This is a genomic window from Acinetobacter towneri, from assembly GCF_017498585.1.
In the GTDB taxonomy this organism is placed as follows: domain Bacteria; phylum Pseudomonadota; class Gammaproteobacteria; order Pseudomonadales; family Moraxellaceae; genus Acinetobacter; species Acinetobacter towneri.
The window spans coordinates 575,648-690,990 of sequence record NZ_CP071766.1 but is presented as its reverse complement, the minus strand read 5'-3'; the positions used below and the strand labels follow the sequence as shown (position 1 = coordinate 690,990).

Below are 115,343 nucleotides of genomic sequence, written 5' to 3'. Positions count from 1 at the left end.
ATTAGCTATGCCTATGTTTTAGACAGTGAATTACCAATTAAAGTCGGTGCGAGCTTACAAGCACCACGAATGGACGACTAAAACGGTTTAAGATGGTGATGTTGAATTCATTCAGCCCACAGCAAATCAACTACATTTTGTTGTGGTATTTGGTTCAACATTCACTGTCTAGTTTTTCCAAACTCGTACAACATTATGGTTCCGTGGCTGCCGCAGTGCAGCCCGAACACCTCCTCACATGGTCAGATGTGCGCATTCATGCCAACCATCTACAACGCGCCAAAGAATATCTCAGCCCAACAGGGCAACTCGCCTTTGAACAATGTCTGAATCAACTGCAACAGCAGTGCGATTTTATTCTAACTTTGGACGATGCGGACTATCCCAATCAGTTACGACCCTATTCCAACAAGCCACCCATTTTATTTGGGCAAGGCAATGCACAGGCTTTGTTGCAAGCGCAAATTGCGATTGTCGGCAGTCGCAAAGCCAGCCCGCATGGTCGGCAAGTGGCTTATGATTTTGCTTATTATTTAAGTGAACAAGGGTTCTTTATCAATAGTGGTTTGGCACAAGGTATTGATGAAGCCGCACATCAAGGTGCTTTGCAACATCAACGTACCATTGCAGTCATGGGCACAGGTTTGGACAGCACTTATCCAAGTGCACATCACAGCCTGCGCCAAAAAATTGTAGAATCTGGTGGTGCCGTGATTACGGAGTTTTTACCACAGACTAAGCCCTTACAGCAACATTTTCCACGACGTAACCGTATTGTCAGTGGACTAAGTTTAGGCGTGATTGTTGCTGAAGCCAGTTTAAATAGTGGCTCGCTGATTACCGCGAAACTGGCAGCAGAGCAAGGCAAATTAATTTTTGCCATTCCAGGACATATTTACAGTGAATTTCATCAAGGTTGCCACCAATTGATTCGTGAAGGTGCAATTTTAGTGGATCATCCTGAACAAGTGATTGAAGATTTAGCCCTACCCACCCAATGGCAATATCAACAAAACCAAATAGCATCAAGCCAAAATCAGACTACAGCAGCTTCAACAAAAGCAAAATTATCTACACCACCGACTGAAGCAATACTTCAAACCACCACAACAAAAACAGCAGATACAAGTACACCGCATATTCCCGAGCATTTATTGGCACTGTATCAACAACTGGATTGGGTCGGACAAAGCATCGATCACTTGGCACAGCAACTGAATTTAGATATTGCCACACTCACCAGCGCATTAATGGAACTGGAACTCATGGGCTTCTGTTTACAACAATCAGGTTTATATCTGCGTTGTCGTCCACTCAAATAAGGTTCACAATAAGCGCCTATTTCACGTTTCTGTTTAGGTAAAACTCCCATGATTACAACTTCTGTCACCGAAGCCGCTGCATGTCTACAACAAGGACAGGTACTGGCCTATCCTACAGAGGCGGTTTGGGGATTGGGATGTGATCCATATAATCAACAGGCATTTTTGGAAATTTTGCGTCTGAAACAGCGTCCGATTGAAAAAGGTGTGATTTTACTGGCAGGACATCTGTCACAAGTAGAGCATTTGCTGCAGGATTTAAACCCCGAAATGCGAGATCGCGTAATTGCGTCATGGACGAATACTTATCCCACAGATCGAGCAACCACCTGGCTATTACCCAGCACAGCCGCAATTCCAGAGTGGATTACAGGTCAACACCACAAAGTAGCGGTGCGCGTAACCAATCATCCTTTATGTATGGCGTTATGCCATGCCTTTGATGGCTTTATTGTATCGACCAGTGCCAATCCTGCGGGACTTGCCCCTGCACGCTCTTTGCAAGAGACAACGCAATATTTCCATCAACAATTGCACTACTTAAATGGTGATTTGGGTTTAAGCCAGCAACCTAGCCGTATTTTAGATGCAGAGAGTGGGGCAGTGATTCGCGCCTAGCTTTAGACAAATTTTAGTTGACATCCTCCCCGACCTAAAGGACGGAGATTCCTACTGCTAGACGCTCATGTCCGAGCGCAAGAATATTCAGTGCGGAATTTACATCCCGATCATGGAGCGTACCGCACTCCACACACTGCCACTCTCTTATTCCAAGTCCTGCTCTACCTTTCGGACTACTATAGCGTGAGCCACAGCACGAACAAATTTGGGTGGTATAGGCTTCATTGACTTCTTCATAACATACCCCTGCGTTCTCGCATTTATACTTGAGCATGGTTCTTAGTGTTGTCCAACTGGCATCTAGCACTGATTTAGCCAATCTGGTTTGTGTTAATGCTTTGGCATTCACATTGCCAACGAAGATGGCTGCATGTTCATTCACCAATTTTCGGCTGAATTGATGCAGCATGTTTTGTCTTACATTTTTAATCTTGGCATGGATGGCTTTGACACGTTTCTTATTTTTTGCACGTTGAGCAATACCAAGTTTTTGTTCATATTGCCGATAGATTTGAGGTGCTTTAAGTTTTACGCCATCTGAACAAGTCGCTAAATCTTTTAAACCTAAATCTATGCCAATTGAGGTTTTAGCGTTGTTTTTTTCTATTTTGACTGCATCAACTACAAGACAAACATACCAGCGTCCACGACTATCTTCTACGAATGTGCCTGTTTTGATATTGTATTGACTTAATCCGTAACTATCCCATAGTTTAAATTGATGCTTGCCATATTGAACATAGCCATCAGCATATTTGATTGCAACCTTTTTAAACGGTATCCAACCCAGTGAACGTCTAGCTGATTTTTTATTACTGACACGCCATTTTAGTTTTGCTTTTTTGAACTGCTTGCGTCTTGTGACCAATTCTTCTGTCACTGCTTGAATAGTTTGACTGTGCAAGTTGCATTCTTTCGATGTGCCTTTCGTGTATTTTGCAAGGTCGTATGCTGAAAAGAATTGTTGTTTACGTTGTAGATGCTTAAAACACAAATCATTGACATAATTCCAGACAAAATTTACTTCGGATGCTAACTGATTTAGCACCTTGCAATGTTTGTCTTTTATGCTTAATTTGAGTGTCTTCATCCAATTATTTTAACAGTATTTTTCTTAATAGTGACTATAGTACAGTACAAGTATTTAAAACGACATTTCGTGTCGTTCATATGGTTTACTCCAGTCGCTTATATCCTCGTGCTGAACCACGAGGTTTTACGCTCCAGTGGATAAAAAAAAGCTCAACCATATAGGGATGGTTGAGCATAAAAAGGATGTGTATAAAAGCACATCCAGAGGGTTTGAAAATCTTGCTGCAAATGATATTTCACTGATTATTGAATACAGTGGATCATTTTCAGTACGTGAATTATGGAGTAATTTAGTCGACTATACAAATAGATTTTTCCTATTAATCCAAGACAAATATTCAATGAAAGATTCATCTTTTTTTCTTAACAATTTAAATTATCTTACTATTTTTACAATTATTTTAGAAAAATTAAAAAAACTGTCATAATTCATAACACTCAATACTGTATAAATTTTGAATAAAAGGCATTTTAAATACACCTTTATGTGATCAAAAAAACACCAATTAAACTCAACTTTTTGCTTGAATGTGTACGCGTGCTTTCATTTGTGCCAACACAATACCCGTTAAAATAATCAATCCACCGATACTGTGATAACTCCCCCACACTTCTGCCAACCAAAAATATGCAATGATAGCCGTGAAAACAGGCATCAAATTCATAAAAATACTGGTGCGATTTGGCCCTAAATATTGAACGGCCAACATCCATACCAAAGGTGCAATAATTGAAGGAAATATACCTGCATACAGCACACTTAAACCATTTTGGCTATTTAAATGATCCAAGCCGAACCACAAAATAAATGGCAGATGGTAAAGTAAGGCGAATATAATTTGCACATAAAGACTCAGCATGAGCGGCAATTTTAAATTCCATTTCTTTAAAAACACCCCATAAAAGGCGTAAAAAAATACCGCCAAAACCATGAGCATATCGCCCGCATGTCCTGTCAGCTGACTGAGTTGACGCAAATCTCCTTGTGCAATCACATACAACAAACCCGAAAATGAAATAATGCAGCCCAAAACCGCAAATCGTGTCGGAATGTCTTTTAAGATCAGCAATGAAACCAAAACCGTAAACATGGGAATAAACGCATTAATAATGCCCATATTGGTTGCAGTGGTGTAATTGGCTGCGGTATAGCTTAGACCTTGATACAGCACCAAACCAAAAGCACTAAGCACTGCCAACTGTTTCAAATGTGGACGAATCAACTCACGCTGCTGCCAAACTTTGGGCAATATCCACGGGGTTAAAATCAGAAAAGCAATCAACCAGCGATAAAAACTGATACTGACGGGTGAAATATACTCCGCCACATACCTCGTTACTGCAATATTTAAAGACCAAATCAATACCGCAATCAATGGCAATAAAATTGCCCAAAATACGCCTTTATCTGACCGTATCATGTATTCATCATCCTTGTTGTACCAAACAGCATACCTGCTGTGAAACCCTTTTCTATAACTGACTTGTGATGCAAAGTGCTAAAAACCCAGTGTCTATTTATGGCACTTTTCGCTCGATTTATCCATCAATAAAATAAAATGCAGATACGAATTACATTTTTCTGCGCAATATCACGGCTATGCGGGATTCCATCAGTGTCGTAAATTTCTTTGCTATAAAACTTGCTGTACCCAAAAATTACAGTTACAACAGTAGCGGTAAAATACAGATTCTAGGAAGCAACTATGCGCACTTCAGTTTATGACATTGCAGTAAAAACCAATCAGGGTACGGAAACCACATTAAATCAATATGCAGGAAAAGTGTTGTTGATCGTGAACGTGGCATCAAAATGTGGCTTAACCCCGCAATACGAAGGCTTACAGCAACTCTACGCAGCAAAACAGGCACAAGGCTTAGAAATTTTAGCCTTTCCATCGAATGATTTCTTGGCACAAGAACCGGGCAGCGATACAGAAATTCAGGAATTTTGCTCACTGAATTATCAGGTGAGTTTTCCATTGTTTGCTAAAATTCCAGTCGTGGGTGCAGAAAAACATCCTCTCTACACGGCTTTAACGCAAGCAATTCCTGAACGTATTGGTGAAGGCCCATGGTGGAAAGATTTGGTTGATTACGGCTTAACCCCAAATGAACCACCTGAAGTATTGTGGAACTTTGAAAAGTTTTTGGTGAATAAACAAGGTGAAGTGGTGGCGCGTTTTGCCCCAGATTTAACCGCAGATGACCCGCGCATTGTAGAAGCGATTGAGGCTGAATTGGCTAAATAATTTTTTATTCAGCAAGTTAAAGAGTTCTTTCATAAATTCTCTTTAAATCAATAATTCAGCTCCCTCATCCTCTTGCGAAATATATTCCTCATCCTGAGCCATATATGGCGCAAGAGAAGGGACTATCAATATCAATTCGACTCAATTACTTATGATCATTTTTCTTTTATGAAAGAAGTGTAATTCATAGGAGTTTCTTTAAAACTCCTATTTTTTTTGATTTAGACAAAAAAATTAAGATTTGTTATTGCTTTGCAACAATCTGTTTTTTATTCATATTTTCGTTTTATATTCATTCTCAATGAGTACCAAAAATCACATGAATATGAAAAATGTATCTTCGAAGACACTACTTCCGTTTGCACTATTGAGTTCTGCCTTGCTACTCAGCGCCTGTGATCAAATGAACACGCCGCAAACGCAAACAACTAATCAAGATGATTCCAGCGCATCATCCAACAGCAATACAAACCCAACCAACGCTCCATTAAGCAGTGGCAATATGTTCTATATTGTGCGCGATGTGGCTGATCTACAGCTCAAAGCAGGTCAATATGTCGAACAACTGAATCAAACCAAGTCTGAATTGCAAACCGCTGTAGATGCGCAAGATCCACAACAATTACAAATTGCAGCGACTCAATTACAACAGCAGTTACAAGGCTTCAATCAAACACTAAGCAGCCTAGACTTAAAAACACAGGAAATTGATACCATCCGTCAAAACTTATTGGCTGCCAATCAGCAAGTTTTGGCTTCACCATTTTTAAATGGACAAGTCGATTTAAGCAAAGTGGACTTTAAGAAACTGGAACAGCAAATGGGGAGTATTCAAGCTGAAATGCTAAAACTGGCGGGGATGATTTTACAAGGTGAGTCAAATCAGCCTACTGAAACTACCAATACAGCATCTTAAGCAAAGATAAGGCTTCAATTCCAAACAGCATAAAAAAAGCCACTCTTTCGAGTGGCTTTTTTCAATCTTAAACCGACAATTAAAGTGCGCGGTTTTTGATTTTGCGGATGGTTTCCAACTGTGCAGCAGTTTCTGCCAAAGCAGCCAAAGCAGCAGCAGAGTCCAAATCGCTCTTTTGATTTGCCAACAATTGTTCAGCGTGTTTACGCGCTTCAATAATTGCCGCTTCATCTAAGTTTTCTGCACGAACTGCAGTATCTGCAAGAATCGTAACAACATGCGGTTGAACTTCTAGAACGCCACCAGATACATAGATTAATTCTTCTGTACCATTTTCCAGCAGAACGCGGATTGCACCCGGCTGAAGCAAAGTTACCAGTGGTGCGTGACCCGGCATAATACCGAGTTCACCGCCAGCACCTTTTGCAATTAGCATAGTCACAGTGCCCGAGTACAAAGACTCTTTTACACTTACAACATCACATTGCATAGTCGCCATGAGAATCTCCTAAATTAGAGCTGCTAATTAAAGTTTCTCGGCTTTAGCAATCACTTCGTCAATACCACCAACCATATAGAACGCTTGTTCTGGGATATGATCGTATTCACCAGCTAGAAGACCTTTAAAGCCACGAATTGTATCTTTAAGCGGTACAAGTTTACCAGGCGCGCCAGTAAATACTTCAGCTACGTGGAACGGTTGAGAGAAGAAACGTTGGATCTTACGTGCACGGTATACAGTAAGTTTGTCTTCTTCTGACAATTCGTCCATACCAAGAATTGCGATAATGTCTTTCAATTCTTTATAACGTTGAAGAACGTTTTGAACTGAACGAGCAATTTCGTAATGCTCAGTACCAACAACTAATGGATCTAACTGACGTGAAGTTGAGTCTAGTGGATCGATCGCAGGGTAAATACCTTGAGATGCAATATCACGGCTCAATACTACAGTTGCGTCTAAGTGCGCGAACGTTGTAGCAGGTGATGGGTCAGTCAAGTCATCGGCAGGTACGTATACAGCTTGAATAGATGTAATCGAACCAGACTTAGTTGAAGTAATACGTTCTTGAAGAACACCCATCTCTTCTGCAAGTGTAGGCTGATAACCTACTGCAGATGGCATACGACCTAGAAGTGCTGATACTTCAGTACCTGCTAGTGTATAACGGTAGATGTTGTCTACAAACAATAATACGTCACGACCTTTACCGTTCTCATCTTTTTGATCACGGAAGTACTCAGCCATAGTCAAACCAGTTAACGCTACGCGTAAACGGTTACCAGGCGGCTCGTTCATCTGACCGTAGACCATTGCTACTTTGTCAAGAACGTTAGAGTCTTTCATTTCGTGATAGAAGTCGTTACCTTCACGAGTACGCTCACCAACACCAGCGAATACAGATAAACCTGAGTGCGCTTTAGCGATGTTGTTGATCAACTCCATCATATTTACGGTTTTACCAACACCCGCACCACCGAACAGACCAACTTTACCACCTTTCGCGAACGGGCAAAGTAAGTCAATGACTTTAATACCAGTTTCTAAAAGGTCAGTAGAAGCCGCTTGTTCTGCATAAGAAGGCGCTTGACGGTGAATTGGTAAACGCTCTTCAGTTGCAACTGGACCAGCTTCGTCGATAGGGCGACCAAGAACGTCCATGATACGACCAAGTGTCGCTGTACCTACTGGTACAGAGATTGGCGCGTTAGTGTTAGTTACGTTCAAACCACGCTTAAGGCCTTCAGTAGAACCCATTGCAATAGTACGAACTACGCCATCACCAAGTTGTTGCTGAACTTCTAATGTAGTTTCAGTACCGTCAACTTGGAGAGCGTCATAGATCTTAGGAACGCTGTTGCGTTCAAACTCGACGTCGATAACCGCGCCGATGATCTGAATGATACGACCGCCACTCATTGCTGTCTCCTCAATTCAAACTAATAATGTTAAACGGCAGCGGCACCACCAACGATTTCAGAAATTTCCTGAGTAATCGCGGCTTGACGCAGCTTGTTATAAATAAGTTGTAGGCTCTTGATCAGTTCACCTGCGTTATCTGTTGCAGCTTTCATTGCAACCATACGCGCAGACTGTTCACATGCGATGTTTTCAATCACACCTTGATAAACCATAGACTCGATGTAACGAACCAATAAACCATTTAACAGCTCTTCAGCTTCTGGTTCATAGATATAATCCCAACCGTATTGACGGTTAAGAGTCTTGTTTTCTTCAGCAGATGCTAAAGGAACAAGTTGTTCGATTTTCTGATCTTGAGTCATGGCATTGACAAAGCCGTTTGACACGAGGTAAATGCGATCTAACTCGCCTTTATCGTACGCATCTAACATCACTTGCACAGAGCCAGATAACTGTTCAAGACTTGGCGCGTCACCTACGTTTGTAGTTGCACCAAGCACTTTACCGCCGTAGTTTTTAAAAAACGAAACCGCTTTTTGACCAATTAAAGCAAACTGAACTTCAATTGACTGCTCTTGTTGTTGCTGTACATGCTTTACAACTTTCTTGAACAAGTTAATGTTCAAGCCACCTGCCAAACCACGATCTGAAGACACGATGATATAACCAACGCGTTTTACAGGGCGTTCAATCATATAACGGTGTTTGTATTCAGGGTTCGCCTGTACCAAATGAGCAATTACACGGTGCATATTTTCGGCATACGGACGGCCTTGAGCCATGCGCTCTTGCGCACGACGCATCTTAGAAGCAGCAACCATTTGCATCGCGCGAGTAATCTTTTGCGTGCTCTTGATACTAGCAACTTTGGCGCGAATTTCTTTTAAATTTGCCATACGCTTAACCTAGTATTCGAAAGCCCTTTCAGGCTTCCGAAGGTTGATTCCGTGAACCAAACCCCTAACTAGCCAATGCTAAATTAGTAAGTTTGAGTCGCTTTAAAGCTTTCAATACCTGCTTTGATTGCAGCTTCGATGTCTTTGTTGAAATCACCAGTTTCATCGATTTGTTGCATTAACGCAGCATGTTCTGAACGGAAGTAAGAAATTAACGCAGCATCAAAGTCTACGATTTTCTTCACTTCTACGTCAGCCATGTAGCCTTCGTTAGATGCATAAACTGAAACAGCTTGGTCAGCAATTGAGTATGGCGCATATTGTTTCTGCTTCATTAACTCAGTTACACGTTGACCATGTTCAAGTTGCTTACGAGTTGCTTCGTCAAGGTCAGAAGCGAACTGAGCAAACGCTGCCAATTCACGGTATTGCGCCAAAGCGGTACGGATACCACCAGACAATTTTTTGATGATCTTAGTTTGAGCAGAACCACCAACACGCGATACAGAAATACCCGCGTTCACAGCAGGACGGATACCCGCGTTGAATAATGATGTTTCTAAGAAGATCTGACCATCTGTAATCGAAATTACGTTGGTTGGTACGAATGCAGATACGTCACCTGCTTGAGTTTCAATAATCGGCAATGCAGTTAAAGAACCAGTTTGACCTTTAACTTCACCGTTAGTGAATTTCTCAACGTAGTCAGCAGATACACGAGAAGCACGCTCAAGTAGACGCGAGTGTAGATAGAACACGTCACCTGGATACGCTTCACGACCTGGTGGACGACGTAAAAGCAATGAAATTTGACGATACGCAACAGCTTGCTTAGACAAGTCATCATAAATGATTAACGCGTCTTCACCACGGTCACGGTAGTATTCACCCATTGTACAACCAGAGTACGGAGCTAAATACAGCATTGCTGCTGGATCAGATGCACCTGCTGCGACAACAGTGGTATACGCCATAGCGCCAGTTTCTTCTAGCTTACGTACTACGTTTGCGATAGTCGATTGTTTTTGACCAATTGCTACGTATACACACTTAATGCCAGAGTTTTTCTGAGCGATGATCGCATCGATCGCCATTGCTGTTTTACCAGTTTGACGGTCACCAATGATCAACTCACGTTGACCACGGCCTACAGGGATCATGGTATCAACTGATTTATAACCAGTTTGAACAGGTTGATCCACTGATTGACGCCAAATTACGCCTGGTGCTACTTTTTCTACAGCATCAGTTAATTTTGCATCAATAGGGCCTTTACCATCAATTGGGTTACCCAAAGCATCTACCACACGGCCTAAAAGTTCTGGACCAACCGGAACTTCTAATACACGACCTGTGCAACGTGCTTTTTGACCTTCTTGAAGGCTTAAGTAGTTACCTAAAACAACGACGCCCACTGAATCCTGTTCTAGGTTCAGTGCCATACCAAATAAGCCGCCGTCGAATTCGATCATTTCACCGTACATTGCATCAGCAAGGCCGTGAATGCGCACAATACCGTCGGATACCATAACAATGGTACCTTCGTTTTTAGCGGTCGCGCTGGTGTCCAGATCGCCGATACGCTGTTTAATGAGCGCACTGATCTCGGATGGATTCAGTTGTTGCATTGCGCTATACCTCAATCTTTTATTAGTTCAGTCTTCGCAATTAAGCTAAAAGACGTGTCCGCATTTTTTCAAGCTTGTTAAGCGCAGAATCATCTATCACTTGGTCGCCTGCACGAATAACCACACCCGCAATTAACGCTGGGTTCACTTCTACAGAAACATTTACTGCCGCAGCGAAACGTTTTTCTAACGCTTGAGCAAGAATTTGTTCTTGTACAGAAGTCAATGGGAATGCTGATTCAATCACAACATCCACAGTATTGTTATTCTGTGATTTGAGCTGTTCGTATTCTGCTTGAATTTCAGGAAGCAAAGCCAAACGGTTGTTTTCAGCAAGCAATGTCAAAAAGTTTGACACTGCTGCAGTTTGGTCTTCACCTAAAACTTTGGCAAAAATACTCACCTGCTCAGCAGGCGTAAGCTCAGGGCGATTTAAGTAAGCTGAAAATGCTTCGTCTTGCACCGCAGCACTGAGCAAGTTAAGTGCTGTTGACCAATTGTCAGTTGCACCTTGCTCAGAAGCGTAAGCAAATGCTGCTTTAGCGTATGGGCGTGCCAACGTCAAGAGTTCAGCCATAATCTGCCTCTCTCTTAAAGTTTAGCAGCCAGCTGAGTCAGCATGGCATTGTGAGCTTCTGCGTCAACTTGCTGGCTAAGAATTTTCTCTGCACCAGTTACTGCAAGCGCAGCTACTTGTTGACGTAATTCTTCGCGAGCAGAATTGATTTCTGTATCAACAGCTTCTTTCGCTTGTTGACGAATACGCTCACCTTCAGCAGATGCTTGGGTACGCGCTTCTTCTACCAATTGTGCTGCACGACGATTCGCTTGTTCGATCAATTGAGCCGCTTGTGCTTTAGCTGCATCTAATTCAGCTTTCACTTGAGCTTGCGCATCGGCAAGATCAGCTTTGGCTTTCTCAGCTGCATTTAAGCCGTCAGCAATACGACGCTGACGCTCACTAATCGCATTGATTAGTGGTGGCCATACAAACTTCATGCAGAATGCGACGAAAATCGCAAATGCAATCGCTTGGCCAAACAATGTGAGGTTGATATTCATTGCAAATTCCTCAAATAGTGAATTTCGGAATTAAGCTGATTAACCTACAAATGGATTAGCGAAGATGAAGAACAAGCCAATACCAACACCGATCATAGGCACAGCATCAAGAAGACCTGCGATTAAGAACATACGAGTTTGAAGTTGTGGAGCCAATTCTGGTTGACGAGCAACAGCTTCAAGGAAGCGACCGCCTAAAAGACCAAAACCAATCGCAGTACCTAAAGCACCGAAAGCGATCAAGATAGCAGATGCAATTGCAACTAGACCTAAAGTGAGTTCCATGATAATTCCTCAGAGGTTAGGTTTTATACCAAATTAAGTTAAAAAATTGTGTGCCCAACCGCCCGATGACAGTTAGGCCATACCATTAATGCTTTTCGCTTGCCATGCTCATGTACACGATAGTCAACATCATGAAAATGAATGCTTGTAGCGTAATAATCAAAATGTGGAAAATCGCCCAAGGCACAGACAATGCCCACTGGATCCAGAACGGTAATAACGCGATAAGAATGAAGATTAACTCTCCCGCATACATGTTACCGAACAGTCGTAGAGCCAATGAAACTGGTCGCGCCAAGAAAGTAGTCAATTCCAACAATAAGTTGAATGGAATTAAAAGCACTTTAGCAACTGGATTACTTGGGTTGAATGGGTTAAGTGCCAACTCACCAACGAAGCCGCCAACACCTTTCTCACGAATACTATAGAAAATAATTAAGAAGAATACAGAAATAGACATACCTAAGGTAATGTTTGGATCTGTAGTCGGAACAATTTTAAAGTAAACCTGATGAGGGTCCACACCCAGCATAGATGCAATCGCCTGTTGAGCTACATAAGGAATAAAGTCAACAGGGATCAAATCCATCAAGTTCATGAGGAAAATCCACACGAAAATGGTTAATGCTAAGGGTGCAATTAATCGAGACTTCCCATGGAAGGTATCACGTACACTTGAATCCACAAACTCGATAATCACTTCAATTACTGACTGGAATTTACCAGGCACGCCTGAATTTGCAGCTTTCGCAACAATCCAGAACAATAAACAGAAGATCAGACCAAGTCCGATAGACCAACCCATTGAATCCAAGTGAATAGCAGTGAACCCCATCTGTTGAGCTTCTTCAGCAGACTCAGCCAACTTCCATGAACCGTCTGGCATTTTGCCATAGGTCATATTGGTCAAGTGATGCTTGATATACTCGGTCGAAGTAAGGGCATGTTCTTCAGCAGCCATAAATCACACCTGGTCAATGTAAAAAAACTAATAGAACAAACGAACATCGCGTGCTGCTTGATATCTCGCCTATTCCTGAAAAACTTTTCAATTTTTGCTGCGTTTAGACTCGTTTTTGTAATCGTGACACCCAAAATGGCGCAACCCACGACATGCTTTGAACGAGCATAAAACCACAAAACAATGCCACCGGGGATAACGGCTGTACATTGCTTAAAATTAAAATGAATCCTACGATCACGATTGCAAACTTACCGAGCATTCCTCTATACATGTTCGAAAGAACCTGTCTGGACGCTCGTGCACCTGCTGCTCGAAACGACTGCCATGAAAAATAACAACTTGCCAACCAACAAACACTAGCACCAAGTGCAGCGCTTAAGGCAGCCGTTGAGTCTTTCAAGACCCACGCTATCAGGGCTGAAACTGGAATCATGAATGCTTGTAAGAAGACCAAAGCTTTAGCTAATCGTCGGTCAATCAAGCGACTAGTTCGGCTCATTTTTTTATCCACTCACAGCATTAATGCTTGACAAGTTCAACTGATGATCGTTTTTTATCGCAGGCATTATAGAGTTAGCCCCCTGAACATGCAATCGTTTCCCGACCTTAGTCGTGTTTTTTTGCATGTTTGTCTCGGAATTGTCATATTTCAATTTTGCTTAAAAAACGCATCATTTTCGTGCATTTAATACACAAGCCTTGGTTTGCTTGGCTAATTGCTGCCACGCTTGCACAAAATCATCTGCACCGCGCATGCTTTCATCGACCTTTTGAAACACAATTGGATTCAATTTCATATACTGATTTTTACTGGCATGTCCTTCTGCAAGTAGGCACATTTTTGGATTTGGTCGGTGATCGTTCAAATATTTAATTTGTGCGACTGTTGGCGCAATATGCGGATCATTGGTCATCGACCCAGAAAATTCTAAATTTAAGGCACGTTCTAAATATTGATAGGCATCGTGATAAGCCCAATATGGCTGTACTGCAGTTTGAGTCTGAAACTGACTTGCACTTTTGAATAAACTCTGTGCGAAGGCACGTGCGTTATTCCAATAAGCATCGCGATGTTCAGGCATTTGCTGAGAACGTAACGCGGCAATAAAGAAGCCGATACGCACCGCATTGTTTGGGTCTAGCCAGACATGGCTGTCTACTGTATTTTTTAATGCTGCACCACGTTCTGAACGCTGCGGCAAAGTTTTCATAATGCCCGTATCTAATAAAGCAATCGCTTTAGGATTTTGATGTAATACACGTTCTAGCGGTGCTTCATGCGCCTTACCTAGCCAAATAATTAAATCCGCATCTTGGATGATTTTTCGATGTGCAGGCGTGAGCGATACATCATGCCCTGTTTGATCTGCCAGTAATAACGTGGGTGTTTCGATATTTTGCGTGACTTTTTGGGCAATCAAATAGATAGGATGGGTAGACACCACCAAAGCCTGCGCCATGCTGACAGTACTGCATAACGCTAAAAGACAGAAACTAAATAAACGAAACATTGCGGCATATCACGAAAAATCGACAAATGTTATAATATAACAAATTTATAAAAATACCTACGTATAATCGAAACTAATAACGCTTCATGCTAAGATTTACTGTCGTTTTTCTTTTAAAGTTCAACTGGGGTGGCTATGAGCTTATGTTCGCACGAGCATCACAATGCATTACATGGCGTTCACGACCATCACAATGTCGATCAACGTCTTGCCGAAGCTGAAAGTTTATGTGCGGCAACAGGTGCTCGTTTAACACCGCTACGTAAAGAAGTGTTGGAACTCATTCTCAAGGCATCTGCACCAATGGGTGCTTATGATTTATTGGCGAAAATTAAAAGTGAGTCTGATCGTCCTGCAGCACCGCCAACGGTGTACCGTACTTTAGATTTTTTACTGGAAAAAGGACTAATTCACCGTTTGACTTCAATCAATGCCTATATTCCTTGCTGTCATCCACGTGAAGGACACCAAGCGGCTTTTTTAATCTGTACTGAATGTAAAGTCGTTAAAGAAGCTTCAGCGCAAGGTTTATTAGAGCAATTAGATCAGTTGGCAGCCTCTGACCGCTTTAGCCCGCATCACAGCATTATTGAGATTTCTGGAAAATGTCAGCAGTGCAACAGCAAATAACCACTGCACCGCTCATCGCCTTGCACAATATTCAGGTGCGAATAGATGAGCGCGATATTTTAAAAAATGTCGATTTTGAATTACATGCACGTGAAATTGTCACGCTAATTGGCCCCAATGGCGCAGGAAAATCGACTCTAATTAAAGTCTTGCTTGGCATTGTCAAACCAAATGCAGGCAAGCTCGTAAATGCTCGCAAATTGACCTTTTCTTATGTGCCGCAAAAGTTTAATCCTTCACACAGCTTGCCTTTAAGAGTGAAAGATTTACTGGCTTTAGAAAAATGCCCAGACGCAATTAAAGCAGAAATTATCCGCGATACTGGCATTGCCAAACTGCAAGATTCAAAAGTACAACAACTGTCTGGTGGTGAGCGGCAACGGGTGCTATTGGCACGCGCCTTATTACGTCAACCTGATGTTTTGGTACTGGATGAGCCGATGCAAGGACTAGATATTCAGTCCGAAGCTGAACTGTATGACTATGTGCGCAACTTACCGAGCAAATATGGCTGTGCGGTGTTGATGGTGTCGCATGATTTGCAATGGGTCATGCAAGGTACGCATCGTGTGGTATGTTTAAATAAACACATTTGCTGTAGCGGTTTGCCCGAAAATGTACAGCAACATCCTGAATACCAAGCTATTTTTGGAACCAATCGGGTGTTTTATCAACATCACCATGAACACTGCGCCCATGGCGATCATGCCGAGCCTTGTCAGCATGATTCACGTCCTCATATTCACCCTGAACCGGAAGCTTAACCCATGATGGATTGGCTACAATTGCTGTTACCTGCATGGATCATGGGCAGTTTATTGGTATTTTTGACCGCCCCACTTGGCTGTTTAATGCTGTGGCGACGTATGTCCTTTTTTGCCGATACGATGGCGCATGGCACCTTATTGGGTGTGGCGATTGCAGGCGCGTTGAGTTTACCTCTGTGGATGGGTGTGACCTTCTTGGCATTATTATTGGTGGGTGTTTTGTGGATTTTACATGATCCACGGTTGCCGAATGATGCATTATTGGCGCTCTGCTCTGCGACCTTGCTCTGTTCAGGGTTGCTCTTTATTCAACATATTCCAAGTTTGCGTCCTGAGTTGCTGAGCTATTTATTTGGTGATTTACTCACCATTTCATGGGCAGATTTACCTGTATTTGCCCTAGTGATTATTGTTGCTTTAGCGGTGCTGTATAAATTTTGGCAGGCACAAATTCAAATTGCAATTGACCCTGATATTGCGGTCAGTGAAGGCGTGAATGCCCAATGGCAACGCCTGATTTTTATGTTGTTGTTGGCATTATTTACCGTATTGGCTTTACGTGCAGTCGGTTCTTTATTGATGGGCGCATTGTTGGTGATTCCCGCTTTAACCGCACGTTTATTGGCTCACTCGCCTAAACAAATGGTGATTTGGGCATTTATTGTGGCGCAAATTGCAGTCAGCGTAGGTTTATGGTCAAGTGCGGGCTTAAATATTTCGACAGGTTTAAGTATTGTGATGACTATGGCGATCATTTTTGCGGTGATTTTTAGCGTTCAAAAAGTCAGAAAGATAGCTTAGTTTTTCGTTAATGAATATCTATATTTTTGTATTGCAGCAATGAGCATTACGACCAAAAATGGCAGTATATACGCTATCCACAGTGCTATATCACTATGAATCACTTGCTGTAAAAGACTCAATTGCTGCTGACTTTCTGAAACAGCATTCCAATCTATCTTTTGTAGATAAAACATTGCATGAATGGCAATCAACAACACAGCCGTAATATTAATCAACACCACACTTTGCCACACCGTATGTTTAAAATAAGTTTGCAAGGCGGCAAATACAAAAGAAAAAATCAAATTGATACTCAAATGTGCCATCAAAGCAATTGGCCAAAACACGCTATCTACTGAAAACTGAATTGCTAATCCAATTGCAATTAAAGTTGAAAAACTTAAAAGCAACATGCTGATCCACCAATGTTGCCAATAAAGTGCTCGCGGAATACATTTTATTTTCAACGTATGTCTCAATCTATTTTTATAATTACAGCGTACACTTTTGTGTAATTGAAGACATTACTGATGCACCAAACTCAACAAAAACGCAGCACCTGCAAACAATGCAGCAAAAGTACGATTCATAAATTTTTGCTGCTTCGGTGATCTTAACAAACGCAAAACTTTTGCAGCCAAGCCCGTATAGCCCGCCATCACAATCAAATCAATACTAATCATGGTCAGTGCCATAATTGCATATTGCGTCCATTGCGGTTTAGATAAATCTAAAAATTGCGGTAAAACTGCCAATAAAAACACAATTGCTTTGGGATTGCTCATATTGACTAAAAAGCCGTACATCACCAATTTTCCAGCAGATTTTCGCGTCAACTCATGCTGAATTTCAATCGACTGTGCAGGCGCTACCCATTGCAAATACGCCAGATATAACAAATATGCCACACCAAACCATTTCACAATTAGAAATGCCCAAGGTGTTGTCGCAAATAATACCCCTGCCCCTGCGGCTACAATCGCGATTTGCAATAATAAAGCGAGTTGTAGACCAATCGCATTCCAATACCCATGTCGAAAACCATAATTCAAACCACTCGACATCGAGGCAATCGCACCCGCGCCAGGTGAAACACTAATCACCCAACAGGCCAACATAAACGCAATCCAAACTTGATAAGACATATATCGCCGCTTTTCACAAGACAGTGCATTATATGATATTTCACTTAATCTCATGGCTAAAAACGTTGAATAAAATCGGGTTCGGGCTATTAAGCCTGCATGCAATCAGGCACAATAAAGTCAACTTTATAGAAAACAACAAATTTTCAGGAGCTATACATGACTGCCCAATCTGTAATTTTGCCACTACCTTCAGATCATGCTCGCTTTCTTGTACTTCGTTTAAAAGACTTAAGCATTACTGAGTTAAAAGAAAAATTGGCTGACTTGTTTAGCACACGGGATCGTTTGATTACCCAACATCCACATGCCCAAATTAAAACTGGCGTTGCTTTTGGCCCTGAACTTTGGGCACAGCTCTATCAGCAATCTCCAGAGGGTTTTAAACAATTACAACCAATTCAAGGTGCGTACCCAATGCCTGTCGTGCCTGCCGATGTGATCATTCACCTCGCCAGTACACGTGCGGATATTTGCTTTGCACTCAGTCAGGCATTCTTTGAGGGGATCCAAGACAAAATTGAAGTGTTGGATGAACGGGTCTGTTTCCGTTATTTTGATGGACGCGACATGACGGGCTTTATTGATGGTACCGAAAATCCACAATTTCCAGATGATCGTGCCGAAGTTGCACTTTTAGGCGAAGATGCAGGCGTGTTTGCCGATGGTTCTTTTATTTTTGCACAGCGCTATTGCCACGATTTAGAAAAATGGAAAAAGCTGAAAGTCGATGCTCAGGAACACGTGATTGGTCGTACCAAACTTGAATCTATTGAGTTGGATGACGAGGTTCAACCTGAGAACTCGCACGTGTCGCGTACTGTGGTTGAAGATGATGCAGGCGATGAGATGGAAATTTTGCGTCACTCGCTGCCTTATGGCGATGGTCAGGGTGATCAAGGCTTATTCTTTATTGCCTACACCAAAGATTTGAGCATTATTGATGCCATGTTAGAGCGTATGTTTGGCACGTCTGGTGATGGCATCCATGACCGTTTACTGCACTTTGTGACTGCCATGGATGGCGCATATTACTTTGCCCCAAGTGAGGAGCTGCTAGAAGAAGTTTTGGAAGGTTAAGATAAAGAGGCCGACGAGAGTCGGCTTCTTGATTTTATTAAATGCAATTAATACCCTTTGCATCTAAATTTATTTTATTAAAAACTGTTGTCTTTTTAGTTTTTAAATTTAAATATTCTGCTTCATAAGTTGACAAAAATAACTAATCATGCGAAAAAGTTTTTTTAGTTAACAGATGTTCACACATGCCTCGAATTGTTTCTGTACCACTTAGTTTAGAACAGCGAGAACGACTCATTTTTCTGGCCAAGCATGCAAAACATTGGCGTGAAAGACAACGTGCCCAAACTATTCTCTGGCTTTCTGAAGGTAAAAGTGTTGCGGAAGTTGCCACTCTACAAGAACGTATCCCAGAAACCATAAGGCTACAACGCCGACGTTGGGAATTGTATGAGTTTGAATCGATTAAAGAAGGTCATCGCTCAGGTCGGCCCAATACATTGATCTCAGACTATCAGGCGAAAATCCTAGATTGGGTCAATACAAGTCCACTCAATGCAGAACAAATCCGAGTCAAACTACATGAAGAATACGAAGTGTCCGTGTCTGTTGAAACCATTCGTAAGTTTTTACGTGATTCAGGTATGGTCTTCAAGCGTACCCGTCATAGCTTGAAAAAAAAGAGATCCGATTGCATTTGAACAAGCAACACAGCAGATTGAAAAATTACGAGAGCAAGCGGCACGTGGTGAAATTATATTAGGTTATGTTGATGAAACAGGGTTTTCATCTACACCTGATAACCGCTATGCGTGGACAAAGATAGGTGATGTTCATGCGGTTGATGCAATAAGATTAAAACGAGTTAATGTCATGGGGTGTTTGCTTTCAACGGGGAAACTGGTGACAAGTTGTTTACAAGAGTCAGTTACAAGCACTTGGTTTTATGCCTATTTAACTGGAATAGCTCAACAAGTAAAACAGACTTATAACCTTCCATTGGTTCTTATTGTTGATAATGCCTCGATTCATAGAAGTAAAAAGATGGCTGATTACAGAGAGCTACTTAAAAGTAACTTTTCGACGAATTTGTATTTTATTCCAGCTTATAGCCCTGAGTTAAATCGAATCGAGATGGTATGGAAGCAGATGAAATATTATTGGCGAGATTTTCAAGTCATGACAGCTGATAAAATAGAGCAATGGGTGGAGAGAGTATCAAACCAATTCGGAAAAGAATACATGTTTACTTTTTGATGACAGCTTACAAGATATAGCCTTGTGACATAAACCTGTATTGTCCATTCACTTTATTGTCAATAATCTCTTGTACTGTCCTATAAATTTCAGGCTTGGCGTTATCCCCCATATCCACTTCTTCAATCCTTAAAGTCGTAGATAGTTCAATTTTTTTCATGAATGGATAATACATAATTGAATTTATATTAGGATATTCACTAGGCACCAATAGAACAGATTTGCTACCACTACTAAAACAATAGTAATCTTTTTCTGAAGAATAAACCTGTGTACAAGAAACTAAAATAAATAACAAAATAAAGAAAATTCTCATAATTCTTTTAACCTTTTTTCAGCAAATAATTTCGCAGCATTCGCCGTATAACCATAACGCTTTCGACTCACTATCTGCCCACCTTCTTTTTTAGTACCAAATGGAAAGGTTGTCGTTTTAGTCATTTCAAGAAAACGCATATATCCTTTTTTTGCTTCGTTTAAATTTTTAATTTTTCCCTTTTTTTTACCTAGTGGATCATTCCATAGTCCCCAACCAAAGCTTTCACCACTTTTATTCTGCGCAATAGAACTTTCCTCAAAACTCAAATATGAGTCCAACGTGGCTATTATTTTTTTATTAAGATATCCACATTCTTTAATATTGAAAGCGGAAATAGCTCTTTTTAAGTAGTTCTCTCTATCATCGAAACCATTATATCCCCCATTAATTAAAGAGCATGTGGCTATCAAATCATTATTTAGTGCATAAGGAGTTAAGCCACCTGATTTAGAATGAAGCCAATACCACACCGCCGAACCTACCGCATGTTTTTTCTCCTTAGCAATACGTACTTTATTGGCTCCTAGAAAGTTCTCATTAATAGCTTTACCATATCCCTCATAATTTGATTTATAGGTAATTTGCATTAGGCCCCTACCTTTATATCCATCATAAACCTCACTTTCCGACTTTCCTCCTAGCCCTTCCTCCATAAGTCTATAACCCGCAGTTTCATGTAATGTATGTGCGATAAAATGTGCTTTTTCTAAACACGGCAGAGTAAAACTTGAAGTGCGACATAAACCACCTAATTAATTTAAAGGGTTTATGGAGTATATAAAATTGTCATACCATCATCTTAACTTTGAAGATCGTACTGCATTAATGCTTGAGTCAAGAAAAGAAGGCTTTTCACCCAGAAAATTTGCTGAACTTATTAAAAGACATCCTAGTACGATCTATCGTGAACTTAAAAGAAATAGCATCAATGACGTTTATCAAGCTCAATATGCTTCTGATAACACCTTCGCTAGACGTAGACGTGGTCATAGAAAACTCAAAATCGATTCAATCCTCTGGAAATTTATTGTTGAAGCGATCCGTTGTTTATGGTCTCCTCAGCAAATAGCAAAGCGTTTAAAGAGATTTCCTGATTTGGATCAAACAATGAATGTAAGCCATACAACGATTTATTCAACTATACGAGCATTACCAAAGGGTGAGCTGAAAAAAGACTTACTATCCTGTCTGCGTCATGAAAATAAAAAGCGAAAAGCTAACGGTGAACCTAAAAAAGATTCTATATTACAGGATATTAAAACTATTCATGAGCGCCCAGCCGAAGTTCAAGAAAGAAAAATACCGGGTCATTGGGAAGCCGATTTAATTAAAGGTAAAGACAATAAAAGTTCGATAGCAACACTTATTGAACGAAATACACGGCTCTGTATCTTGGCAACATTACCTGATGCAAAGGCAGAATCAGTGCGCAAGGCTTTAACTGAAGCTCTGAAATATTTACCCGCAGAACTGCGTAAAACATTGACCTATGACCGTGGACGTGAGATGTCAGAACATAAAATTCTCGAAGAAGATTTAGGCATAGATGTATATTTCTGTGACCCACATTCGCCATGGCAGAAAGGCACATGCGAAAATATGAATGGTTTAATTAGGCAGTATTTACCTAAAGGGATTGATTTAAACCAGGCAGATCAGCATTATTTAAATCAAGTTGCCATGTCACTGAATACTCGCCCTAGAAAAGCGTTAGATTGGCTTACACCATTAGAGAAATTTGCTCAGCTTGTTGATTATCATAAGGCTTTTGAAACTGTCGCACCTCATGTTTGAATTCGCCCACCTATTCATACTTAATTTTTTAAATTGTTGATTCAAATCATTTAAAAAACTTAATGCAGTCGAAGTATTTGTAATCTTCTTAAATTCTTCTACAGTGATATCTCTATTACAAGCACACTCTGCGTTATCTATTCTTTTATTTATGGTTGGCTTATCCTGATTAGTGTTACCTTTAACGACATCCACATCCAAAACCAATTTAACATTATTTTGTTTTAAGCTTTTTACTAAATAAGTTTCTGGGCTTAAAGGAGAGCCATCTGGCTTAAATACAGTAATCTGAATTTTCTCACCAACCCTGCTTTGAACAGGAATTTTTCCATTGGATATAGAAAGAATTTTTTTAGTTTGAGTACCTAACGCAACAATTTCCACTTTGGTATTTTCAACCACATAATCTTGATGATTACGATCCAAAAGACTTATGAATGTCTTACTTATAAAATTTTCATAAGGCTCATCTAATTTAATTATGATCGGTGTTTGAGAGCCATTTTCTGAGTTAATAGTACTTTTCAGTACAAATTTATCTTCCAAATTCAAAACTAGAATTTCTATGTCCCGATTGGGTGAAGAAAGTACTTCTACAATTCCTTGCTCATCTGTCGTACGTTCAAATGAACTTTGTCTTCCTTTGGGACGAGATTTCACAGGGAAATTAATTAAAACTTTCTCATTACAATCTATGACTTTAAATAAAGTTGTGACAATTCCTTTTGAGCTAGGTGTAATTTTTTCTTTCCGATATTCTTCTATGCTTTTAGGTAAAAATACTTTTAGAGGATTGTTTCTAGAAGAAACAAGAGATGAGTTAAGCGTTTTAATCACAATATAATCTTTAGCATTAGGAGGCTTTGCCAAAATTTCTACAGTTCGATTAGGCGAACCTTGAAATATAAATAATCCCTCTTTATCTGTTTTTTTTGAATTTTCTCTTGATGAACCTTTATAACGCGATTTAACGTTTAAATTGATAACATATTTCCCAGAGGCATCATAAATTTTTGAGATTACTGTAACTAAATTACTCATTACTTAACCTCCTCTTCAGCATATACATCGTCCTCAGAGTTAATCTCCGTGACCTCATCCATTAGTTCATCTATATTGTCAAGATTCGATTCTTGGATCAGTTGTGTATATAAAGACGCGAAGCCTAAAGCAACAAAGTCTGTCGGTTGAGAGGTATAAAAGCGTAACGTACTCAATTGATTATTTTCATTTAATATAGATTTATTAGTTTTAATGAGCTTTCCATTCAATTTATCTAAAACAAAGATTTCTTTTTCTCCTGTAGAGGGCTGATTCCACTGATAATTAATTTTATTACTGAATAACGTTGGTGACTTAGGCAAGCTTATTTTTTCTTCAATAATCTTCTCCCCACCCTCAAAACAATGCTGTCCTGCTTTCGCCTCAAATTTAGCTGAAGTACTCACAAAAACACCTTTTGAATTAATTTTGATTTGTGAACCACCTGCCGTTAGCACAATTTCTTTTGGACTGGTAATTTCCACCCGATCTTCCGTAGAAATCAGCTTGATTTTCTGGCGTGCAATTGCATCTATAGCACCATCTTGTGCCTGAATTTCGACTTTACCCTTGGCTGCAAAAGCACGTATACCTTGCTCCGCTGCAAATAAACTGATTTTATCGCGTGCATGTGTAATCACAGATTTTTGGGTAGAAACATTAATACTGCCTGCGGCACTTTGATGAATATGTTGATCTGCAGAAAGGTGTAAATCTTGCTGAGTTGAAACTGCAATTGAGTTGGGCGCACAAAGAATCATAACCGCCTGCTTAAAACTTGCCGCTTTAGTTTGATCTTCTAGTTCAATTTGATTTAAAAATTCTTTGAGATGCTCCAGTGTTTCCAAAGGATCTGTTTGCTGATTTTGTGCCAACTCACTTAAGCCTTTGCTTGCCGCTAAACTGGACTCCAATTGCCTTTTGGCAGGACTCGCATCTAAATGATACGCTTGTGCCTGTGCTTGTGGATGAGTTGAAAGCAGTAAGCCTGCACCTGCACGCACAGCTCCCCACCGATCAGTTCTTAATTCAAAGCCTTCGCCGCGCCCAATTGAATCCTCCTGCCGCATTGGATGGCTCAAATATCCTAAATTCAACTGACTCGCAGCATGACTACTCTGCAATTGCGCACTGAATTGTTTGGTGGTGTCATTGAAGCGAAGTTGGTTAAACCCTGCACCACGTATTTCTTGTGAACGAATCCCGCTCAAGTATTTGGTATCGGGTAGAGTTCCAACTGTATCGAATTGTGTCTGTTGTCGTTCTGCCTCATGTAAACGTCCAACCACAAAAGGACGATCAATATTGCCATCAAAGAAATCCACCACCACAATTTCACCAATACGTGGGTGAAATCTTGCACCATAACCCTCACCTGCCCACGGTGTGAGTACATCCACCCACGCCGAATCGCTCTCATTGTCGTTGGCACCCGCACCACCATCATGCAAGTGGTCATCACTTCGGGTAAATAAAAACCGAACTTTAATACGCCCCCACGCATCTACATGCACGGTTTCATCCTCAGGTCCAACCACTTTAGCGCGCTGTGGATAAGCCACGGGACGATGCAGTAATGGATTAAACTCTGGAACGAGCGCAATATGTCGTCGAATCAAATTCAATTGACAAAATTGTTGAGGATCACCCTCCAACGGTAACTGAAATGTCCACTGACTTTGTTGCAGCAGACTCAAAAAATGCTGTTGTAATTCAGGTGCTAAATTGTTTTGGTTATAAAACTGTTTGGACAGTATTAAAAACTCTCGTTCAGTTTGGGGATGTTGATCAATTTCAGCATGCCCGTGTAATTCAAACCAATACCCCACTTGCGCATCACGTAAATTACTTTGCGCGGAAAAATATTTTGCCTGCAAATCATAATACTGAGCCAATTGTTGTCCCAATTGTTCTAATTGTTCGGTACTTGCAGCTGTCACCTGATCTTGCCCAGTTAAGTCTTGCATCCACGCAGGACTCACGCACCACGCCTGTTCTAAACTTAAAGCTTCACTATTTTGTGTGCTACTTTGTAAGGGCGATGTGAACTGTACTGAATTTTGGTCCTGTGCCAAAAGATCGGGTTGCCAGCGTTGTAACTGTACTTCAGTGGGTTGCAGGTTACGCTGTGCCATCCAAGTGTAAATGCTATCCCGCTGCTCGATTGCACTTGTACGCTGAAATGCCACTCGTCTACGTTTTAAGGGCTGATAATGACTATTCTGCTCAATCAGTCTTAATTTTTGTGTATCCATAGGCGTTAAAAAATGCTCAACCCAAGGTTGTTTTTCATCCACCAACCAATTGATGCCTTCGCTACGCCACAAACGGGTTAAAAACTCATAATCGCTTTCGTTGGATTGTATGATGAGAGGTCGAACTGCATAACGCTGACTGAGACCACTTAAATCTAAACTTAAACTTGCAGCAAATAATGCACTGCGGTCTTGCCATTCTTTAAACAGAATTTCACTCACCTCCACCACAGTTTTATTCATAAATACCCGACTGTTGCGGCGTTTATGCCACAAAGCCGTTGCATCCTGAATCTGCAATTTATAGAGACTGAGCGTGCCATCACTTTGCCCTTGCGCTGCTGCAGTAATAATGCCGCTATGTCGAAATAATTCGCCTTGATCGGTGAGTTGATCTACAGCCACCCGACTGCCAATAAATTGTTTCAACGGCAAATTTGCATGCGGTGAGAGGCATAAGACATCCATCTGCAAACCTTGGTTGATGGCATGCTGACCATAAACGCACTGCAAAAAGACCTGATGATTTAAGGCTGAATTAGAAAACTGGATATGAATTGTGCGGTGTTGAGGGCTTAAGCCAAATTTTTCTAATACAGCAAAGAGTGAACTTTGCATTGTTATTATCGTTGCTATTTTTATAGTGGCGCTATTCTAATCAGCAACTTGGCAATTATCTAGAGCGTAAAATGGATAAAGCGATAAACGGAATTTGCAGTTAAGACCATCTCCATCGCCAATTTTGATAATCCTCAATCCCTCTATTGATGAAAAATCAACAAACATGACACATTGCGTTACTCTGCAGTCAAGACAATCTTCAATCGCTATGCTACAACTGAGTTATGCCGTCAAAAAAGGAGAGGTGAAGAAATTTATTGTTTTTTATCAAAACCTTTTTTTATTTTTATTTCGTCATCTCAGCTTTCTACATAAAAGGGTCATCATTAAGCTTTAGCATAATAAAAGCATGCAAATGCCTTACATATATAACTGCTATTCGGGAGCGAACATGAATAACAGCCAAAATTATGTCAAACAAATTAAAAATGCTAAACGTGGAGGATATACGCCTACCATCGCCAAAGACATCAACAAACATAAGATTCAAAAAGCCATTCGCCTAATTGAACAATGGAGAACGCTCGCAAATGAACTCAAACCACAAATGCAACTTGATATGGCCTTTACCTTAGAAGAATGTGCACAGGATTTAGATCGTATCTTAAGAAATAAATAATCGCTTTTTCACACCTCATTTCAGGTTGTTTTCTTCAATGAGCCCACCCGCTGGGCTCATTTCCTACAAAATCTTCTGTGTGATTTCCTCGTTTGTAACGCGCCAAAACCCTGCATACAAAATCTGCAAAAAATCTATGCCATGCATTAAACGGTTACTTTTTGGCTTGCGCACACGTAAAAATTCTGTAAAATTCTCTACACAACGCCGGCATAGCTCAGTTGGTAGAGCAACTGACTTGTAATCAGTAGGTCCACAGTTCGAATCCGTGTGCCGGCACCATATTAAACCTCATAAATTAAAAATTTATGAGGTTTTTTGTTTTTATAAACGTATATTTTTATCTTCCTCATGCTGCTCGAATCTCCAATTTATTTAGGGCTTCGATGTATCTGCAAAACTTTAACCGCAATACGGGATTGTGATTTTTAGCTTGTTAAATGTATTTTATACTTTAGAATGCAATACACATATTTCAGAGCTTATTTTTATATTGATGGTCTATTTTGTTGATGTTTCATCCATATAGACTGACATTTAAAAATATTTTTGTGAATTAAAATAAAAATTTAAAATTATAAGTCTTAGAAAATTTAGTATAAAAAACAATGCTTCTCTAAAGTTTTCTAGTTTAAGGAATACCTCATGGCTCAAAGCTTTGCAACGCATCATTCCATGACCAATCATGGTGGAATCATCCTTGCCAATCAAATGCGTGTTTCTCAAATGGGAAATTTATTTTTAGTGGCGGGTAATGGACATTTCTGCCCTAAGTGCCAGCGTTGGTCCACAATTATAAAAAGTCACGATCATATTCTTTTTGATGACAAAGCCGTGGGTTATGTCGGGGATCAATTGACGTGTGGCGCAAAAATTTTACCGAAACAGTTTCATGTGGTGGGTGGGATTTAAAGCCAATTATGAACATCCAAACACCGAAAAACTTCATTATCTAGCAGCTGATTACGATAGATTAAGCTTTTTCCGCACTCACCTGCACATATTTAATCCAGCCATCCGCATAGAGCTTGGCACATAAACGTGCGGTCATGGCAATTTTAAACCAGTCTGTATCTCGCGTTTGTACTCGATGCTTGAGATGCTGATTCACATAGTCAGCAAAACCCGCCAAAACTTGTGCCGACAAATCTTCCACCTGAATCTGTTTAAATTCAAACTGTTCTAAAACCGCTCGAAGCTGACTTTCAGACATCAGATCTTTAAAATTGACAGCGGCAGATTTTAATAAGGCACGATATTGCAGCTGTTTGAACGCATGCGTTGGCGCTTGTTCTGCCCAAATTAAATAATGAAAGCCCAAACGTCCATTTGAATTCAAAACCGCACTGACCTGACTTAAAAATGAATTCAAATGACTGTGATATGCTGCATCGATACAGAACACCACATCAAAACGTGGTTGTGGAAAAAGTGCTTTTAAATTTAAAAATGAAGCAGCGTGAATTTTAATATTTGAATTTAAATGTTGTCGAATCGACTGCACATGATGATCTTGTAGCTCAACAGCTTCAAGTCGTTGTATTTGATAGTGTTCCAACCAATATTTAAGACTGGCACCTTGCCCACAGCCTAAATCCAGTACAACATCTTTTGAATTTAAATGCACTGCTGCGGCCAAATGCGCTGCTAAATTTTGACATGCAGCGGGATAATCAGATCCCACTGCATCTGACCAATAACCTAAATTGCTCCACGGCAGTGCGGAAGTATCTCCCAAATATGCCGCTTGAATGGCATATTTATGTTTTGGAAAATGCTGTCGTATCGCCTGTTGCCATTTCATACTGACTCAGTCTAATTCAAAAAAGAGGGGCTGTTGATAATTCATCTATGTTTGCGACAACGCATATTTTTTAGCTGATATAAGGCATGAGGCAGGAAATTTAGTCATTCTAAATGACTGACTCATAACGCAATAGCAGCAAAAAATATGCTTGTCCTGAAAGGCTGTGGCTAAAACTTTCTCAGATTGCGTTATGAAACTTGGCAATAGTCTCGCTATTCCCTGCGTTTCATGCCTGATCTGCTCAGTTTTAGCCTACAGCACAAACCATTTATGAAATATCAACAGACCCTAAACTTAATAACCTAATTGCGGCGCAACCTCAACTTGTGGTTTTAAATCAATAAACGGTAATGGTGCACCAAAAATTTCTGCAATATGCATAGCGGAAGTCACTGCAGATTCTAAAATTGGTAAACCATCGCACGACCATGAACCGCAGAAGAACACTTTACGATTGTCTTGGTGATGGCGCTGCTGCAACTCTTTGTTTAATGCCACTGTCTTTGAATCCACCACAGCGCGGGTTAAAGTTACCGTTGAAATGATCTTTTTCGGATCAATTGGTGTAACTGGACGCCATGTTTGGAACACTGGCGATTTACCGACCAAAGTTGGTTCGATCGAGTTAAGCCATACCGTAAATTGCTGACGAGTAAATTTACGATCCATCATATAACTTAAAACAGACCAATCTTTACGTTTTGGCGGCATCACCGTTTGATCAGTGTGAATCACCAAATCACCCTGCTCGAATTTGAACTGTTTAAGCAATTCAATATCTTCTGCAAATTGTTGATTGTCCAAGAAGTCTTGGACTTTAGTGGTTGGCGTTGCAATCACCACACGGTCAAATGTTTGCGACTGACCCTCAGAATTTTCAACAATTACACCATCTTCTTGTTGATGAACACGAGTAATCGCTGCACCACTTTGAATATTAATACCTTCAATCAACTTATCAACCAATGCAGGCGTGCCACCTTGTAAACGCAATAATGCATCACCATCAGTCAATTGGCGTAAAAATACCAACAATGGTTTTGCTGGCCATTCACCAATGGTTTTAGGGTCACAAGTACAAATGGTGTAAAGCACTGGCATCACTGCACCATGCCAAAACACTTCTTCAATTTCGTTACGGTTGATAAATTCCGCAAGGGTAATGTCTTGGTTTTTAGATTTGAAAAATTTAGCGATGGCTGTTTTTAACTGCAACATGCCTTTTACCAAACGCCAGCCGTATTGTTGTATGCCTTTACGGTTGTTAATGATTGGGAAATTACCAATACGGGTACGGCTTGTGGTCAGCCAAGTTTCGGTACGATCTTCAAATAACCAACTGCACGCCATATAAGTACGCACAGGATAAGTTTTAATGCCTAAATGTGTGGCCAAGCTGAGGGTGTTTTTCCACAAATGTGGGTTCATGACCCGTAACGGCGCATCAATTAAACCATCCTCAAATTCGATGCTATGACTGTCCATTCCACGACCAGGCAGCGCCTCAAAAATTGTAATGTTATGCCCTGCATCTTTAAGAATTCTTGCGGTAGCCAGTCCAGCCATACCACTACCGATCACTGCGATATCCAAACCGATCATCCATCTTTTTACATACTTTATGAAATTATGAACCATGCCTAAGGAAAATGAGCTATTAAAAACTACCAGATTGTGTACTTTTCACAGAGAAACAACACAAAGTAGATTGGCAATATGATTACATTTTTTAACAATCAGGAAGTGCTTAAATAAGCCCTAGAATTTATTCATATTATTTTCTAAACACTATAAATAGTGTTCTAAACCATGTAGATAAATTCACCAGTTTTATAATTTTCGTTTTACAAATAAATGTCTAAACGCTATGATACCAAGCACAAAAATGATAGCTACATCACATATAATTATCATAAGGAATATGATCAATCCGCTAAAACTAGAAATTTGACAGCGCCAGAACAACAAAAGCCTCGGTCGGGACATCGACATGAGGCTTTTTTCTTGGCTAAGATTTTTTAAAGCTTAACCCGCTTGATGTTGAATCGGAATTTCACCAAACTTGCCTTGATTAAAATCTTCAAAAGCTTGAATGATTTCCTGCTTGGTATTCATGACAAATGGACCATAGCCTTGAATAGGTTCATTTAATGGCTTGCCTGTCAGCACTAAAAATTGCGTATCTTGCAGTGCTTCAAGCTGAATTAACGCTTCGCCATCTTGAGCAAATAACACCACTGAGTGATCTTGCACAAGTTGACTGCCATTGACCCGCACTTCACCTGCCAACACCACCAATAAAGTATTGTGATCTACCGGCACATGCAGCGCTTGGGTCTGTGCAGCTTTCAATTGTCCATCCCAAACATTGACAGGGCTAAAGGTGCTGGCAGGCCCAGATTGCTCTGCGTACTGACCTGCAATAATGCGTAAATGCCCCGCCTGATTTTCAAACTCAATTTTCGGAATATTTTGAGATTCAATGGCTTGATAACGTGGCGATGTCATTTTGTCTGCGGCAGGCAAATTCACCCAAAGCTGCACCATTTCAAACAATCCGCCTTGTGCTGCATAGTCTTTGGAGTGAAATTCCTCATGCACCACACCCGCACCTGCTGTCATCCACTGCACATCGCCTGTTTTGATGGTGCCACCACCACCTGCCGAATCTTTATGCGTCACTTCGCCCCGATAGGCAAGCGTCACCGTTTCAAAACCGCGATGTGGATGCGAACCAACACCATGTTGTGCGGTAGTCGCATCAAAATGATACGGCGCTGCATAATCCAAGAGTAAAAATGGACTGATCGCCTGCCCTAAACGGTCATAAGAAAATAGATTTTTGACTGGAAAACCATCGCCCACCCAATGCATGTTTTGGTTGCGATATAAACCGATTATTTTTTTCATGTGTTACACCTATTGCTAGGAGAATAGATGTTTTGATCTTAATCGCTCATCGCACCACAACCTAGTGCAAATTTGGCATACAGCATTGCAAGAATGGAATAATCTTGTTGAAACTTATACATGGTTAAACAAATCATGAGCATAAAAAATCCAGAAGCGAGGTTCTGGATTTTTAAAATTGAGTGCGATGATTCGATTAGATTTTACCCACCAAATCAATAGATGGTGCTAGGGTTGCATCGCCTTCTTTCCACTTAGCAGGGCAAACTTCGCTAGGGTGTGCATGCACATATTGCGCTGCTTTTACTTTACGCAACAACTCTTGCGCGTCACGACCAATACCGCCTGCATTGATTTCTACAATTTGGATTTTACCTTCAGGGTCAATCACGAAAGTACCACGATCTGCCAAACCTTCTGCTTCAATCAGCACCTCAAAGTTTTTAGACAATGTCCAAGTTGGGTCGCCAATCATTGGATATTGAATCTTTTTAATTTCTTCTGAGGTGTCGTGCCATGCTTTATGGGTAAAGTGTGTGTCTGTAGATACTGAGTAAATTTCCACACCCATTTTTTGGAATTCAGCATATTGATCGGCTAAATCGGCAAGTTCAGTTGGGCAAACAAAGGTGAAATCTGCAGGGTAGAAAAACACCACTGACCATTTACCAATAAAGTCTTGCTCAGATACGTCAATAAATTGACCATTGTGGTAAGCGGTTGCGTTAAATGCTTTGACTTGGGTATTGATTAAACTCATGGATGACTCCTCAATTCGTTTCGGGGATTGCTTATCTTGTGTAGCTAGAATACGAAAATCGAAAGAATCGGTAAAACAGTGTTTTTTTATAAAAATAATCGGATTTATGAATTATAAATCCTATCATAGTTTGAAATTTAATCGAGAAAATAGATATTTGCTAAATATCTGCATAAAAAACCCTTTGTCGAAACAAAGGGTTTGGATGATGATTTTCCATTTTGAATCAAATGGCTATCTCTAGTATGTCTCAAAACGGCAAATCATCATCTAAATCTGCAGGTGCGGTTGCAGGCGCAGCTTGTGGCTTCGGTGCAAAACCACTTGGGTTATTGTTGGCATAGCCACCACCCTGATTTTGGTTAAAACCGCCTTGATTTTGATTCGCATAACCTGTGGCTGGAGCTTGGTTCTGATTGCCATAACCGCCTTGGTTATTGTTAAAACGTGGTTGAGCAAAGCCACCATCTTGCTGGTCAGATTGTCCACGGTTAGCAGAGTCGAGCATTTGCATTTGATCGCCACGAATTTCAGTGGTGTAACGCTCTTGACCATTTTGGTCTGTCCACTGACGCGTACGCAATGAACCTTCAATATATACTTTAGAACCTTTGCGTAAATATTGCTGTGCAATCTCGCCTAAACGGTTATGTAAAACAATGCGATGCCACTCTGTTTGCTCTTTACGCTCACCTGTGTTTTTGTCTGTCCAGACATCACTGGTTGCGATAGAAAATTGAGTGAGAGAACCACCATTTGGGAAAGTTTTTGTTTCAGGATCACGACCTAAAGTACCCACTAAAATGACTTTATTTACACCACGCATTAGACGTTTTCTTCCTATTTGTTTCTATTATTTACTTTATAAGAGTTATGCTTAAATGGCTACCTCTTTCCCAAACAAGTGCGTTAATTGTTGTCGCGCAGCATCATCAATATGCTGTTTATCAACCTTTACATACGCCACTTGTTGGTCAGACATCACCACGACCTCTTCAATACCACGAATTGCCAATAACTGAGAAGTCCATTCATCTGTTTCTCGATTCTCAGGCAAGCGCAATACCAAAGATGAAAGATAGCGCGGCTGCGCCAATCCAAAACTAACAAGCAACCAAATTATAGCAATCGCAGTCAAAATACTCCAACCCATTGCGGTGTGGTTGAGCATCAACAACTGCCCACCAATCATCCCACCAAAAAATGCTCCCAAAAACTGACTGCTGGCATTTACACCCATCGCGGTGGCTTTAGATTGAATTGGCGCAGCCTTTGACAACCACGAAGGTAATAAAGCTTCCATAACGTTAAAAGCAATAAAGAATAAGCCCAAACCCAATAAAAGGATGTACTTCGATTCAAACCCAAAAATCAGCACCAACAGACCTAAAATAATACCTGCAATGGCGGTCAGGAAAATGCCACGCATTTTGCGATATTTTTCTGCCAAAACAATGCTTGGAAATGCCACGAACAGACTGACCAACAACAATGGCAAATACACCCAACCATGATGCTGCAAAGGAATATCGGCAAATTGGATTAATTGCGAAGGCACATAAATAAACATGGCAGTCAGCAATAAATGTAGGGTAAATACCGATACATGCAGACGGTTTAAATCGCCCATTTTCAGGACTTGCTTTAACTGAGTGATATAGCCTTGCTGAAAATTACGATGATGACGCGTGACTTTAGGCACCAATAACAACATGAGAATCGCTGCTAGTCCCATCACTGTGGTGACCCAAAATAACCCTGAAATACCAACCCAGCCCGTAAGCCATGGCCCTAAACTAAAGGCCACCACAAAGGACATACCGATACTCATCCCCATCACCGCCATGGCTTTCATGCGGTTTTCTTCGCGGGTCACATCGGCCAGTAATGCCATCACCACGGCAGATACTGCGCCACCACCTGCAATGGCACGACCAATAATCACGCCATAAATGGTGTCAGACATGGCTGCAATTGCACCACCCAAAGCAAACAGTAATAAGCCAAAAACCACCAATGGCTTACGGCTATAACGGTCTGCAATTAAGCTAAACGGAATTTGTAAAATGGCTTGGGTGAGTCCATAAACACCAACGGCAAGACCAATCAGTGCAGGAGTTGAGTATTGATATGACTGCCCTGCTACTGAAAATACAGGAATAATCATGAACAGACCCAACATGCGCAATGCAAAAATACTGCTTAAAGCAAAGGTCGAGCGGCGTTCTAAGGCATTCATCATATCAATCGACTAAAACTAAATAATTTTGAATTTGCAGATATCCTACAACATTCAGCTTAAGGATGCTGATTTTTCCCGATGTTTATTCAACAGACCCTACTTTTTCAATAAAAAAGGGCGCAACGTTGTGCACCCAAATTTATATTTTATACAGTCTTCATCACCGTATTGCTCTGTGATTTCGCGGCAATACAGCAACGGGCATCACCATAGCATTAACCCGCTTTTGCCTGACGTTTTTTAAATTGAATAGATGCAATCACCGCCCAAACAATAAAGGCAACACCAATTAAACCTGTCACCACTTCTGGCACATGCAAGCCTGTACCGCTGGCAATCATAATAAAGGCCAACGCACCAATCGCATAGTGCGCACCGTGTTCAAGGTAAATATAGGCATCCAACGTGCCTTTTTCGACTAAATAAATCGTCATCGAACGCACGAAAATTGCACCAATCGCCAAGCCTAACATGATGATCACCACATCAGAGGTGATTGCAAATGCACCAATGACACCATCAAAACTGAACGAGGCATCTAGCACTTCCAGATATAAAAAGCCCCCAATACCCGCTTTCACCACGCCTGTCGGTACGCCATTTTCGTCATGACGCACAGCATTGCCCTGTTCATCGACCTCTGGTTCACCGCCCAACATGTGACTCAGCACTTGTACGCCAATATAAATCACGATGCCCCAAATACCCGCCATCGTCACCACAAGGCGCTTATCTTCCACCACATTGGCCGCCATGATTAACAAAGTCACTAAGGCCAAAAATACCGACATGGCAGGCACGCTTGCCAGATTGCTCAAACGACGCTCAAACCATCTAAACCAGTGCGTGTCTTTTTCATCATCCAAGAAAAAGTTTAGGAAAACCATCAACAAGAATGCGCCACCAAAAGCAGCAATTTCAGGGTGATGTGCCATCAGTTTAGCCGAATATTGCTTCGGATCATTCAATGCCAGTTGCACCACTTCCATCATGCCCATATCGGCAGTGACCGCCACAATGACCACAGGGAAAATTAAACGCATACCAAAAACTGCAATGATAATCCCCACGGTTAAAAACAGCATTTTCCAGAAATGATCCCAACCGCGCAGCACTGACGCATTCACCACCGCGTTATCAAACGACAACGACACTTCCATAATCGCCAAAATTGCGGTAATGGTTAGTGCGGTAAGCATGGTTTGCACACCTGCTTCTGGGCCATGGGTATAGCCCCAGTATGCAGATAGCGCAAGACACACAATCGAAAATACGATTGAGAAACCAAAATGTTTCATCATGAGAAACGACCTATCACTATATTTTGATCTGAACTTTTCATCTGCCGAATCTGTACCATCAACGCAAAGTACAGTTTTGATTAAGCTTTAACAGATACAAAAATTCTGAAAATTGAATTGCCCGAATTTTAAATCGGACAAAAACTGAGAATGTAAAATTTTATGCTGCAATTATGACGCTTTTTCCTCAACTTCGGCAAAATTCTTCGTATGATTTTTGGTTTCCCGATCAGATACCGTGAAAACCGTGTTTTTCATTCCCAAACTGCTATAGTGAAATGCAACGACATATTAGGAATTTAGGATGCGCTTTTCTCAAGACGCTTGGCAACGTAACCTTGCCCTTTATCACAAGACGCTCGCTTTACCATTTAATCAGGAGTTGGCACAAGGCACCTTAAGTAAAGCTGCTTTTGCACATTATGTGATTCAAGATTCACATTACTTAATTGCCTACGGGCGTGCACTGGCAGTCTGTGCGGCTAAAGCTTTTGATGCAGATGATATTATTCAGTTCGCAGATGCCGCCAAAATCGCAATTGTGGTGGAACGTACCTTACATGACAGCTTTATGCAGGAGTTTGATATTTCCAAACAGGAATTTGAAAGTACTCCGCTGACCCTTGCCTGTCATCACTACACTTCTTATTTAGTCGCAACCGCATGGTCAGAAAGCTATCCTGTGGTATTGGCATCACTACTGCCATGTTTCTGGATTTATGCCGAAGTTGGTAAAGATATCGTCAATAATTCTGCACCGAATAATCCGTATCAGGCATGGGTCGATACCTATTCGGGCGAGGAATTCCACACCGCAGTCAATAATGTGATTCAAACCATAGACCGTGTTGCTGCGCGCTGTGATGCCGATACCCTTGAAAAAATGCACCACGCCTACACCAAAGCTGCAGAACTGGAATGGTTATTCTGGGATAGCGCCTATCATCAACGTCAGTGGCCGGGTTTAGATCAAGCTTAACGGCCGCCCTCACGCACCGTATGGCAATAGCTCCATACATACAGTGCGACAGCTCATGACCGATAAAGCATGAAAAATAACACTTGAACAATTTTCATGCGCTATCATATATAGGTTTTTCATTTGCAAAATATCGAGAAGTTTTTATGAGCCAAAGTCATATCCGTATTCGAGGTGCACGTACCCATAACCTAAAAAACGTGAACCTTGATATTCCACGCGATAAATTTGTGGTAATTACGGGTTTATCTGGTTCAGGAAAATCTTCACTGGCGTTTGATACCCTTTATGCCGAAGGACAGCGTCGTTATGTCGAATCGCTTTCTGCATACGCACGCCAGTTTTTATCGCAAATGGAAAAACCTGAAGTCGACTCGATTGAAGGTCTAAGTCCCGCAATTGCCATTGAACAGAAATCGACCAGCCATAACCCGCGTTCAACCGTGGGTACCATTACCGAAATTTACGACTATTTGCGTTTACTGTATGCACGTGTCGGCACACCTTACTGTCCTGAACATGATTTACCAATGGTGGCGCAAACTGTTTCAGAAATGGTCGATGCTGTAAAAGCACTGGAAGAAGGCACTGCCTTAATGCTACTCGCGCCTGTGATTCGTGAGCGTAAAGGCGAATATGTGCATCTGTTTGAACAGCTACAAAGTCAGGGTTTTGTACGCGCCCGAGTTGATGGCGAAGTCATGGACATTGACCCACCACCAGAACTCGATAAAAAGAAAAAACATACCATTGAAGTGGTGGTAGACCGTTTTAAAGTCCGAGATGATTTGGGCAACCGTATTGCCGAAAGCTTTGAAACTGCACTGCGTTTAGGTGGCGATTTAGCCATTTTATCGTGGATGAATGCGGAACAACCTGATCGTATTTTTTCGGCCAAGCACTCTTGCCCGCAATGTGACCGTGCCGTGGCAGAACTTGAACCGCGCCTGTTCTCATTTAACAACCCTTTTGGCGCTTGTCCAACTTGTGATGGTTTGGGGACACGTAGCCATTTCAGTGCGGAAAAATTGATTCCAAACCCTGAACTGTCGATTAGTCAGGGCGCAATTCGCGGCTGGGACAGACAGCGTCCGTATTATTACAGCATGCTGGAAAAAGTCGCGGCACATTATGAACTCTCACTCGATACGGCATGGAATCAGCTGGACAGCGTGACACAAAAGAAATTCCTGTATGGCACAGGTAAAGACAAAATTGACCTGAGCTATACTGATGAACGTGGACGCCACCATAAACGTGTGATTGCGTTTGAAGGCGTGTTACCGCATTTAGAACGTCGTTACCGTGAAACCGAAAGTAATTATGTACGTGATGATTTGGCGCAGTATTTATCTAATGCTGCCTGTGATGCCTGCGGTGGTTCACGTTTAAATGAAATCTCTCGTAATGTCCGCGTGAAAGACAAAACCATTGCTCAAATTACCCAAATGTCGATTGGCGATGCCGAAGACTACTATCAAGGCTTAAATCTTGAAGGGGCTAAAGGTGAAGTCGCAGATAAAATCTTTAAAGAAATTCGTGAACGTCTGCACTTTTTAGTGTCGGTGGGTTTGAATTATTTAAGTCTGTCACGCTCCGCCGAAACTCTTTCAGGCGGTGAAGCACAACGTATCCGCTTGGCATCTCAAATTGGTGCGGGGCTTATGGGCGTGATGTATGTGCTAGATGAACCTTCAATTGGCTTGCACCAGCGTGACAATGATCGCTTGTTGGAAACCCTGATTCGTTTACGTGACTTGGGTAACACGGTGTTAGTGGTAGAACACGATGAAGATGCGATTCGCGCTGCCGACCATATTATTGATATTGGCCCAGGTGCAGGTGTGCATGGTGGACATATTATTGCCGAAGGCACCTATGCAGAACTGGCCGAACATGCAGACTCCCTAACAGGGCAGTATTTATCGGGCAAATTAAAAATTGAAGTGCCGAAAACGCGCACCCAACCGCCACATCCCGAACAACAAATTAAGCTAATGGGCGCAGCAGGACATAACCTGAAAAAAGTGGATCTCACTTTGCCTTTAGGGGTAATGACTTGTGTCACAGGCGTGTCGGGTTCAGGAAAATCCACCCTAATTAACCGTACTTTGTTGCCTTTGGCTGCAACACAATTAAATGGCGCAACTACATTAACCGCAGAAAAATTCGACTCGATTGATGGTTTGCAATATTTAGATAAAGTGGTGGATATTGACCAAAGCCCGATTGGGCGAACGCCACGCTCGAACCCCGCGACCTATACAGGCTTGTTCACTCCAATTCGTGAGCTGTTTGCGCAAACCCCTGAAGCTAAAGCACGTGGCTATGCAGCAGGACGCTTCTCCTTTAACGTTAAAGGTGGACGCTGCGAAGCTTGTGAGGGTGATGGCATGATTAAAGTTGCCATGCACTTCTTGCCAGATATGTACGTGCCTTGCGATGCCTGTCATGGTAAACGCTATAACCGCGAAACTTTAGAAGTCAGTTATAAAGGTCGCAATATTTCTGATGTTTTGGAAATGACCGTTGAAGATGCCATGCATTTCTTTGATGCCATTCCTGTGATTCATCGTCGGTTGGAAACGTTAAATCAGGTTGGCTTGGGTTATATCCGCCTTGGTCAATCAGCTACAACTTTATCTGGCGGTGAAGCACAGCGCGTAAAACTGGCGCGTGAACTGGCCAAACGAGATACAGGCAAAACCCTGTATGTACTGGATGAACCGACCACTGGTTTGCACTTCCATGACATTGCCAAATTGCTCGACATCCTGCATGAGCTACGCAACAAGGGTAATACCATTGTGGTGATTGAACACAACCTAGATGTGATTAAAACTGCAGACTGGATTGTCGATTTAGGCCCTGAAGGTGGTGCAGGCGGTGGACAAATCATTGCCGAAGGCACACCTGAAACTGTCGCAAAATCTAAAATTTCACATACGGCAAAATTCTTAAAACCGATGTTAAAAGGCTAAAATAGATTATTTCAGTTTTTAAGCCCATTCAAGTTTAAATACAGATTCAGCACAAACTTGTGCTGAATCTTTCACTCTAGGCTTTTTATCACTTCGGAAATGCTCGTGGATCAATTACTGTGACTTAGTCACCAGCAACGGCATTGCGCCCACGTGCTTTGGCTCTAAATAAGTGTTTATCGGCTTTTTCCAACAATCTGCTCCATGACGCAGCACCCACCGCCACGCCAGCACTGACCGACACTTGAATATAATCATTCAGTTCTGGAATAAAAATTTCTTGATTCACAATATGGCAGCGCAATTTATCTGCCAAATACAGCGCCTCAGTAAATTCTATTTGCTCAATCAAAACCAAAAACTCATCGCCACCATAACGCACCACCAAGTCTGAGGCACGGACATGCGCTTTGAGAGTATCGGCAATACATTTTAAAGCTTGGTCACCTACCACATGCCCGAAGGTATCGTTAATGTGTTTGAATTTATCCACATCCATAATAATCAGACCAGTTTTGCTCAATTTTTCAGGTCGATGTTCTAAATATTTGATGTATTCCTCAAGCGCCAAACGGTTGGAAACACCAGTTAAGGCATCGGTATTGGCAATATTACGCAGCTGAAATTCTAAAATATCGCGTTGCTCTAGGCGTTGTTTTAGTTTTTGAATAGCCTCAAAGAGCGTTACCTTGTCTGGATTTTGCGTACCTTGAGCTTCATCATCATAAGCTGCCAAGCGTAAAATTTGGCTGCGTGCCTGAATTAAAGGAATAAAGACCTTTGAGCGCGCATAGACCATGGTAAAAATAGCAGCCATCAAAGAAATTAATGCGACCACCAAAGTTAAAACAAGTTTTTGCTGCGCTTTGATATAATCTTTTTTAGCTAAGTTCAAACTATAATCTAACAAGTAAGTTTGTAAGTCGACCACGGTGCTAAATTTATTCACCATAACTTCGGTCAATTGTGTGCCTGTCAAAGAATAAGCTTCACCCTGTAAGCTTTGCTCCATCAGTTGCTTCACGATTGGAATCCCTTGATCTAAAAACTCAGTCTTTAAGCGATGATGTAAAGCTGTATATTCAGGCACTTTATGTGCTTCAGGCAAAATCGTATGTACCAAGTCCCATAAATGATAAGCTTGACGCTGGTTTTGTAAGGAGTTAGCTAAGTTTTCCGCGGGAATTTTTTCACCAAAAGTGATGGCAGCCATAATATTCGATGCGACTCGCCCAGCTTGATCACGCAATTCTGATAAAACAAAAATCACACTATAATAAGTTGCTGCACGCGAATCTTTGCCCACAGAATCTAGCATCACATGCTTCAATACATACTGAGAACCATCCCAAGCAGCAAACATTTTCTGAATCGCATGATCCAATTGAGCTGAACTGCGAGAAGACTGAGGAGTTGCAGCATAAGCATCTACCGCATCACGTCCCTCTTTTAACGAAGATTTTAATTGAAGTGACAAATGCTGCGCATGCGGAATAAAACCACTGCTTTTGAGTAGTTGAGTAGTTTCTTCGATTTGCTGATCAACATTAGCCCGATAGCGTTTTAATTCTTCAATATATTCTGCTCTTTTCTCGGGCGTACTCGACATGACTTGATTGGCTGGCGCACGCTCACGTGAAATATTATTGGTCAGCTCAGCTACATTACGCAAAACAGAAACTTCGATTAAAGCTCGCTCAGCTCTTTTATAACTTTGATAACTATTCACAATTGAAGGAACAGAAATAAAAAGTAATGACACGATAATAATGATCATCGAGATCAACAGTCGCTGACTGATATGCTCTGTGCGCAATTTCATCATCATGCTAAGTTTCACCTACGTCATTATAACTGTGCAAAATCGTGGACTTGATCACTTAATCGGCGACTATATTACATGAGCAATCTTTAAATTACTTACAAAAAAGATAATTAATTCACTTATATTTTGAATTATTTAGTTTTTATCACCAAATCATAACAGCTAAATTGGATCTGATATTTTAAACCTGTCTAACTAGAGCATCTTATTCAAGAAAACTTCTAAGCGCATACCCATGACCCATTTGCTTAAAACAACAAATACAAAAAATAATGTTTCAGCATGCAGAAAATATTTTACAGATGCAACATTTGGGTGCATAATGCACCTCATTAGGGCGAGTTTAGTTTTTCCTCAGCAGTAAACTAAATTTACCCGCAAATTTTGGCGAAAAATCCCAGTTTTTGAAAGAAAACTGGGATTTTTTTATGGGTTTTGATCATATCACACCCTCAAACTGCACCATATCAGTGCAATTTTCGCAAAACCATTTGCGTTTTCACATGCAAAAAAAACCCAACCTTGGGGAAAGTTGGGCAGATAAAAAGCAAACAATTATGGAGAATCAGATCGCACTACTGGATGAACCAAGCTTAGGATTTGATGGTTAAATTATGAGATAAGTCACATAATTTACAAACCCGACTTAAGTAGTAGGACTTCATGGTGGAATTATGAAATAAATCACAGTTTATGTAAAGCCTAGTCAACCAGTCTAATTTATTTTTATACAAATAGTCAAAATTAATGTGATTAAATTCACATTATGCCGACTATTCCACTAAAATTTATTCTGAACAGACCTTATTTTTAGTTTGTTTTTTATCCAAAAATCATGATTTCACCCTAAAACAGGTGAATTTTTCCGTTATTCTTCACTCTCCAAGAATTATTATTACAGATAATTTCAATTAAATTTATCGATTAATCCAATTAATGCTTTGCTTATTATTTCTACTTTTGTTGCAAAAACGAACATATCGACTTGTTATCCATACAGTTTTTAGGTTGACAGCAAAAATTTTATTTGAATATTTTTTAAACACCAAAGTCAATTGGACTTAATTCTTAAATAAAGTCCTTTTAGTTCATTGACTTAATAATTTGTTACACTAAAATGATCAATGTTTCATCCATTTTTAACAAAACTGGTAACTATCATGAAAAAACTCGGTTTAGCCACTGCATTATTATTAGCCATGACCGGTGCTCAAGCGTACCAATTCGAAGTTCAAGGTCAATCTGAATACATCGACAATACAGTAAACGATAAGAATTTCACTGGTGCTGTTCAAGGTACTTACTACTTCAAAAATGTTGATGCGACTAAAGGTCCATTGGCTGAAGCTGCATTCTTAAACCAAGCGTCTAACTTCTCTTTAGCATACAACTATGGTGAATATGACGAAGATGGTTTAGATATCGTTTCTCACACATATGGCGCTAAAGCTGAAGCGTATGTACCAACTCAATTAGTTCCAGTTTATGCAAGTGCAGCATATAGCCATACAATTAATGACAGCAAAAATAACCTTGAGTTTGATGACCAAGGCGACCGTTATGCCTTAGAACTTGGTGCAGTAGTAGCGCCGAACTTCTTAGTTGCTGTAGGTTATACAAGCGTTGCAGACCAAACTTCTTATGATGCTTTCAACATCCTTTCTAATGGTGTTGCTAAAGCAGCGCTTGAGTCAGGCACAATTGCTGAAGACCAAGATGCAATCACTGCACGTACAAAATACGTAGGTGCAATTGACGGCACCAATATGGCTGTTGGTTTTGAAGCAGGTCTAGTTTACGGTGAAAGCACTGCTTATAACTTAAAAACTGATCTTTATTTAACACCAGCACTTAGCGTTGGTGCGTCATACATGGAGTCAAGCTACAACGATTCTCCAAATAAAGCTTGGGGCGCGAACGTAAACTACTTCATCACTCCTGCGGTTTCAGTAGGTGCAAGCTATGTAAATGCAAACTTCGAAGCAGCTAAAGCAGCAGAAGAAGACGCTGATGTACTTGACACTCAAACTGTTGGTGTAAACGCTAAATTCCGTTTCTAATTTCACATTAGATACCGAAGTTAAAAAAAGACGCTCATCTGAGCGTCTTTTTTTATGCCTGAAATATGTCATGAAAAATTTGCACGCTGTTTTACTCAGCCGAATCATCATGGTGATGATGTGGTAAGTGGCGAATGTACTGCAATGCGATTAAACGTGACACGATCAATGCCAAATACATCACGCCACAGAACATTTGCAACATGGCAATCACCCGTGCTTCTGGGCTGATCGGTATAAGATCAGATAAGCCTGTCGCAGACTGCAAACTAAAACTTAAAAATAGTAAATCTAGCCAACTTTGCAAACCTACAGCATTTGGGTTCTGAAAACTTTGCGGAATCAGAATCTGGCAAATGCTATATAAAAAGGCAAAACCCCAAGCGATTAAGGTAAACACCGCTGCAGCAGCAAACAGCTCATCTTTAGTTAAATAGCGATCATGGAACATATAACGCAATAAACCATAAGCGGCACTAAAATAGGCTGCAGCTTCACAAGCATGACTCATCACCAAAATAAGAGGATGCCGCACACCTAGTAAAATAAAGAATGAAAAGAACAAAGCCGCATAAACAAAACTGAGCCCCAAAACACTCAACATTGGCGCTTGTCGAATCACTTTAGCAATGAGCAGCAACACCAATACCCCCACCATCCACGTGATGACTTTATAGGGCATGTTGTGATGTGCAAAGAGTGAGAGCAGCAAAATCAAAAACTGCAAAAACAACAGCCATGCCGAAGGCAAGACCCGAAATCTTTTCCAGACATTGTCTAATATGTACATACATCTACTGCCTATTCTTTTTATATTGCATCCAACATAGCAGCTTATTTGCGCATGCAATGCAATCTCTCTGTATCAAAATTGCATATCTCAATAACCGTATCCACAAATGCTCAAAATATTTATCGGCATGCTTGCTCAAGCCAACATACAGGCATAAAAAAAGTCCCATGACTGGGACTTTTTTGAGGTGTTTCAGACCTTAGTGGTCAGATGCACCAGAGATACCAATACCTGTTTGTGAGCGTACGAACTGTGCATCGAATGCTTTACGTTCAGCTTGTGCTTGCGCAGAGTTATCTGTAATAGAGAAGAACCAGCAGCAGAAGAATGAAAGTGGCATTGCAAAGATCGCAGGACCGTTAAATGGGTTGATTGGTGTATCAGAAATTTGCAGCGTATCGACCCAAACTGCTTTAGACAATACAATCAAGGTTACTGCTGAAGCTAGACCAGCAACACCACCGATTACCGCACCACGAGTCGTTAAGCCTCTCCAGAACATAGACAATACAAGTACTGGGAAGTTTGCACATGCCGCTACAGAGAACGCCAAACCAACCATGAACGCAACGTTTTGTTTCTCGAAAAGAATACCCAAGATCATTGCGAAGATTGCCAAGCCTAAAGTTGCAATTTTAGACATGCGAAGTTCAGATTCAGGTGTCGTTTGACCTTTCTTGAATACGTTAGCATACAAGTCGTGAGAGATTGCTGAAGCGCCAGACAATGTCAAACCAGCAACTACCGCAAGAATTGTTGCGAATGCTACTGCTGAAATGAAGCCCATGAACAAGTCACCGCCAACCGCATCAGCCAAGTGCACCGCAGCCATGTTGTTACCACCAACAAGTTCTAACTTGCCAGTAACTGCCATTTTCGCAACATCAAGGAATTGTGGGTTGTTTGATACATAAAGGATCGCACCAAAACCAATGATGAAGGTTAATAGGTAGAAGTAACCAATGAAACCGGTTGCTACAACTACTGATTTACGTGCTTCTTTCGCGTCTTTTACTGTGAAGAAACGCATCAAGATGTGTGGTAAACCTGCAGTACCAAACATTAACGCAAGACCAAGTGAAATCGCATCAATTGGGTTAGACGCTAATTTACCAGGACCCATAATGTTTGCAGCATCTGCCAAGCTCAAGTCATGTACTTTAGCGAAGACTTGGATCGATTGCTCAAACATGTTAGTGAAGCTGAAGCCCACACCTTTCATTACCATGAAGGCCATGAAAGTTGCACCTGAAAGTAACATCACCGCTTTGATGATCTGTACCCAAGTTGTTGCCAACATACCACCAAACATTACGTAAGCCATCATGAGTAGACCCACGATTACTACTGCAAGGTTGTAGTTCAAACCAAAGAGAAGTTTGATTAACTGACCCGCACCTACCATTTGTGCAATCAGGTAGAATGCAACTACGACAAGCGAACTGAATGCTGCAAGGGTACGTACTGGCTTTTCAGCTAAACGGAACGATACAACGTCAGATAGGTTATATTTCCCTAAGTTACGTAAACGCTCAGCAATCAAGAACAATACGATTGGCCAACCGACCATGAAGCCAAGTGAATACAGCAAGCCGTCAAAGCCTGACATAAACACCATTGCGGAAATACCCAGGAACGACGCTGCTGACATATAGTCACCTGCAATCGCGAGACCATTTTGGAAACCTGAAATACCACCACCTGCGGTATAGAAGTCCTTAGTGCTTGTGGTTTGCTTCGCTGCCCATTTAGTAATGAACAAAGTTGCGCCCACGAAAATCAAGAACATAATAATTGCAGGCCAGTTGGTTGGCTGCTGTTCTGCTGCACCTAAATCTGGTCCTGCAAATGCCATACCTGACATTAATACAGTAGACGCAGCCAGTGCTTTCAATGAATTCCATTTCATCTTAGTGCGTTCCTTTCTCATGTGTAATTGCTTCAACTTCACGCATCGCTTCTTCGTTCAATTGGTCAAGTTTGCCATTCGCAATTGATGAATAAACAGCACACAAAATGAAAGATAAAACGATAATGCTCAGACCTAATGGAATACCCCAAGTCGTCACACCGCCAGAAATTGAACTCAATAAGAATTCTTTGTTATAGCCCACTAAAAGCATGAAACCTACGTACACAAACAACATGATTGCTGTTAATGTCCAACTTAGGTTACTTTTTCTGCGAACCATTTCTTTGAATTTTGGGTTTTGTAGAATGCGTTCTACTTGTACCTCATCCATAACCTGCTCCTTCAAGCGCCCTGCCTTAGGCGCAAATTTTTAATTCGAATTATTTCGAACTTAAAATTAACAATGTTGGAGCCGATTTGCAATTTAGACTTTGGTCGCTAAAAAAATGATCAACCTCAGCGCAAAGGCAATGGAATAGGCTATCATAGCCCTATTGTCGATACTTTTAAGGCATCATGAACAGCTGGCTCATTATGGGGGTTTTAGCCCTCTATATCGCATTACTTTTTATCTGTGCTTTCTATGGGGAAAAACACGCCAGTCGTTTAAGCACGCGTGGGCGCATGCTCATGTTCAGCTTAACTTTAGGGGTGTACTGTTCATCATGGACTTTTTATGGTGCAACGGGCGCAGCCGTTCGTGAAGGGATCATTTTTTTACCCATTTATTTAGGGCCATTGCTGTTTGTCGCTGTTGGTTATGATATTTGGCGACGTTTAGGTCGAGTGCGACAACACCACGCCATTTCATCGATTGCTGACTTTGTTGCTGCACGTTACGGTAAAAGCGGGCCATTGGCATCACTGGTCACAATTTTGGCGGTGATTGCAATTATTCCCTATTTGGCTTTGCAATTACGCGCAATTGCGCTGAGTGCCGCAGTGATTTTGGATCAAAGCACCAATGTTGAAAGTACCACCAATGCGGTGTTATTCCTGACAGGTTTATTGGCTATTTTGGCGATGCTGTTTGGTACTCGACAAATTGCCAATACCGAACAACACGGCGGCTTAATGCTTGCGGTTGCCTTTGAGTCCTTTGTCAAACTATTTGCCTTGCTGGCTGTGGCCTTCTTCTTTGTATTTGAAGCGCCTGACAATATTCATCAAATTGCCAATGATGTTTCAATTACCTTCCATGAAGTACAGCTGTTTGGTGTGCCTGAAACCTTTTGGGTGCAAACCTTATTGGCGGCATTAGCGATTATTTGTTTGCCGCGTCAGTTTCACGTTGCTGTGGTCGAACTGCGCGATGAAAAACATATTCGGGGTGCGCGTCGCTGGTTTGCCGTTTATCTGATTTTAACCACCATCGCGATTGTTCCAATTGCCAGTTGGGCCTTGCACGCAGCTCCGCAATATTTAGCCATCCCAGATGTAGCGGTTTTGTCTTTGCCACTCAGTTATAACCAAGACTGGTTGACGCTGTTGGCGTTCTTGGGAGGATTCTCCGCCTCAACAGGCATGCTATTGGTATCTTCAGTAGCACTGTCGATCATGCTGAGTAATGACCTGATCATGCCTGCCTTGTGGCGCATGGGCATTTTCTCACGCCATGACAAGCGCTTGCCTTTGGTACTGAAATTCACCCGACGCATTTGTATTTTAGCGGTGATGCTGCTCGGCTTCCTGTTCTTCAACTTCTTTAACGATATTGATCAACTTTCTGTGTTTGGCTTGTTGGCCTTTAGTGCAGTGGCACAGTTCTCCCCTGCCCTGATTGGGGGGTTATATTGGCGTGGTGGCAGTAAACAGGGCGTTTATGCAGGCTTAATTGTTGGATTTGCGATGTGGGCCTATACCCTGCTACTTCCGACTATTTTACGCAGCCTGCCAAGTCAGTTCAGCGAGTTTACCCGTGAATTTTTATTGCTGGGACCTTTAGGCATCAACTGGTTACGCCCTGAAGCCTTGCTTGGCTTTGAATCTTTTGCCCCGCTCACACATGGGGTGGTTTGGGCGCTCGGTTTAAATATTTTGTTATATGTTTGGGTGTCACGTATTTTCCGCCCAAGTGTGGCAGAACAGATTCAGGCCGAAAGTTTCTTTTATTATGAAACCAAGCCTTTGCCAACTCAGAACATGAGCAACGAGGTCAGCTATTCACATCAGGATGTAGCGCGTTTAAAAGTAGGCGATTTAATCACACTGGCAAAACGCATTACAGGCGAATCTCCAACCCGACAAGCCTTTGAGCAGTTTAGTCAGCAAAATAATGTGGTGCTGAATGAAAATGCCAATGCCAACGGCATGTGGTGGCGTTTTACCGAACAATATTTGGCAGGCACCATTGGTGCAGCATCTGCGCGTACTTTGCTCACCACTGCCATGGTCAATAACGGACTCGCTTTAGGGCAAGTTGCGAATATTCTTGACCAAGCCTCACAATGGCAACGCTTTAACCAAAACCTAATCATGACCATGATTGACCACATGACCCAAGGCGTGAGTGTGGTAGATGAAAATATGTGTTTGGTAGCATGGAATAATCAATATCTCAAACTATTTGATTATCCTAAAGATATTGTCTATGTCGGGTGCCCAATTGCCGATTTGATTCGCTATAACGCAGAACGTGGTGAATGTGGTCCGGGCTCAATTGAAGAACACGTGCGTAAACGTATTCACTGGATGAAAATGGGCAGTGCACACGAGTTTGAACGCATCCGTAAAGATGGTCGTGTAATTCAAATGCGTGGTAATCCAATTGAAGGCGGTGGTTTCGTGACCACCTTTGCCGATATTACCGCTTTCCGTGAAAACGAAGCCGTACTTGAAGCACGGGTACAAGATCGCACACAACAATTGGCCGATGCTTTGGCAGAACAGCAATTGGCACGTGAACAAGCCGACAAAGCCAATATGTCCAAAAGCCGCTTTATTGCCGCTGCCAGTCATGACTTATTACAGCCAATGCATGCAGCGCGCTTATTCAGTACGGCTTTAGAGCAAAGTATTCAGTCCGATGAAGACCGTAAAACCCTGCAACAACTGGATCGTGCCCTGCATGGTGCAGAAAGTATGCTCTCGGCCTTGTTGGATATTGCCCGTTTGGAAGGCGGTACGATTCAGCCGAAACGTCAGGCTTATCCACTGCATGACTTACTCAGCGATTTAAGCCTGCAATTTAAATCCATTGCGGCACAACGTGGCATTGAATTCCGTGTGCATGACGTACAGTTCTGGATTGATACCGACCCACAATGGATTCGTCGTATTATTCAAAACTTTGTCAGCAATGCGCTGCGCTATACCGCCAAAGGGCGTGTAGTCGTGGGCGTATTGCGTTCCGCAGAACATCCACAACATATTCGAATTGGGGTGTGGGATACCGGTCCGGGTATTGCCGAAGAACAGCGTATTAAACTGTTTCAGGAGTTTGAGCGTTGCGGACATACGTCGCCTTGGGGTGAGCAAGGTCTAGGTCTTGGGTTAGCGATTGTGCAGCGTATGACCAGTTTGCTGAACTACCCTGTGCATGTCTATTCGGAATTGGGCAAAGGCTCGTGCTTTATGATTGAAGTGCCGATTGTCGAAGCTCCAAAAGTAGTGGCTGCACCTGTGCAAGTGGTGCCGTTGAAAACCAAAGCCTATAAAATTTTGTGTTTAGACAATGATGAAACCATTTTGGAAGGCATGGCGACCCTGCTGAGTAAATGGGGCTATCACGTATTTAAAGCCACCGAACCTGAACAAGCAATTGAGTTGATTCAACGTGAGCACATTCAAGTTTGGTTGGTCGATCAGCACTTAAATGACGATAAAATCGGTTTAGATTTTATTCTGGAACATCGTCAAGCCGATGTACCTGTGGCGTTAATTACTGCTGACTCTGATCCAGAACTACCGCAACGCTTAAAAGAACTCAACATCGTCTTGCTGAAAAAACCATTAAAACCAGCATCGCTACGTTCTTGGTTATCGGGTCTGAAAATTTCGGAGACTTGATTCACATACCTAACTTTGGCTAATTTGGGGCGCTCATCCCACAGAGATAAAGCTGAGATGAACGCACCGACCTTGTTACATTTTCTGGTTTGGTTACATTTGTTAGTCTGATGACCAAGCTTCACTTTACATAGCGAAATATGGCCACAATGAAAATCCAACACATTTGCTGTCAATATTGACAGCGATTGACCTGATGCAGCACACCAATTGACCAAACTTTTCAAAAACACTGCCTTTTGATGCGCTACAATTCACATTAAATATCATGGTCAGATTCGCTATGGCAAAGTCTGACAAGATCGTAAGCAAATACACCCAAACTTGCTTACAATTTCTTTAATTGCCGAGTTTGTAAAGGCTTTTCTGAGCACATTGCAATACATTAGACTTTAGTCTTATACATCTATTGACTATCTGCGCGCATAACTAAGTACAAGAAATGATCAGCGCATTCATCTTCAAGCCACATCCAAACAAATTTCCTGCCCTATTAAGCGTTGATCGACCTGTTTCCACGTTTTAGGAAGAATCTCATGAATACCGTGAACCATGAACAGCAGCTCGCAGAACAAACACAGCAGCTACAGCGTCAATATGGCGTAAATGCGCTATTGCCCGAAATTCACTGGGATCGTCTGTTTCAAAACAGCAAACTCAAAGCTCCTCATCTACAAGCGCTGAATACCCTGTATCAAACCGCAGTACCCTTAGCCCTACAAGTCTTTGAAGAACTCAATTTTGATGTGTTTCGCCCTGCGGCGTATCAACCACAAGGTTTAGGTCTGTTCAACAAACTTTCAGCACAGGAGGAGCAATTACTGGATGTTTTGGAACAAGAAGCGCAAGGCTTAGATCAAAGCACCCGCCAGCATATTTGGAGTATGTTATTACGTGGTGGTGCGGTACTGGTCTTTAAAGCATGGTTAGGCAAAGTCAAAACAGATGAGGCACAACTCGATACAGCTCAATTTGATGAATTGTCCGATTTGCTGTTCATTAAAACCTCACCTTTTGAGCTGGCAGAACGCTTAAAAGTCGATGCGCATGCACCCACTGAACATATTTTTCTACTGTATGGCAATGACGTGTATTTAGACCGTTTTAACAGTCTTGAAACGGCAGCCTTATTTGTCGATTTAGGCGTGTACGATGCTGCGTTTATAAGCCTGAGAGATGACCACGTTGCAAAATACCTGATTGGACAAGGCTATGTCAGTGAGCAGCAAATTGATGAATTGCAATGTGCCTTAAATCCTTTGAATTGTGCCGATTTAAATCCAAAACAGAACTATATTGCTTAGTGTGAGTTGAAGACTTAAATTCCAAGTAATCACATCGCAAACCCCATCCTATTCCAAATAAAAACAAGGCGTGCAATAGCACGCCTTGTGGCTTATTTCATTAACAATACACGAATGAATTTTGCTTAAAACGTCACACGTTTATAATCACGATATTCAGGCTTCCAGAAATTAGCCTCAATTGCCTCTCGTAATGCCTCATCACTCATGACAGCTGCAACGCCTGCATCCATTGCTGCTTTTGCGACTCTAAATGCAATAAATTTAGACACCTGCTGAATTTCATTTAAATCAGGCAATAAATCTGCATTTGGATCCTGCAACAATGGTGAGCAGTCCGCCAGCGCATTACTGGATGCAATTAACATACTGTCTGTCACACGTGTTGCCCCTGCAGCGATTACCCCTAAGCCAATACCTGGGAAAATATACGAGTTATTGCATTGGGAAATATTATAAAGTTTGCCCTGATAGTTCACTGGCTCAAATGGGCTACCTGTTGCAATTAAGGCCTTGCCTTCAGTCCACTCCAAAATATCGGCAGGAAATGCTTCAACTTGTGAGGTTGGGTTTGACAATGGCAACACAATTGGACGCTCGCAATTGGCAGCCAAGGTTTTAATCACCTCTTCAGTAAATAAACCCGGTTGCCCCGAAACCCCAATCAATACCGTTGGCTTGGCGTTTTGAATGACGTCCAACAGAGAAATCACACCTTCAGGATTGCCCCAATGTGCAACACGGTCAGGACTTTGTGCCAATTTACGTTGGAAATCGAGCAAGTTTGGCTGATTGCTGGTGAATAAGCCAAAACGATCCACCATATACACACGAGCACGTGCTTCAGCATCGCTTAAGCCTTCCACCACCATTTGCGCCACAATTTGCTCGGCAATACCACAACCTGCCGAACCTGCGCCCAAGAAGGCAATGGTTTGATCTTTCAGTTGTTTGCCTGCAGCCCGTGATGCTGCAATTAAGCTGCCCACAGAAACGGCTGCCGTGCCTTGAATATCATCATTAAAACAACAAATTTGATCACGATATTTGTTTAATAACGGCATGGCATTTTTCTGAGCAAAATCTTCAAACTGAATCAATGCCTTTGGCCAACGGCGTTTCACCGCATCAATCACCTGATCGACAAATTGATAGTATTCCTCACCACTAATACGTGGCTGATTCCAGCCCATATAGATCGGATCATTCAGTAATTGTGGGTTATTGGTGCCTACATCTAAGGTAATGGGTAAGGTATAGGCAGGACTAATACCGCCACATGCTGTATATAAAGACAGTTTTCCAATTGGAATACCCATGCCGCCAATGCCCTGATCACCCAAGCCTAAAATACGCTCACCATCGGTAATCACAATCACTTTGACATTCTTTTTATTGATGTTTTGTACAATATCATCAATATGGGCACGGTCTGGATAGGAAATAAAAATACCCCGATGACGGCGGTAAATATCGGAAAAACGCTGACATGCCTCGCCTACAGTTGGGGTGTAAATAATAGGCATCATTTCACTCAAATGCTGTTCAATCAGGTGATAAAACAGGGTTTCATTGGTGTCCTGAATGTTGCGCAAATAAATATGCTTGTTGATGGCATCGCTAAAAGCAGAATATTGCTGATACGAACGCTGGCTTTGTTCTTCAATATTTTCAATTGCATGTGGAATTAAGCCATGCAAGTTAAAACGGGTGCGTTCTTCTTCTGAAAATGCAGAACCTTTATTTAATAAAGGCAATTCTAAAAGGCCGTTGCCCGCATAGGGAATATATAAAGGACGTTTCTGCTGCAAATTTGCGGTTGTCATTGTTCATCTCATTCTAATCGGTTGCTGATGGCGCATGGATTGAGATGCACCATCTGACATCTGACTAGCTTAGCCCCTTTTGCAGCAAAGGGGGCATTTAGAAGTTTGATAGCCAAATCTGAATGATTTTTATTTCTGATAACCGTATATTTTTGAGTGCTACGCTCTTTGAATCAACCTAAACAGAGAACAATACAATCACGATTATTTCGGTGGCTGTAAAGCTGACATATCTACAATCAGGCTGGTGAACTTACGCACCATCGGCAAAACAAACAGCACCACTGGAAAAGCAAAGGCCCAAGAAATCATCCAGTTATTGAACCAGAGTGCAAAAAAACCATCAATCCAGCCTAAATTACGAATCATATTGATAAAGGAAATAATGCCACTCATCAAACATGATAAAAAGAAAGGCATTACCACCGTGGCCCATTTCATGGGTAATTTGGGTACATTGCCAAAAATCATTGCACGTTGTTTCATGCTCCAGCCTTTTCGCCTCACTGAATGCCGCATACTATGCCATGAATTGCTTGCTTAAAGGATGATTTTTCAGGCAATTTGTTCATGCTTAGCTACAATCTCTGAAATTCGATAAAGCATACAATTGCACTCCCCTAAAGCCCCTGAAATTTGCTATATTTAGCGTTTTTCTGCACATCTATTTTTCGACTAAATATGAATACGGCAATACAAGCAGCGCTCGATCATGCAGTGCAATCCCTTCAAGCTGAAGGTGTACTCCCATCTGACTGGAACAATACGAGTAATTTAACCCGTACCAAAGACCGCAGCCACGGTGATTTCGCATCAAATATTGCCATGATTGCCTCTAAAGCCGCAGGCATGAAGCCACGCGATTTAGCCGAAAAAATTCTTGCTGCTCTGCCTGAAGTTGCAGACATCAGCAAAGCAGAGATTGCAGGCCCTGGTTTTATTAACTTCTTTTTAAATGCCGACCAGCGTTTTAGTGTTTTAGATCAAATTCAAGCACAAAAACAACAATTTGGACGCAGCCAAATCAATGCAGAAAAACGCATTCAGGTCGAGTTCGTTTCTGCTAACCCAACCTCAAGCCTACACGTGGGTCATGGTCGTGGTGCGGCTTATGGTATGACAGTTGCCAATTTACTTGAAGCCACAGGTGCTAAAGTTGACCGTGAATACTATGTCAATGATGCTGGCCGTCAAATGGATATTTTGGCGACTTCAACTTACTTGCGTTATTTGGAACTGGCAGGTCAAACGCTGGTGTTCCCCAAAAATGCGTATCAGGGTGATTACGTTAAAGACATCGCACAAAGCATTTTAAAACAGGATGGTGAACGCCATGTACGCCCTGTTGCAGATGTATATAACAATGTGCCTGAAGATGTGCAATATGCGGCAGAACTCGATGCCGATGGCAACAAAGTGGTCTTGTCGGGCGACAAAGAAAAACACATTGATGGTTTGATTTTCAATTCACAAACGCTCTTGGGTGATGATTATCGCGTGTTCCATCAGGCTGCGCTGAATGCTATTTTGGCCGACATTAAAGATGACTTGGGCGAGTTTGGTGTCACCTTTAACCAATGGTTTAGCGAAGCGTCATTGACTGAAAAAATTGATGAAGCTCTGCAAACACTAGATCAACGTGGTTATCTATACGAACAAGACGGCAATATCTGGTTTAAATCGACCGCATTTGGCGATGAAAAAGACCGTGTGGTGAAACGCCGCAATGGTCAAACCACTTACTTTGCTTCAGACATTGCTTATCACCTGAATAAATTACAACGTGGCTACACAGACCTAATTGATATTTGGGGTTCAGATCACCACGGTTATATTTCACGTGTGAAAGCGGCCATTGATGCACTAGGCTACGACTCGAAAAAATTAACGGTACTGTTAGTGCAGTTCGTGAGCTTATGGCGTGGTGGTGAAATGGTACAAATGTCATCCCGTTCAGGTCAGTACGTGACCTTGCGTGATTTGCGTAAAGAAGTCGGCAACGATGCTGCACGTTTCTATTACGTCATGCGCAAATCTGAACAGCACATTGACTTTGACCTAGATTTGGCCGTTTCACAAAGTAAAGACAATGCGGTCTACTATATTCAATATGCTCATGCACGTATTTGTCGTATGCTCGAAAAAGCTGCTGCTACGCAATTGAATTTTAATGCGACAACTGCACGTCAGTTTGCCGCTAAACTTGAGCTAGATGCTGAAACTGAAATTTTAGCCAAACTGGCTGCGTATCCTGAAATTTTAGTACGTGCTGCCAACAGCCACGAACCGCATCAGGTAGGTAACTATTTGAAAGAATTAGCAGCATTGTTCCACGGTTGGTACAATGAGCATAAAGTTCTGAATGATGATGCAGCCTTGACTCAAGCACGCTTATTGCTTTCAGTAAACGTACAACAAGTCTTGCGTAATGGTTTAGAATTATTAGGTGTCTCTGCACCAGAAACAATGTAAAAGCCAAATAAAAGCATAACAAGAGGAAGTCCACGTGTTTGGAAAAACGCAACGCGGTGTATCTGAACGACCGAATAAGCCCAAAAAACCACTAATTCCAACGTGGTTAGGCACACTCGTGGTGATTTTAATCGTGTTGTGTTTTGCTGTAGCCTTAATGCTATGGAAACCGTGGGCACCTGTACAGCCTAAAGGGCAAATCAATTCTGAGCATTATCAGGAAGATACCAACAAAGACTATCGTTTTTATGATTTGCTGCCACAGCAACAGGTTACCCCAATTCCTGAGCAAGCGGTGCCTGAAACACAGCAACAGAATACCGTAGTCATTGTTGAAGCGCCTGCTGCTGTAGAGGCGCCAGCGGCCAGCGAAGCCAATGTTGGTCTGACAGAAATGCCTGCCCCTGTGGTACAAGCCAGCTATATTCTACAAGTGCGTAGCTATACCGACCCAGATGCTGCAGATGCACGTCGTGCCGAAATTATTTTGAATGGTTTATCGGCAGATGTAGTGAAAAGTGTAGAAGGTGGTGAAACTTGGTATCGGGTGATTTCAGGCCCTTATGATTCAGCCGATGCTGCAGTGATTGCTCAGCAAACTTTGCAGCATAGTGGAATTGATTCAATTGTCGTGAAACGCTAAGCCTCATTGTTATCAATCGACCAAAATCAATTAAAAAAAGATGCCTCGGCATCTTTTTTTAGGTCTATAGAACGATGTACTCACAAAAATCATCGCTAGATTTGCATTAACTGCTGCTCACGTTCGCGTGCACGCTGAAATGCAGGACGCTGTTCCACGCGTGCCAAATAAGCCGCAATCTGTGGATAATGATGCCCGGTACGGCTTTGCAATGCTTGGAGCGGGAAACCCATTTGAATATCGGCAAAAGAAAAATCCCCTGCAAAATAATCATGTTTGCCCAAATAATCTTCTAAATAAGCAATATGATCTTTTAAACGAGGCTGAATAAACCCTGCTTTAACACCTGCAGTAATTTTTTGCGCCATTGGTCGAACTAACCATGGCACATGCTGCGGCACATTGGTTATCACCAATTGCATCACTAACAATGGCATTAGCGAGCCTTCGGCATAATGCATCCAGTATTGATATGCTTGCTGTGCTGAAGCCTGCTGCGGTTTAAACTGCCTTTGCGTATCATAATGCTGCAGCAAGTACTCCAAAATGACTGCAGATTCTGCAATGGTCTGCTCTGCATCCGTCAAAATTGGTGCTTTACCCAATGGGTGAATCAGCTTCAATTCATTGGGCGCACTTAAATTGGGCTGACGGTGGTAAAACTTGATTTCATAGTCCAAACCCAGCTCTTCGAGCGCCCACAAAATGCGGAAAGAGCGGGATTGATCAAGGTGGTGTAAAGTAATCATAAACGTCCTATTTTGTTTTTATTACATCTGTTTTAAGTGATTGTTATATCTTCTGTTTCACGCAACATTATAAAAAGGCATGTCCTGCATGCCTTTTTATAAGAGACGGATTCAACTCTAGGTTTAACCCAATTCAGTACGAATTTCCACACTGCGTAACAAGGTTTTCGTCACAGGTGTTTTTTGACAGATATTCAGTACTTTTTGCTGTAATTCTGCATCTAACGCTGCTTCAGTTTGCACACGGCGTTCAATCCACTCCTGCCCTTCCTGATTGGTAAAGAAGTCCGCCTCGACCTGAATTTTGCCAAAATCCAAACCCTTATGCTGTGCATACATACGCAAGGTAATCATGGTGCAAGCGACCAAACTGCTACATAACAGATCATAAGGTGCAGGACCTGCATCTTGACCACCTAACTTTTCAGGCTCATCTACCTTCCATTGGTGCTGACCACTTTGGATCTGACCTTGCCATGCCGTGTCTAAACTGCGTACCTGTGCTGTGCCAATCTTGGCCATAAGATGCTCCCTATAGATTGATATTCCATCATTTATTTTGATGCACGCATTTTTGCGGGGAAAGTCGGCGCTTCTAAACGTGGTCCATCGTAGTCTGGTATTGTGCCAAAACGAGGATCATGATTGACCCATTGCTCACGTGCAATGCTGAGTTCCTCTTGGGTACGACCGACGAGATTCCACCACAACAAAATTGGCGACTCAAAAGGTAAACCGCCCAATAGCAACAGACGCGCACCCGCATGTAAATCTAGCTGAATTTCGGTTAAGCCCGGTTCAAGCACCAGCATATTTTCATCGTTTAATTCATGCCCATGCACAGTGGCTGTGCCTTCCAGCATCATCAAACCATATTCAAATTTAGGATTCAGCGGCAAACGGGTTGTCGTGCTGGTTTCACTATAAATATCTACCCCTAGCAACTCACTATGTACTAATACTGGTGAAGTGGTATTTAAAAATTCACCAACTAAGATGGTAAATTCCACTCCATCTAGCAAAACCACAGGCAAGTCAGGGTAATGATCAAAACGTGGCGCCATATTGCGCTGATCATCAGGTAAAGCAATCCACAGTTGCGCTGTATGCATGTGTGTTTCGGTGTCGGGAGCAACTTCGGTATGTGAAATACCATAACCCGCGGTCATTAAATTAACCTGTTTGGGACGAATCAATTGCTTAGTACCCAAACTGTCGGTATGCATAATGCTGCCTTCAATCATCCAGGTGAATGTTTGCAAACCAATATGTGGATGCGGCCCGACATCTAAGCCTTCACCTTGTGGAAAATTAACAGGACCTGCGTGATCTAGAAAACACCATGCCCCAATCATGCGTTTATGCCGACTCGGTAAAGCACGTTTAATTAAAGTTCCCTGCCCAATTTCAGCACTACGCAGTGGAAATTCCTGTATAAATTGCTTGACGTACTTATCACAATCGTCTGAATTGGAAAGCTCGGTATAATTGCTGTTGCTCATCCTATACCTCTTATATTTCTGTAAATTCCTTGACTATTAAATACGCAGATTCAAATCCCAAGTGCAACACATTTGTAGTCAGTTGAAAAAGTTAGGTGTATTCATAGAATCATTAGACTTTTTCAACTCGCAATTGGAAAGCACACAATGAAGAAATACACCCAACTTTCTCAAGATGAAAGATACGAAATTTATGCTACTTTGAAAAGTAAAAGTTCAATCGCTACCCTTGCTCGGGAGTTAGGACGTTCACGATCAACCATCTACCGTGAATTAAAAAGAAATACTGGGCAACGTGGATATAGAGCTCAACAGGCAGCTAAATTTGCAAGTCAAAGACGGTACCGTCCTTCATCATCAATGACAGCATTTGCCTTCGCTTATATTGATTATTTGATTGGTTTGGACTGGTCACCAGAACAAATTTCAGGTGCTTTAACACAACGCGGTTGGCTGGATGTACCTTCACATGAGTGGATTTACCAGTACATTTATCAAGATAAATCAAAAGGCGGTAAACTTTATCTACACTTAAGGCATCAGAAGAAATATCGAAAACGCGGTTACAAAAACACGGATCGTAGGGGTCAAATCATTGATAAAACAAGTATTCACTGCCGAGACCAGGTCATTGATCAACGACAACGTTTAGGAGATTTCGAAGGTGACACGGTGATTGGTAAACATCATAAAGGTGCTTTATTGACTCTCGTTGATCGAAAGAGCCTGTATGTACATATTGTTCATTTAGGGCCAACGAGAGCATCCTCTCAAACGATTACTTGTGCATTAGATCGTTTACAAATGAGCCATGCTTATAGTGTAACATTTGATAATGGCAAAGAATTTTCCGAACACAAAAGAATTACTGATGTTGGCATAGAGACGTATTTTGCTGATCCTTACAAGTCTATTCAACGAGCTAGAAATGAAAATACGAATGGTTTAATCCGTCAATATCTGCCAAAATCATCATCGTTTGATGACGTGTCAAACGAACAAATAGAGCAGATAGAATTTGCACTCAACCATCGTCCTAGAAAAACACTAGGTTGGTATACACCGAGTGAAGTTATGGCTGGTTTTTATACTGTTGCACTTGCCGCTTGAATCCGCCATATAGTAAATCACTAACGAAGAGCAAGATGAAATTTGTTGTTCTGATTTTTATGGTTCAAACTTGAACTACACCTTAAAATATATGGCATAATTTTGACCAAAATTTAAAAAAATAGAGAAAATACCCAAATTTAGGGAGGTTATTTTTTCTGCATTTTGCGCATAATCCTCACTATAAGTTGTCAATTTGAGTAAATATCGCTATGTCTGTAAAAGCTCGAATGGGGGAACAGACCCGTTCGAAGATTTTAAGCAATCAGGAAGCCTCAGAAAAACTTTTAAAAACAACTGAGTGTGATCTTGAAAACCGACAAGCAATTGAAAAAGCATTGCAGCACCCTGCTGCGCAACTCCCGCCGCAATTTGAAACACATTTTTATCAACACCAGAATTTACATCAGCGTCGTTATTTACGCCAAGTCAATTACATTGGGCAAATGACGTTCCTGCTGTATTTCTTTATCGATTATTTCATCATTCCAGATGTCACTACACTCTCGGCCACACTCCGTCTCAGTGCTGTTGTATTGGCGCTGATTGGCAATTATTTCTGCTTTAAATTGATCAAAGATATTCGCCTGCTAGATTTAATTTTACCAGTCAGCGCCACACTGTGCTGCGGTATTTGGTTCTATATCCTGTCGCAATCACAAAGCCCTTGGATTTCCACTTATGTGTATGCCTCGGTCATTTTTGTGCTCATGGCGAACCTATGTATTCAAGTGCGTTTCCGCCCTGCGGTCTACAATTCATTGGTCATGAGCGTACTCATGTTTTTGGGGGTGATTTCCCTCACCAATTTGCAGGATGCCTTAGTTTTTATGGTGGTGTATATCCCTGTATGTTTGTTGAGTTTGTATATCAGTTGGATCAACACCCTAAATGCCCGCCATCACTTTTTACGCAGTTTGCTGGATGACTGGAATTTTCATACCTTGCAAGCCTTGGCACACACCGATGAACTGACCCAACTCAATAACCGACGTCAGTTTGTACACATGGCAGAACACAAAATTCATGCATGGCCTAAATCTGAATCGGTCTGCTTACTAATGTTTGATGTCGACTTTTTTAAACAAATTAACGATACCTATGGGCACGATATTGGAGATCGGGTCTTACAAAATATTGCAGACATTGCTCGTAAAGAAATGCGCCGCAAGGATATTTTGGCACGCTTTGGCGGTGAAGAGTTTATCGCTCTGCTTAGTGAAACCAGCTTAGATGAAGCACTGATGATTTCAGAACGCTTAAGACAAAAAATTGCTCAGCATGAAATGTGCATTGATAAAAAATGTTTTAATTTCACTGTCTCCATTGGAGTATCCAGTTTAAAACCACAACAAACCGACTTACAGACCCTAATTAAAGAAGCCGATTTGGCCTTATACCAAGCCAAACAACGTGGACGAAATTGTGTCATCAGTTTTGATGTGGGGATGCCTGAGCCCCCTAAATCTACGGTAAAAAAAGAAATTAAATCTTGGATTGTTTAGCAGGCATAAAAAAGAGCACATGGAGTGCTCTTTTTTATGTGCAAGAGGAAAGCTAGCTGCCGCAAGCATCTTGCACCCATTTTAAAAGCCGTGCTTTAAAATGGGCTCATGTCGTAAAACTGGCAAGCAGCAGTGCTGCTTGAAACCCCGACTGCCGCGCACATAGCGCTTGGCGTAATTCAGGCACGAAGCAGTGCTTCGCGAAATCCCTGAATTACTCCCATTCAATGGTTGCAGGTGGTTTAGATGATACGTCATAAACCACACGTGAAACCTCTGCAATTTCATTCATGATGCGCGTTGAAATACGGTCAACCAAATCATACGGCAAGTGTGCGAAACGTGCAGTCATAAAGTCCACTGTTTCTACGGCACGTAGTGCGATTACCCATGCATAACGACGGCCATCACCTACGACACCAACTGATTTTACAGGTTGGAATACTGCAAATGCTTGAGCTGTTTTGTCATACCAGCCACTTGCACGTAATTCCTGCATGAAAATATCATCAGCTAGACGTAAAATGTCTGCATATTCTTTTTTCACTTCACCCAAAATACGCACGCCCAAACCTGGACCTGGGAATGGATGGCGGTAAATCATGCTGTGTGGCAAGCCTAAAGTGGTGCCAAGTTTACGAACTTCATCTTTAAACAAGTCACGTAATGGTTCAACCAATTCAAAAGCTAAATCTTCTGGTAAACCACCCACGTTGTGGTGTGATTTAATCACATGCGCTTTGCCTTGTTTGCTGGCTGCAGATTCAATCACGTCTGGGTAAATCGTACCTTGTGCCAAGAATTTCACGCCATCCAGCTTACGTGCTTCTTCGGCAAAAACTTCAATAAATTCACGACCAATGATTTTACGTTTTTTCTCTGGATCAACTTCGCCAGCCAATGCACCCAAGAAACGCTGTTCAGCGTCGGCACGAATCACGCGAATCCCCATGTTTTCTGCAAACATTTGCATCACTTGATCGCCTTCGTTCAAGCGCAACAAACCATTGTCTACAAATACACACGTTAATTGATCGCCAATGGCTTTATGCAACAATGCCGCAACCACAGAAGAATCCACACCGCCCGACAAACCAAGCAATACTTTTTCATCGCCAATTTGCTGACGTAATTGCTCTACGCGCAGGTCGATGATGTGTTCTGGTGTCCATAAACCGCGACATCCACAAATTTGATGGACGAAGTTAGACAATAACTCTGCACCTTTTGCAGTGTGTGTCACTTCTGGGTGGAACTGAATCCCATAGAAACGGCGTGTTTCATCAGAAATCATCGCCACAGGGCAGCTTGGTGTGCTAGCCGTAATTTGGAAGCCTTCTGGAATGCGTGCCACTTTATCGCCATGGCTCATCCAAACGTGCAATTGGTTTTCACGGTCTTGCAAGTTACCAATCAGTTTGTCACGTACCAAAATATCGACTTCGGCATAACCGAATTCATGTACTGAACCCGCTTCAACTTTACCGCCCAGTTGTTCTGACATGGTTTGTAAACCATAGCAGATACCCAGTACAGGTACGCCTAAGTTAAATACAATTTCAGGTGCGCGTGGACTACCCGCTTGGTGAACACTTTCAGGTCCACCCGATAAGATAATACCGTTTGGATTAAATGCACGAATGTCTTCTTCCGACATATCGTAGGCATACATTTCAGAATATACGCCCGCTTCACGAACACGACGTGCGATCAGCTGGCTATATTGCGAACCGAAATCCAGAATCAGGATACGATCTTCAGTAATTTGAGTATTGGTAGTCATGACAAACAACTATAGAAAGGCAAACGAATTAAGCGCGCTATTCTAGCATTTTTCCACGCCTTGCGCACACTATTCAGACAATCCTAAAAATGGCTATTTTTCTTCGTGATATTGCAGTGACCACATACTCTAAGTTTTAAAAGACTATGCATTTTCTATGGCATAAAAAAAGCAACCTGCTTGAAGATTGCTTAAATTGTTGAGCTAATTTTGAAATCAATGACTTACTTTTTTGCTTCCAAAAGATGGTCTAGACTTATTTTGCCTGCACCGTAAAGCATGATGTAGAAGAAACCGCCAGCCAAACCAAGGTTTTTCATAAAATTCAGCGCATCTTCTGGTGCAGCATGGAATAAAAATGCAGTTAAAAGACTAAAAACACCTAAACCCAAACCCACAACATGTGCTTGTAAACCGAATAGAATTGCCAAACCACCACCAAGTTCTAGCAAAATCACCAAAGGCAGTAGTGAACCTGAAACACCCATAGCTTGCATATAGCCCACTGTTGCATCATAGCCTGCTATTTTGCCCCAACCAGATACAATAAATAAATACGCTAAAAAAGCACGTGCAAATAAACTTACAATGGCTTGCACACTTGCTTTTTCGACCACACTTTTTAGCACAACATTTGGATTAAACATCAGATCACCTATATTTTTGATTCATTCTTGAAGACAAATACATCTTAGTTTTTTCAAAATTTAGGATAAATACGCATTTAAAAGACATGTTGTTGCATCTATGCAACGAAAAAAAACCGATGTGGCTGGTCTGGCATCCCTAAAATTGCTGTGAAAATTATTTACCTTTTCATACTGACTTTCCGCCTGTGGACTGCTAGGATTTGAGCACACTTTCGCTTGTTTTTTCCCATGGAACTGATTGATTTTATATTACACGTCGATGAACATTTGCTCGAATTCATCACCCAATATGGGGTATGGATTTACGCCATTTTATTCCTGATTATTTTTGTAGAAACGGGCTTGGTGGTCATGCCGTTTTTACCTGGCGATAGTTTACTGTTCGCGGCAGGCGCATTGGCTGCATCGACAGGAGTGATGGATCCGTGGATTTTGGGTATTTTATTGTTTACTGCTGCGGTACTCGGTGACACCCTGAATTACCACATTGGTAAATATATTGGTCCACGGGTTTTTGAACTGGAATCACGTTTTATCAATAAAAAACATTTGATCGAAACGCAGAAGTTTTTTGAGCGACACGGCGGAAAAACCATTATTTTTGCGCGTTTTGTGCCTTTTGCGCGTACCTTTGCGCCCTTCGTGGCGGGTGCAGGCAGCATGAATTATAAATACTTCCTGACCTATAACGTGATTGGCGCTTTTTGCTGGATCGCGTCGTTTATTACACTCGGTTATTTGTTTGGCAATATGCCAATAGTGAAAGACAATTTCACCCATTTAATTTTCGGCATTATTATTTTAAGTGTCTTGCCTGGAGTGATTGGTTTTATTCGCCAAAAACTCAAGAAAAAACCTGCTTAAGTTGTGTAATTCTTTGGGCATGCCTGTTACAGCGCTGCCCTCATACATTCAAAACAGGTGAGATGATTGCTCAACTCACCAAAAGTCTCTAAATCTTTAGAAAAAACGTGCCACCACAGGCAGCATACACACCACCAACAGCAAAGCCGAGCCTTTATATAACAGATCTGCCGTCACTTTATTGGTTTCTCGCGCCAAAACTGCTCGCCCAAAAGACATCCAAAATAACGCTGTTGGCAATAAAATCAGACCAAATAAGACATAGACCATAGCAAAGTTGGTCGGGTTATCCCACGTTTCTGTAGGAAAAATACCTGCAGCAAATAACAAGGCTTTTGGGTTTTTAAAAGTCGAAAAAAATAATTGTGCAGGGCGAATGGCAGAGTGTTTTTGACAATGTTGCTCTAAATGTGACTGCTTCCATAAATGAAAAGCCATCCAAAACACATAGCCTGCGCTTAAAACATGCAGTATATCAATTAAATAAGGCCAAATTGGCGCACTCAAATGAATGAATAACGCCCACAGACTAATGGCATACATATAACCAAAAAACTCTGCGGGAATCAGCAGACTGGTTTTGGCAATGCCTTGTTGGTGGGCTGAGCTTGCCAATAGCGCATTGGTCGGGCCAGGAATCATCAAGACCGCAATCATTGCTAGGACAAAGAGCCAACTTTCAATCATAAACACCAGAGCATGCAAATCAAAAATAGGAGCACACCTTATATGAAAGCCATTGAAAATGACAAGTTTTTCTATCTGGCAGGACTGACCCAAGGGTGTAAATAGAACAGAAAATAAAATTAAGTTTTTGTTTTTAAAATATTAGATTGAGATCAACCTTGAATTATCTTGCTACATTTTTTAAGCAATGGTGCTGCACAAATGGCAGCACCATAGACAAAATATTCGCAAATCCTAAAATTTAAGATGTTACAGGTTTGGGCTTAACAATAATCGGGCAAGCTTTAAATTTTGCTGCTTGCACAATGGCTTCTTGTTCACCTAAAAGACGTGCCAATTCTGTTCTTTTGGTATTGGATGACTGTCCCATATTGACAGAAACACTCGGTGCAACGCCCCAACCGCCACGGCTGCCCCAACCACCGCCTAAACCGATACCCACACCAACACCTGTACGTTTCGGTGCTTCAACACCGCTTTCAATATATTGCTGAATACGGTTATATTCGCTTTGTAATTGTTGGCAATTCAAAGCCTGATAATGTGTAGGCGACACATAGCTAGGTTTCACTGTGGTCGCACAAGCCCCTAGCAATAAACTACTTGCCGCGACAAGACCAATTGCAAATGTTTTCATGTCTACCTCTGTATCACGCTTGCTCAATTTCATTGAACAATGATTGATAGGCCTGCGTCAATTTATGATCTGTTACCAAATGAATTAATGGCAAATTTTTATGATGTGATTCTTTCATCAACACTGAAGGCGGCAACATACTGTTCAGGACAGGCAAGCCCTCTTCTTTGAGTTGCTGAACCACTTCACGCGGCAACTTGGCCTGCGCCTGAAACTGATTCACCACAATCCCTTCAATTTCCAGATGTGGATTATGATCATCCTGAGTTTCCAATACATTTTCAATCAAGCTTTGTAAGGCACGTTTAGAAAACACATCACAGTCAAAAGGAATGAGCACCCGATCTGCAGCAATTAAGGCAGAGAGCGTAAAAAAGTTAAACGCAGGCGGGGTATCAATAAACACGCGGTCATATTGATCGGACAATTGTTGCAAGGCATCGCGCAGCTTGTAAATTTTATGTTTTGATTCAAGTGCATGTGCCAAGCCGCCCAATTGCGGACTCGCAGGAATCACATCCAAATTTTTAAATGGCGATTGATGCACATAAGCTTCTAAACCTTTGCTGCGGTTTTTTAAAATTGAGCCCAAAGCATTGCCCAGTAAACCTTTGGATTGGTTTGCACCCAACACTTCTTCAAAATAATTTTCGATGTTGGGCTCAAGCGCAGGCTTGTCGGCAGAATAAGTAGCATCATCACCCAACAAATATTGGCTGGAGTTGGCTTGCGGGTCGAGGTCAATCACCAATGTTTTTAAACCCTGATGCGCACTGATTGCAGCCAAATTGACGGTAATACTGGATTTTCCAACACCACCTTTCTGATTAAACACCACACGTGTGCGCATTGCCGCCCCTCTTTTCAATTTTTGTTGTGACATCACTTCAGTTTAACTGAGCTGTAAATATTCTTGCCGAATTATGTCTAACAATTCACCAGTGCTCAAATATGCAGCCAATCTTTTGCCAATATTTACATACATTCAATGCTCGTGAGTTCACACCCACGAGCAACATCCACAATAAGATCTGCTGACTTAGCCAAAGCTTGGCTTTAACATCACCAAACCTAAAATGGCAAAAAATGCGACTAAGGCTAAGCCCCAACCAACACGGCGTTGAATCAACAAAATACTGTCATCTTTTTTATACGCTTTGATTAAAGATGACAGCATCACCAAAAATAAAATAATTTTGGCATAAAACCATGTTTCGACTTGAAAGTCTTTTAAAAACAAAGCAATGACACCTGTCACTACAATCAACGTCAGTGCTGAATGTTGCAATGCCACAAAGACTGTCCACGCTTTAGGATTAGGCGAGTTATTTTGTGTGCCCTTAAACAAAGTCATGGCACGTACAAACAGCACCAAAAATAATAAAGCCGCTGCAGCAACGTGAATGGTATTCAGCATTCCTAAATTTTCCATTTATTTCAATCCATTACGATGTTTTTGGTGCGTGGGCGCATTCTGGACTGCTGGTGTCTTGTCCCTGCCATTCAGATGCAACAAAGGCATGAATTGCCAATGCATGAATTTTACTTGGGGCGAGTAAGTCACCCACAGCAGCATAAATTTTTTGATGACGTTGTACCGAACGTAAGCCCTGAAAAACATCACTGACCATCACCACTTTAAAATGGGATTCTTTTCCTGGGAAATAACCGCCATGCCCTGCAGATTCATTCACAACTTCTAAATGACTTGGATTTAAAGCAGCTAAGCGTTGCAACAATTGTTGTTCTAAACTCATGATTGTATTTCCCAAAATGGTTTAAAGGCTGCCTAGCAGTATAACTGCGTTCTATACAATTCTCAGCACTTTGGCAGAATCATTCGTGCTTGGTGCTGTTACAGCGTGTTTTTCTACTTAAATTTGGCGATCTCATCGCCAGTTGTTCTAAAAAATGTCGTTTATTTATGCAATTAAGCTAATTTTTTGCATAAATGGATTGACCCTATTTTTGCATAATGTATTATACACCGCATGCGGGAATAGCTCAGTTGGTAGAGCACAACCTTGCCAAGGTTGGGGTCGCGAGTTCGAGTCTCGTTTCCCGCTCCAGATTCTAAAAGCCTCAGTTGAATGACTGGGGCTTTTTTATTGTTGTTTTATTCAATATTTTACTTCATAAGAAATTTTTATACTTAAAAAAGTAAGTTTACAAAAGTGCTCTTTCAAAACTGTGAACAAAAAACCGTGTAGATGATGCTCCAGAGTAATTAACTATAACTAAAAATATAGACAAATATTTGCATAAGTGCTCATTTTGTCTATGTCGATTCAGTAGTGGCAAGGTGGGTATTTATTAGAGATTTAAATGATTATCTTTTGTATTTTAGGTGAGTGTCTTGGTATATTAGCATCCATATCTATTGATTATCCAATCCCTTAACCTAGGCATGACTTTGTGAAATTAACACGCATTCATCACTGTAAAAACTTGAATGTGCAAAAGTACAAACAGCTTGAGAAACAAGCTGTTTTACTTGGTCGTATTCGTAGCGAGGTGTGGGCTAAATATGGTGCTATTTCAGGTTTGAATATCAGTGACAGAGCTATTCGTGATGCGTGGATGAAAGAAAGTCGTGACTTTGGTGTTTCTGCAAATGCGTGGAAAGAAACGCTACGTGATTGCATAGGTGATATTAAAGCCTATCGAGAAGCATCAAAAGACAAAGTAAAGCAGGCGATCCGAAAACGCACCTCCTGTAATAATGAACAAAAAAGACTATACACCTTGCTTAAAAAAGATGAATGGATGACTGATAATTTCCTCCATCGTCAAATGCGTAATCACTTTAAGCATGGTGTTAATCACACACATAATCAAATTATTGTTCGTGCGGATATGTGTAAAACCTTTGAGTTAAATGGTCAATGTTGGCTTAAAGTACCAAGCCTAATCCCTCGACAAACCATTAAAATCCCATTAAATACGACTGTTGATTTTGCACCGCAAGGCACATTAAGAATTATTCTAAAAAATGGCAATATTGAAGTTCATTCAACCTATGATGCAGTTGAAACACAAGATTGTGGTCAGGAAACAGTAGGTGTTGATAAAGGGTACTCAGAAGCTTTTGTGGACTCTGATGGCGATGTATATGGGAGTGGTCTAGGCAAGCTGATCTCAAGTGAATCAGATTATTTAAATCAAAAGTACAAGCACAGAAACAAGCTCAGAGCGATTGCTAAAGCTAAACCACACAAGAAACAGAAAATTGAGTTAAATAATCTAGGTCGAAAAAAACTAGATAAGCGACAAGATACTCAAAAAGCAAAGCTCAAAACATTAATATTTACAGCAACTCACAAGTTGGTTGATAAAGCCAAAGTGATTGTTGCGGAAGATTTAACATCCCCAATTCAAAGTAAACGCAACTATGGCAAAAACACCAATAGACGCTTAAATACATGGGTTAAAGGCTTATTAGCCGATGCCCTAACAGGTATATCTCACCGTAGAGGTTCTACGGTGCATCTAGTCAATTCTGCATACACTTCGCAAAGTGATTCTTTCTTACGTGGGCTTTTAATAGGCACACGCAAGGGAGATCGTTTTCACCGTTTCAATGGGGAAGTTGTGCAAGCTGATTGGAATGCTGCGAGAAACGTGCTTGCAAGATTAAACGACAATGAGATAAGTCGTTATACGCCTTACAAAACTGTAAAGCGTATATTGCAAGAACGGACTGACCGCTACAAGTCGGAACTGACCGACTCAGGCTCTAGTTACACGCTTGGCAACAAGACATTAACAGAGTGCGAATTAGTCCTTGAGTATGTTTGAATACATTTTAAGGAACAGTATCAATCATACAAGATAAAAAAAACTCCAAAACAAAAGATAGTATTAGCTACTACTAAGTGGCTTATGTTAAACAAGATCAGCTTGCCTAGATCCTAAATATTGATGCCGCGGAGCCTGTTAATAATTTCTGTCATTGCTTCTTAATAAAAAAGCAACTAATATGCTTCTTACACCACCAAAAAGCAATAAATATGTCTACACTAAATAAGTCTTTACTACAGCAAGTCAAAAAAAGACGAACCCTATTGGGTTTAAAGCAAGTTGATATGCAATCACGTACAGGCATTTCAAGACAGCAGTACCAAAAACTGGAAAGTCAAGGCAATCCTCGATTAGATACCTTAGAAATTATTGCGGCAGGACTAAATGCTCAACTGATGCTCATCCCAGATGATAAGGTTCATTTGATTAGACAATTATTGAATGATGAAATTAAAGTCACTATTGAAGATCAAGATGACTTAATGTCTAACCCATGGAAAGGTCTTCTCGGAGGAGAGGAACCATGAATACTGTTGCAGTCCTGAAATTAACATTACATCATGTTGTCGTTGGATACTTGGCAGGATTTCAGAGCGGAAAAAATATTCTGGTTTTCACAGATTCTTTTCACTTGGATCAGCAACGTCCGACCTTGAGCTTGCTTACTTCCCCTTTATATCCTCAAGCGGATAAGATTTTAGAAAAGACCTATGTTACACATCAGCGCTTACACCCCTTGCTATCAAATCTGCTACCAGAAGGTGCATTACGCGAACTCATAGCACAAAGCCTCAAAATACATATAGACAATGAATTTCAGTTATTGGCAGCTTTAGGTCATGACTTACCTGGGGCACTGATTGCAACCCCAGTAGATCCAGAAGAAATCCCAGATGGAATAAAATTTAAGCTTCAGATCTCGAATCCAGATCAGATATTAAAACAAGAGATTCGGACAAATAATAAGTTTTCCTTGGCTGGCGTCCAAATGAAGTTTTCCATGAAAGCCAAAGATGGGCGTTTTACATTAGCACAGGCAACGGAATCCAGCCTACTCGGTGATTGGATTGTCAAAACTCCTTCTACCAGACATGCTTTTGTTCCGCTGAATGAATACTCTATGATGATCCTTGCCAAAATGGTCGGAATAGATATCCCAGAGATTCGTTTGGTAGATATGGCACTCTTACAAGACCTTCCACCATTAAATCTACCCCAAGAGCAATATGCTTTTGCAATTAAGAGATTCGATAGGCAGAGTACTGCTAATACTACAGAGCTTATTCATATTGAAGATTTTGCTCAGATCTTTGGTTCATATCCACACCAGAAATACAGCACCACAAATTATGAGCAGATCGGTAAGATCATTTATCACTATTCAGATAACAAAATTTTTGATATTCAGCAATTTGCCAGCCGTTTACTCGTCAATATTTTACTCGCCAATGGAGATGCACACTTAAAGAACTGGAGTATGATTTATCACGATAAAACAACGCCAAGATTATCCCCTGCATACGATATATTGATGACAAGTGTATATATTGAAAATGAGCGTCATTTCGCCTTAAATCTTGCCAAAAATAAAGATTGGTATTTAGCTGAGATGAAACACTTTGAACAATGGGCTGAAAAAGTCGGTGTTCCATGGCGTGTTATTGAAAAACAACTTCACGCGATCATGGACAAAGCACGGTCGGTATGGCCAGTGCTATTACTAGACTTACCTATGATTTCTGTTCATAAAGAAAAATTAAGAGAACATTGGAAAAAATTGCATCCGGACTTTCAGATACTTACAGATGATTAGGGTAATCTGAAACCAAACTAAAATTTCTCAAACAAGTTCATCACGTCATTTTCCGTCAGTTTCGCTTCGCCTTCATGATCTGTACTTAGAATAGAGTGTGCCAGTTCTGCTTTATTTTGCTGTAAGGCAAGAATTTTTTCTTCTATGCTTTTATTAGTAATCAGCTTATAGACAAATACCGGCTTGTCCTGTCCAATCCGCCATGCACGATCTGAAGCTTGATCTTCAGCAGCAGGGTTCCACCATGGATCATAGTGAATGACCGTATCTGCGGCAGTTAGATTCAAACCGACCCCTCCTGCTTTCAGACTGATTAAAAATACCGGCACTTGTCCAGACTGAAACGCTGTAATGACTTCATCTCGCTTTTTGGTCTTTCCAGTCAGCTTCACATAGCCAATTTCTGCGTGATAGAGCTGTTGTTCAATCAGTTCCAACATTGAGGTAAACTGAGAGAAAATAAGAATTTTTCGTCCCTCTTCCACCATTGGAACAACCATATCCATCAACTGTTCAAGTTTGGCAGAATGCGCCTGCCCAATTTTCACTGAATCCAGCTTTAGTAAGCTAGGATGGCAGCACACCTGACGTAGCTTCAGTAAGGCATCTAAAATTTGAATTTGACTACGTTTAAAGCCTTTTTCTGCCACAATTTTCTGAATGCTTGCCTGCATCGTGGCACGAACAGCCTCATATAACTTGGATTGCTGGTCATTCATATCAATATTGACTTCAATCGTGGTTTTTTCTGGCAACTCTTTGGCTACGTCAGTTTTCAAGCGACGTAAAATGAAGGGCTTAATCCGGTTGACCAACTTTTGTCTTAACTGCTCATCACCGCGCTTTTCAATCGGATGACGGTACTTTTTATTAAAAATTTCTTGTGAATATAAAAATCCTGGCATCAGGAAATAAAATAGTGCCCACAGCTCACCCAAATGATTTTCCATAGGTGTACCGGTTAGACATAGACGATGTCGCGCTGTTAATTGCCGTACTACCTGTGCAGCTTTGGCGCGCGGATTTTTGATATTCTGCGCCTCATCCAAAATGAGTTGATGATATTCATATTGCTTTAGTTGCTCTTCATCTCTCGCCAGAAGCGGATAGGTGGTTAACACAATATCATAGTGCGGAATCTGCTCAAAATACTGATGGCGATCGGGCCCCTGTAGCAGCAATACCTTGAGCTCTGGGGTAAATTTCTCCGCTTCTTTGAACCAGTTATGCATCAGCGATGTGGGTGCAACAATTAAGGCGGGACTATCCTGCAAATATCCAGCCTGCTTTTCCATGAGTAAATGGGCTAAAGTTTGTGCTGTTTTCCCCAAGCCCATATCATCTGCCAGAATCCCGCCATGCTGGGTTTCCCTTAAAAACTGTAACCAGCCTAAGCCCTGCTGCTGGTATGGACGCAACTCCCCCTGAAAACCTTGTGGTGTTGGCAGTTGTTGCTGATAGCCTTGTTTGAATTTATGTACAAATTTCTGCAGGCGATCACTGACCTGCCATGTCATCCCAAGATTATGCTGCAATTCTAATAATTGACTCGCATCATAGCGATCAATACTGCGCTCTTCTTGCTGTAAAATGCTCTGCAGATGCAATAATACCGGCTTAATATCCCTAGCGGATAGCGCCAAATCAGGTTGATCAACTGCAGTTTTCACGGTGAAAATTTGACTGTCATGCAGATGAATAAAAGTCCGCGGATCAAGTAAATCAGGATTTACTCGCACCAAAGCTACGAGCGCATCAAGTAAATTATAAGAATTGCCTGCACTGTCTTGAACCGTCGCCCCGATATTGAACCAGTCCTGCTGACCTTCAGATTCAGTGATAGAAATATTTAAATTTTCGACATATTGCAGGTTAAAGGGGCTGTTTTCCAGATGCTCTATCTGCCAGCCCATCAACTCAATTTGATTGATGGGCATGAGCTGTTTGATCCAGTCTCCATAGAAAGCAAAAACCATAGAATCAAGACGTTGTTTATCCAGTTTTAATTGCTGGTCATAACTAAGATCTTTCACCCACTTCAGTGATTCGACCAATAGCTGTAAACGCTGGATTGACTGTTGTTCCTGAACTAAGTCCCGAAGCTGTCGCACCATTTTGCCATGCTGTTCACCAATAAAACTGTCACCTGATGTACCTGCTTTAATTCGCCCACCTGCATAGGAGAATTCAATTTCAGCACAAACAGACTCTTCCCATTTCCAATCAAATTTATCTAAAACACCGAAGCGTAAAATTGGCTGGGGACTACCCTCAAAGACATCAATATGCTGAATAAACTCGGGTTGAGGCAGATTTTTCACATCTGAATATTGATGAGTCAGTTTCTCAAACTCTGGCAAGAGCTTAGCTGGAAGATCAGGCATCTGTAAAAAATGGTACAGAAGATTTGCCGTATATTCACCATATAACTGGCCCACCGTGTTCTGTTGAATATCCACATAACATGGTGGATGGCTCGCGAGAATCTGAATATGAGGATTTGATTTTAAATCGAGTCGAATATCACCATTGACCAATTCAATGTTTAAATGCTCTGTCTGTTTGTTTACACCTTGTTGCCAGATCAGTTCGATGTGATAGCCTTGTTCTGACCATTGAAGTGCAGTATGGCTCTTTTTTTTCCAGTACACATCGCCACTTTGAATAAAAGATTTGAAATGCTCCAATAAAATGCTTGAGATATCAAGATTGCTTTGATAAAAGCGTTCGTCGCTGTTTATTTTGGCGTAATAATAAATCTGGTTAAATAATTGTCGTTTTTGTTCAGGTAAAGTCAGATGCTTTCTGGTGATATTTTCATATTGGGTATAATAACTTTCCCCTGCAATTGAGCCGTTCTTATTGCGTCTGGCTTTCTGAACATCAACTGTCAATTTCTTTAAGCTGACCGACTGATCTAGCAGGTAAATTAAATAATTGTTTGTTTTGACAGATTGCTCTGGTTCAGTCTGTTGTAAATACCGTTTAAAATCATTCAACCAGCGCTGCGCCTGATCATCCCCCCATCGGCGTTTTGCGATTCCCTGCGGAGATTGAGATTCAGCATAACGCTGTTGAAATTCCTGACGATATTCTTGAAAGAATAACCGCGCTAAAGCAGCAGCATGTTTACAGTTATATCCAACTGGACAAGTGCAGTCATCATCGATTAAACGGTCTTTTTTAAGATTATAGGTAATCGCGGTATCGTAATAATCTGTCCCTTCAATTTGAGCATACATCGTGACATCATCATTTTCCTCAAAGAACTCAATCGTTTCCCTATCAATGTGTTTAGCATAGCTCAGACTGCGATGAAGAGTTGGATTACTAAAGTGAGATAGAAAATTGATCAATGAGGACATAATTACCAGACACCAAAATGTTTATACAATTATAACGGACAAAGGTGTCATTTCAGAATAGTAGCCGAACGGCCCAACCTGAGCATAACTTGGATTCACTCAAAAGGAATATTGTAAATAAAGACTACTTTTTGCATAAACATTCAAAGCCAAACCTCAATATGTCTACATCATCACAGCATGCATTTCCCACACATATTGACTGCGCATCAATTGCTTTAATTGTTTAAGGTCTTGATATTTTTCCAGTATCTCTTGCGCTCGAGCTAATTTTTGTTGAACATGTCGATAGTCTTGCTCATATTTTCGATACAAATCCTGCACTTTAATTTTACGGTTAGAATATAAAAACTGACTCCAATTAAAAGAGTAAATAATGTCATCTACTTGCATTTGCAAAGTTTCTAACTGTTCTTCTAAAAGCAGGTTATACGCTTTTAATTGTTGATTGGCGAAAGACAAATTATGCTGCTGACCCAACTGAATTTGCAAATTTAACAATGTCAATAAATCATTGGCTTCATAAGCCTGATTGGCTTGCTGCATCAATACGGTTTTTTCTTGTTTTTTCTGCTCATCTTGCTCACGATCTGGGTGAATCCACGCTGTAATTTTTAAGTAAATCGCTTTAATGGACTGATTTGCTAGTTTCTTGGCTTCTTCACGCTGTTGCTGTTTTTTTGCTGCTTTGGCTTTTTCACGGGCAATTTGCTGTTCGGCAAAAGCTTTTTGCGCACTACTCAACTGACTTAAAAAATCCAGCTCCTCTTGTTCTTGCATTTTTTGTTCAAATTTTTTTATAAAGTCATCTAAATCTAATGGATCATGCTGAAAATCAAAAAAATCTAGATCTAGGTCATATTCTTCACAAAGAAAATGCTTCAAACTTTCTAGCTTGAGCTGTGCCAAGCGCTCTTGTTCAGACTCATCATGTTCAAAACTATTTTGTTCACATTGTTCAACATTTTCGTCTTCTGACTCTGTTGCTGTTTTAGCTTCAGATCTTAAATCCACATCATCTGTGTCTAGCAATTCAATATGATGCCCATAACTGTTCAGCAATTCTGTTAAAAACTGAACTTGTTCGGTAGACATCTGCTGCGAATCCAAAAGTTGTAAACTGAGTTGCTCAATTTTTTGATCCAGCTTAGTTTGCTGGGCTGCCGTCACTTTTTGTTGTTTTTGCTGAAGCAGTTGTTGAATTTGCTGAAATATAACTTCACGCAATTGCGCATAAGTCGGTAAAATTTCACGGCTGGCACGTGCCTGAATATCGGCTTGTGCGGTCTGCCATTCATTCAAACGTAGCTGTTCCTGCTCAATTTTTTGGCATAGTTTCTGAAATTTTTTCTGTGGCGCAGAAAGTTTCTGCTCTGGCTCTAAAGTACTTTTCTGTAATTCCATCTTCAATCATATCGAACACATAAGTCTGAGCCGTATTTTAACCAACTTCTTACTCAAGAAAAAACACCCTTGCCCATCACCACATCTTTTCTCATCCATAGTCTTTGACCTGAAACATCTTCAAGCAATTGATCTTCCATTCTATACAGCACATTACACACAGTTCGATTATCATAGGCAGCAATACGATTTTTCCAAATATTTAGGACAATACATGAGCACATTAACCTGTTTTAAAGCCTATGACATTCGCGGAAAATTGGGCACAGAACTCAATGAAGAGATTGCCTATAAAATTGGTCGTGCTTACGGACAAATTTACCAACCTAAAACCGTTGTAATTGGCTGCGATATTCGCCTTAGCAGCGAAGGCTTAAAGCAGGCCACCATTCGTGGTTTAAATGATGCAGGGGTCAATGTGCTCGACTTGGGAATGACAGGCACAGAAGAAGTCTATTTCGCAGCCTTTCATTTAGACGTGCAAGGTGGCATTGAAGTAACTGCCAGCCATAACCCCATGGACTACAACGGCATGAAGTTGGTACGCGAAAATGCGCGCCCGATTAGTGCCGATACCGGCCTAAAAGACATTCAGGCTTTGGCAGAATCAGGCGAATTTACCCCAGTTGAGCACAAAGGTAGTACTCAAAGCTACAATATTTTGCCTCAATTTATTGACCATTTAATGACGTATATCGAGCCTAGCAAAATTCACCCAATGAAATTGGTCATGAATGCAGGCAATGGCGCTGCAGGGCATGTGGTCGATGCAATTGAGCAAAAATTCAAAGCCCTGAATATTCCTGTTGAGTTTGTCAAAATTCATAATGATGCCGATGGCACCTTCCCCAATGGTATCCCGAATCCAATTTTAGTGGAAAACCGTGATAGCACCCGCAATGCCGTATTAGAGCATCAAGCCGACATGGGCATTGCATGGGATGGTGACTTTGACCGCTGCTTCCTGTTCGATGAAAAAGGCCAATTTATTGAAGGTTATTATATTGTTGGCTTATTGGCGCAGGCATTTTTACTCAAGCAAGCAGGCGAAAAAATTGTACATGACCCGCGTTTGGTCTGGAATACCTTTGATGTAGTCGCGCAATATCAGGGTGAAGCGATTCAATCTAAATCTGGGCATGCCTTTATTAAAGATGTAATGCGTGAACACAATGCCGTTTACGGCGGTGAAATGAGCGCACACCACTATTTCCGTGATTTCGCCTATTGTGACAGCGGGATGATTCCATGGCTATTGGCGGTTTCGGTATTGTCTGAAACAGGACAATCGCTATCAAGTCTAGTCGAAGAAATGATTGCCAAGTTCCCATGTTCGGGCGAAATTAACTTTAAAGTGGCCGATACTCAAGCCACCATCCAAAAAATCTTTGAGCATTATGCCAGCCAAAACCCAGCAATTGACCAAACCGATGGCGTGAGTCTAGACTTTGGGGCATGGCGTTTTAATGTGCGTGCGTCAAATACCGAGCCTTTATTACGCTTAAATATTGAAAGCCGTCGTGATCAAAACCCACGCCCAATGCAGGATTATGTGGATGAGTTGACACAATTGATTCAAGCTTAATCTGAAAATCAAAGCAATATAAAAAAGGGAGTCAAAACTGACTCCCTTTTTTATGCTCTAAACCTTGTGGCTGAGTGTATGGCTAGAATCATTCATCTTAACGATAACCATTCGGATTCTGCTTTTGCCAGTTCCAACTATCAGCCAACATATCTTCTAGGCCATATTGTGGTGTCCAGCCCAGTTCTTGCACGGCGCGGCTATTATCTGCAAAAGAGGTCGCCACATCGCCTTCACGACGTGGTCCAAACTCAAATGGAATCTGCACACCATTGACCTGTTCAAAAGTATTCTTCACTTGCAGCACCGAAATCCCATTGCCTGTACCAATATTCCAAGCACGGCAACCCTGTGCAGTCAAACGGTTATTCAAGGCACATAAATGAGCATTAGCCAAATCGACCACATGAATATAATCTCGCACACCAGTACCATCTGGCGTGTCATAATCCTGCCCAAAAATCGACAGTTTTTCACGACGCCCTACCGCTACTTGTGTCACATAAGGCATTAAATTATTTGGAATGCCTTGTGGGTCTTCGCCAATGCAGCCACTTTTATGTGCCCCCACAGGGTTAAAATAACGCAATAATGCAATCGACCAACGCTCATCAGCAAGGGCTGCTTTTTGTAAAAGCTGTTCTACTATCAGCTTGGTATAGCCATAGTTATTGCTTGGCATACCCGTTGGCATCTCTTCATTCAACGGCGAAATATTAGCTTCATCATATACTGTAGCCGATGAACTAAACACCAGTTTAAACACATGCGCACGTTGCATCGCCTGAACCAGACTAATTGAACCTGCAATGTTGTTGTCAAAATAGCTCAGTGGAATTTGTTGGCTTTCTCCCACTGCTTTGAGTCCTGCGAAATGAATCACTGCATCAATTTGATGTTCCGCAAACACAGCGTCCAAAGCAGCAGCATCACGAATATCACCCTGAATAAACTGTAAGGTTTTGCCCGTCAGTTGCTGCACCCGCGCCAATGACTCTGCCGAGCTATTGGACAAATTATCTAGCACCACCACGCTGTGCCCTGCATTCAGCAACTCGACACAGGTATGTGAACCAATATAGCCAGCACCGCCTGTGACTAAAATATTAGCCATCTATTTTTCCTAATAAAATTTTTAATAAACCTTGAGTCGATGCATCGAGTGCCGATAAGTCCTGTTGCTGCCCATTTAAAATAGGCAAGAGCTGATTGGCAATTTCTTTGCCTTTTTCTACACCCCATTGGTCAAAAGGATTGATATTCCACAGCACCGATTGCACAAAGACTTTATGTTCATATAGAGCAATCAACATGCCCAAGCTATACGGATTGAGTTCTTGCAATAAAATACTGCTACTTGGCTGATTACCACTGTACTGCTTATACGCAGCTAAGCCATCTAATTCCTGCTGATCTAAAGCCTGATTACCAAAGGCCAAAAGCCGCGACTGCGCCAAACAGTTGGATAAGGCCAAATGATGTTGCTCTACTAAAGCCTCAGCATTTTCCGCATAGGTAAACTGATTGGCATTATAACGCTGCACAGGAGCAATAAAATCACAACTGACCGCATGTGTCCCTTGATGCAGCAATTGATAGAACGCATGCTGTGCATTCGGCCCGACCTCACCCCAAACAATCGGGCAAGTATCGACGCTCACCGCCTCGCCATTACGCTGAATCGACTTGCCATTCGATTCCATTTCTAATTGCTGTAAATACGAAGCGAAGTATTTTAAACGTCCATCATAAGGCAACACCGCATGAGTCTGAATATTCAGGAAATTATTATTCCATACCCCCAACAAGCCCATCAGCACTGGGATGTTCTGATCAAATGCAGCCGTTTGAAAATGCTGATCGACCGCATGTGCACCTGCTAAAAACTGTTGAAAACCCGCAACGCCTATGGTCAAAGCTATCGGCAAGCCAATACACGACCATAACGAATAACGACCACCCACCCAATCCCAAAGCAAGAGCTGATTTTCAGGGCAAATGCCCCAAGCGGTCATTTTATCGGCTTTGGTGGATACCCCAATAAAGTGATGTTTCAGAATTTGCGCATGTTTACCCAAGGCCTTTTCTAGCCATTGTTTCACCGTTTGCGCATTGGATAAGGTATCAATGGTGCCAAAAGACTTGGACGAAATAATAAATAAAGTAGTTTCAGGACGCAGACGATGCAGCAATTCAGATAGCTGGCTGCCGTCCATAGTTGACACAAAATGTACATTCAGTGGTTTTTCAGTTGCCACTTTAAAATCAGATAAGGCTTGGGTCACCATCAAGGGGCCTAAATCTGAGCCACCCACACCAATATTGACCACATCCTGAATCACTTCACCCGTGGCACCACGGTATTGGCCTACATGGATTTTTTCCACCAAGGTATACATACGCTCAAGCTGGGTATGCACTTGCTCAGTCAATGCAGCGTAGGCATCGCTCTGTTCGGAAGCGCATGCTGCTGTACTGGTCGCAGGCAAACGCAAGGCCCAATGCATCGCATCGCGCTGTTCGGTATAGTTGATTTTCTCTGAGCCCGTTGCCGTTGAAAATAAACGTCCAATCCACTCAGCAAGCTGACTCTGCTGTGCAAACTGAACCAGAGTCTGCAACACCTTGGCATCAATCCGATGCTTGCTATAGTCAAACAGTACACTGTCCAAAGCCACCGAGAAACGCTGAAAACGCTGTGGATCTTGAGCAAACAGCTGATTTAAATGCAGCTGCTGAAACTGTTGCTGCAATTGTTGTAATTGCTGCAAGGCGGTTTGCTGTGGCTGATTATTTGCCTGTGATGTTGTGGTACCCATCATTAGCGACCGACTCCCATATAAGCAAAACCTTGTGCCTTCACAAATTCAGGATCATAAATATTACGACCATCCAAAATCAGCGGATGCTGCATCTGCTGCAACAAAGTTGGATAGTCCAAACTCCAATATTGTTTCCACCCAGTCAACACACATAATGCCGAGGCGCCTTCGACGGCTTGGTATTGGTCTGCACATAAAATCAGATCATCACGCTGACCATATTGTGCTGCAATTTCAGGCAAAGCTTGTGGGTCGTGCAATTTGACCGTCACACCCTGCGCCCACAACGCAGGTAACATCACATGAATGGGGGAATGTTGCACCCGTGCGGTATTTTCTTTAAAGGCCGCGCCCCAAATGGCCACAGTTTTACCGTTTAAATCGCCCTGATAATAATTCCACAGCTTTCTAAACAAGAGTTCTTTTTGTTGTTCGTTAATGCCCCACACCTGCGCCAACAGCTGACTTTTTACCCCTGTGGTGGATACGGTACTGGCCAGAGTCTGAATATCATGGCTAAAGTTTTCACCACCAAACCCCGCACCAGGATACATATACGATGCACCAATACGGCTATCTGCCGCCATACCCTGCCGCACATGCTCAATATCAATCCCCAGTTTTTCTGCCACTACCGCCAAGTCATTGATATAACTAATACGGGTCGCCAACATGCCTGAAATACTCAGTTTGGTAAATTCTGCATCCAACACGGGCATAAACAGGTATTGCTGCGCACGTGGAAATAAAGGGCGGAGTAATTCTTTGAGTTTGACTTGCGCACGTTTATTTTCACAACCCACCGTGAGTTGCTGTGCGCGGGTCATACTTTGAATGGCATTGCCCTCTTGAATCATGTCGGGCAAATAAATCCAGTCATCTTGTGGCAAGATTTTTTGCAGGCGCTGTGTGCCATTTAAACCCAAAGTCGAGGCATTGATCATCAATTTAGGGTGAATGATCGGACGTTGTTGTAACTGCCCCAAAACGGTTACGGCGTGGGCTTCTTCAGTTGGGTTCAAACTGAGTAGATACACATCCACATCTAAAGGCAAGGCTGCAAAATTGCAAAATTGCAAAAAGCCCTTGCTACATTGTTGTTGTAATAATAGGCTCAAGGCTTGGTCTTGAAAGCTGAGATGTTGCTGTTCTAGTGGATGGACAGCATCCTGAAAGATATCGCACCAATAAACGTGATGCCCACATTCTGCCAAGAGTGCAGACATCACGCCTGCATAGAGGGTTTTTCCAAAGACTGCGACTTTCAAAATGTGTTCCTATGTATTGTTTGATGCTGTTTATTTCATGGGGTTACTCTCTTGATTCAAGAGAGATTAGGAAAGATTTTTACATTTCATCCTTTCCTACTGTTCCTCCCTTTTTAAAGGGAGGCTAGGAGGGATTTTCAACATTGAAAGTTTTCACCATATTTGGCTCTCCTTTTTTTAATCCCCCTCAATCCCCCTTTGAAAATGGGGAAGTTCACACTAGCAAAGGCTTTATAATGGATGTTCCACCATGAGCAAGAATTTAAGCACTGCTTTAAATTTTCGCACATAAAATCAATTTTATAATGAGCACCCCTCTCTTTTTTAAAGAGAGGTTGGGAGAGATTTTCAACATTGGAAGTTTTCACCATATTTGGCTCTCCTTTTTTTAATCCCCCTCAATCCCCCTTTGAAAAGGGGGAGGTTCGCACAAGCAAGGGCTTTGTAATGGGATGTTCCTCCCTGAGCAAGAATTTAAGCACTGCTTTAAATTCTTGCGTAAGAAGGGAGGCTAGGAGAGATTTTCTAATCTTTCCCCGCTTAATCACCTTTAAGATTCAATCTTTAACTCTTGAATCAAGGCTTTAAAATCTTCGCCTAATTTTGGATGATCGACGCCATAATGCAACACTGCTTTTAAGTAACCCAACTTGCTGCCACAGTCAAAAGTCTGACCTTGCATACGGTAAGCTTCGACCACACTGTTTTGTTGCAACATGGCAATGGCATCAGTCAATTGAATTTCATTACCTGCCCCTTTAGGGGTGTTTTCGAGCAAAGTCATAATTTCTGCAGGCAAAACATAACGCCCCACCACTGATAAATTAGAAGGTGCCGTGCCTACTGCGGGTTTTTCGACAATGCCCTGCATCACGGTACTTTCACCTTCAGCAGGTGCTGCAGCTACATCGACAATACCGTATTGATCGACCAGATGATCTGGTACTGCTTCAACCATAATCTGTGCAGCTTTGCTTTGCTCAAAACGCTGAATCATACGCGCCAAGTCATTTTGTGCCACATCATCCTTTACCAAAACATCGGGTAACAGTACCGCAAAAGCATCATTGCCTACTACAGATTTGGCACATAGCACCGCATGGCCTAAACCTAAAGGTTGTGGCTGACGCACACTCACGACACTGACATGTGTAGGTAAAATTTCGGTAATTTCTTTGAGCAAATCCAGTTTTTGTTTTTGTTCCAAAGTTGTTTCTAACTCAAAGTTACGGTCAAAGTAGTTTTCAATGGAGGCTTTAGATGAATGGGTCACCAAAATAATTTGCTCAATCCCTGCTGCAACTGCCTCGCGCACTACATATTCAATCGCAGGACGATCGACCACGGTCACCATTTCTTTTGGAATAGATTTACTGGCAGGTAAAAAACGCGTACCTAAACCTGCAACGGGTAAAATGGCTTTTTTAATCATCTCAGATACCTAATTTCACACAAATTTTTTAGTTAAATTTTACTCATCAACAAGTTGAACTGACTTACTTCAACTTAGTTTTTGAAATTTAGTTCACCTTAATTTCTGTACCACGGGCATAACCATCCACATAGTGTTCAAGCTGTGCTAAAGCCCAGTCGATATCACTTTGAATTGCGGTTAAGTCATGCATACGCTCAAACACCATCAGTAATTCATCCAACGGATACATTTTTTCATAAGAACGCAAAATACGACTGTGCTGGGTCACTTCGGTATTATCGGCATCAATCAACAATTCTTCGTAAAGTTTTTCGCCTGGGCGTAAGCCTGAATATTGGATTTCAATATCACCTTCCTGACTGCCTGTTTCTCGTACTTTTAAACCACTCAATGCAATCATTTGGCGAGCTAAATCCTGAATGCGTACAGGTTCCCCCATATCCAACAGGAATACATCGCCCCCCTGACCTAAAGCACCCGCCTGAATCACCAATTGCGAGGCTTCTGGAATGGTCATAAAGTAACGGGTGACTTCAGGATGAGTCACGGTAATAGGCCCACCTTTGGCAATTTGCTGTTTAAACAACGGCACCACCGAACCCGATGAACCCAAAACATTCCCAAAACGGACAATGCTAATTTGGGTCTGATCTTGCGCTTCTGCCATGGCTTGACAATACAATTCTGCCATACGTTTAGACGCCCCCATGACATTGGTGGGACGCACGGCTTTATCGGTGGAAATGAGTACAAAGGTTTCCACACCTGTTTTGACCGCTGCATTTAAGCTAAATGCTGTACCAATGGCGTTATTTTTCAAACCTGCTAATGGGTTACATTCTACCAAGGGCACGTGTTTGTAAGCAGCCGCATGGTACACGGTTTGAACCCTATACTGTTCCATCACTCGCTCTAGTTTGGCCTGATCGAGCACTGAACCTAAAATCGGGATAATCGTGACATCGCTATTTAAGCGTAATTCTTTGTCAATGCTGTACAACGCAAATTCGGTCAGTTCATAAATCACCAAGGCTTTGGGTTTATTTTTAACAATTTGGCGACACAGTTCAGAACCAATGGAACCACCCGCGCCTGTGACCAAGACCATTTTGTCTTGAATATTTTTAGCCAACAGTTCGGGTACAGGCGGCACAGGGTCACGCCCGAGCAAGTCAATAATATCGACTTCCTGAATATCCGATACGCGAATTTCACCATCGACCAGTTTGGTCAGTCCTGGAATTTCGGTAATTTTAATATGTGCAGGTTCTAAAAATTTGACGATCTCACTTTTACGTATGCGTCCGACCGAAGGCAACGCAATCAAAATTTCATCAATATGCTTTTTCGGCATGACTTTTAATGCTGTTTCTGCATCATAGACTTTCAAACGACCCAATTGCTGCCCAGTGAGTGACGGATCATCATCTATAAATAATACGGGTAAGTGTTCATCTGAACTATATAAAGCCGCCGCAATTTGCTGTCCAGCATTGCCTGCACCATAAATCGCGATGCGTTTTTTTTGTACATCGGCTTGTAAATAAGAACGCACGATAAAGCGAATAAAACCGCGGCTAAACCAAACCCATGCGAACATGAGAAATCCGAACATGAGCGGAATAGAAGTAGGAATAAAGGCATCGGTAAAGTAAGCCAGCGCATACAACCCTGCCACAGTCAAAGAAGTACCCAACCCCAATTTGACCATAAACAGTTCGCTGTAGGTGCGCACAATAAAGCGATATACCCCAAAAATAAACAGCGATATAACGGCAATCACACTTGCCCATACCGAACCAAAAGCCAAATTGGGTACAACTTCTGCCCCCAAATCAAACTGACGAATGGCATAACATAGCCACAGCAAGACAGGAAATACACAAAAGTCCAGCACCATTAAAAATGCAAGTTTGATTAAGCGGGGGGATTCTACAGCAGGTTCGATAATGGATTTCATAGATATACAATTATTAATATTTGAATTTTAAAACACCGTATTATTTAATGCAGAATACAGGTTCCAACCTCTAAAAATGAATGTGCAGCGATACTTTGACCACCCGCTACTTTTACTCCCACGCTTAAATGAGCAAATTCTTCAATGACAACGTCATGATCCAATAATGTACCAATATTTAAAATTACACCATCGTTGATCACAGTTTTACGACTAATGATACACCCTGCCATCACACTCACCCCTAGACCGATGTCAGCTGTTGGACTCACAACTGTTTTAGGATGAATCACCGAAGTCAATTCTATACCTAAGGCTCGCAAGGTCTGTTGCCATTGCTGCCGTAATGTATTATTGCCTACTGCCACAATCGCTTGAAGCTGCGTATTCTGCAACTGATTTAAATTGGCAATATTTGTCACAATGTTATATTCCGCCACATGCTGTGTTGCAGGCCAACGGTCATCGGCAAACATAATCTCTTGCCATTGTCCGCTAAGTTCTGCAGCTTCTGCAACAGCCAAACCGTATCCACCTGCACCTAAAATTAACAAGCTGGGTTTATTAAGCATCTGGATGACCTGCTTTGAATTTTATAGCCACAATTAACAATGGTATATAGGCAATCAGTACTGCCAACTCAGGGTATGCCCATGCTTGTGTAACCGTCATATAAGCGATAGGAAATAACCACAATAGGTTAATCGCAGCAACCGCCAACGTCACGGGGGTATGACTCCCGCATTTGCGCGATAAAATTTGATAGCTATGGCTTCGATGCGCATCGTACATTTTATAGCCACTCAACACGCGTTTAATAAGGGTATAGGTCGCATCGACCACAAATACACCTAGACAAATGATCCACGCACAAAACAGTGCCAAGTTTTCTTTGAGGGCGATGAGCGCCAAAATACCCAAAGTGAGGCCGAGAAATCCGCTACAGGCATCGCCCATGAAAATTTTAGCCTTTGGAAAGTTCCACAGTAAAAAGCCAAATACACAGGCTGCCAATAACCAAAGTATGTCTGAGTTTAATGTGGTATTCAGTACATAATACAATATAGCCATGCTAACGACAGTAGTAATGGCTTCGACACTGGCAATGCCGTTAATGCCATCCATAAAGTTGTACAGATTCAGCAACCACACCAAAAATAATACTGCAATAATATTGGCGATAAAGCCAAGTTGCACACCATTAAAAGCTGTAACTTCGCTAAAACCACCCAAGCTCATCACCACACCAATCGCTACCAAAAAATGCACAGCTAAACGCAGCATGGAATTGATATGACCATGGTCATCTAAAAAGCCCAACAAAGCGATAACAAAACCTGCAGCCATCAGGGTTAAACCTATATGTACTGTCAGCTGCTGGCTATACATTAAAATAATTAAAGCCAATAAGTAGCTACATACGACCGCAACACCGCCGCCTCGCGGCGTAGGTACACTGTGAGAACTACGTTCATTGGGATTGTCTATAATATTTTTCTTTAGGGCGTAATGCCGCATATAACCTGTGAATAGTAATGTCAGTATAAAAAATACGATGCTCAGTACAAAAATTGACATACGTGAATTACTCTTTCATTTTTAAATAATTTTGACCCGCTTGCAGCATCGCTTGCTGGGTACTCAATGGCGCTGTCCAACCCAACAGCTTTTGAGCTTTTGTAGTATCGACTTCTAGTGACTCAAATAACTGTTCATAGAGTTTAGATTTACCAATACATGCTGCGCCTAATTTCATAAGAGGTTGTGGGAGATAAATAAAACGTGCGGGTTTTCCCATGCCCTGCTTTAAGTATTGCACCAGCTCACGTGTAGAAATACGACTTTGATCTGCCACTAAAAATGTCTGATTGGCTGCATTCGGATGTTCAATACAGATTTGAATAAAATCTACCAAGTTTTCGAGTGCTACAAAACTGCGTCTGTTTTTTGTCCCTGCAAAAGGCAAAGGTAAATTGGTTGCAACTAATTTGAGCAGTCGAGCAAAGTTACCTGGTGCATGGGCCGCATAAACTAAGGGTGGCCGAATAATGACTAGCTCTGTGTCTGATTCAGCGAATAATATTTTTAGTGCTTCTTCTGCTTCCAGCTTGGACAAAGCATAATCTGCATGAGGTTGTGGTAGAGCATCCTCTGTGAATGGCTGTTGTGATGTCACTGCACCATTTACGCCTATAGAACTTATAAAAATAAAGCGTTTAACTTTTTTCTCTAACGCCTGCCGAGCAAGCTGTAATGTTCCGTCTACATTAACTTTACGAAATTCATCAAGAGGATCAAGAAGTTGATCATTTAAAATATGTGCTCGACCTGCTAAATGAATAATGACGTCTATATTATCGGGTATTCCTTTATCAAAAAAATTATCACTAGTTTCACGAACTAATTGCAAAATATTTGAACTTAAATTAAAATTCTCTTTTCTTGACAAAACCACTAATTGATAACCTAAACTTTGGTTAGATAGTGTTTTAATAAGTTGACTACCAACAAATCCACTTGCACCTGTAATTAATATATACATTATTAATTCAACTTAGACTCAATAAAATTTATATAATCTTGTACACTTTTCTCTCGAATAAAATCTTTATAAATTACTTTCTTATTTATCTTCGAGTTAAATTCAATACAATTTTGAGCTTTTAATTTATTAAGAGTACTAATTAAAACCTCAGTATTTTGCGATTCAATAATACTAATATTTTCAAATTTTTTTAAAGTATTCACAGCAACATTGCCACCACCATATATAACATACTTTCCAGTGGCTAAATATTCATATAATTTGGAAGGCATCGCACCACTAAACTCAGGTACAAGTTGTGCATAAAGAATGTCAGTTTTACTGTAAATATCCTTAAGAATATCAAAGTTTACCTGCCCCCAAAATCTTATATTTTTTTGCTCCTTATCGACCATACCAAAAACTCTTTGATAATCAGTACCGTGACCCACAACATTAAAATAAAAATTTGGTAATTTTCTACTAGCCTCAACAAGAGTTGAAAGATCCTGAGCTAACCCAATATTTCCTATATATGTTACAACTATTTTATCAATTTTTGTTTTTTTTGGAGGTAATGCTGATAGCTGGTTATAAATTTTTTCAGAAACACCATTAGTAAGCTTAAATACCGTGATCTTAGGAACAACAGATTGTATATAACTCAGTTCATAATCGTTAGTAACATCAATAACATCAAAGTTTTTAAAATTTTTAATAGCAGACGTTCGGAATATTAATTTAGAAACTCTTTGAACAAAAGAATGATCTGACAAATATTCCCAACTTAAATCACGAATATCTAAAAATTTTCTTCCTTTAGCCTTTAATAAGAAGCTTAAATGAAGCAAAAACATCGAAGGAATAGTAATTAGATTGAGATCACAACTTAATTGATTTGCCTTATCGATAACCTGATGTGCTAGCTTCAACTCTAACAACGCCCGCTTAAAAAAAGAAGGAATTTTAACATTAATGAAGGGAATCTTATGGTGAACAAAGCTTTTATCACTACATAAGATATAGTCATCATTGTCCATAGAAATTAATTGCACAATATAACCTTGTTTTAAAAACCCGTTCACCAAACTAATCACACGATTTCTTGCAGGGTTTTCAGTCTCTAATTGGTTAGCAGTAATTATACAAATAGATTTTTGAGTCATATTTTACACTTATTTAAAATTTCATTTGATTTACCAAAACTTATTATTGGCAAATTCATTTACAACAAACCTTAAAGATAATTTAGTCAACAAATTAAACCAATAAATCAACCCAAAAATAAACCTTTTGTATCAATATAATATGAGCCTATAGTAGATAGTTTTTTAAACTCTCTATGATCGACTAAAACTAAATGAATATCAGCCTTGTCTTTATCTTTTAATTGAGTAAGTTGAATATTAGCTGGCATATCTACAGGTAATTTTTCAATATTTGGCTCAATTGCCAAAATATTTAACCCTTGCTCTGCTAATTTTTTTGTAATATTTAATGCAGGGCTTTCACGCAAGTCATCTATATCTGGTTTAAATGCCAAACCATAACAAGCTACAGTTACATCTTTAATGGTTTTTTCAGGATTAGCCTGTAAAAACTCAGCAATCTTAATTTTAACCTGATCAATTACCCACTCAGGTTTACTATCATTTACCTCACGTGCCGTACGAATTAAACGAGCTTGCTCTGGCGTTTTAGACACAATAAACCACGGATCAACTGCAATACAGTGCCCCCCTACTCCAGGGCCTGGCTGTAAAATATTGACCCGTGGGTGACGATTCGCAAGTTGAATCAACTCCCACACATTAATATCTAATTTGTCACAAATAATAGAGAGCTCATTAGCGAAAGCAATATTAACATCACGGAATGAGTTTTCAGTTAATTTACACATTTCTGCAGTACGTGCATTGGTTTCAATGCAATCACCTTTTACAAAAACTTTGTACAAATCAATTGCCGCTTGCGAACAGCGTGAGGTCATTCCTCCCACAATACGGTCATTACTAATCAACTCTTGCAGGACTTTACCAGGCAATACACGCTCTGGACAGTGAGCAATTAGAATATCTGCCTGTTCACCAGTCTGCTGTGGAAAACTTAAATCTGGCCGTGCTTCACTTAACCAAGCTGCCATTTGCTCTGTAGCACCTACAGGTGAAGTAGATTCTAAAATAACTAAATTCCCTTTCACCAAGTGTGGTGCAAGTGCTTTAGCTGCAGATTCAATATATTTTAGATCAGGTTCATAGTTATCTTTGAAAGGGGTTGGTACAGCCACAATATAAGCATCTGCGGCAACAGGACTTAATTGTGCAGAAAGCTTTTGTTGTGCAACAACGTCACGCACCAAAGCATCTAGATCAGGTTCGACAATATGAACCTTACCCTGATTAATTAAGTCAACCGCATGTGGGTTAACATCTACACCCGTAACTTTTACCCCATGCGCAGCAAAGGTGGCTGCTGTAGGTAAACCAATATAACCTAAACCAATGACACAAATATGTTTGAACTTCTGCATTTTTTACTCAATTTATTTGTTTAAAGCGTGAATAATTTGTTGACTAGCGGTGCCATCCCCATATGGGTTATGCGCTGCCGCCATCGTTTGGTACAAGTCTGTATTTTCTAATAGTTCAATCACAGATTGCTGTATAAGTTCTGCATCAGTGCCTACAAGTTTGACTGTGCCTGCCTCTACCGCTTCTGGTCGCTCGGTGGTATCTCGCATTACCAATACTGGTTTACCCAAAGAAGGCGCTTCCTCCTGAATACCGCCAGAGTCGGTTAAAATTAAATAACTGCGGTTCATTAAATACACAAAAGGTAAGTAATCTTGCGGTGCAATCAAATAAATATTAGAAATACCCGATAGCAGTTCATTCACAGGCTTTTGTACATTTGGGTTTAAGTGTACAGGGTACACAATTTGCACATCAGGATAATGTTTTGCAATATTAGCCAATGCTGTACAAATATTTAAAAAACCCTGTCCAAAATTTTCTCGGCGGTGACCTGTCACTAAAATTAATTTTTTAGTCGGGTCTAAAAAATCAAATTGCTGCTCAAACCAAGTAATGATTGCTTTATCTTTTTCAACTTTTTCTTTTACAGTAAGCAAAGCATCAATAACAGTATTACCTGTAATGGTAATATTTTTCGGGTCTATATTTTCTTTAATTAAATTATTATAAGAAGATTGAGTCGGTGCAAAATGATATGTAGTTAATACACCTGTAAGTCTACGATTGGCTTCTTCTGGCCAAGGTGAATAAATATCACCTGTACGCAAACCTGCTTCTACATGTCCAACCGCAATTTTATGATAATAAGCAGCTAACGAAGTGGCAAAAGTAGTAGCTGTATCACCATGAACCAAAACAACATCGGGTATCCATTCACTAAAAACCTGATCCAAACCTTTCAATACACCAGAAGTAATATCTGACAAAGTTTGTCCTGGTTTCATCAGATTTAAGTCAAAATCAGGTATGAGATTAAAAAGCTCAAGCACCTGATCTAACATTTGTCTATGCTGACCTGTTACACATACTTTGGTTTCAAAACTATCTTCTTGTTGTTTTAATTGTAATGCCAATGGTGCCATTTTAATTGCTTCTGGTCGAGTACCAAATACCAATAATATCTTTTTAACCATATTAACCCTTAACAATTTAATAAAATTTTCTAGTCGAACTGAGTTATACATTTTCATTATAATTCAATTAACCTATAAACCTTTCCATTATAAACCATTTCTAACTTAAACTCTCACATAAAATTTCCCAAACGGCATTTATTCCATATACATCTCTTTTTATTAATACATTATTCTTCAACTTATCAATTTCCTCAGAATTTTTTATTAAACCTAAAACAGTATTAATATAAAGAGGGTCATTATTAAAATCCACTATGTACCCAGTTTCACCTTCATCAACAAATTCTTCAGCATTCAACCATCTTGTTGAAATAACTGGAAGCCCAGAAATATATGCATCTAAAATTGTACCAGGAAAACCTTCAGTATAATATCTTGTTGGAAAAAGCATTAAATCATACAAAGGCAAAATATTATAGATATTATTAGGCTCAATTACCCCACGATAATTAACATTACTAGCTTCAATTTTTTTAAAAAATTCATCCTTATAACCTTCAAATATTTGGCCATAAATATCTATAGAAACATTCTCAATCCCTAAATCTTTAATACTTTTATCTATTTCAAAAATTACATCAACCCCCTTCATAGGGTGAACACGTGCCATAAAAACAAGCTTAACATTTCCATCATTATTTTTTGCAGGCTGAATTTTTTTTAAATCAATATTTCTAAAATTGTATAGCTTATGTAAATTTTTAAAACCATATTTACTTAAATTATGCAAAAGATGATCTGTTTCAACATATATTCCATTAATATCTTTAAGCATATAGCGATGGATTTTTTTATTATTTAAAAAATCTGATAACCAACCGCCTACTACTAAATAATTTATTTTAACATTTGAAATTTTAGAAAAAAAATACACCAATGGAAATATGTATTTAAGGTTGTTGTGAGCTGGGAGATAAAATACATGATGTGCTTTAATAATCATCCAAAACATTTTCAAAATATTTAGTTTTGAAACCTTAAATGTTTGAGTATCAAAATATGTAACCTCATCTTCAGATTTTTCTTTAAGAAGATTATAAACATCACGGGTTTTTACTGTCTGTCCATCCAGTTGATTTGTAACATAACCAAAATAACCTAAAACAAGAATTCCCATAAATAAATACTCAACTTAAGAAAACTAAACACTCTTGACAAAATTAGAACCGCCAAACCCTTTTATCTTAAAATAAAAGAAAAATAACAAAAGCAGAACAACCTTATTATAGGATATAGCAAAAAAAATCACCTCACCCTTATAGTGGAAAACAAAAGATAAAATAACCAACAAAGTGAAAAACAAATAATCTCTACCGTTAATATATGCCACCTTAAAAACAAAATAAGTAAAATAAACATAAAGGAAAAATGAAAAAAATACCCCATAAAACAACGCAAAACGCATATATCCAGCATCAGTTTTCATATAGTAACCATCACCATCAATATATCGCCCATCACCAATAAGAAACTGTTTTTCAGTCAAAGGAAAATACATATTATAGAGAGTATCTGTTGATGTTGAAGATAAGCTTCCTGTATGGATTAAATTTAAGATAGGCTCCATACTATAAGTATAAAAGAAAGCTAAAGATCTATTTTCTATACTGTGCACCTCAATATCCAATAAAAAATATACTGAAATCAGAAAAAAAACACACATGGATAATAGAGCCAAAAATGACTTGATATTCTTAAAATTTAAAAACAAATAAGCTAAACCAAATATTAGTCCCAATAATGCAGTACGCCCAGCACTTACTGATGCAATACTACCTAGAACAACCAATATTAAAAAATACTTAAAACCAATAAATTTATTTTTATAGGCATAAAATGTTAAGAAAATAAATACCCCCATCACAATAGCCAAGCCAAAGGCACTACTATCAGCTATACCCAACCCTCTCGCACCAGCATATGTTTCTAGTACACGTACTCCATGGGCACTATTACGAGTAAATGATGTAATTAATTGAGAAAACTCAAAATTTAACAACATAGTCACAATAAAAATAGATTGTATGAAAAACACAAAAAGCAGTAAATTTATTAATTGCTTAATCGTTATATTATTTAAAAATAAAGACTTAGATAACACAAAAACTGCTAATATAGATATTATGAAGTTAATTTTTGTTCTTATAATTGAAAAATCATAAGTACCCAACAAAAAAGGAATAATTAAACATACAAAAAAATCAAATAACAAAAATAAAAATAGATAAAAAATCTCTTTTGGAATAGTTAAAAAATATTTGTTAAAATTAAAACCACCCCATACCACTATAGCCACAACTAACAAAGGGGTCATAGACCCTATAGGCGTAGGTAAACCAAATATAAAGAAAAATAACAGGACTATTACGCATAGTATAAATATTAAACTATGTGACTTTAAATAATCAGCAATCATTTAACAATACGTTCCCTTACAAAACTCCACCCCCCTGCCAGTATCAACTTAACATTAAAACTATTTAAAAACCCTTTACATTTAATAACTTGATAACCCTTAACATAAAGCAGAGAAAAGTATACTCGACCTATCTCTTTTAAAATAACGTTATAATTTAAGTCGCTGACTTTAAGCACAGAAATAATTTTATATAATAAAGTATTAATTAAAAAAATATCATTTTCTCTTAAATTTAAGAGCTTCATTCTTTCAATATTCGATAAATAAAAATTCACATTGACCTCCAGATCATCAACAGTAATTTTATAGTCATCAAAATAACGTCTATGAATATTACATAAAATCTCTTTACGTTTATCTATATTAGAGTTACCTATAGCTGTCTGGCTTGTTTCAACCACACGATAATAAAGTAATTTTTCTTTTAAGTTAAAGCCTTTACCATGCTGTAAAAGATCCATCCAAAAGTAATAATCTTCTGCATATTTATAGTTTTCATTAAAAGAAAGATTGTGTGTTCTTATAGTCTCTGTTCGAAACATTACAGAGGGGTGAATAAATGCGTTATTAAAAAAAAGCCGCACTCTGATATTTTCATCATCAATTGGTACATTAAATACTTTTTTATGGGAAAAATCTTCATTAAAGCGATAAGCTGATGTACCACAAATCACATAATCCGGATGTGCTTCAAGGAAACCAACTTGTTTAGCAAAGCGATTTGGGAAGCTAATGTCATCTGCATCCATACGTGCAATATATTTTCCTTTTGCTAAAGCTATACCTTTATTTAAAGTTCTTATAAGCCCTAAGTTTTGCTCATTTTTTACATAAACAATTCTATTATCCTGATATGATAAAATAATGTCTTCAGTTTTATCTGTAGAACCATCATTCAGAACAATTAACTCAAAGTTTGTAAAAGTTTGAGTTAAAATACTATCTATAGATTCTTTTATATATAATTCAGCATTGTATGCTGGTAGTACAACACTAACTAGCATGATTCCACCTTTATATTATCACTTTCCTTTAACCATGCATTATAGAATGCTGTATTTTTACCATAAGAATTATCTAGCAATACAATATTTTTATCCAGTAATAAAGACAAGATGCAACCATGTAATCTTGTAGTGTAAACAGTATCAAACTCATTAATAAAATCAATACCAGCTTTTATTAGTTTCGGACGAACTACATTAGTGGCATATCCATCAATCAATTTTGACATCATTGTTTTACTATGCTTCTTATTTATTCTTCTATTTAGCCCATTCAGATACCGTAATAATATACAAAAAATAGGCTCTTTTTCAAAAGTAGGCCAATCAGAACAAGTGATTTTTTGAGTAAGATATATTTCATTAACCTTGACAGCTTCTACATCAATACGTTTCATTAACAATTTTTTACCCGTTGCCATATTTTTACTTAACTTTTCTTCTTTTAAGCAGAATGCCATATCTGGTAAAAGTAATACTTTTTCTTCTTCCAAGTATCTGCATGCAATTTCATATGATAATTGATCTCTTACACATAAATATAAATTCTTATGTTTGGAAAAAAACAAAAGATCTTCTTCTTCTTTTATCTTACTTTCAAAATAAATGGTCTGAGGTAATATAATAATCTTATTATCTGGATACCTTTCTACTATTTTTTTTCTAAAATTTTGACTAGAGTTATAAATATCCCCAAAATTACCCCCCCCTTGCAATAAAATAATAGTTTCTTTATTAAGCTCTTGCATATCTGATGTTGTATAATTACCCACACCTACACACTTAAAGCTAACTTTTTTCAAAAAATCTAAGGTTCCCTGCCATATTAAAGTATCACCTATATTTAAATGATAAGGCAAATCCCAATAAACATAATCATTATCTATCAAAGGAAATAAATTTGACTCAATTACAGACTGTAACTTTCTCTTTAAATCTTTTACATTCATTTTCTAACCTTTCCAAAAAAATTAAAAATAATATCATATATTTTTTTATATTCACTTTTTTCAATTAATATAAAAAATGAAATAATTATGAATACTGATATTATCACTAATATACTCAAAACAGCATCTAAAATACTTTGATTCTGATAATCCATAAATATAGATACAACTGGGGACATGACTAACAACAATAAGAACAACTTACATACCAACCCAAGGGTATATTTTTTAATATTTAAACAACCTAAGCAACTAACACTATATATTCTATATATATAAGCTAAGACTGATGTAAATATCTTTGCAACAAAAGCTAATATAGGCTGTTCCCATACCATAAAACATAGATAAGCTATAGGTAAATTCATTATTAGAATAATTGATATAAAAACTTGATATCTTTTAATATTTCCTGATGCTTGAACCGTTAACCATAATGGTGCCGACAGCACTTCAAAGAGAACGATGATTAATGTCAGGCGAGTGAACGATACTGCATAATCAGGTACATTTTCCAACCAAATTTTTAAAATTGCATCAGCGTATGCAAATAGTGGCACTGCTAGCAATAGATATAAGAATACAGAAAACTTTGAGAAGAAAATAATTAATTGTTTTAATTTTTCAAAATCTTGTTGGGTATAAGTTCTCATCAAATATGGACTATAAGCTGTTTGAAAACTGCTCACAAATTGATAAACTGCAGTATAAATTTGTTGCGCAACAGCATTTGCTGCATTTATAAGGACTCCAAAAAAAATGTTTAATGTAATAGATAATCCTTGTTGAGACACCACTGTTGCACTACTTCCAAATAAAGTCCACCCAGAAAAAGAAAAGATTTCCCTATAATATAATTTAGGAACTTTTCTTCTTAATTTTGGCATATCCAACTTAAAATAGCACATCATTATATAGATTAATGTTACAATTAAGCTTATAAAACTTAAAATACAGCCATAAATAATGAGGTTGGATATATTTAAAGATAAGATACCTAATAGCATCACACCTAAAAATTTTATCGTAGCATCAAAAACTGAAATTGAAGCATACACTCCCATTTTTTCATTAGATATTAATAGAGCAATGAACGGCAGCCTAAAAATCATAAATACTAGATTAGCAACACACAATCTAAAAAAAACAACCGCGTCATAAGTTTGGTAAATCGGTATATTTAAACATCCAACAATATTATTAGAAAATGTAAATCCAAATATTAATATTAACAAGCCAACAATTGAGAAAACTTGTAAAGACACACTATAGATGCTAGATTGCTTATATGGATCGCCCTGTGAAACATTATAAAAACGCTGTAAGGTCGTTGCCATTGAGCCACTTAGTATACTAAAAAGGACAACAACTCCAAAAATAAGGTCGTATATTCCATAGCCTTCAAAACCTAGTGTTTTTAATAAAAGACGAGTAGAAAAAAGCGTTAAGAACATCACAAAAAACATTCTTAAAAACATATAAATTGTATTTTTTATTACAACTTTTGTCTGACTCAAAACTTCAACACCTATAAACGTAATGAAGTATTTTCTTCACTCAATAAATATTTTAAATCATAGAGCACATGCTTAACCTTACCTAAAGCATGTATTTCTGCCGCTGTCATTTGCTTAAACTGATCATGCGCAACTGCTAAAACAATGGCATCATATTTACCGTTCGCCAAACTAGCAACAGGATCTATACCATATTCCTTTGCAGCGTCTAACGGATCCACCCACGGGTCATAAATATCTAAATCTAAATCATATTCTTTTAAAGCTTTGACCATATCTACAATTTTAGTATTGCGAATATCAGGACAGTTTTCTTTAAAACTCAAGCCCATCACTAAAATTTTTGAACCCACCACTTGTATACGCTGCTTCACCATCTCTTTAATCAATTGTGTTGCAACATATTCACCCATACGGTCATTTAAACGACGTGCCGCTAAAATAATTTCTGGATGCAAGCCTAAAGATTGGGCTTTATGGGTTAAATAATACGGGTCTACCCCAATACAGTGCCCACCGACTAAACCTGGACGGAAAGGTAAAAAGTTCCACTTGGTTCCTGCAGCCTGCAACACCGCTTCAGTATCTATACCCAACTTATTAAAAATAACGGCCAATTCATTAATTAAAGCAATGTTCACATCACGTTGGGTATTTTCAATGACCTTGGCGGCTTCAGCCACTTTTATACTCGGTGCTTTATGCGTACCTGCAGTCACAATCAGTTGATAAACTGCATCAACAAAATCTGCCACCTCTGGGGTAGAACCCGAAGTCACTTTTAAAATATTGGTCACTCGGTGCAGCTTATCGCCAGGGTTAATCCGCTCTGGGCTATAGCCTGCAAAAAAATCCTGATTAAATTTTAAGCCTGAGACTTGTTCCAAAACTGGAATACAAGCTTCTTCTGTAGCACCTGGGTATACCGTAGACTCATACACCACTACATCGCCTTTTTTGAGTACTTTTCCAATACTAGTAGACGCTTTAATAAGTGGGGTTAAATCAGGTTGTTTAAATTCATCAATTGGCGTTGGAACAGTCACAATAAAAAAATTGCAGCTATTCAAATCATCTAAATTAGCGGAATAAGTCAGTTGTGTTGCTTGTTTAAGTTCTTCTGGAGACACTTCTAAAGTGTGATCTTGCCCACTTTGTAATTCTTGTATGCGTTTTTGCTGAATATCAAAACCCACAACAGGCAGCTGCTTGCCAAATTCAACCGCTAGGGGTAAACCGACATAGCCTAAACCAATAATGGCAATTTTTAGGTCTGAAAGCTGTAGCATTTGAGCGCCTTTAAATTTATATCTGTATTTTATGAAGAAAGAATCTTTCGGCAGGAATACTAGCAGAAATTTATGAAATTTCTATTATGATTTGTGCTCAAATTACTTGAAATAGATCACAGTGTATAGTTTTGGTAAATATTCACCTTTTTATTTAGAATAACGACCTAATTTTTACTTACTATCATTTTTACTTGATGCTTCTGACAAATATGCAAATTGAATACAAATTGCTATGTACCTATTTTACAAGTTCGGTAAAATGACAGTAATTTACTCAAAACGATTTTAAAAAATTTAATAATGGAATCTCGCGTGCGACACTTTCAATTGGCTGTTTTATTGGCATGTGGCATTGCCACCACAGGGTGCGCTGTCACTTCTGGTTTACAAACCTATGACCTACCTCGTGAAGGGGTTTACACCACTGACTTGGGCACAGCTGTCAATGTGATTAAACTCACGCAAGACTCTATGCTGGCTGTGCAACCTGCTGTACACAACATTCAACAAGACTATGCGCATCTGTTCAATACACCTCAACGCCAATACCGTTTAAGTTCAGGCGATATTTTATCTATATATTTATGGGCCTACCCTGAAATTACCCCACCAACCAATACCATTAGTAACGAAAAAGCCGTTGAGTCCAATGGCTATCAAATTGACTCACAGGGGTATATTCAGTTTCCTATTATTGGCCGTTACAAAGCTGCAGGTAAGTCTTTAGCACAAGTCAACCGCGAACTGCGTGGGCAATTGGCACGTTATTTAAAAACGCCAGACGTGATTGTGCGGGTTCTGTCTTACCAAGGTCAGCGATACTCGGTACAAGGTAATGTGATGAAAGGTGGGCAGTTCTATTTAAATGATCAACCTGTCAGTGTGTATACCGCTTTAGGTATGGCAGGTGGGGTCAATGCCCAACAAGGTGACAATGCCTCCATGACTTTAGTGCGTCAGGGGCGTAGCTATCAACTCAACACGGTAGAGCTAGAAAAAGCAGGGTTGTCATTGCACAACTTACTGATTCAGCCAAATGACACCTTATATGTGAATAACCGTGAAAACCAAAAAATCTATGTGATGGGCGAATCAGGCAAAAATCAGTCCTTACCTATGCGTGATCAAGGCATGAGCTTAAGTGATGTATTAGGTGAAAGTCTGGGCTTAAATCCACTGTCTGCTAGTCGTAGTAAAATTTATGTGGTGCGTAGCCAACCCAATGCGGCACATACCGAAGTCTATCATATGGATTTAACCAGCATTGCCGACTTTGGCCTAGCCAATCAGTTTAAAATGCGTAGCAATGATATTGTCTATGTTGATGCTTCAGGCTTGGCACGCTGGCAACGTGTGGTTAACCAAATTATTCCATTCTCAAATGCTTTATATAACCTAGATCGTTTGGGGAACTAATGAAAATTAATAACATCTTGGTGGTCTGTATTGGCAATATTTGTCGTAGCCCCATGGCAGAATACTTTTTAAAACAGCAGTACCCACACTTACAGATTGAATCTGCAGGTATTTCGGGTTTGGTAGGCCATGCAGCCGATGACAAAGCCCGTTTATGTATGCAACGTCACGGCATCGACATGAGTCCACACGTGGCAAAAAAACTCAATGCAGACTTAATTAAAAAAGCCGACCTAATTTTGGTGATGAGCCAAAATCAACAAAAGCATGTGGAACAAACTTGGCCCTTTGCCAAAGGCAAAACCTTTAGATTGGGGCACTGGCAAAGTAAAAACGTGGCCGACCCCTATCAGCACGATCAGGCCGTATTTGATGAGACCTGTGCGTTAATTCAAGCCTGCATTGCCGACTGGAAAAAATATATCTAGTTTCTTGATATTCTAGCTTTTTTTAAAATTTCTACTTTTTTGATATTTAAACTATGAGCCAAACCGCCAACACCGAAGACACCATTGATTTAAAGGAATTATTTTTTTCCTTAATCGCACAATGGAAATTGATTATACTTTGCGTTCTACTCAGTATCGTCTGCGCTTTACTGTATTTAAGAACCACGCCAGACACCTATGCAGTAGATGCTTTGGTACAGGTCGAAGACAGCAAAGGGGCCTCTGCAGCGTTATTGGGTGATTTGTCCAATATGATTGAGCAGAAATCACCTGCACAAGCTGAAATTGAAATTTTAAAATCACGTTTGGTGTTGGGCAGCGTGATTGATCATCTAAATTTAAATATTCGCGTTTCGGGTACAGAAGACAGTTTCTGGAATCGTTTAATTGCCAAGCATGAATATGACAGTGAATATTCATCTCAGTCAGTGCTATTTAAAGACAATCAAAAAAGTTTTGATATTCGCCAGTTCGATATCCCGCAATATTTTCAAGATAAAAACTTAATTTTAAAATTTGCACAAGGCAAATACAGCCTAACCGATGCAGCAACCGAACAGGTGGTTTTTTCTGCACCTTTAAACCAAGCCAGTCAATTACAGTCTGAATTTGGGCTGTGGAAAGTCGCAATTTTTAGTCAAGACAGCTTTAACGCTGCCTATAACATCCAAAAGCAAAGCCTGCCTGCTGCCATGAAAAGCTTAACTGCCAACTATTCAGTAGCAGAAAAAGGCAAGTTAACAGGCGTGTTGGGGCTGAATTACCAAGGGTCAGACAAACAACACATTACCCAAGTACTGAATGCCATTTTAGCAGCGTATAGCCAACAAAATATTGAGCGTCGTAGTGCAGAAACAGCACAGACCTTAAAGTTTTTGGAAGACCAACTCCCAGAACTGAAACAACAATTAGATGTGGCAGAACGTGAATTTAACCGTTTCCGCCAACAGTTCAATACGGTAGATGTGACCAAAGAATCTGAGTTATATTTAACCCAAAGTATTACTTTGGAAACCCAAAAAGCGCAGTTAGAGCAACAAGTGGCTGAAGCTGCGGCCAAGTACACCAACGAACACCCTGTGATGCAGCAAATGAATGCGCAACTGGGGGCAATTAACAAACGCATTGCAGAGTTAGACGGCACGCTCAAACGCTTGCCAGAATTACAACGCCAATATTTACAACTGTTCCGTGAAGTAGAAGTCAAACAACAGCTGTATACGGGCTTGCTTAACTCTTACCAACAACTGCGTATTGCCAAAGCAGGTGAAATTGGTAACGTCCGTATTGTAGATACTGCTGTAGAACCGATTGAGCCAATTAAACCTAAGAAATTACAAATTCTGATTTTGTCAGTTTTCTTGGGTGGCTTCTTGGGTACTTTGTTGGCATTACTGCGTAACATGTTGCGTTCAGGTATTAAAGACTCGAATCAGATTGAAAATGAACTGGATTTACCTGTTTATGCCACTGTGCCACGTTCGCCTGTACAAGAAAGTCGTATTAAGATTCTAAAAAAGAAAAAGAATATTCCTATTCTTGCAGTTAAAAACAGTGATGATATTGCCATTGAAAGCCTGCGTAGCATGCGTACTGCCATTCACTTTGCCTTAGGTAATGCCAAAAACAATATCATTATGATTTCTGGCCCTGCACCAGAGTTGGGTAAATCATTTATTTCAACCAACTTAGCTACCATTTTGGCGCAAAGTGATAAGCGCGTATTATTGATTGATGCCGATTTACGTCGTGGTTATATGCACAAATACTTTAATTACGACCCTAAGCCTGGCTTAACCGAATACCTGAATGGTCAACAAGAGTTAGGCAGTGTTGTGCGCAATACTGAAGTTGAAAATTTAAGCTTCATCAGCCGTGGTAAAAGTCCTGCCAATCCGTCAGAGTTGTTAAGTACGCAAAAATTTGCAGACATGCTCACGCACTTGTCTAGTCAGTTTGACCATATTCTGATTGATACCCCACCAGTCCTTGCGGTAACCGATGGGATTATTATTTCACAATATGCAGGTGTGAATTTGGTTGTGGCACGTTATGGCAAAACTCAAATGAAAGAGCTTGAACTGACTGTTAACCGCTTTGAACAGGCTGGCGTGAAAGTCAACGGCTTTATTTTGAATGATATTCAACGTGAAGCGGGTGGTTATGGCTATGGTTATAACTATGCTTATGCCTATAAAGCCAATAAGGATGAGGATTGATTTATTAAATCTGCACGTTTTGCCGGCGCTAGGCTTTCCCCTTAGTCAAAGGTGAGCTATATCTCGTGCTAGCCTCCCCCTTTGTCAAAGGTGAGCCATATATGGCGCAAGGAGGGGGATTAAAAAAATCTAAAACGTGAGCTATATACAGCAAAAGCCACCAACGTTAAAATCCCTCCTAACCTCCCTTTAAAAAGGGAGGAATGTTTCATTACAAAGCCTCTGCTTGTGCTAGCTTCCCCCTTTGAAAAAGGTGAGCCATATATGGCGCAAGGAGGGGGATTAAAAAAATCTAAAAAGATGAGCTATGTATGTCACAAGAAAGCTAATTAAAAATAAACCACTTTTTAAAACAAAGAATAAAAAACCATGCAACCCTATAACAAAAATTTAAAATATAACGCACGACAGTTAAGAAACAATATGACCGAAGCAGAACAAAAACTCTGGTTACGACTGCGTCAAAAACAACTCTTGGGCTTACAGTTTTACCGGCAAAAGCCTATTCTGAATTTTATTGTAGATTTTTACTGTCCTGCGGCAAGTTTAATTATTGAATGCGATGGCAGCCAACATTTGAACGAAAAAGGCTTAAAGTATGATTTATTACGTGATCAGGCTTTAACACAGTTAAATTTAACGGTGTTAAGATTTAACAATTTACAAATTTTGCATGAACTCGATGCAGTCGTCCAAACGATTGAAAATGTGATTTTAAGTCAACACGCTGATAATCCCTCCTAGCCTCCCTTTAAAAAGGGTAGGAGCATTTATTACAAAGCCCTTACTAGTGCTAGCCTCCACCGTTTACAGAAGAACTTTCTTCTGAAATTTACAACAATACTCAACAATTCAAATTGCAAAACTCCACTCAAAAACCTATCTTGGTTACAGTTTATAAACGCTGAGAATATATAAGCATGTTTGCACCTAAAGCGCTGCTGGCGACACTGGCATTAAGCTCATCCTTAACCTTTGCCCAAGGCATTGTCTTAAATAACCAAAACTTACGTACCGATTTAAACTGGCTAAATCAGCAAGGCGTCATTCAAATTAGTACGTCAACTTGGCCAATGAGCGGTGATGAAATTCAACGTGCACTTTCTCAAGCCAAAGTCAGCAACAACAATCATCAAAAAGTCATCGATGCAGTTGTGGCACATTTAAATGCTAATAACCAACTGCTCAAAGCCTCGCTTTTTGCAGAAACAGATCAAAAGAATATTCCACAGGCCTTTGGCGACCAACAAAAAGCACAATATCAAGCAGGTTTGGAACTCAATGCAGGCAATCAAAACTGGGATGCTAAAATTAGGGTCAATGCAGAAAAAGATCCACAAATTGACAACGATCAAGATGTCAATGTTGAAGGTTCGTATATTGCAGCCAAACTTTGGAATCAATGGCTCATTGCAGGGCAAATTCCAACATATTGGGGTCCTGCACATGATGGCAGTTTAATTCGTGGCGATGCTAGCCGCCCAGTTTACGGCGTAACTATGCAACGTGCTGAACAACAAGCTTTCAGCAACAAATGGTTATCATGGATTGGTCCATGGCAATATCAAGCCTTTGCAGGTCAGTTGCAGGATTATGATGCTGTACCCGATGCCAAATTAATTGGTTTACGTGTCACTGCACAACCGCTGCCTTATTTGGAATTGGGTGCTTCACGTGCCTTTCAATGGGGTGGTGAAGGTCGACCTGAAAGTTTTGACTCATTCTGGGATGCGGTGATTGGTAAAGATAATGTGTATGGAGATACTCCTAACCCATCTAACCAAGTGGCAGGCTTTGATGCACGCTTAAACCTACAGCCATTGCTACAAGTGCCAATGGGTGTTTATGCACAATATGCTGGTGAAGATGAAGCAGGCGGCTTACCTTCAAAAAAAATGTATTTGGCTGGGGTAGATTATTCATCAAGTTATCATAATATGCCGTTCCAACTCTATACCGAATGGGCTGACACCCGTACCAACGGTACAGCACAAGGTATTACTTATAATCACAGCACCTATACTGACGGTTTCTACCAACATGGCTATCCTTTAGCGCATGCTATTGGCGGTGATGGACAAATGATTTCAGTCGGTGGTGATATTCGTTTTGATCGTATGAACCGCGTGAATGCACGTATGCTGTTTGCCAAATTTGATCAGGCGGCTAATTCACCAGCAAGAAGCGAAACCAATAAAGCTTTCCCAGAAAAAGATCAGTTAAAAGCTTTGGATTTGACTTGGACACACTATTTACGCCCAGATATTCCACTTAAACTGAATGGCTGGATTAGCGATTCAGATGCCCATGGCAATGATGGTGGTGCATCGATTGGCATTGAATTTCCTTTAGAAAAAGGGCTGTTTTCATATTAAGTCTACCCGCTAGACCGAAATACTTCGTGGATGAGATCGACACCGATTTCATCCATTTTTCTAAGATTAAAAATTCAGCGCAACTCAATTATTTAACGCAAAATTTCAGGCAACGCCTTATAACCACCGCTTTTGCTTAATTCAATTTTCATTTTTTGCAGCATTTGATACGGTTGCTGTTGCACAAACATATTCACAAAACTTAAAGGAATCGAGCCCTCAGGGTTAGCATAGCCGTAGGTACTGACTTTGACTTTGTGATTACCCAATTTCTGAAAGGTCCAGTCGCCTTCGTAATCCTGAATACGCACATAATCTGGGTTCAAGGGATAGCCCCCCTCAATGGCTTTATTTTGAATACTAACCATACCTTGCGCATCTTTACTCATTTTGCCTTTGACCACCAAATCACGATCTTTTAGCGGAAAAGGAAAATCCAGCACCATATATAGTAAGAACTCACCTTTTTGGTCATCGCGTGACAAAACTTTGACACTGCCAACATAAGGCACCCATTTCACGGCATGATCGACATCTAAAATTAAGGCAGCAGCTTTTTCTAAAGGTACATTGAAGGTGGTTTCGGCCTTATACAAAAATACAGGGCTAGACTGCTGTTGATAGGTCCAGACTTTAATATTGTTTTTATGAATACTCAGTTTGGCATGTTCAAGACTTTGCGCATGCGAGATATAGCTACAGGCGATCATGCCAAAAATTGGCAGAATTTTTTTCATTATCTTGTGCATCTTATTTTAGTTTTATGTGGGGTCTGATGCTTCATCATCCATGACATCAGACCCTAGTTTTAACTGCAGATCACGATTTGTTCAAGCAGTTTTTATTATTTTATCGTCAGCGGCGATTTAAACTTGAATATCGTTAAAGCCAAGTACATCTTTCATGTCGTATTTACGGGCTTCACGTCCAACCACCCAAGCAGCTGCACGAACAGCACCTGCAGCAAAGTTCATACGGTTGGTGGCTTTATGGGTAATTTCCACACGCTCGCCATCGGCAATAAACATCGCAGTATGTTCACCCACAATGTCGCCACCACGAATGGTCTGGAAACCTATACTTTTACGCTCACGTGGCCCTGTGTGTCCTTCACGGCAGTAAACAGCGTCGTGTTTTAAATCACGACCTAAGGTTGCTGCAATGGCCTCGCCCATCATCAATGCCGTGCCTGATGGTGCATCGACTTTATGACGATGATGCGCTTCAATCACTTCAATATCTACACTATCACCAAAGACTTTGGCTGCCAATTCCAGCAGTTTAATGGATACGTTCACCCCTACTGAATAGTTGGCGGCATATACCACTGGCGTCTGTTGAGCCGATTCTTCTAAGAGCGCTTTTTGTTCATCATTCATGCCTGTGGTGCCAATCACAATCGCCACGCCTGCTTCACGACATAGCTTTAAGTGCTGTGCAGTGGCGGCGGGTGCGGTAAAGTCGATCACGACATCACAGTCAGCTAATACTTGTTCTAGGCTACCCACCACTTTCACGCCAAGTGTACCTACACCTGCCAACTCTCCTGCATCTGCACCCAATAAGCTGCTTTCCGGGCGTTCTACTGCAGCTGCCAATTGGTAGCCTGCTTCTTGAACGGCTTGAATTAAGATGCGTCCCATACGGCCGCCCGCGCCTAATACACCAATGCGTGGAGTTGCTGACATAGCATATTCCTAAAATAGATTGTAAATTGTGCTTACTATATCAAAACTCGCTGCCTAGACTAAGTTTGTCTGCCAAGTTTCTGGGTTTATTTTTATCGGAAAGCAACTGTGACTGGGCTGCTGATGATCACTTTAAATATCTCAGGCAAACTTTTATCAAAGCGGTGCTAAAAATTTATCTGAAAATACTCATTTTTTTTTATTTCACAAATTTGCAAACTTGTATGCGCAGACTAACCTGCACGAATGATAACAACTGCAAAAATTAAAGGGGATTTACATGCATTCGAAGAAAATTGTATTGGCATTATTGTTGGGCATGAGCACAGCATCCGTATTTGCAGAGCCTGCACTTCAAGAAGGTGATACGCTTGAAAGCCTGTCTAAAGTCCGTATTAGCGTGACGCTACAAGAACCTCTTGCTGTTGAAGTCGATGCACCTGAACTAGAAGAAACAGCAGCAGAACATGAGGTTGTTGCAAGCGCTCAACCACAAACTACCGTTGAAACAGCAACGACTGAAATGGTGGATGTTTTAGAGATTGATGTACCTGAAGTCGAATAAGAGTACAGCAGATACAACAAAGGCGATCTTCAAGATCGCCTTTATTTTTGAGTTTAGATGAGGTCGTGCTTTGACATACCTAACCTAGGTTTCCTTAATCAAACAAACGATCAAAGAAAGACTTTTTCTTTGGTGATGACTGACTGCCCTCACCTTCCATCGTCGTCTGCAACTCTTTTAACAATTCACGCTGACGTGCCGTTAAATTCACAGGTGTTTCCACCACAATACGGCAGAGTAAATCGCCCTGCATACTGGTACGCACAGGTTTTACCCCTTTACCACGCAAACGGAACAATTTACCCGTTTGTGTTCCCTCAGGTACTTTCAGGCTCACGCGACCATCTAGAGTAGGAATTTCAATTTCCTTACCTAAAGCAGCATCGGCAATGCTAACAGGCACATCCATATACAGATCAGCACCATCACGCTGGAAGATTTCGTGCTCACGCACCACCACTTCTACATATAGGTCGCCCGATTGACCATCACGAATGGCTTCACCTTTACCTGTTAAGCGTACGCGGTCGCCGTTGTCCACCCCTGCAGGAATGGTCACTTCAAGAGTTTGCTGACGGTCTGACACCCCCGAACCATGACATTTTTTACATGGATTCTTGATGATTTTGCCCTGACCACGACAGGTACTACAAGTTTGCTGTACCGAGAAGAACCCTTGTTGCATGCGTACTTGACCCGCACCATGACAGGTTGGACAAGTTTCAACATCATTTGGATTTTCTGAGCCTTTACCATCACAAGCTTCACATGGCGCAGGTGCTGTAAAGGTGATGGTTTTCTTAACGCCTTTGACTGCTTCTTCAAGCGTCAATTCCATCACATAGCGTAAGTCTGAACCACGGCGTTGACGTTGCTGGCCACGCCCCCCCCCACCAAAGGCTCCACCGAAAATATCCCCAAACTGGCTGAAAATATCTTCCGCACTGAAACCACCGAAGCCGCCAGCACCACCGCCCATACCACCTTCAAAGGCTTGATGGCCCATACGGTCGTACATGCTGCGTTTTTCGCTGTCTGACAGAACTTCATACGCTTCTGAAGCTTCTTTAAACTTCTCTTCAGCTTCAGGATTGTCCGGGTTACGGTCTGGATGATATTTCATCGCCAACTTACGGTAGGCTTTTTTAATTTCATCATCACTAGCGGTTTTAGAGACGCCCAAAACCTCATAATAATCACGTTTAGCCATGTCTGGCGATGCTCCTCACGGAATTCTATTTAAAACTTAACTGAAGTCTGAAATTGGGGTCAAACTGAGTTTTACAAGGGAAAGCTGTTAAAAATTTTAGCTGAAGTGCTTTAGATGAAGTTCAAGCCATTAGAACACAGCTTTATTTTTCAAAAATTTGGATAGCCCTTTAATCCAAGCATTGATTAAAAATAAGAAGGCAATCACGGCAAAGACCACACCTGCTACGGTGCAGGCTTTGACCCATAAAAAGGCATCCCAAGGAAAGAAGGCCAATGGAATAAACCACAATGCAGCAAACAATGCCAATACACTGTAAATCACCACATTACGCATGATCCATAAAGCCTGTGCCTGTAACCAGACTTCAGTGCTATCGACCACAATCACTTTTCGTGCATACCAATACGCCAATGCACCACTCACCACAGTAAATAAAGCAAAAAACATAAACACGTAAGAGATCGCGACAGACCGGCGCAACTTTAACAAGTTATCTTGCTTCATAATGTGATTTAACCCCATCTGTGCCATGCTTTATTTTTTAATCTGGCGCATGCTGTAACGTATGCAAAGGCTGAAAAATATAAGGTGCTACTATATTGAAATTTTCCAAGTTTCGCACCCGTTATTATGTCACTTTTACAGATTATGTGGATTTTTTTTCACTTTAAACCACTGTGCATATAATGCAGGTAAAAAGAACAGGGTTAATAGGGTCGCGACAATTAATCCGCCCATAATCGCCACAGCCATCGGGCCAAAGAAAATACTGCGAGAAAGTGGAATCATGGCCAATACTGCCGCCAAAGCGGTCAGTACAATTGGACGACAACGGCGCACCGTAGCGTTAATAATCGCGTCCCACTGCGATTCCCCAGCCCGAATATCCTGCTCAATCTGATCAATTAAAATCAAAGAATTGCGCATGATCATGCCCGATAAGGCAATGGTGCCGAGCATCGCCACAAAACCAAAGGGTTTGTTAAACAGCAACAGGAACAATACCACGCCAATAATGCCGAGCGGTGCAGTTAAAAACACGATGAATGCACGGGACATGCTACGCAGCTGAATCATCAACAAAGTCATCACCACGGCAAGGAAAAATGGCATGCCTGCATTGACTGACTTTTGCCCACGTGCCGATTCTTCAACCGTGCCACCCACTTCAATTAAATAGCCACTTGGCAACTTTTCACGCAGGGCCGCCATCGGTTCAGACAGTTCTGCCACCACCGTTGCAGGTTGCAAATTGCTACGAATATCACCACGTACGGTAATGGTCGGCAAGCGGTTACGATGCCAAATTAAGCCTTCTTCAAAACGGTATTCAATTTGTGCAATTTGCGCCAACGGCACCGATGTTCCACGTGAAGTCGGTATAGCCAAACTGCTTAAAGATGCGACATCTAGGCGCTCGGTTTGATCACCACGTAAACGGATTTCAATCAGTTCACGTTTTTCACGATACTGGTTAATAGCCGCGCCACTGATAGAGCTATTAAGGAAGTTAGCTAAATCCAGACTCGACACCCCCATTTGACGGGCACGGTCTTGATCAATCTGCAATTGAATGACTTTGCTCGGCTCACCCCAATCTAAATGCACATTGGTACTGTTTGGATTGGCACTGATGGTGGCTGCGACTTGCTGTGCCCATTGTCGCACTTGTGCCAAGTCTTCTCCTGACACGCGGAATTGCAATGAATAACCCACTGGTGGGCCATTTTCCAATAATGACACGCGAGTACGCACCTCTGGCAATAACAAGCGAATTTGTTCAGATAAATTACGGCGAATTTCATTGCGGTCTTCTAAAGACGATGCCAATACCACAAATTGGGCAAAACTGGCCTGCGGTAATTGCTGATCTAAAGGCAAATAGAAACGCGGCGAACCTGTGCCAACATAGGCTACATAATTGTCGATGCCTTGTTGTTGCGCCAAGAACTTTTCAACTTTTTTAACGGCTGCTTCTGTGGCTGTTAAAGACGCACCTTCTTCAAGTTTTAAATCGACTAAAATTTCTGCCCGATTGGAAGGTGGGAAAAATTGCTGTGGTACCAATTTAAACATCGCAATTGACAGTACAAATATGCCAACTGTGATTGCAATGACGGTTTTTCGATAGCGCACACAAGTATTAACCCATCCACGAAACACTTGATAAAAGCGGGTTTGATAAGGGTCGTGTAATTCACCTGTTGGCTGTACCACAGGCTGCGGCTCAGCTTGTTTGCGTACACGCGCCCAAAGACGTTGATACCACGGCGCTCGCTGTGCATGACGCTGAAAATCTGGCAATAATTTATCGCCCAGATACGGCACGAATAGCACGGCAGCAAACCAAGACACCACCAAAGCTATGGTGACCACTTGGAAAATTGAACGGGTATATTCCCCTGTACTTGAGGCTGCCGTGGCAATGGGTAAAAAACCTGCTGCGGTAATCAATGTCCCAGTCAGCATAGGGAAAGCAGTCGTTCGCCACGCATGACCTGCGGCTTGCAAGCGGCTATAGCCCTGCTCCATCTTAATTGCCATCATTTCAATGGCGATAATGGCATCATCCACGAGCAATCCGAGGGCTAAAATAAGCGCACCGAGTGAAATTTTGTGCAGTCCGACATCAAACAAATGCATACCTGCAAAAGTCATCGCCAAGACCAGTGGAATGGAAAATGCCACCACCAAGCCCGTGCGAAAACCCAGTGAAAAGAAGCTGACCAAGAGCACGATAATCACCGCCTCAGCCAACACTTTCATAAATTCATTGACGCTGTGTTTTACCGCAACAGGCTGATCAGAAACTTTTTGCAGTTGCATGCCCAAAGGCAAGGTCTTTTGCAAACGGGCAAATTCTGTTTCCAGATTTTCACCCAAAGCCAGAATATCACCGCCTTTACGCATCGACACCGCAATGCCAATGCCATTTTCGCCCATAAAGCGCATACGCGGTTGAGCAGGTTCGCTAAACCCACGATAGACCTCGGCAACATCGCCCAGTTGAATGGTGGTGCCATTCACCAACAGCGGCATTTGTTTCAACTCATCGACACTGTGCAACGCACCGCTGACACGCACCTGAATACGGTCTGAATGGGTTTCAAAAAAACCTGCGCTTGCCATGCTGTTTTGTTGTTGTAAGGCTTGCTGAATCGCGCTAACAGGAATGCCGAGTTGTGCGGCTTTGGTATTAGACAACTCAATCCAGATTTTTTGATCTTGCAAACCGACCAAATTAACTTTGGCAACATCTTTGACCCGCTGCAATTGTAGTTGCAAACGGTCGGCATATTCTTTGAGGGTGGCGTAATCATAGTCTGCGCCTGTCAGCACATAAATATTACCAAAAGTGTCGCCAAATTCATCATTAAAAAATGGGCCTTGTACCCCTTGTGGCAGTTCATGGCGAATGTCATTGACCTTTTTACGCACCTTGTACCAAACATCTGGAATTTGGCTGGAGCGCATAGAATCTTTGGCAATAAAAGTCACCATGGACTCGCCCGGACGCGAATAGGCCATGATGCGTTCATAATCGCCCGTGCTCATCAATTCTTTTTCAATACGGTCAGTGACTTGTAAGGAAACCTCTTTGGCACTCGCTCCCGGCCAATAGGTTTGAATCACCATCACTTTAAAAGTAAACGGTGGATCTTCACTTTGTGCCAGTTTGGAATAGGAAAAAATCCCGACAATGCCCAACAGCAGCATCAAGTAGACCACTAGACCTTTATTTTTCAGTGCCCATTCGGATAAGTTAAAATTCATATTTTAACGCTCCGTCTGTGTGGCCGCAGAAGCTGCCTGAGCTGTTGGATTGACTGCCTGTACAGCTTGATTGTCACGGTTAATCGGGTGGATTTTTTGTCGATCACGCAGTAAATGCACCCCACCCATCACCACATAATCTTGCGGCTGTAAGCCACTCAGTACAGGCACGCTGTCACGTCCATAAGCGCCCAATGTAACAGGAATTTGGCGCACGGTTGAGTCTGGCTGTAAGACCAAAACAAAAGCTTGTTGCCCTGTTGCCGACACGCTAGATAAAGGCACATATAAACCCTGATTGGCTTGGCGAGTCAGAAATACCCGCGCACTTTGCCCCAATTGAATTTGTGCATTGCCTTCACGTAAAGCCACTTTGACTTTAAAAGTACGCGACTGATCTGCCGCAGGGGAAATTTCTCGAACCGTACCTGCAAAACGGGTATCGGGTTGTGACCATAAACTTACCGTTGCCTCTTGCCCGACTCGAATTTCACCCACCGCTTGTTCAGGCACGCCAATCACGACTTCACGTTCTCCATCAATCGCCAATTGATAAGCGACCTGCCCTGCCGCTAAAACCTGCCCAACTTCAATATTGCGTTCAGTAATCACACCATTTTTTGTGGCACGTAACTGGTTATAGTCGGTTTGATTACTGCTGACTGCATAATTGGACTGTGCCTGTTTCAACTGTGCCATAGCATATTGATATTGGTTTTTGACTGCATCATATTGCGAGCGACTGACGGCATTCATGGGTAATAATTGCTGAAAACGCTGTAACTCATCGCTAGCAATTTTTGCAGCAGATTGCGCACTTTCCAGTTGCGCACGCGCGGCATTGAGCTGCAATGCGGCATCTTGCACATCCAGTTTTGCTAAGACTTGCCCAACTTTGACCTGATCTCCCACATCGGCAAAACGCTGTGTAACTTGCCCTGCAACCCGAAATGCCAAAGCCGTTTGCTGACGTGCTTGCACCTCGCCTGCATAGCTTTTTTGCTCAAGATGTAAACTGCTGGGCTGGGTCACCATCACCAAAGGGACTTCCTGTTCAACCTCGGTTTTTTGCTTACTGCATCCAATTAGGGTGATACAGCACAGCAGCATCAGGCTGGCAATGAGATTCTGAGTCGTGTTCATCAGGTTTGCTCTTATTTAAACGTTTTTTTTAGGGCAGAATACGGTAGGGTTTGCTGACACTTCGTCTATGTTTGCGACAGCGCATATTTTTAGCTGATATAAGGCATGAGGCAGGAAACTTAGTCATTCTAAGTAACTGACTCATAAAGTAATAGCAGTAAAAAATATGCTTGTTCCAAAGGACTGTGGCTAAAACTTTCTCAGATTGCTTTATGAAACTTGGTAATAGTCTCGCTATTCCCTTCGTTTCATGCCTGATCTGCTCAGTTTTAGCCTACAGCGCAAGCCATTTATGAAGTGCGTGCAAACCCCTATATTAAATTGATTATTTTTTAATTAATATACCACTAGGTACATTAATTAAAACTGAAGCGTCATTTTCTAGTTGTACTGATGCAAATTAGGAGGAGCGTGTGCAGATTCATGTCGGAAGACCCAAAGATTTAGAAAAACGCCAACGTATTTTAATGTCGGCAAAACACTTGTTTTTAAAGTTGGGCTTTCATGGTTCGAGTATGAATCAGATTGCACGTGAAGCAGGCGTGACCAAATTAACGGTGTATAATCACTTTCAAGACAAAGCAACCTTATTTTCCTGTGCCATTGAAGAAACCTGTGAAAGTCTGCTCAAAGCACAGCCTTTGGAGTTGACTGCACATCGCAATTTTAAGCAAGCTTTATACCAAGCCTGTGAACTGTCCTTGAACTTGGTCAATATGCCTGAAGCGATTAAATTAGAGCACTTGCTGATGGAACTGGCCTCGGAGCAAAATCCGTTGGCATTGCAGTTTTACAATGCCTCACATGCCAAACTTCGTGCGATGTGGGAAAGCTTCTTTCGTCAAGCAGCAGAACTAAAATTTATTCAGGCAGATGAACCTAAAACACAAACTGAATTGATCGTTTCCTTACTGCATGGTTTACGTCACCACGAAGTTTTACTCGGCGTACGTGCCGTGCCCGATGCTGAACAATCTCAAAAGATTATTGAAGATGCGATTGGTATTTTTATGCTTCGTTATGGTTGAACAGGCTAATAAAGGTTGATCTAAATCGGAGTTTCTTTTACCAAATAGCATTCCACTCCGCCCTGTATTTCTCTCCTAAATACTGCCACTTGGCACTATAACTTCAGATGCGCAAAATCCATGCAACTTTTGTAGATAGCCCGCTTGGATTGTATCTAAATCGGGGTATAGTCTTAACAGAGTAGAAAAACACAGAACATGGAGAACAACGAATGATTCAACAAATTGATGCTCCTCTACGCGATGACGTACGCTTACTTGGCAACTTATTGGGTGAAACCCTCAAGTTACACGCAGGACAAGATTTGTTTAATCAGGTCGAACAAATTCGTGCTTTATCTAAAGGCGCGCGCGATGGACAAGCCGAAGCTGAAAAACAACTCGAACAACTGTTTTTAAGTCTGGAAGATGACGAAATCTTACCGCTTACCCGTGCCTTTACCCACTTTTTGAACTTTGCCAACATTGCCGAGCAATATCATGTGGTGCGGAGCCGTCGCCAAAGCGAATTTGATGAAAATGGCGTTTCTCCAAACCCGCTAGATCACTTATTTATCAAGTTTAAAGACAACCAAATTTCTGCAGAAACACTCTTTCAACAAGTCTGCGA

The 115,343-nt window shown here is 40.8% G+C and carries 103 protein-coding genes, 2 tRNA genes and 1 pseudogene (2 of these 106 running past the window's edge); 40 read left to right on the top strand and 66 right to left on the bottom strand.

All coding sequences use genetic code 11. The features are described from left to right. The 3 genes in view from J4G44_RS03285 to tsaC are tightly spaced (at most 48 nt apart) and all read left to right on the top strand, a layout consistent with a single transcriptional unit that may run on beyond the window. Nucleotides 1-81, top strand: the 3' portion of a protein-coding gene (locus J4G44_RS03285) for a LysM peptidoglycan-binding domain-containing protein (RefSeq protein ID WP_004970116.1). It extends 1,077 nt beyond the left edge of the window; the window shows 81 of its 1,158 coding nt (coding positions 1,078-1,158); the start codon falls outside the window, past its left edge; the stop codon is at nucleotides 79-81. 17 nt (nucleotides 82-98) lie between these two features. Continuing rightward, nucleotides 99-1,322 (top strand): DNA-processing protein DprA, encoded by a 1,224-nt coding sequence (gene dprA, locus J4G44_RS03280; protein WP_004970117.1) that lies wholly within the window; start codon nucleotides 99-101, stop codon nucleotides 1,320-1,322. Nucleotides 1,323-1,370: 48 nt separating this feature from the next. Further along, nucleotides 1,371-1,940 carry an L-threonylcarbamoyladenylate synthase type 1 TsaC gene (tsaC, locus tag J4G44_RS03275; protein ID WP_207973852.1) on the top strand — a complete coding sequence of 190 codons (570 nt, stop codon included), beginning with the start codon at nucleotides 1,371-1,373 and terminating at the stop codon, nucleotides 1,938-1,940. 34 nt (nucleotides 1,941-1,974) lie between these two features. Here the strand turns inward: tsaC and J4G44_RS03270 are convergent, their stop codons facing one another. Then, complete coding sequence (locus tag J4G44_RS03270) at nucleotides 1,975-3,033, bottom strand: RNA-guided endonuclease InsQ/TnpB family protein (RefSeq protein ID WP_207973851.1); 1,059 nt, start codon at nucleotides 3,031-3,033, stop codon at nucleotides 1,975-1,977. Nucleotides 3,034-3,169: 136 nt separating this feature from the next. Between J4G44_RS03270 and J4G44_RS03265 the strand changes: the two genes are divergently transcribed. Continuing rightward, complete coding sequence (locus tag J4G44_RS03265) at nucleotides 3,170-3,463, top strand: hypothetical protein (RefSeq protein WP_004970123.1); 294 nt, start codon at nucleotides 3,170-3,172, stop codon at nucleotides 3,461-3,463. Nucleotides 3,464-3,547: 84 nt separating this feature from the next. Here J4G44_RS03265 and J4G44_RS03260 read toward each other — a convergent pair whose 3' ends face one another. Continuing rightward, nucleotides 3,548-4,456, bottom strand: coding sequence for a DMT family transporter (locus J4G44_RS03260; RefSeq protein ID WP_096902732.1), 909 nt, complete (start codon nucleotides 4,454-4,456; stop codon nucleotides 3,548-3,550). Between the two features lie 285 nt (nucleotides 4,457-4,741). On the opposite strand from J4G44_RS03260, the gene J4G44_RS03255 reads away from it, so the two are divergent. Continuing rightward, nucleotides 4,742-5,287, top strand: a complete 546-nt coding sequence (locus J4G44_RS03255; protein WP_004970127.1) for a glutathione peroxidase — start codon at nucleotides 4,742-4,744, stop codon at nucleotides 5,285-5,287. Nucleotides 5,288-5,612: 325 nt separating this feature from the next. Next, the gene (locus tag J4G44_RS03250) at nucleotides 5,613-6,203 is read left to right on the top strand and encodes a hypothetical protein (RefSeq protein WP_136144381.1); all 591 of its coding nucleotides are present in this window, start codon (nucleotides 5,613-5,615) and stop codon (nucleotides 6,201-6,203) included. Between the two features lie 79 nt (nucleotides 6,204-6,282). On the opposite strand, the gene J4G44_RS03245 is transcribed toward J4G44_RS03250, so the two are convergent. From J4G44_RS03245 to J4G44_RS03200, 10 genes are all read right to left on the bottom strand, one after another. Continuing rightward, nucleotides 6,283-6,702, bottom strand: a complete 420-nt coding sequence (locus tag J4G44_RS03245; RefSeq protein WP_004970132.1) for a F0F1 ATP synthase subunit epsilon — start codon at nucleotides 6,700-6,702, stop codon at nucleotides 6,283-6,285. A 27-nt stretch (nucleotides 6,703-6,729) separates the two neighbouring features. After that, nucleotides 6,730-8,124 (bottom strand): F0F1 ATP synthase subunit beta, encoded by a 1,395-nt coding sequence (gene atpD, locus J4G44_RS03240; RefSeq protein WP_004970134.1) that lies wholly within the window; start codon nucleotides 8,122-8,124, stop codon nucleotides 6,730-6,732. A 29-nt stretch (nucleotides 8,125-8,153) separates the two neighbouring features. Then, nucleotides 8,154-9,023: a F0F1 ATP synthase subunit gamma gene (gene atpG / locus J4G44_RS03235; RefSeq protein WP_004970136.1), complete on the bottom strand. Its 870-nt coding sequence runs from the start codon at nucleotides 9,021-9,023 to the stop codon at nucleotides 8,154-8,156. An 83-nt stretch (nucleotides 9,024-9,106) separates the two neighbouring features. Continuing rightward, nucleotides 9,107-10,651: a F0F1 ATP synthase subunit alpha gene (gene atpA / locus J4G44_RS03230; RefSeq protein ID WP_004970138.1), complete on the bottom strand. Its 1,545-nt coding sequence runs from the start codon at nucleotides 10,649-10,651 to the stop codon at nucleotides 9,107-9,109. 40 nt (nucleotides 10,652-10,691) lie between these two features. Continuing rightward, complete coding sequence (locus J4G44_RS03225) at nucleotides 10,692-11,228, bottom strand: F0F1 ATP synthase subunit delta (protein ID WP_004970141.1); 537 nt, start codon at nucleotides 11,226-11,228, stop codon at nucleotides 10,692-10,694. A 14-nt stretch (nucleotides 11,229-11,242) separates the two neighbouring features. Next, complete coding sequence (locus J4G44_RS03220; protein WP_004970142.1) at nucleotides 11,243-11,713, bottom strand: F0F1 ATP synthase subunit B; 471 nt, start codon at nucleotides 11,711-11,713, stop codon at nucleotides 11,243-11,245. Nucleotides 11,714-11,752: 39 nt separating this feature from the next. Next, nucleotides 11,753-11,998 (bottom strand): F0F1 ATP synthase subunit C, encoded by a 246-nt coding sequence (gene atpE / locus J4G44_RS03215; protein WP_000424060.1) that lies wholly within the window; start codon nucleotides 11,996-11,998, stop codon nucleotides 11,753-11,755. Nucleotides 11,999-12,083: 85 nt separating this feature from the next. Next, nucleotides 12,084-12,959, bottom strand: coding sequence for a F0F1 ATP synthase subunit A (atpB, locus tag J4G44_RS03210; protein ID WP_004970145.1), 876 nt, complete (start codon nucleotides 12,957-12,959; stop codon nucleotides 12,084-12,086). A 103-nt stretch (nucleotides 12,960-13,062) separates the two neighbouring features. Then, nucleotides 13,063-13,461, bottom strand: coding sequence for an ATP synthase subunit I (locus J4G44_RS03205; protein WP_004970147.1), 399 nt, complete (start codon nucleotides 13,459-13,461; stop codon nucleotides 13,063-13,065). Nucleotides 13,462-13,633: 172 nt separating this feature from the next. After that, complete coding sequence (locus J4G44_RS03200) at nucleotides 13,634-14,473, bottom strand: metal ABC transporter solute-binding protein, Zn/Mn family (RefSeq protein ID WP_104852883.1); 840 nt, start codon at nucleotides 14,471-14,473, stop codon at nucleotides 13,634-13,636. 135 nt (nucleotides 14,474-14,608) lie between these two features. Here J4G44_RS03200 and J4G44_RS03195 point away from each other — a divergent pair, with 135 nt between their 5' ends. From J4G44_RS03195 to znuB, 3 genes are read left to right on the top strand one after another with little or no spacing between them, the layout of a single operon-like run. Continuing rightward, nucleotides 14,609-15,103 carry a transcriptional repressor gene (locus J4G44_RS03195; protein WP_004970151.1) on the top strand — a complete coding sequence of 165 codons (495 nt, stop codon included), beginning with the start codon at nucleotides 14,609-14,611 and terminating at the stop codon, nucleotides 15,101-15,103. Continuing rightward, a complete protein-coding gene (znuC, locus tag J4G44_RS03190; protein WP_131261255.1) occupies nucleotides 15,079-15,867 on the top strand; it encodes a zinc ABC transporter ATP-binding protein ZnuC in 789 nt (262 codons plus the stop codon). Before J4G44_RS03195 ends, znuC begins: the two co-directional genes overlap by 25 nt. A gap of 3 nt (nucleotides 15,868-15,870) precedes the next feature. Beyond that, complete coding sequence (gene znuB / locus J4G44_RS03185; protein WP_004970154.1) at nucleotides 15,871-16,671, top strand: zinc ABC transporter permease subunit ZnuB; 801 nt, start codon at nucleotides 15,871-15,873, stop codon at nucleotides 16,669-16,671. On the opposite strand, the gene J4G44_RS03180 is transcribed toward znuB, so the two are convergent. After that, on the bottom strand, nucleotides 16,668-17,066 hold the full coding sequence (locus J4G44_RS03180; protein WP_136144785.1) for a hypothetical protein: 399 nt from the start codon (nucleotides 17,064-17,066) through the stop codon (nucleotides 16,668-16,670). The genes znuB and J4G44_RS03180 overlap by 4 nt on opposite strands. A gap of 111 nt (nucleotides 17,067-17,177) precedes the next feature. Then, on the bottom strand, nucleotides 17,178-17,798 hold the full coding sequence (locus tag J4G44_RS03175) for a LysE family transporter (RefSeq protein WP_154321171.1): 621 nt from the start codon (nucleotides 17,796-17,798) through the stop codon (nucleotides 17,178-17,180). 159 nt (nucleotides 17,799-17,957) lie between these two features. Here J4G44_RS03175 and J4G44_RS03170 point away from each other — a divergent pair, with 159 nt between their 5' ends. From J4G44_RS03170 to J4G44_RS03160, 3 genes are all read left to right on the top strand, one after another. After that, complete coding sequence (locus tag J4G44_RS03170; RefSeq protein WP_207973850.1) at nucleotides 17,958-18,878, top strand: Dyp-type peroxidase; 921 nt, start codon at nucleotides 17,958-17,960, stop codon at nucleotides 18,876-18,878. 185 nt (nucleotides 18,879-19,063) lie between these two features. Continuing rightward, nucleotides 19,064-19,519, top strand: coding sequence for a helix-turn-helix domain-containing protein (locus tag J4G44_RS03165; RefSeq protein WP_004973749.1), 456 nt, complete (start codon nucleotides 19,064-19,066; stop codon nucleotides 19,517-19,519). Further along, nucleotides 19,509-20,075 (top strand): IS630 family transposase, encoded by a 567-nt coding sequence (locus tag J4G44_RS03160; protein WP_121533679.1) that lies wholly within the window; start codon nucleotides 19,509-19,511, stop codon nucleotides 20,073-20,075. The genes J4G44_RS03165 and J4G44_RS03160 overlap by 11 nt, the downstream gene beginning before the upstream one ends. A gap of 7 nt (nucleotides 20,076-20,082) precedes the next feature. On the opposite strand, the gene J4G44_RS03155 is transcribed toward J4G44_RS03160, so the two are convergent. Continuing rightward, nucleotides 20,083-20,391 carry a hypothetical protein gene (locus tag J4G44_RS03155; protein WP_207973849.1) on the bottom strand — a complete coding sequence of 103 codons (309 nt, stop codon included), beginning with the start codon at nucleotides 20,389-20,391 and terminating at the stop codon, nucleotides 20,083-20,085. After that, entirely contained in the window at nucleotides 20,388-20,981 is a 594-nt protein-coding gene (locus tag J4G44_RS03150; protein ID WP_265738106.1) for a hypothetical protein, read from the bottom strand. The genes J4G44_RS03155 and J4G44_RS03150 overlap by 4 nt, the downstream gene beginning before the upstream one ends. A 181-nt stretch (nucleotides 20,982-21,162) precedes the next feature. On the opposite strand from J4G44_RS03150, the gene J4G44_RS03145 reads away from it, so the two are divergent. Next, nucleotides 21,163-22,188, top strand: a complete 1,026-nt coding sequence (locus tag J4G44_RS03145; protein ID WP_005103961.1) for an IS30-like element ISAba125 family transposase — start codon at nucleotides 21,163-21,165, stop codon at nucleotides 22,186-22,188. Here J4G44_RS03145 and J4G44_RS03140 read toward each other — a convergent pair. Next, nucleotides 22,123-23,229 (bottom strand): hypothetical protein, encoded by a 1,107-nt coding sequence (locus J4G44_RS03140; RefSeq protein WP_207973847.1) that lies wholly within the window; start codon nucleotides 23,227-23,229, stop codon nucleotides 22,123-22,125. The two genes, J4G44_RS03145 and J4G44_RS03140, sit on opposite strands and share 66 nt — an antisense overlap. Further along, entirely contained in the window at nucleotides 23,229-26,102 is a 2,874-nt protein-coding gene (locus J4G44_RS03135) for a type VI secretion system Vgr family protein (RefSeq protein ID WP_179990578.1), read from the bottom strand. Before J4G44_RS03135 ends, J4G44_RS03140 begins: the two co-directional genes overlap by 1 nt. 394 nt (nucleotides 26,103-26,496) lie before the next feature. Between J4G44_RS03135 and J4G44_RS03130 the strand changes: the two genes are divergently transcribed. The 3 genes and pseudogenes from J4G44_RS03130 to J4G44_RS03120 form a co-directional block, all read left to right on the top strand. Then, nucleotides 26,497-26,724 (top strand): hypothetical protein, encoded by a 228-nt coding sequence (locus J4G44_RS03130; protein ID WP_004970172.1) that lies wholly within the window; start codon nucleotides 26,497-26,499, stop codon nucleotides 26,722-26,724. Nucleotides 26,725-26,930: 206 nt separating this feature from the next. Then, a tRNA-Thr gene (locus J4G44_RS03125) sits at nucleotides 26,931-27,006 on the top strand. Nucleotides 27,007-27,369: 363 nt separating this feature from the next. Continuing rightward, nucleotides 27,370-27,627: pseudogene (locus tag J4G44_RS03120) on the top strand (PAAR domain-containing protein); the annotation flags it as partial. A 70-nt stretch (nucleotides 27,628-27,697) separates the two neighbouring features. On the opposite strand, the gene J4G44_RS03115 reads toward J4G44_RS03120, so the two are convergent. The 7 genes from J4G44_RS03115 to J4G44_RS03085 all read right to left on the bottom strand — a co-directional run bounded on the left by J4G44_RS03115 (nucleotide 27,698) and on the right by J4G44_RS03085 (nucleotide 35,744). Continuing rightward, nucleotides 27,698-28,528, bottom strand: a complete 831-nt coding sequence (locus tag J4G44_RS03115) for an SAM-dependent methyltransferase (RefSeq protein WP_154321174.1) — start codon at nucleotides 28,526-28,528, stop codon at nucleotides 27,698-27,700. Nucleotides 28,529-28,825: 297 nt separating this feature from the next. Further along, nucleotides 28,826-30,133: an FAD-dependent oxidoreductase gene (locus tag J4G44_RS03110; RefSeq protein ID WP_004970183.1), complete on the bottom strand. Its 1,308-nt coding sequence runs from the start codon at nucleotides 30,131-30,133 to the stop codon at nucleotides 28,826-28,828. A 423-nt stretch (nucleotides 30,134-30,556) separates the two neighbouring features. After that, entirely contained in the window at nucleotides 30,557-31,441 is an 885-nt protein-coding gene (locus tag J4G44_RS03105; RefSeq protein WP_154321175.1) for a pirin family protein, read from the bottom strand. Between the two features lie 196 nt (nucleotides 31,442-31,637). Next, complete coding sequence (gene ahpC, locus J4G44_RS03100; protein WP_004970191.1) at nucleotides 31,638-32,201, bottom strand: alkyl hydroperoxide reductase subunit C; 564 nt, start codon at nucleotides 32,199-32,201, stop codon at nucleotides 31,638-31,640. Between the two features lie 250 nt (nucleotides 32,202-32,451). Further along, a complete protein-coding gene (gene ssb / locus J4G44_RS03095) occupies nucleotides 32,452-33,027 on the bottom strand; it encodes a single-stranded DNA-binding protein (protein ID WP_096902231.1) in 576 nt (191 codons plus the stop codon). A gap of 51 nt (nucleotides 33,028-33,078) precedes the next feature. Further along, a complete protein-coding gene (locus tag J4G44_RS03090) occupies nucleotides 33,079-34,443 on the bottom strand; it encodes an MFS transporter (protein ID WP_004970193.1) in 1,365 nt (454 codons plus the stop codon). Between the two features lie 215 nt (nucleotides 34,444-34,658). Next, complete coding sequence (locus J4G44_RS03085; RefSeq protein ID WP_004970195.1) at nucleotides 34,659-35,744, bottom strand: DUF475 domain-containing protein; 1,086 nt, start codon at nucleotides 35,742-35,744, stop codon at nucleotides 34,659-34,661. 304 nt (nucleotides 35,745-36,048) lie between these two features. Between J4G44_RS03085 and tenA the strand changes: the two genes are divergently transcribed. Then, complete coding sequence (gene tenA / locus J4G44_RS03080) at nucleotides 36,049-36,723, top strand: thiaminase II (protein ID WP_004970198.1); 675 nt, start codon at nucleotides 36,049-36,051, stop codon at nucleotides 36,721-36,723. A gap of 146 nt (nucleotides 36,724-36,869) precedes the next feature. Further along, a complete protein-coding gene (uvrA, locus tag J4G44_RS03075; protein WP_004970200.1) occupies nucleotides 36,870-39,704 on the top strand; it encodes an excinuclease ABC subunit UvrA in 2,835 nt (944 codons plus the stop codon). A 124-nt stretch (nucleotides 39,705-39,828) separates the two neighbouring features. Here uvrA and J4G44_RS03070 read toward each other — a convergent pair whose 3' ends face one another. After that, on the bottom strand, nucleotides 39,829-41,529 hold the full coding sequence (locus J4G44_RS03070) for a GGDEF domain-containing protein (protein WP_179991385.1): 1,701 nt from the start codon (nucleotides 41,527-41,529) through the stop codon (nucleotides 39,829-39,831). 428 nt (nucleotides 41,530-41,957) lie between these two features. On the opposite strand from J4G44_RS03070, the gene J4G44_RS03065 reads away from it, so the two are divergent. Next, complete coding sequence (locus J4G44_RS03065; protein WP_004970207.1) at nucleotides 41,958-42,140, top strand: hypothetical protein; 183 nt, start codon at nucleotides 41,958-41,960, stop codon at nucleotides 42,138-42,140. 549 nt (nucleotides 42,141-42,689) lie between these two features. Continuing rightward, nucleotides 42,690-43,589 (top strand): porin Omp33-36, encoded by a 900-nt coding sequence (omp33-36, locus tag J4G44_RS03060; protein WP_207973846.1) that lies wholly within the window; start codon nucleotides 42,690-42,692, stop codon nucleotides 43,587-43,589. Nucleotides 43,590-43,680: 91 nt separating this feature from the next. On the opposite strand, the gene J4G44_RS03055 is transcribed toward omp33-36, so the two are convergent. The 3 genes from J4G44_RS03055 to J4G44_RS03045 form a co-directional block, all read right to left on the bottom strand. Beyond that, a complete protein-coding gene (locus tag J4G44_RS03055; protein WP_207973845.1) occupies nucleotides 43,681-44,379 on the bottom strand; it encodes an ion channel in 699 nt (232 codons plus the stop codon). A gap of 202 nt (nucleotides 44,380-44,581) precedes the next feature. Then, on the bottom strand, nucleotides 44,582-46,291 hold the full coding sequence (locus tag J4G44_RS03050) for a cation acetate symporter (protein ID WP_207973844.1): 1,710 nt from the start codon (nucleotides 46,289-46,291) through the stop codon (nucleotides 44,582-44,584). Nucleotide 46,292: 1 nt separating this feature from the next. Continuing rightward, nucleotides 46,293-46,625, bottom strand: coding sequence for a DUF485 domain-containing protein (locus J4G44_RS03045; RefSeq protein ID WP_167845675.1), 333 nt, complete (start codon nucleotides 46,623-46,625; stop codon nucleotides 46,293-46,295). 185 nt (nucleotides 46,626-46,810) lie between these two features. Here J4G44_RS03045 and J4G44_RS03040 point away from each other — a divergent pair, with 185 nt between their 5' ends. Next, on the top strand, nucleotides 46,811-50,302 hold the full coding sequence (locus J4G44_RS03040; RefSeq protein ID WP_004970213.1) for a PAS domain-containing hybrid sensor histidine kinase/response regulator: 3,492 nt from the start codon (nucleotides 46,811-46,813) through the stop codon (nucleotides 50,300-50,302). A gap of 536 nt (nucleotides 50,303-50,838) precedes the next feature. Next, entirely contained in the window at nucleotides 50,839-51,606 is a 768-nt protein-coding gene (locus J4G44_RS03035) for a hypothetical protein (protein WP_096902222.1), read from the top strand. 125 nt (nucleotides 51,607-51,731) lie between these two features. Here the strand turns inward: J4G44_RS03035 and J4G44_RS03030 are convergent, their stop codons facing one another. Both J4G44_RS03030 and J4G44_RS03025 read right to left on the bottom strand, forming a co-directional pair. Further along, a complete protein-coding gene (locus J4G44_RS03030; protein WP_004970216.1) occupies nucleotides 51,732-53,432 on the bottom strand; it encodes an NAD-dependent malic enzyme in 1,701 nt (566 codons plus the stop codon). Nucleotides 53,433-53,636: 204 nt separating this feature from the next. Beyond that, nucleotides 53,637-53,918 carry a DUF2798 domain-containing protein gene (locus J4G44_RS03025; RefSeq protein WP_180044113.1) on the bottom strand — a complete coding sequence of 94 codons (282 nt, stop codon included), beginning with the start codon at nucleotides 53,916-53,918 and terminating at the stop codon, nucleotides 53,637-53,639. A 195-nt stretch (nucleotides 53,919-54,113) separates the two neighbouring features. Between J4G44_RS03025 and argS the strand changes: the two genes are divergently transcribed. Together argS and J4G44_RS03015 are read left to right on the top strand one after the other, a co-directional pair. Further along, a complete protein-coding gene (argS, locus tag J4G44_RS03020; RefSeq protein WP_104852866.1) occupies nucleotides 54,114-55,904 on the top strand; it encodes an arginine--tRNA ligase in 1,791 nt (596 codons plus the stop codon). Between the two features lie 34 nt (nucleotides 55,905-55,938). Beyond that, complete coding sequence (locus tag J4G44_RS03015) at nucleotides 55,939-56,547, top strand: SPOR domain-containing protein (protein WP_004970222.1); 609 nt, start codon at nucleotides 55,939-55,941, stop codon at nucleotides 56,545-56,547. A gap of 95 nt (nucleotides 56,548-56,642) precedes the next feature. Here J4G44_RS03015 and J4G44_RS03010 read toward each other — a convergent pair whose 3' ends face one another. From J4G44_RS03010 to J4G44_RS03000, 3 genes are all read right to left on the bottom strand, one after another. Beyond that, on the bottom strand, nucleotides 56,643-57,296 hold the full coding sequence (locus tag J4G44_RS03010; RefSeq protein ID WP_207973843.1) for a glutathione S-transferase family protein: 654 nt from the start codon (nucleotides 57,294-57,296) through the stop codon (nucleotides 56,643-56,645). A gap of 123 nt (nucleotides 57,297-57,419) precedes the next feature. Continuing rightward, on the bottom strand, nucleotides 57,420-57,818 hold the full coding sequence (locus J4G44_RS03005; protein ID WP_004970227.1) for an OsmC family protein: 399 nt from the start codon (nucleotides 57,816-57,818) through the stop codon (nucleotides 57,420-57,422). 32 nt (nucleotides 57,819-57,850) lie between these two features. Beyond that, on the bottom strand, nucleotides 57,851-58,798 hold the full coding sequence (locus tag J4G44_RS03000; protein ID WP_004970229.1) for a pirin family protein: 948 nt from the start codon (nucleotides 58,796-58,798) through the stop codon (nucleotides 57,851-57,853). A gap of 147 nt (nucleotides 58,799-58,945) precedes the next feature. On the opposite strand from J4G44_RS03000, the gene J4G44_RS02995 reads away from it, so the two are divergent. Together J4G44_RS02995 and J4G44_RS02990 are read left to right on the top strand one after the other, a co-directional pair. Next, nucleotides 58,946-59,908 (top strand): IS30 family transposase, encoded by a 963-nt coding sequence (locus J4G44_RS02995; protein WP_207973842.1) that lies wholly within the window; start codon nucleotides 58,946-58,948, stop codon nucleotides 59,906-59,908. Between the two features lie 212 nt (nucleotides 59,909-60,120). After that, nucleotides 60,121-61,413 carry a GGDEF domain-containing protein gene (locus tag J4G44_RS02990; RefSeq protein ID WP_004970230.1) on the top strand — a complete coding sequence of 431 codons (1,293 nt, stop codon included), beginning with the start codon at nucleotides 60,121-60,123 and terminating at the stop codon, nucleotides 61,411-61,413. A gap of 214 nt (nucleotides 61,414-61,627) precedes the next feature. Here J4G44_RS02990 and guaA read toward each other — a convergent pair whose 3' ends face one another. Together guaA and J4G44_RS02980 are read right to left on the bottom strand one after the other, a co-directional pair. After that, nucleotides 61,628-63,196, bottom strand: coding sequence for a glutamine-hydrolyzing GMP synthase (gene guaA, locus J4G44_RS02985; RefSeq protein ID WP_096902212.1), 1,569 nt, complete (start codon nucleotides 63,194-63,196; stop codon nucleotides 61,628-61,630). A gap of 224 nt (nucleotides 63,197-63,420) precedes the next feature. Next, a complete protein-coding gene (locus J4G44_RS02980) occupies nucleotides 63,421-63,843 on the bottom strand; it encodes a DoxX family protein (RefSeq protein WP_207973841.1) in 423 nt (140 codons plus the stop codon). 231 nt (nucleotides 63,844-64,074) lie between these two features. On the opposite strand from J4G44_RS02980, the gene J4G44_RS02975 reads away from it, so the two are divergent. Next, on the top strand, nucleotides 64,075-64,710 hold the full coding sequence (locus J4G44_RS02975; RefSeq protein ID WP_004970236.1) for a DedA family protein: 636 nt from the start codon (nucleotides 64,075-64,077) through the stop codon (nucleotides 64,708-64,710). A 96-nt stretch (nucleotides 64,711-64,806) separates the two neighbouring features. Here the strand turns inward: J4G44_RS02975 and J4G44_RS02970 are convergent, their stop codons facing one another. From J4G44_RS02970 to J4G44_RS02950, 5 genes are all read right to left on the bottom strand, one after another. Continuing rightward, the gene (locus J4G44_RS02970) at nucleotides 64,807-65,397 is read right to left on the bottom strand and encodes a LysE family translocator (protein ID WP_004970239.1); all 591 of its coding nucleotides are present in this window, start codon (nucleotides 65,395-65,397) and stop codon (nucleotides 64,807-64,809) included. Between the two features lie 241 nt (nucleotides 65,398-65,638). Then, nucleotides 65,639-66,034 carry a hypothetical protein gene (locus J4G44_RS02965; RefSeq protein ID WP_004970241.1) on the bottom strand — a complete coding sequence of 132 codons (396 nt, stop codon included), beginning with the start codon at nucleotides 66,032-66,034 and terminating at the stop codon, nucleotides 65,639-65,641. A 13-nt stretch (nucleotides 66,035-66,047) separates the two neighbouring features. Continuing rightward, nucleotides 66,048-66,884, bottom strand: a complete 837-nt coding sequence (locus J4G44_RS02960) for a ParA family protein (RefSeq protein WP_207973840.1) — start codon at nucleotides 66,882-66,884, stop codon at nucleotides 66,048-66,050. Nucleotides 66,885-67,073: 189 nt separating this feature from the next. Then, entirely contained in the window at nucleotides 67,074-67,466 is a 393-nt protein-coding gene (locus J4G44_RS02955; RefSeq protein ID WP_004970245.1) for a SirB2 family protein, read from the bottom strand. A gap of 13 nt (nucleotides 67,467-67,479) precedes the next feature. Beyond that, nucleotides 67,480-67,791: a BolA family protein gene (locus J4G44_RS02950; RefSeq protein WP_207973839.1), complete on the bottom strand. Its 312-nt coding sequence runs from the start codon at nucleotides 67,789-67,791 to the stop codon at nucleotides 67,480-67,482. A gap of 236 nt (nucleotides 67,792-68,027) precedes the next feature. Between J4G44_RS02950 and J4G44_RS02945 the strand changes: the two genes are divergently transcribed. From J4G44_RS02945 to J4G44_RS02930, 4 genes are all read left to right on the top strand, one after another. Beyond that, a tRNA-Gly gene (locus J4G44_RS02945) sits at nucleotides 68,028-68,103 on the top strand. A gap of 346 nt (nucleotides 68,104-68,449) precedes the next feature. Beyond that, the gene (locus J4G44_RS02940; RefSeq protein WP_180060142.1) at nucleotides 68,450-69,832 is read left to right on the top strand and encodes a transposase; all 1,383 of its coding nucleotides are present in this window, start codon (nucleotides 68,450-68,452) and stop codon (nucleotides 69,830-69,832) included. Between the two features lie 212 nt (nucleotides 69,833-70,044). Continuing rightward, nucleotides 70,045-70,362 carry a helix-turn-helix domain-containing protein gene (locus tag J4G44_RS02935; protein ID WP_004883943.1) on the top strand — a complete coding sequence of 106 codons (318 nt, stop codon included), beginning with the start codon at nucleotides 70,045-70,047 and terminating at the stop codon, nucleotides 70,360-70,362. Beyond that, nucleotides 70,359-71,648, top strand: a complete 1,290-nt coding sequence (locus tag J4G44_RS02930; RefSeq protein WP_004970273.1) for a type II toxin-antitoxin system HipA family toxin — start codon at nucleotides 70,359-70,361, stop codon at nucleotides 71,646-71,648. Before J4G44_RS02935 ends, J4G44_RS02930 begins: the two co-directional genes overlap by 4 nt. Before the next feature lie 17 nt (nucleotides 71,649-71,665). Here the strand turns inward: J4G44_RS02930 and J4G44_RS02925 are convergent, their stop codons facing one another. Next, on the bottom strand, nucleotides 71,666-75,013 hold the full coding sequence (locus J4G44_RS02925) for a DEAD/DEAH box helicase (RefSeq protein WP_207973838.1): 3,348 nt from the start codon (nucleotides 75,011-75,013) through the stop codon (nucleotides 71,666-71,668). Nucleotides 75,014-75,178: 165 nt separating this feature from the next. After that, nucleotides 75,179-76,417, bottom strand: coding sequence for a hypothetical protein (locus tag J4G44_RS02920; RefSeq protein ID WP_131261285.1), 1,239 nt, complete (start codon nucleotides 76,415-76,417; stop codon nucleotides 75,179-75,181). A gap of 214 nt (nucleotides 76,418-76,631) precedes the next feature. Here J4G44_RS02920 and J4G44_RS02915 point away from each other — a divergent pair, with 214 nt between their 5' ends. After that, nucleotides 76,632-78,002: a phosphohexomutase domain-containing protein gene (locus J4G44_RS02915; protein ID WP_207973837.1), complete on the top strand. Its 1,371-nt coding sequence runs from the start codon at nucleotides 76,632-76,634 to the stop codon at nucleotides 78,000-78,002. A 97-nt stretch (nucleotides 78,003-78,099) separates the two neighbouring features. Here J4G44_RS02915 and galE read toward each other — a convergent pair whose 3' ends face one another. The 17 genes from galE to tviB form a co-directional block, all read right to left on the bottom strand. Next, on the bottom strand, nucleotides 78,100-79,116 hold the full coding sequence (gene galE / locus J4G44_RS02910; protein ID WP_207973836.1) for a UDP-glucose 4-epimerase GalE: 1,017 nt from the start codon (nucleotides 79,114-79,116) through the stop codon (nucleotides 78,100-78,102). Continuing rightward, entirely contained in the window at nucleotides 79,109-80,824 is a 1,716-nt protein-coding gene (gene pgi / locus J4G44_RS02905) for a glucose-6-phosphate isomerase (RefSeq protein WP_207973835.1), read from the bottom strand. The genes galE and pgi overlap by 8 nt, the downstream gene beginning before the upstream one ends. Further along, complete coding sequence (locus tag J4G44_RS02900; protein WP_207973834.1) at nucleotides 80,824-82,092, bottom strand: nucleotide sugar dehydrogenase; 1,269 nt, start codon at nucleotides 82,090-82,092, stop codon at nucleotides 80,824-80,826. Before J4G44_RS02900 ends, pgi begins: the two co-directional genes overlap by 1 nt. A gap of 550 nt (nucleotides 82,093-82,642) precedes the next feature. After that, complete coding sequence (galU, locus tag J4G44_RS02895) at nucleotides 82,643-83,524, bottom strand: UTP--glucose-1-phosphate uridylyltransferase GalU (protein ID WP_207973833.1); 882 nt, start codon at nucleotides 83,522-83,524, stop codon at nucleotides 82,643-82,645. Nucleotides 83,525-83,612: 88 nt separating this feature from the next. Then, the gene (locus J4G44_RS02890) at nucleotides 83,613-85,487 is read right to left on the bottom strand and encodes a nucleoside-diphosphate sugar epimerase/dehydratase (RefSeq protein ID WP_207973832.1); all 1,875 of its coding nucleotides are present in this window, start codon (nucleotides 85,485-85,487) and stop codon (nucleotides 83,613-83,615) included. A 44-nt stretch (nucleotides 85,488-85,531) separates the two neighbouring features. Continuing rightward, nucleotides 85,532-86,059: an acetyltransferase gene (locus tag J4G44_RS02885; protein WP_207973831.1), complete on the bottom strand. Its 528-nt coding sequence runs from the start codon at nucleotides 86,057-86,059 to the stop codon at nucleotides 85,532-85,534. Continuing rightward, the gene (locus J4G44_RS02880; RefSeq protein ID WP_207973830.1) at nucleotides 86,052-87,065 is read right to left on the bottom strand and encodes an MraY family glycosyltransferase; all 1,014 of its coding nucleotides are present in this window, start codon (nucleotides 87,063-87,065) and stop codon (nucleotides 86,052-86,054) included. Before J4G44_RS02880 ends, J4G44_RS02885 begins: the two co-directional genes overlap by 8 nt. Nucleotides 87,066-87,072: 7 nt before the next feature. After that, a complete protein-coding gene (locus J4G44_RS02875) occupies nucleotides 87,073-88,029 on the bottom strand; it encodes an NAD-dependent epimerase/dehydratase family protein (RefSeq protein ID WP_207973829.1) in 957 nt (318 codons plus the stop codon). 2 nt (nucleotides 88,030-88,031) lie between these two features. Continuing rightward, nucleotides 88,032-89,177, bottom strand: coding sequence for a glycosyltransferase (locus tag J4G44_RS02870; protein WP_207973828.1), 1,146 nt, complete (start codon nucleotides 89,175-89,177; stop codon nucleotides 88,032-88,034). A 107-nt stretch (nucleotides 89,178-89,284) separates the two neighbouring features. Beyond that, the gene (gene wecC, locus J4G44_RS02865) at nucleotides 89,285-90,541 is read right to left on the bottom strand and encodes a UDP-N-acetyl-D-mannosamine dehydrogenase (protein ID WP_207973827.1); all 1,257 of its coding nucleotides are present in this window, start codon (nucleotides 90,539-90,541) and stop codon (nucleotides 89,285-89,287) included. A 12-nt stretch (nucleotides 90,542-90,553) separates the two neighbouring features. Further along, on the bottom strand, nucleotides 90,554-91,678 hold the full coding sequence (wecB, locus tag J4G44_RS02860; RefSeq protein WP_207973942.1) for a non-hydrolyzing UDP-N-acetylglucosamine 2-epimerase: 1,125 nt from the start codon (nucleotides 91,676-91,678) through the stop codon (nucleotides 90,554-90,556). A 100-nt stretch (nucleotides 91,679-91,778) separates the two neighbouring features. Continuing rightward, complete coding sequence (locus J4G44_RS02855) at nucleotides 91,779-92,798, bottom strand: glycosyltransferase family 4 protein (RefSeq protein WP_207973826.1); 1,020 nt, start codon at nucleotides 92,796-92,798, stop codon at nucleotides 91,779-91,781. A 24-nt stretch (nucleotides 92,799-92,822) separates the two neighbouring features. After that, entirely contained in the window at nucleotides 92,823-93,995 is a 1,173-nt protein-coding gene (locus J4G44_RS02850; RefSeq protein ID WP_228291703.1) for a hypothetical protein, read from the bottom strand. A gap of 98 nt (nucleotides 93,996-94,093) precedes the next feature. Beyond that, nucleotides 94,094-95,104 (bottom strand): glycosyltransferase family 2 protein, encoded by a 1,011-nt coding sequence (locus tag J4G44_RS02845; protein WP_207973824.1) that lies wholly within the window; start codon nucleotides 95,102-95,104, stop codon nucleotides 94,094-94,096. Further along, complete coding sequence (locus J4G44_RS02840; RefSeq protein WP_207973823.1) at nucleotides 95,098-96,054, bottom strand: polysaccharide pyruvyl transferase family protein; 957 nt, start codon at nucleotides 96,052-96,054, stop codon at nucleotides 95,098-95,100. The genes J4G44_RS02845 and J4G44_RS02840 overlap by 7 nt, the downstream gene beginning before the upstream one ends. Then, nucleotides 96,051-97,571 (bottom strand): oligosaccharide flippase family protein, encoded by a 1,521-nt coding sequence (locus J4G44_RS02835; protein ID WP_228291702.1) that lies wholly within the window; start codon nucleotides 97,569-97,571, stop codon nucleotides 96,051-96,053. The genes J4G44_RS02840 and J4G44_RS02835 overlap by 4 nt, the downstream gene beginning before the upstream one ends. Nucleotides 97,572-97,582: 11 nt before the next feature. Beyond that, nucleotides 97,583-98,860, bottom strand: coding sequence for a Vi polysaccharide biosynthesis UDP-N-acetylglucosamine C-6 dehydrogenase TviB (gene tviB, locus J4G44_RS02830; protein WP_207973822.1), 1,278 nt, complete (start codon nucleotides 98,858-98,860; stop codon nucleotides 97,583-97,585). Between the two features lie 315 nt (nucleotides 98,861-99,175). Here tviB and J4G44_RS02825 point away from each other — a divergent pair, with 315 nt between their 5' ends. From J4G44_RS02825 to J4G44_RS02805, 5 genes are all read left to right on the top strand, one after another. After that, on the top strand, nucleotides 99,176-100,279 hold the full coding sequence (locus tag J4G44_RS02825; RefSeq protein WP_207973821.1) for a polysaccharide biosynthesis/export family protein: 1,104 nt from the start codon (nucleotides 99,176-99,178) through the stop codon (nucleotides 100,277-100,279). Beyond that, on the top strand, nucleotides 100,279-100,707 hold the full coding sequence (locus tag J4G44_RS02820; protein ID WP_207973820.1) for a low molecular weight protein-tyrosine-phosphatase: 429 nt from the start codon (nucleotides 100,279-100,281) through the stop codon (nucleotides 100,705-100,707). Before J4G44_RS02825 ends, J4G44_RS02820 begins: the two co-directional genes overlap by 1 nt. Nucleotides 100,708-100,760: 53 nt before the next feature. Then, the gene (locus J4G44_RS02815; protein ID WP_207973819.1) at nucleotides 100,761-102,947 is read left to right on the top strand and encodes a polysaccharide biosynthesis tyrosine autokinase; all 2,187 of its coding nucleotides are present in this window, start codon (nucleotides 100,761-100,763) and stop codon (nucleotides 102,945-102,947) included. 369 nt (nucleotides 102,948-103,316) lie between these two features. Further along, entirely contained in the window at nucleotides 103,317-103,691 is a 375-nt protein-coding gene (locus J4G44_RS02810) for an endonuclease domain-containing protein (RefSeq protein WP_136143550.1), read from the top strand. A gap of 176 nt (nucleotides 103,692-103,867) precedes the next feature. Beyond that, complete coding sequence (locus J4G44_RS02805) at nucleotides 103,868-105,322, top strand: capsule assembly Wzi family protein (RefSeq protein WP_207973818.1); 1,455 nt, start codon at nucleotides 103,868-103,870, stop codon at nucleotides 105,320-105,322. A gap of 92 nt (nucleotides 105,323-105,414) precedes the next feature. Here J4G44_RS02805 and J4G44_RS02800 read toward each other — a convergent pair whose 3' ends face one another. Next, nucleotides 105,415-106,032: an START domain-containing protein gene (locus tag J4G44_RS02800; protein ID WP_420830719.1), complete on the bottom strand. Its 618-nt coding sequence runs from the start codon at nucleotides 106,030-106,032 to the stop codon at nucleotides 105,415-105,417. A 156-nt stretch (nucleotides 106,033-106,188) separates the two neighbouring features. Next, a complete protein-coding gene (dapB, locus tag J4G44_RS02795) occupies nucleotides 106,189-107,010 on the bottom strand; it encodes a 4-hydroxy-tetrahydrodipicolinate reductase (protein WP_070154911.1) in 822 nt (273 codons plus the stop codon). A gap of 280 nt (nucleotides 107,011-107,290) precedes the next feature. Between dapB and J4G44_RS02790 the strand changes: the two genes are divergently transcribed. Beyond that, on the top strand, nucleotides 107,291-107,575 hold the full coding sequence (locus J4G44_RS02790; RefSeq protein ID WP_207973816.1) for a hypothetical protein: 285 nt from the start codon (nucleotides 107,291-107,293) through the stop codon (nucleotides 107,573-107,575). Nucleotides 107,576-107,669: 94 nt separating this feature from the next. Here J4G44_RS02790 and dnaJ read toward each other — a convergent pair whose 3' ends face one another. The 4 genes from dnaJ to J4G44_RS02770 form a co-directional block, all read right to left on the bottom strand. Continuing rightward, entirely contained in the window at nucleotides 107,670-108,785 is a 1,116-nt protein-coding gene (gene dnaJ, locus J4G44_RS02785) for a molecular chaperone DnaJ (RefSeq protein WP_004970338.1), read from the bottom strand. Between the two features lie 129 nt (nucleotides 108,786-108,914). Then, on the bottom strand, nucleotides 108,915-109,292 hold the full coding sequence (locus J4G44_RS02780; protein ID WP_180072906.1) for a hypothetical protein: 378 nt from the start codon (nucleotides 109,290-109,292) through the stop codon (nucleotides 108,915-108,917). 135 nt (nucleotides 109,293-109,427) lie between these two features. After that, on the bottom strand, nucleotides 109,428-112,562 hold the full coding sequence (locus J4G44_RS02775) for an efflux RND transporter permease subunit (RefSeq protein ID WP_207973815.1): 3,135 nt from the start codon (nucleotides 112,560-112,562) through the stop codon (nucleotides 109,428-109,430). A 3-nt stretch (nucleotides 112,563-112,565) separates the two neighbouring features. Beyond that, on the bottom strand, nucleotides 112,566-113,705 hold the full coding sequence (locus tag J4G44_RS02770; protein WP_207973814.1) for an efflux RND transporter periplasmic adaptor subunit: 1,140 nt from the start codon (nucleotides 113,703-113,705) through the stop codon (nucleotides 112,566-112,568). A gap of 413 nt (nucleotides 113,706-114,118) precedes the next feature. On the opposite strand from J4G44_RS02770, the gene J4G44_RS02765 reads away from it, so the two are divergent. Then, the gene (locus J4G44_RS02765) at nucleotides 114,119-114,733 is read left to right on the top strand and encodes a TetR/AcrR family transcriptional regulator (protein WP_004970347.1); all 615 of its coding nucleotides are present in this window, start codon (nucleotides 114,119-114,121) and stop codon (nucleotides 114,731-114,733) included. A 212-nt stretch (nucleotides 114,734-114,945) separates the two neighbouring features. Beyond that, nucleotides 114,946-115,343 carry the 5' end (the start) of a phosphoenolpyruvate carboxylase gene (gene ppc, locus J4G44_RS02760; protein ID WP_131261313.1) on the top strand. It continues 2,287 nt past the right edge of the window, so 398 of the gene's 2,685 nt are visible here — the first part of the coding sequence; its start codon is at nucleotides 114,946-114,948; its stop codon lies beyond the right edge, outside the window.

Coding starts and splice junctions, on each gene's coding strand:
- argS (WP_104852866.1), top strand. CDS start 54,114: ATGAATACGGCAATACAAGCAGCGCTCGATCATGCAGTGCAATCCCTT.
- J4G44_RS02855 (WP_207973826.1), bottom strand. CDS start 92,798: ATGGGAATTCTTGTTTTAGGTTATTTTGGTTATGTTACAAATCAACTG.
- J4G44_RS02960 (WP_207973840.1), bottom strand. CDS start 66,884: ATGCGCACACGTGTGGTGTTTAATCAGAAAGGTGGTGTTGGAAAATCC.
- J4G44_RS03175 (WP_154321171.1), bottom strand. CDS start 17,798: ATGTCTTATCAAGTTTGGATTGCGTTTATGTTGGCCTGTTGGGTGATT.
- J4G44_RS02925 (WP_207973838.1), bottom strand. CDS start 75,013: ATGTCCTCATTGATCAATTTTCTATCTCACTTTAGTAATCCAACTCTT.
- J4G44_RS03165 (WP_004973749.1), top strand. CDS start 19,064: ATGCCTCGAATTGTTTCTGTACCACTTAGTTTAGAACAGCGAGAACGA.
- uvrA (WP_004970200.1), top strand. CDS start 36,870: ATGAGCCAAAGTCATATCCGTATTCGAGGTGCACGTACCCATAACCTA.
- J4G44_RS03085 (WP_004970195.1), bottom strand. CDS start 35,744: ATGATGAAACATTTTGGTTTCTCAATCGTATTTTCGATTGTGTGTCTT.
- atpD (WP_004970134.1), bottom strand. CDS start 8,124: ATGAGTGGCGGTCGTATCATTCAGATCATCGGCGCGGTTATCGACGTC.
- J4G44_RS03150 (WP_265738106.1), bottom strand. CDS start 20,981: ATGCAAATTACCTATAAATCAAATTATGAGGGATATGGTAAAGCTATT.
- J4G44_RS03270 (WP_207973851.1), bottom strand. CDS start 3,033: ATGAAGACACTCAAATTAAGCATAAAAGACAAACATTGCAAGGTGCTA.
- J4G44_RS03130 (WP_004970172.1), top strand. CDS start 26,497: ATGAATAACAGCCAAAATTATGTCAAACAAATTAAAAATGCTAAACGT.
- galU (WP_207973833.1), bottom strand. CDS start 83,524: ATGATTAAAAAAGCCATTTTACCCGTTGCAGGTTTAGGTACGCGTTTT.
- J4G44_RS02770 (WP_207973814.1), bottom strand. CDS start 113,705: ATGAACACGACTCAGAATCTCATTGCCAGCCTGATGCTGCTGTGCTGT.
- tenA (WP_004970198.1), top strand. CDS start 36,049: ATGCGCTTTTCTCAAGACGCTTGGCAACGTAACCTTGCCCTTTATCAC.
- J4G44_RS02850 (WP_228291703.1), bottom strand. CDS start 93,995: ATGACCCCTTTGTTAGTTGTGGCTATAGTGGTATGGGGTGGTTTTAAT.
- J4G44_RS03145 (WP_005103961.1), top strand. CDS start 21,163: ATGGAGTATATAAAATTGTCATACCATCATCTTAACTTTGAAGATCGT.
- J4G44_RS03090 (WP_004970193.1), bottom strand. CDS start 34,443: ATGATGAATGCCTTAGAACGCCGCTCGACCTTTGCTTTAAGCAGTATT.
- J4G44_RS02805 (WP_207973818.1), top strand. CDS start 103,868: ATGTTTGCACCTAAAGCGCTGCTGGCGACACTGGCATTAAGCTCATCC.
- J4G44_RS03045 (WP_167845675.1), bottom strand. CDS start 46,625: ATGGATGAGGTACAAGTAGAACGCATTCTACAAAACCCAAAATTCAAA.
- J4G44_RS02890 (WP_207973832.1), bottom strand. CDS start 85,487: ATGAAATCCATTATCGAACCTGCTGTAGAATCCCCCCGCTTAATCAAA.
- J4G44_RS02935 (WP_004883943.1), top strand. CDS start 70,045: ATGTCTACACTAAATAAGTCTTTACTACAGCAAGTCAAAAAAAGACGA.
- znuC (WP_131261255.1), top strand. CDS start 15,079: ATGTCAGCAGTGCAACAGCAAATAACCACTGCACCGCTCATCGCCTTG.
- J4G44_RS02815 (WP_207973819.1), top strand. CDS start 100,761: ATGAGCCAAACCGCCAACACCGAAGACACCATTGATTTAAAGGAATTA.
- atpA (WP_004970138.1), bottom strand. CDS start 10,651: ATGCAACAACTGAATCCATCCGAGATCAGTGCGCTCATTAAACAGCGT.
- wecC (WP_207973827.1), bottom strand. CDS start 90,541: ATGCAGAAGTTCAAACATATTTGTGTCATTGGTTTAGGTTATATTGGT.
- J4G44_RS03135 (WP_179990578.1), bottom strand. CDS start 26,102: ATGCAAAGTTCACTCTTTGCTGTATTAGAAAAATTTGGCTTAAGCCCT.
- J4G44_RS02800 (WP_420830719.1), bottom strand. CDS start 106,032: ATGATCGCCTGTAGCTATATCTCGCATGCGCAAAGTCTTGAACATGCC.
- J4G44_RS02950 (WP_207973839.1), bottom strand. CDS start 67,791: ATGAGTTTAGAACAACAATTGTTGCAACGCTTAGCTGCTTTAAATCCA.
- guaA (WP_096902212.1), bottom strand. CDS start 63,196: ATGACTACCAATACTCAAATTACTGAAGATCGTATCCTGATTCTGGAT.
- J4G44_RS03195 (WP_004970151.1), top strand. CDS start 14,609: ATGAGCTTATGTTCGCACGAGCATCACAATGCATTACATGGCGTTCAC.
- J4G44_RS02915 (WP_207973837.1), top strand. CDS start 76,632: ATGAGCACATTAACCTGTTTTAAAGCCTATGACATTCGCGGAAAATTG.
- J4G44_RS03225 (WP_004970141.1), bottom strand. CDS start 11,228: ATGGCTGAACTCTTGACGTTGGCACGCCCATACGCTAAAGCAGCATTT.
- J4G44_RS02990 (WP_004970230.1), top strand. CDS start 60,121: ATGTCTGTAAAAGCTCGAATGGGGGAACAGACCCGTTCGAAGATTTTA.
- J4G44_RS02780 (WP_180072906.1), bottom strand. CDS start 109,292: ATGAAGCAAGATAACTTGTTAAAGTTGCGCCGGTCTGTCGCGATCTCT.
- atpG (WP_004970136.1), bottom strand. CDS start 9,023: ATGGCAAATTTAAAAGAAATTCGCGCCAAAGTTGCTAGTATCAAGAGC.
- J4G44_RS02875 (WP_207973829.1), bottom strand. CDS start 88,029: ATGTATATATTAATTACAGGTGCAAGTGGATTTGTTGGTAGTCAACTT.
- omp33-36 (WP_207973846.1), top strand. CDS start 42,690: ATGAAAAAACTCGGTTTAGCCACTGCATTATTATTAGCCATGACCGGT.
- J4G44_RS03000 (WP_004970229.1), bottom strand. CDS start 58,798: ATGAGCAACAGCAATTATACCGAGCTTTCCAATTCAGACGATTGTGAT.
- J4G44_RS02955 (WP_004970245.1), bottom strand. CDS start 67,466: ATGGAAAATTTAGGAATGCTGAATACCATTCACGTTGCTGCAGCGGCT.
- J4G44_RS03050 (WP_207973844.1), bottom strand. CDS start 46,291: ATGAAATGGAATTCATTGAAAGCACTGGCTGCGTCTACTGTATTAATG.
- J4G44_RS02965 (WP_004970241.1), bottom strand. CDS start 66,034: ATGAAAACATTTGCAATTGGTCTTGTCGCGGCAAGTAGTTTATTGCTA.
- J4G44_RS03055 (WP_207973845.1), bottom strand. CDS start 44,379: ATGTACATATTAGACAATGTCTGGAAAAGATTTCGGGTCTTGCCTTCG.
- J4G44_RS03250 (WP_136144381.1), top strand. CDS start 5,613: ATGAAAAATGTATCTTCGAAGACACTACTTCCGTTTGCACTATTGAGT.
- J4G44_RS03010 (WP_207973843.1), bottom strand. CDS start 57,296: ATGATTACTTTACACCACCTTGATCAATCCCGCTCTTTCCGCATTTTG.
- J4G44_RS02995 (WP_207973842.1), top strand. CDS start 58,946: ATGAAGAAATACACCCAACTTTCTCAAGATGAAAGATACGAAATTTAT.
- J4G44_RS03005 (WP_004970227.1), bottom strand. CDS start 57,818: ATGGCCAAGATTGGCACAGCACAGGTACGCAGTTTAGACACGGCATGG.
- J4G44_RS03205 (WP_004970147.1), bottom strand. CDS start 13,461: ATGAGCCGAACTAGTCGCTTGATTGACCGACGATTAGCTAAAGCTTTG.
- J4G44_RS02840 (WP_207973823.1), bottom strand. CDS start 96,054: ATGAATGTAAAAGATTTAAAGAGAAAGTTACAGTCTGTAATTGAGTCA.
- J4G44_RS02845 (WP_207973824.1), bottom strand. CDS start 95,104: ATGCTAGTTAGTGTTGTACTACCAGCATACAATGCTGAATTATATATA.
- J4G44_RS02790 (WP_207973816.1), top strand. CDS start 107,291: ATGCATTCGAAGAAAATTGTATTGGCATTATTGTTGGGCATGAGCACA.
- tsaC (WP_207973852.1), top strand. CDS start 1,371: ATGATTACAACTTCTGTCACCGAAGCCGCTGCATGTCTACAACAAGGA.
- J4G44_RS03140 (WP_207973847.1), bottom strand. CDS start 23,229: ATGAGTAATTTAGTTACAGTAATCTCAAAAATTTATGATGCCTCTGGG.
- wecB (WP_207973942.1), bottom strand. CDS start 91,678: ATGGTTAAAAAGATATTATTGGTATTTGGTACTCGACCAGAAGCAATT.
- J4G44_RS02970 (WP_004970239.1), bottom strand. CDS start 65,397: ATGATTGAAAGTTGGCTCTTTGTCCTAGCAATGATTGCGGTCTTGATG.
- pgi (WP_207973835.1), bottom strand. CDS start 80,824: ATGATGGGTACCACAACATCACAGGCAAATAATCAGCCACAGCAAACC.
- J4G44_RS03025 (WP_180044113.1), bottom strand. CDS start 53,918: ATGAAACAACGTGCAATGATTTTTGGCAATGTACCCAAATTACCCATG.
- J4G44_RS03155 (WP_207973849.1), bottom strand. CDS start 20,391: ATGAGAATTTTCTTTATTTTGTTATTTATTTTAGTTTCTTGTACACAG.
- J4G44_RS03110 (WP_004970183.1), bottom strand. CDS start 30,133: ATGATCGGTTTGGATATCGCAGTGATCGGTAGTGGTATGGCTGGACTG.
- galE (WP_207973836.1), bottom strand. CDS start 79,116: ATGGCTAATATTTTAGTCACAGGCGGTGCTGGCTATATTGGTTCACAT.
- J4G44_RS03040 (WP_004970213.1), top strand. CDS start 46,811: ATGAACAGCTGGCTCATTATGGGGGTTTTAGCCCTCTATATCGCATTA.
- J4G44_RS03115 (WP_154321174.1), bottom strand. CDS start 28,528: ATGAAATGGCAACAGGCGATACGACAGCATTTTCCAAAACATAAATAT.
- dnaJ (WP_004970338.1), bottom strand. CDS start 108,785: ATGGCTAAACGTGATTATTATGAGGTTTTGGGCGTCTCTAAAACCGCT.
- J4G44_RS03170 (WP_207973850.1), top strand. CDS start 17,958: ATGACTGCCCAATCTGTAATTTTGCCACTACCTTCAGATCATGCTCGC.
- dapB (WP_070154911.1), bottom strand. CDS start 107,010: ATGTCAGCAACTCCACGCATTGGTGTATTAGGCGCGGGCGGCCGTATG.
- J4G44_RS03105 (WP_154321175.1), bottom strand. CDS start 31,441: ATGAAAAAAATAATCGGTTTATATCGCAACCAAAACATGCATTGGGTG.
- J4G44_RS03070 (WP_179991385.1), bottom strand. CDS start 41,529: ATGATGAAATTGCGCACAGAGCATATCAGTCAGCGACTGTTGATCTCG.
- J4G44_RS03245 (WP_004970132.1), bottom strand. CDS start 6,702: ATGGCGACTATGCAATGTGATGTTGTAAGTGTAAAAGAGTCTTTGTAC.
- J4G44_RS02775 (WP_207973815.1), bottom strand. CDS start 112,562: ATGAATTTTAACTTATCCGAATGGGCACTGAAAAATAAAGGTCTAGTG.
- ssb (WP_096902231.1), bottom strand. CDS start 33,027: ATGCGTGGTGTAAATAAAGTCATTTTAGTGGGTACTTTAGGTCGTGAT.
- J4G44_RS02975 (WP_004970236.1), top strand. CDS start 64,075: ATGGAACTGATTGATTTTATATTACACGTCGATGAACATTTGCTCGAA.
- J4G44_RS03260 (WP_096902732.1), bottom strand. CDS start 4,456: ATGATACGGTCAGATAAAGGCGTATTTTGGGCAATTTTATTGCCATTG.
- J4G44_RS02885 (WP_207973831.1), bottom strand. CDS start 86,059: ATGCTTAATAAACCCAGCTTGTTAATTTTAGGTGCAGGTGGATACGGT.
- J4G44_RS02820 (WP_207973820.1), top strand. CDS start 100,279: ATGAAAATTAATAACATCTTGGTGGTCTGTATTGGCAATATTTGTCGT.
- J4G44_RS03030 (WP_004970216.1), bottom strand. CDS start 53,432: ATGACAACCGCAAATTTGCAGCAGAAACGTCCTTTATATATTCCCTAT.
- J4G44_RS02930 (WP_004970273.1), top strand. CDS start 70,359: ATGAATACTGTTGCAGTCCTGAAATTAACATTACATCATGTTGTCGTT.
- atpB (WP_004970145.1), bottom strand. CDS start 12,959: ATGGCTGCTGAAGAACATGCCCTTACTTCGACCGAGTATATCAAGCAT.
- J4G44_RS02920 (WP_131261285.1), bottom strand. CDS start 76,417: ATGGAATTACAGAAAAGTACTTTAGAGCCAGAGCAGAAACTTTCTGCG.
- J4G44_RS02810 (WP_136143550.1), top strand. CDS start 103,317: ATGCAACCCTATAACAAAAATTTAAAATATAACGCACGACAGTTAAGA.
- J4G44_RS03180 (WP_136144785.1), bottom strand. CDS start 17,066: ATGTTGCTTTTAAGTTTTTCAACTTTAATTGCAATTGGATTAGCAATT.
- tviB (WP_207973822.1), bottom strand. CDS start 98,860: ATGCTACAGCTTTCAGACCTAAAAATTGCCATTATTGGTTTAGGCTAT.
- znuB (WP_004970154.1), top strand. CDS start 15,871: ATGATGGATTGGCTACAATTGCTGTTACCTGCATGGATCATGGGCAGT.
- J4G44_RS02870 (WP_207973828.1), bottom strand. CDS start 89,177: ATGACTCAAAAATCTATTTGTATAATTACTGCTAACCAATTAGAGACT.
- atpE (WP_000424060.1), bottom strand. CDS start 11,998: ATGGAACTCACTTTAGGTCTAGTTGCAATTGCATCTGCTATCTTGATC.
- J4G44_RS02880 (WP_207973830.1), bottom strand. CDS start 87,065: ATGTCAATTTTTGTACTGAGCATCGTATTTTTTATACTGACATTACTA.
- J4G44_RS03220 (WP_004970142.1), bottom strand. CDS start 11,713: ATGAATATCAACCTCACATTGTTTGGCCAAGCGATTGCATTTGCGATT.
- dprA (WP_004970117.1), top strand. CDS start 99: ATGTTGAATTCATTCAGCCCACAGCAAATCAACTACATTTTGTTGTGG.
- J4G44_RS03035 (WP_096902222.1), top strand. CDS start 50,839: ATGAATACCGTGAACCATGAACAGCAGCTCGCAGAACAAACACAGCAG.
- ahpC (WP_004970191.1), bottom strand. CDS start 32,201: ATGAGTTTAATCAATACCCAAGTCAAAGCATTTAACGCAACCGCTTAC.
- J4G44_RS03255 (WP_004970127.1), top strand. CDS start 4,742: ATGCGCACTTCAGTTTATGACATTGCAGTAAAAACCAATCAGGGTACG.
- J4G44_RS03200 (WP_104852883.1), bottom strand. CDS start 14,473: ATGTTTCGTTTATTTAGTTTCTGTCTTTTAGCGTTATGCAGTACTGTC.
- J4G44_RS03065 (WP_004970207.1), top strand. CDS start 41,958: ATGGGTTTTGATCATATCACACCCTCAAACTGCACCATATCAGTGCAA.
- J4G44_RS02980 (WP_207973841.1), bottom strand. CDS start 63,843: ATGTTTAATCCAAATGTTGTGCTAAAAAGTGTGGTCGAAAAAGCAAGT.